The organism is Pseudomonas sediminis, from assembly GCF_039555755.1.
Classification (GTDB): Bacteria; Pseudomonadota; Gammaproteobacteria; order Pseudomonadales; family Pseudomonadaceae; genus Aquipseudomonas; species Aquipseudomonas mendocina_D.
In genome coordinates, this window is record NZ_CP154631.1 from 849,629 (window position 1) to 962,464 (window position 112,836).

A 112,836-nucleotide genomic window follows, 5' to 3' on the forward strand; every position below is an offset into this window, starting at 1 on the left:
CGGGCGCGGCGCAGCCCCTATCCTTGGAGCCATGACGTCTCTACAACAGCTGCGCCAGCGTAACCTCGACCTGCTCCAGCGCCTGGGAATCAGCCACCGCCTGGTCGAGCATGAGCCGGTGCTGGATTACCCCACCGCCCATGCCGTGCGCCAGCGTTTCGGCCTGCGCGGAGTGGAGAGCAAGAGCCTGTTCCTGCGCAGCGGTGCACGGCGCTACGCCATGCTGATCACCCTCGAAGGCGCCCGCGCCGACTGGGCCGGGCTCAAGACGCTGCTCGGCAGTCGCCCGCGCATCGCCAGCGACGAGGAACTGATCGAGCAAACCGGCTGCGTGCCGATGTGCGCCTGCCCGTTCGGTCATGACGCCAGCATCACCCTGCTGATCGATCGCGCGGTGCTGACCTGCGACTTTCTGCTGTATTCGCCCGGCCCGCCCGAACTGACCCTGGAAGTGCCCGGCGGCGAACTGCCGCGTCTGCTCAAGGCGCAGCCCAACGCGCAGCTGGAGTACTCTTGAACCCATTCGACTGCCCCGGCGAACGGCCACAGCGCCCACGCCCCCATACTTGGTGACCTGCCGATGAAGCCTCTGTCCGTCCTGCGTGACGCCTGGTTTTTCTCCAGCCACAACCTGGCGGCCATTGCCCGCCTGACCCTGCCACTGTTGCTGCTAGAAGCCATCGCCCAGACGCTGCTCGCCGCCCAGCTCGGCGAAGGCGCCAACCCGGCCTATGGCATCTTGCTCGGCATTCTCTTCTACCCGCTGTATGCCGCGCCGCTGATTCTCTTCCTGCATGCACGCAGCATCGGTCAGACGCCCGGCAATGCGCAGCTGTTCGCGGCGGGCCTGCAGCTGTGGCCGACCTTCGCCCTGATGGCGGGGCTGAGCACGCTGGCAATCATGCTCGGGCTGTCGCTGTTCATCGTACCGGGCATCTGGATCATGATGCGCCTGGCCTTCTCCGAACTGATCCTGGTGCTGCGCCAGGAGCCACCGCTGCGCGCGCTGCAGGCCAGCTTCACGATGACCGAAGGGCGCTTCTGGCCGGTATTCTCCTGCCTGGCCAACGTACTGGTACCGCTGTGGCTGCTCGACTGGTGGACGCAGCCAAGCCAGAGCGACACCCTGCTGTGGGTGCTGCATCAGGCCGGCAACGGCTTCCTGCAACTGTTCGCCATCGTCGTGCTGTTCCGCCTGTTCATGCTGCTGGAGCTACAGCAGGCGGCAAATGGCGAGAACAGTGACTAGGCTTGCTGTTTTCCCCGGCCCGGAGCGCGCCATGAGCGAAACCAACCCCAGCATCCTCTCTCACGTATCCATCGGCACCAACGATTTCGACGCCGCCAGCGCCTTCTACGCCAAGGTCCTGGCCACCCTCGGTTGCCGGGAAATCATGCGCCATCCCGGAGCGGTGGCCTTTGGCCGCGAGTACCCGGAATTCTGGGTACAGACGCCGATCAACGGTCAGCCGGCGACACTCGGCAACGGCAGCCACTTCGGCTTCGTCGCCCCGGACAAGGCCTCGGTGCATGCCTTTCACGAGGCAGCGCTGGCGGCCGGAGGCCAGGACGAAGGCCAGCCAGGGCCGCGCCCGGATTATGGCGAGCCCTACTACGGGTGTTTCGTCAGAGATCTCGACGGCCACAAGATCGAGGCTGCCTTCTGGGACGTGGAACTCATGCTGGCGGGTGCGGCGCAACACGAGCACGGCTGAGGTCGGCCTGGCCACCGCGGGCTGGTATCGCAGCCCGGCGTTGTCGACCCAGCCTGCGCGCAGCAACTCATCGAGCGCAGCGGCCAGCTCCGGAGCCAGCAAGGCGTAGTCGACCTGGCAATCGGTGCCGACCAGAACATCGATACGACCGCGCACCAGCATATCCAGCAATTGCTGTTCACTGCTGACACCGACCTTGTCCAGCGACCTGTCGTCGTCGAATGGCTGGAAGTACACCGACTCCGGCACGTAGCCGATGCGCAGGCCGCACAACGAGGCGTAGTCGTTCAGCCAATGCCGGGCTGGCGTAGAAACGCGGGGAGCAGGCGTAGTAAGGCACGTCCAGATAGCGAATGCAGCGCTGCCGCTCGGGCGTCCTGGCCAGGCCGGTCATCAGGTCCGCAGAGCCCTATTCCAGCGCCGCCAGGCCTCGCGCCCAGGGCGCCCGCTGCACCTCGAAGTGCAGGCCGGTACGTCGTGACAACTCAGCGAGCAGATCGATATACAGCCCCTGCAACTGGCCATTCTCGTCTTCCATGCGAAAGGGTGGCCAAAGGTCGGTTATCACCCGCAAGGGCTCGGCTGCGCCGGCGCGGTACAGCGGCGCCAGCATCAACTGCACGAGCAGCCAGAGGCGCATCAGTGGCGCCCCGAACCCTGCGGCCGCAAGCCGGACAAGCGTGGCAACAGCACGCGCTCGAAGAGCCTCGGGAAGAAGCGCGCCAGCACCCGCGCGCGCCAATCGACATTCGACAGCACCAACAGACGTCGGCGCTTTAGCGCCCCCTGGTAGATGGCCTCCGCTACATCCTGCGGCGAGGCGACCTTACCCATCGCCAGCGGTGCCTGTGCGGCCACCGAGCCGTCGCCAACCAAGGCGTTCTTGCGCAGATCGGTAGCGGTGAAACCGGGGCACACCAGCATCACATTGACTCCCGAACCTTTGAGTTCGTAGCGCAGCGTCTCGAACATGCCATGCAGCGCATGCTTGCTGGCGTTGTAGGCACTGCGATAGAGCAACGGCGCGATGCCCGACAGCGAGCTGAGCACGATGACCTGGCCGCTGCGGGCGATCAAGCTCGGCAGCGCCGCCTGGGTACAGTGCAGCGCACCGAAATAGTTGACCGCCATGACCCGCTGGAAGACCTCCAGGCTGGTCTCGGCGAACGTGCTGCGGTGGGTGATGCCGGCGTTGTTGACCAGCACGTCGATCCCACCGAAATGATCGACCGCCAGCGCCACGGCGCGCTGCACGGCCCCAGCATCGGCGACGTCACAGAGCAGACCGAGCGCTTCGGCGTTGTGGTGATCGGCCAGGTGCTGCACCAGACTGTCCAGCGCCGCCTGATTGAGGTCGAGAATCACCAGGCGCGCGCCCGCCTGTGCCAGGCGCATGGCCAACGCCCGGCCAATACCGGCGCAGCCACCGGTGATCAGCACCACCTTGCGGTCGAATACCTTGTTGGCAAATACCTTGCGATACATGCACGGCTCCCCAAAGCCCAGTGTTGGCGACGCTGCCGGTCAGCATCCCGCATGACGGCCGACGGCACGGCCTGTCGAACCTTTCAGCATGGTACTGCAGCCCCTGGCCACTGTCCCTGGCGGGCGAAACGGAGCGGGAACCGCTTAGCACTGCGCATGCCTGGGCCGATCCGACGCACTCGGGTATTCTCGCCTCCTTCCAGCATAGTCGCCCGTTTCATCATGTCTCTGCATCGTCCGCTCCGCCTGCTCCTGCTCATCGCGCTGCCCTCGCTCGCCGTGCTGCTCGCGTTGGTCTACGCCCTGACCTGGCGCCCGCAACCCCATGAAGAGGCGGCCGTGTCGTGTAGCGGCCAGGTCGCACAACTGCAACCTGGCCAAGCGCTCAAGGTGATGACCTGGAACGTGCAATACCTGGCCGGCAAACGCTACGTGTTCTGGTACGACCTGCCCAGCGGCGATGGCCCGGACGAACGCCCGAGCAGCGAAGACCTGGCCCTGACGCTGGATGAAGTGGTGCGCATCCTGCGCGACGAAAAGCCGGACGTGGTGCTGCTGCAGGAGCTGCATGACAACGCCAGGGCCAGCGACTACCAGGACCAGTTGGCCCTGCTGCAGGCGCGCCTGGGCGATCTCTACCCCTGCAGTACTCAGGCGTTCTACTGGAAGGCCGGCTTCGTCCCGCACCCGCACATCCTGGGCAGCGTTGGCATGAAGCTCGGCACCCTCAGCCGCTTCCAGATCGCCCGCGCCGAGCGCCTGCAATTGCCCATGCTCGAAACGGATCTGCTGAGCCGTCAGTTTCAACTCAAGCGCGCGCTGCTGGTCAGCTACCTGCCGATTCGTGGTGGTGAAGAGTTGGTAGCGATCAACACCCATTTCGATGCCTTCGCTCAGGGCGCGGACACCATGCAGCGCCAGGTAGAGATGACCGACGGTCTGCTCCAGCAATTGCAAAACAGCGACAAAACCTGGGTGCTGGGCGGCGATCTCAACCTGCTGCCACCCGGTCAGTTTCAGCATCTTCCGGAGGATCAACGTAGCTGGTACGCCGCCGACAGCGAACTGCAAGACCTGGCCCGTCGCTACCCGATGATCCCCAGTCTGCAGCAGGCCAGTGGTGACGACCAGGCCAGGTGGTACACCCATTACCCCAATGATCCGGCCGCCAGCGGCCCGGACCGCACCCTCGATTACCTGTTCTACAGCCCACGCCTGACCCCACTCGCCAGCCAGGTTCGCCAACGCGATACCTTGGCCATCTCCGACCACCTGCCGGTCATAGGTCGCTTCTTTCTACCCAGCGAGGAATAACCGGGGCAGGGCTGGACAAGTCCACCGAGACTTGTCCATGCTCGGCGAGCGCCACTCGATAACAACGAAAAGACGGCGAAGAGCCGCGATACCCGGATGCCAAGACGCTTCTGCCTTATATTCATCGCCCTGCTTTGGTTACACGCCGCCCATGCTGCCGAAACCAGGCAACGCGTTCACGTCGGTTACTACGAGTTTCCACCCTATTCCTATACCGACGCACAAGGACAGCCCAGTGGCTCGGGCCTGGAGCTGACCGCCCGCCTGCTCGACGAGGCGGGATACCAGGCGGACTTTCGCTCCTACCCCGGCGCCCGCCTCTACGGTGGCCTGCTCGACGGCAGCATCCAGCTCTGGGCCGGCGCATCCGGCAAGCCCGAGCTGGCCGGCCACACTCTGGAGAGCCGACACCTGCTGGGGGAAATCACCCTCAACCTGTACTTTCGCCTCGACACGCCGGCGCCCATCATTCCGGACGAGCTACAGGGCCGTGGGGTGATCATGATCACTGGCTACAGCTACTGGCAGGACGTCAATCAATGGCTGGAAGATCCGGCGCGCAACATCATCCATCACCGCACCCGCAGCCATACCTCGGCTCTGGAAATGCTCCAGCGGCGGCGCGCCGATTACCTGCTGGACTACCGCGCCCCCGTCGAGCAGGCGATGCGCACGCTGGGCATGGACGAATTACCCTTCGTCGAAGTGCAACGCCTGCCGCTGAGGCTGATCTACTCTCGACATGCACCAGGTGCCGAGCGCCTGCGCGACGACCTGGACAAGGTTTACCAGCGCTTGCAGGAGTCAGGCGAGAACCTGTGGCTGTACTGACCCTTCAATCGCCTCGCAGCCTGGCCAGCGCTCGTTCGAGACTCGCGTGCGACAGCTCGCCGAGATGGCTGCCAATCTGCCGCCCCTCGGCGTCGTAGAACAGCGTGGTGGGCAGTGCACGCGAGCCCACCAGTAGCCCCAGCTTGACCTGTTCGTCGAGCAGCAAATTGCCCAGGCTAAGTTGCTGCGCAGCGATGAACTCGCTCACCAGCGCAGCGCTTTCTCCCTGATTGACGAAAAGAAAGGTGATTGCCGCCTCACGCTGCTGCGCCTGCATCAACACCGGCATCTCACGCCGACACGGTGGGCACCAGGTAGCCCATAGATTGACCACCAACGGCTGACCCGCGTAGTCGCGCAGATTCACAGGATTACCCTGCATATCCCGCCCCTGCAGATCGGGCAGCCGCGTACCCTGCTCCAGCGCCTGCAGCACCAGGCTGCCGCCCAGCCATAGTGCCAGGCCAACACTCATCGCCACCCCCAACGGTCGCCGCAGTTGTGCCCGATGCCAGAGATACCAGGCGCCCAGCATCAGCCCGGCGAGCACACCCGGCCAGGCGATGAAGCCTCCATCACGGATGTCTACCACGCGCCACGGCTCATCGCGGTAGTAACCGGCATACATCAGCACGAAGGTCAGGCGCGCCACCAACAACCCCAGCATCAGCATGCGAAACAACTGACTTTCCGGGTTGCAGCCGTGGCGACGACCGATCAACCAGCCAACTAGTGTGGCCAGCAGCAGACTGCCCAACAGCAGCACATGGGATACACCAAGGGCCAAAGGCCCGATGTTCAGCGTCAGCATCGGCTTCTCATTTTCTTGGCTTGGCCCGCGCAGTGGGCTCGGCAATCAAGGGATCGTCCGGCCAGTAGTGACCCGGATACCGACCTTTCAAATCCTTCTTCACATCAATGTAGGTATTGGCCCAGAAGCTGGCCAGGTCCTGGGTCACCTGCACTGGTCTACGCGCCGGCGACAGCAGATGCAGCTTGAGGCCCAAGCGACCACCGGCGATACGCGGCGTCGCGGCCAGGCCGAACAGCTCCTGCAGGCGCACGGCGAGCACCGGCGGATTTTCCGTGTAGTCGATGGCGATGCGCGAGCCGGACGGCACGCTCAGCGCGCGCGGTGCCAGTTCGTCGAGGCGTTGCGGCAACGGCCAGGGCAACAGCGCCTGCAGGATCGAAGGCAGATCGAGGCCTGCGAAATGGCTGAGGCGATTGACCTTGCTCAAGAATGGCGCCAACCACTGATCGAGGCTGGCCAGCAGCGCGGCATCCGACAAGTCCGGCCATTCGCTTTGCCCCTGCTGCTGAATGTCCAGTTCACGCAACAGCGCCACGCGCGCCTGCCACTGGCGCAACTCGGGCGTCCAGGGCAGTAACTCCAGCCCCTTGCGCCGCACCAGGCCGACCAATGCCCGGCCGCGCGCGGCCTCATCCAGCGCCGCCAGCGCCTGGCGTTCCAGCACCAGTTCGCCGACCTTGCGCTGGCGCTCGGCGCGCAGCACGCCCTCGCGCTCATCCCAGTCGAGCACCTCCAGCGTCTGCACCTGCTCGGCCAACTCCCCGACGAACAGCGCCGGGTCGAGATCGGCAGCCAGGTAGATGCGTTCCTCGCGCTGGCCCTGACGACTGCCCAGGTCAGCGACCACCAGCCATTCGTGCTTCATCAGCGCATCGGCCTCACCGAACTGCGCCGCACGACCATTGGCCAGGCGGTAATCGGCGCCACCGGCACGGCGCTGCTGGGCGATGCGATCCGGGTAGGCGAAAGCCAGCAGGCAGCCGAGCCAGCGTAGGTGCTCGGGGTCACTCACCGCCTGAGTCACCGGGCGATTCTTGATCATTCCGTGAAACTGTTTCGCCAGTTGCCGCGCGCGCTGCACACCACCCTGGGCACTGCGCGCGGTGCGACTTTCACCAGATAGCAGGGTTAAGCGGCTGTGCAGATCAGCGCCACCGCCGCGCAGGATATCGCGCTCGGACAACAACGCCGCCAGGTCGCAAGCCAGTGCACCAAGGCCCAGCGCCTGACCGCGCAGCAGCAGATGGGCAATGCGCGGATGGCTGGGCAGCTCGGCCATGGCCTGGCCATGGGCGTTCAGCGCGCCGCGCTCATCCAGTGCACCGAGGCGACCGAGCAGATCCAGCGCCTGGGCGTAGGCGGCGGGCGGTGGTACGTCGAGCCAACTCAGCTCCTGCGGCGTCACGCCCCAGCGCAGCAGTTGCAGGGCCAGACCGGCCAGATCGGCCTGGAGGATTTCCGCACTGGAATAGGCGCTGAGCTGCTCGTGCTGCGCCTGTGACCACAGCCGATAGCAAGCGCCCGGCTCAAGACGCCCGGCGCGACCGGCGCGCTGAGTAGCGGAGGCTCGGGAGATGCGCTGGGTATCAAGGCGCGTCATGCCGCTGGCCGGGTCGAAGCGCGGCACCCGTGCCAGGCCGGCATCCACTACCACGCGCACGCCGTCGATGGTCAGGCTGGTCTCGGCGATGTTCGTCGCCAACACCACCTTGCGCTTGCCTGCCGGGGCTGGCTCGATGGCGGCGCGCTGGGCGGACAGTTCCAGCTCACCATGCAGTGGGCAAAGCAGGATATCGTCGCGACCGTTCAGCGCCTCACCCAGTTGCTCGGCCATGCGGCGAATCTCGGCCTGGCCCGGCAGGAACACCAGCAGGCTGCCCGGCTCGTCGGCCAGTGCCTGCTGCACCGTCTGCAGCACACGAGGCTCGATCCACTCGCCGGGCTGAAATGGCGCGCTCCAGTGGATATCCACCGGGAACATGCGGCCCTCACTGCGCAGCACCGGCGCATCACCCAGCAACGCCGACAGGCGCTCGCCTTCAAGGGTGGCGGACATCAACAGCACCTTGAGCGGCGCCTCGCCACTGTCCGCCTCGCGGAACATGGCGCGGCCGTTGAGCGTCAACGCCAAGGCCAGATCGGCATCGAGACTTCTTTCGGAGAGTTTGCTGATTTGTCATCTTGTCATTTTCTGATCATTGACCTAGGCTGGGGGGCAAAATGATCGTTAAAAGGCCTGTATAACCGTGACAATCATCAAGAGTAGAGCGTACATATCCCACTATCCGCTGCAGGCCATTGATGACGAGCTCGCACTCAAGCTGCTGATGGCACCAAACGCCAACCAAGCCCAAACAAAGGGTGCTCTCCAGCTTTTTGACTGCCATTGCCACTGCCTAGGCGAGCGGCTGTCTCTCCAAAACCTAGATACGGAAAAACTCAATTGGCTGGTTTCGAGTTTCTTTGGGAGCCTGCATACAGGTGACCTGGCTGCTCTGAAACCTGAGGTAATTCGGGGGCGGTCAATTGCTTTAGCTCATATGGTTTCAGGCCTTGTGGATGCAGTTCCCGGCCTGCAAGCAATAACGCATGATCGTCATAGTCAATCTCACTACGACCAAGTGTGGCGCGATAGCAAACATAAGCTTGACCTAGAAGCCGTCGAATTCTGGAGTGGATGGAAGGTTAAGGCCAAAAATGGAAAACCTGTCTATTTAAAGCTTGTCGAGATGTACTACTCACACGGGCCCGAATTCACAAGAGCCTTCCATGAGGCAGTTAGGCGCGACTGTTTAAAGCGCGCAAAAATCGATAGCAGAGCTTTCAACTTTCTCGCCACCTTCATAAGTTCGCAAAGCTTTCGCTTTCCTCCATCAGCCTTCCAATCACATGAAATGATGGAGGAGTTTTTTGAAGCCTTTTTCTGGCATTACCAGGAAAAAGCCTGGGAAATTAATGAAGATGCAGACCTTAACGCACGCACCTTCAGGAACGTACGAAATATGATTATCAGGTGTTTTCTAAAGACAGGCATATGGCGCGCGGATGAAGACACAATAGTCATGCCTAAAGGAGGAATCAAGCCAGGCGCCGCTTTAAACATTAGGAAGAACAAGCACGGCATTGAGATCAAAGATAAACTTTTAACTGAAGTCCCGCTTCACGTGACCGATATTGAAGCAATTGAGCTTCTATACGGAGAAATCCTCAATGATCTTTCCTGCGTCAAAAAATGGGGATTAGCAGAGGCGATGGCCATTCGAAAAGCGCAGAAAAATCGAGTCAGAGAGGCTCGGACTGGAAAGCTTCTCGAACAGGTTGCTCGCAACCCCAAAAATCGGCTCGACTTCGAAAAACTTGGTTTCGCAAATATTTGCCGTACCTTTGAAGAAGAAGGTATGTACATAACAAATGATGCACGCCGCCGCTTCGGCTTAAAGCTTCCAGCTCTCGCACTGAAGCTGGGCTTACCTACAACCTACAGCCTAATCCCCTTCCAACTCTTACTAACCTTATATCACCCGGAAATCACCGCTGCATTCTTGACTAACCTGGCGATCTGGGACGGAACCCGTAGAGTTTCATTCTTGAAAACCGATAATGGTTATGAGCTTATTGGATTTAAAGATCGACGCGGAAGCAAAACCTCCGAACAAAAAATATTGCTCCACCCAAGGGCAGCAGCACTCATTCGCATGGTTGAAGAAATTACAGAGCCACTTCGCCAACCTCTAAAACAACAAGGCGATTCAAATTGGCAAAAGCTATTCCTGACATGCGGAAACAGCTTCAACTATCCTAGAATTGCAGACACGAACCTTCTGAATCAGACCAGTGTAGAAAAAAGCACATCCACTCGAGAATCGTTCATCGCGCGATTGTCTCCTTATACATCCAAAAGGGGCGATGACTTAATCGACTTCATAAAGAAGCTATCGATTAGCAGGGTTCGCGCGCAGTCAGCAGTCGCGGATTATATTCAAAACCATAGCCTGCCCAGACTTGCCAGAAAGCTTGGTCACGCATTCATGAATCGCGACTTGCTGGATTCCTATTTGCCAAGCGCCATTTACGACTTTTTCGCGACCCGGTATGTACGTATCTTCCAGAAGGGAATTATCTGCGAAGCCTTGAAGGACAGCGAGTACCTTCTCCGCGCATCCAAATTTGACGACTTCGAACAGCTGCATCAATTCTTGACCCGCTTTACGCTCAAAGAAGTTCCGGAGAACCTCAAAACAAGAGAAGAAAATCTTCTGACTAATGGCGAGGTTGCAGAGATAGGCGTCTCTGTATCCGCAGAAAGCATGACTGCGCTTATGTCCATCAGGATGGCCATAAACAACAGTAAGACACCACACGCAGTTCGAGGGCTCGCGAGGTACTGGGCTGCTGTCTGCGATACAGTCGAGAAATACATTCTCCAGAGTCGGGACAAACTACTGCACGCGCACCTCGAAACCGCCACGAGGGAATGTAACCCTGGCGACTATGAGAGAATGGTACATGCAGTATCCTGAACACCTCGCCCAGTTTGCCAGCTTGTTCAAAAAGCGCGATATAACAGACTTCATGTCCGCTCCTTGGCTTGTCTCAAGTTTCATGGAGCCGGTATGGAAGTACAGCTTTGGGTTCAAGAAAGCCCAAGACTTGGACTGGCGCGTTCATCTTTACGATGGCTCCTTACTAACTGATCCGCAGCACATCAAACTGCTCAACTCGTTACAATGCTGGCTGATCGCGTCAACTCAAAGCGTAGCCGGGCCTGGTTTTACAAATAGCTGGAACTCCCAAGCAGCATCTTTTCGACGCACACTCACCATCATCGACCATATCCTCCAGATAGCTGAAGCCCTAGAGTTGATTGAGTATGGTCTGAGCGCACTTACCTATGACGTGATGTGTGACATTCTCGAGCAAATCGGCACTAGCAGCACCGTGGCGGTGAGCACCTACAACTGGGACAAGCGCCTCAAGGATTACTGCATGTCTCTTCTTCAGGAAACCAATCCTGCAGATATTGATGGGTGCTTGGAGGAGACACCCTCGATTTCTGACATCACTCCGCTTCAACTCGAAGAGAACAGACTTGAAATCCCCCTTACACTAATTCCCCGCGTACGTGCTGCTTTGTATATAAACAAAATGTACCATACCGTCCCGGATGGCGGACTTAACATCAATTCAGTACGGATCAGCGGTCATTTATACAAAGACACCTTGGCGGGAAAAACACGGCTCAAGCCCCGCCACAGAATACTAGGATTTATTAAGCGCAGGGATCGTTTCATTCGCGAGTTCGACGGAACGCCGGTCACTACTGGCAACCCAGACCGAATGACTAAACGGGATTTGACCTTGTACCGCACCGCCTTCACCTTTCTGCAGAAGATCTCCGCGCTAGACCTCAAACTCCCTAGCAAATCAGATCTAACTAAATTTGCCACCTACAAAGTAAAGGGGCCAAGAACGGGACGTTTCAAAAACGTACCTACACCAATCGTTTTCAAGGCAATTAAGGACGCAACTGAGTTCTACTTCGAATATGGCCCGCAGCTTCTCAGGAGCTATATAAACATCGCTAATTATTCCGTGAAGCACGATATCAATATCACAAGCATCCCGGACAAAACCATAATCTCGCTACTAGAATCTTCCATCGCCAAGCTTGGCGTGCAGTACCTAGGTATTTCAGCTCGCTCTGTTGGTAGGGAACATGGAAGCGAACGAAAGGAGACGAAGGAGGCGTACTTTACCAAGTTGCGGCGGAACGCAGGGTTACTGGAGCTAATCGCGGTTTACTTCGCATCTATTGAACTGGTGGTCGGATCAACGATGGCGAAGCGCGGTTGCGAGCTGCGAGGCCTCGACCCTACCAATTGCCTTAGCGAAGATAAACGCTGGCTGATCGCCCCCATCGCCAAGTCCAGTCGCGGGCAGAAAGGACGTAGGGGACGAAACTCTCGCCCCATAGATCCGCTTGCGGCTGAGATGGTTCAGACCTTGATTGACTTCCAGCAAGAGCTGATCGACATCGGCTTCATCGATAAGCACCTTCCCCTGTTTTCCTCCCCGGGCATCATCGGCACGAGCAATTTGATTCCTTGCGACGTTTACCTCTACTACAAGAACATTGACCTCTTTTGTGATTACTTCGAGGTCGATCGTGACAGTCTTGGGCGCCGCTACTACATCCGTCAACATCAGCTGAGGCGGTTCTTTGCCCTAGTTTTCCTTCATTGTGGATACGGAGCAGACACAGGCATTCTGCAGTGGATGTTCGGACACACTGATCCAGCACACATCTGGAACTACATAACCGAGGAACTGCCTGGGAAAGAGCTTCAGAACACCCTGTCGCAAGCTCTCAGCGAGCGTATGGCCTCTGGTGGCGCCACACACTATGCTGACGTGATTGATCTGATTGAGAGTCAGTTCGGCACACGTAACGTGTCCGTGATGGATGCTGAAGCGCTCGCCGGGTACTTTGACTTCCTCGTGGAAGCCGGCCAGATGACCATAAAGCCAGTTTTTCTAGAAAGCGATGCAGGCTTACGAGTAGACATACTTGTAGTTGTGAGGAAACAAGATGAAATGGGATGAAGGCAAGACCATTCAAACCGCATCAATTGAAAGCACGAGAACTTTGCTTCTAGCAATAATTGACACCCCATCTAAGTACCTAGACGAACCCATTATAAGAGACTCACTTATTAGCCAAGGCTCTCTGGCAAAACTCGAACTGGAAATCGATCTAGAAGGAGAGCCACTACGCATCCGCCCTCTAAGCATTAATACATTTAAGAAAAGATGCGAGGAGAGAATACCGGGTGGTTTTCCCGCAATAGATCGACTTCGCAAAAGTGCTGCACTGGCGATAAATAAGGAAGAACAGAAGCCGCCCAAGAAAAACAACAGAACCAGAGAATCAATATTAGAGCAACTGGCGGAAGCGAATCTGAGCCTTGATGTACACAAACGCTCTAACTTGATACTCCTTCAAACACTATCTGATGTTCGAAGCAAGTTAGACGGCGTCGTGAGCGCACAAGATGAAGCGACTCGGAAGGTGCGCGCGGCTGAAATCTTAAAACGTATAAGTGCGATAACCAGTCTCAACCCCGAAATGTACCAGATCCCGCCCATACAGAAAGCAGCGGTCGTGTCTATCGCAGCCAAAGGCAAGAAGAATGACTAAAGAGTACCTCGTGGAGACGCTAGACCACGTTGATCTATTCCAGAGATACTCCGGCGGAAAGACGCGCAAGCACTCCTACTTCAGATTCCCATATATCAAGTGGCCAAACAAAGAGCCTTGCCACATCGCCAACCTTTACTTGTTACAACTGGCCGAAAAGCATGAGCAAATTTCTGCTGATGGACGTAGACAGGATAGTAAAGGAGGCACGATAGGTCAGTACGCCAGCTATATTAGCCAACTGATAAAACATTGCTGGCATCATAAGGTCGACCCATATCATATAAACGACAAGTTTTTTGAAGATTTCATTATTGGTCTAATTGAAGAAGTCGATCCTAGAAAACCAGACAAGCCCAAAAGAAAAGACACCACCACCATTAACATTGGTAGAGAATGCTTGAAGTTTCTGACTTGGGTCGGCGAGTTCAATGGCGACCCTGGATTCGTTTCACCAAACGGCACGATCAAAATAACCACCGAGCATGCTGTTCGCACATTCAATAACCGACGCAAAGTAATTACAACAGCGTCACACAACTCGTTCCCTTTGCCATTTCGGGAACACACACGGAGCCCGATTCCCGAACACAATATTGATAAGATGGAGGAAGCCGTTCGCAGCAGTGACAAATCCGACTTCCTGAAGGCTAGGCATATCGCGCTAATCTCTCTTCTTCAACATACGGGCGCTCGGCGGGCTGAGATCGCGTCTTTAACGACCTCGGCGTTGAGAGAGGCTCAGCTGATGAAGTATCCGATGCTGAAACTTGTAACGCTTAAGCGCGGTGACGCGTTCATCCGAGAAGTACCGGTAAATGCAATTGCTTTAAATGAGGTGAAAAAATATCTAGCGGAACGTCAAAAGCTCATCAAACTCCACCCGCACAACAAGAATGATATCCTGTTTATATCCGACAGAACAGCAAAACCGATAGCGCCCGAGACTATCACTTCAATAATTTCGGAGATTAGAGATGCTGCTGGCATTGAAGAACAAGCATGCGCGCACATGTTCCGCCACGCCTTCATAACGAACCTATTTAGATTACTTGTTGAGCGGCACAAATTCGAAAGCAGGGATGAGTTCGAGGCAGCACTAATTAGTGATAAGGAGTTCCTGCGCAAAGTCAGAGAGTGGACAGGCCATAAGAGCATCGATTCGCTAAGGGACTACCTGACCAAGGTGTTCGAGGGTGACAGGAGCATAGGTGATGCAGCTGAAAGCGTACACAAGACCAATACCCTACAGCTCTATCAGAAGAAATCAGATGCCCTTTATATCGAATTCAAGCTTAAAAAAATAACTTCAGACGAGTTCATGCACCGTAGTGATGAGTTGATGGAGTTACGAGATCTAGAACTATCCAGGTATGACGGAAAGCCTAAATCTCGGTAACGGCTATAGGTGAAGCATGCCGCCTATTTCTTAATCGCGATATTGATGAGTACAGCGCCCTTCGTGCTTAAGCCCTCTGTAATGCTTTATTTTTGAGGCGTGCTCGCCGGTTCTAGCGGCGGGAAACACGGCCCAAACTCCTCGAACAACTTCCCTATGATTTGCCGTTCTGGCGGCACTCCGGCAATTACCTGAAGCAGACTTCCTGCGAGCCCTAATAGCCCATTGGAGTGCCTCACCTGCATGCACACTAACTCCACCGGGAACCCTCGGCCATGCCGATTTACCGCGTGAATTCCACCGTGGACGTATGAGCTCAAGGGGCGCCAGGAGTATTGCTTGAATTCCTTCAACTGCCCTACCGGGACATGGGGAGCATCCCGCTCAATCTCCTCGAGCATTCTGCTGAGCATTGGGATCTTATCCGCGCGCTTAGCTGATGCTTCGGTCAGCTCCGAAATGATCAACTCAGCTTCTGCATCCGTGGCGCAGTGAAATACCCAAATTGCCCTAACGAGCGACTCGAACTGAATACGGAGCAGGGCTGCAGAGGATGTGCAGAGCCTTGCGGCTACCAGGTACTTCAGGCTTCGCGCGTGCTCAAACCCCAAGCTTGTGATCGTGAGTACAGCCCTTACTCGAACAGAGTCGACGGGCATCAGCAGTGTGAACAGTGACCCTATGCGTTCTTCAAGCTTTGCTGACTGAGAAAGAAGATTATCGAGATCCATGACGCTCCTTGTCGCCAATCGGAGAGAGCTAGCCGCTGCGGACACAGCGTATGAGCGAGCTCCCCTTCAACAGCAGCGACCTACCATTTCGATCTGGTTGACCCTATCGATCATCCAGTGGAATGGCCTATCTACTCGTACGTTTTATGCCAGAGACGCCCGACTGCAGAAGTCGAAATGCCGAGCAAAGCGGCTGTCTCACTCTGCGTTGCCCCTGCCCTTTTTTGTGCCTGAACCGCCTCCCACCTTTTATGTGTTCTGCTCGCCATAGTGGAAGCGCTTTGCTCTGGTTCAGCGGGCAGCAAAGCATTCGCAAGCCCAAGTTCCTCGAGCTCAGCAAGGGCATTCCGTAGTACCTGCCGTGCTGGTCGCCTCTCGTCGGCAGCAAACACTAACGCGAGGAAAGTCATCGGCTGGATGCCCAGTGCGTCGCTGATCTCTGCAGCTGATTCGACCGTAGCCGAGCGCTGCGCCGTTTCGAGGCGGCTCAAATACGATTGGTCGATTGTTTGTGCGGCCTCGCGCTGGGATCGCCCCAGGCCGACTCTTACTTGCTGAAGCGCAGCTGCGAAGGCTTTGCGCAATGACATACGGCTGCCTCTCAAAAAGAGACGATATGCAACGTTTGCGCTATCCCACTCAAATGCTTATAGTCATCAAAGTGGGATTCACGGAGGTGAGACCTTGGGATTTTCATCGCGCGCACTCGAAGCCTTTGCCCTTGCTTCGCGCCTTGGGAGCGCAGAAGCAGCGTAAACATTTATAGGAAATTGACAGGATCCTAACGCAGAGAACTGTCTTTCCACTAGGCCAAACCAGAACGTGCTGATGGGGCTGCTGCCCATCTCACGAGCAAGTAACTGGGGTTCCTCCATGTTCAAAACACACGAAAGCGTCGGGGTAGATTTCCTCGGTCAACACGGCGACGGGTATCGCCACTGGCGCCTGGTTGAAAGAGACCTGAATCAAGTCTGGTTCCATCTCACAGTAAGCTTTCAAGAAAGCGGGAAGACACGAGTGAAGTCCGTCTTCCCAAACGACGTTGCCATCCTCGCGCACCTGGTTTCGCAAGCGGATGAAGAGATAGATGTGCTGTGCGTGCAGGCTGTTTTGCCGCCCCACGTCACCGGCAAAAATCGGTGGGTAATGATTCCGCTAACACTGCTTGAAGTGGCACACACCAAAACCGGTGAGCCGGTAAATATCTTTCACGCCGAAGATGGCGAAACATTTTCCGACCCACCACTTCCGCCCAAGTTGCTGCTTTCACTCGACGACAGGAAGACGCTCTATTTCAAGAGCCCATTACGCCAGTCATAACTCTGACATGAGCCTTGCCTCCAGGAGTTCGCTTGTGGCCAGAAAACTACCGCCCGATCTTAGCTCTGTATGTTCGTCGATCCCTCTCTCGCAGAACGATGCCACTAGTGTTGGCGCTGATGGAAAATTGACCCACCCTGCCGATTGAAATTTGACCCAGGGCGGATTGCTGATTTTGTTACCAGCAACTGTGGATAAGTCTACCAGCGCAGCTGCTTTTGAACCCACTCCCTCGCTGTCCCAGTTCAGCTGTTGAAGACCTGCCACATGCAGCCATGCAGCAGGCCGTCGTCACCATGAAATCAGAACGACTCATCGTCCTCCGGTTCCTGGCCGCCCTTACGCTTTCGCTCCCGTGATTTGATCTTGGCCTGGGCCGCCAAGCTACTGTGTTGCAGGCGATAGGACTCGTTACCGGTTTCGACGATGTGGCAGTGGTGGGTCAGCCGATCCAGCAGGGCGGTGGTCATCTTGGCGTCGCCGAACACGCTCGACCATTCGGCGAAGCTCAGGTTGGTGGTGATCACCACGCTGGTGTGTTCGTACAGCTTGGACAGCAGGTGAAACAGCAACGCACCGCCAGCCTGGCTGAACGGCAGATAACCCAGTTCGTCGAGGATGACCAGATCCATGCGCAGCAGTGCCTGGGCGATCCGCCCGGCTTTGCCGTCGTGTTTTTCGCGCTCCAGCAGATTGACCAGATCGACCGTGGAGTAGAAGCGCACGCGCTTGCCATGCCGGGTGATGCCGGACACGGCCAGCGCGGTGGCTAGGTGGGTTTTACCGGTGCCTGGCCCACCGATCAGCACCACGTTCTGCGCGGTGTCGGTAAAGGCCAGGCTGGCCAGCTCGCTGATCAGGCGTGCGTCGGCGCTAGAGGCGTTGAAATCGAAGCTGGCCAGATCGCGGTGCATCGGCAGCTTGGCCATGTTCATCTGGTGGCTCACCGAGCGCATGGCGCGATCTGTGTGCTCTTGTTCCAGCAGGTGTTCGAGCAGCCACTTGGACGAGGCTGTGTTCGACTCACCCTGTGCAGTTAACTCCGCCCAGGCCGTGGCCATGCCGTGCAGGCGCAGCTCCTTGAGTTCCGCCATCAAATCACGCATGACCGACCTCCTCGGCCTGGCCACGCAGGCGGTCGTAGCGCGCCGTGTTAGCGACGGGGGCTTCCTTGAGCGACAAGTGGGTTTCGACGCTGGGTGGTGGTTCGGTCGCGGCCAGGCGCGCCACGACATTGAGGATGTGTTCGGCGCTCAGGCTGCCGCTTTCCAGTACCAGCTCAACAGCCACCAACACCGCATCGAGCCCGGCGACCGGTACGGCAGCCAGAACTTGCGCCATGATCCGGTCACCGCCGGCATGACGCCCCAGACCGTGCTTAAGTTGACGCAGCGGCGCCGGCAGATCAGCAAAGGGCGCGCCGTTGCGCAGCGCACCGGGCTTGCGTTCGATCAGCGGGAGGTAGTGCTGCCAGTCATAGCTGACCTGGTCGCGATCCAGCAAGCGGACATGGCTGGCGATCAGCGCGTCGTCAGCCACCACCTCGATTCGCGTCGGATACAAACGGCTGCTGACCCACTTACCCGCGTACTCACACGGCACCGAGTAGCGGTTGCGCCCGACGCTGACCAGGCAGGTGCTGGAGACCCGCGCAGGCCGCTCGACGTAACCGTCGAATGGCGCTGGCACAGGCATCAGTTCAGCGCGCTCCAACTCAAGCACTTCGGCCACACTCAGCCCGCTGTATTGAGGGTGCGTCAGCTCGTTCCAAAGCGCGCGGCAGCGCTGGCCCAGCCAGGCATTGAGTTCCTCGAAGGAGTGAAACTGACAGTCCTGGGCGTCTAGCCAGATACGCCTGCGGCTGTCTTGCACGTTCTTTTCAACGATGCCCTTTTCCCAACCAGCGGCGACGTTGCAGAAGTCCGGATCGAACAGGTAATGCGCGCACATCACCGCAAAGCGTGCATTCACCGCCCGGCCTTTGCCCTTATTGACCTTGTCGACGGCGGTCTTCATGTTGTCGTAGATGCCCCGGCGCGGCACGCCGCCCAAGGCGCCGAACGAGCGTGTATGGGCGTCAAATAACATCTCATGGCCCTGGCTCGGATACGCCACAAGCCAGAACGCACGGCTGGCACACAGCTTCAGATGTGCCACCTGCATACGCCGGTAAATGCCGCCGACCAGCAAGCCTTCCTCGCTCCAGTCAAACTGAAACGCCTCGCCAAGAGCAAAGGTCAGCGGCACAAAGGCCTGCGACGCCTTGCCCTGTCCCCCTCGCCAGGCACGGATAAACGCGGTGAGCTGGCTGTAGCCACCGTCATAACCATCGGCTTTGATTTGCGCCAACAGCGCCTTGGCACTGCGCCGCTGTTGCTTGGGGCGCAGCGAATCGGCTTTTAGCGCCTGCTCTAGCGTGGCGTGAAAAGGGCTGAGTTTGTTAAAGATCGCGCGGCGTTGGTACACCGGCTGCTTGGCCTCAGGTGCTCTGACCCACTTGCGAATCGTGTTGCGCGCCAGCCCGGTGCGCTTGGCTATCTCATGCAGCGACAGCTTGTCGCGGAAATACATCCGCCGAATTTTGCCCATCATTTCCATACTGATCACCCTGTGTTCTCCTGCTCAAAAATTGAGCAGAAGCAGTTGAACACCTGGGTCAGTTTTCAGTCGGCAGAACAGCCTCTACTGGGTCAGTTTTCGGTCAGCGGCAACATGCCACTAGCCTAGAAAGAGCTGCCCGCCATGAATTTAGTCAGCCAGTAACCGCCTATCTGACGTCCGTCTATTTCGTGGACAAGATAAGCTTGGGCATCGTTTGGGGGCATGACAGAGATGATGAAAGCGGCCGATTTGCTAATGGTCACCGAATCCATACCTCCCATGTGCTCGGCATCGAGCGCGACGGTGAGTTCCCTGTGATCCTCACGCTCAATAGTCGCTATGTGCTGATCTCGCTTCATCCCCAGTACGTTACACCTGTTTCAAGTGTCCACTGATATAGGGCCAAACTAATGGATGTTTTTGAAGCAGGTGATTACTACGAGCGGCTGATACAAGCCACCCAGGACGGCCAGCTTGTACATCTCGAAGAGGTTGTTACCTGCCTACGTGAGCACGTAACCGAGTGGTCTCAAGAAGTGTTCGCCAGAGCATGCAAAATCCCTCTTTCTACCTTGCAGGGCATCGAAAACGGCACCTCAGAACTAAGTGTTGATCAGCTCAACGCGATCTTGATGGTGTTCGGCCTGCAAATCGGAATCGCACCTTACCACCCCGGCCAGTTCACGCCCTTGCCAGAGCGAGTAAAGGCTCGACGCAATCAGGTCTTCACGTTTAAGAGCTCGCCTCAAGCAACCCGAGACATAGCGCGTGAAGAAACCGATGACAGTCAATGAGCGCGGGGGCTTCTCTGATACGGAGGGTTACCTACAGCCTGTTCTGACGACGAATCACCGTGAGAGATACTCATGAAAAATAAGTTTCCAGATAGCAGCGAAGACGAGCGTGTGATCCTCGACTTTTTGTCCAACGACACCGAGCATGACCAACAAAAGCCTCAGAACCGCTATCTGTCGCGATGCAGATGATGGAAGCGGCGATCTGATCGTAGATATTCCGACTGAGTTAACTGAGGCGATGGGATTGGAGCCTGGGGACAAGATCGAGCTTGAGCTGGTAGACACAGCTCTAGTGCTCACACCTCACCGTAATTCCCCTCCGGATTCCTGGCCGCCACCAACAAAGTAAGAGACCAGCCCGGCTAGGAGCCGGAAGAAACGAGCACGCAATGATCGAACCCAATCATCGATGCAGCATCTGCAATAACCACAGCCGCCAGCGCTCCCAACTGTCAGGCCTTCCGCCCCCCCTCCACTTCACAGAAGTGTCCACCTAATGCTCGAACCAAAGATGCTCAGCCAGGTTGTCGCCCTGGTTCTCGAAGCAGGAGCCTTAATTTGCGCAGAGCTCCAAAGAGCTGGCGGCCCAAGAGGAACAGGCGACAAAGCGGATGTCGATCTTGAAATTGAGCTGATGCTTCGACACGGTCTCGCGCAGCTTTACGGCGGCGACTTCGTCGGTGAAGAGACAGGCCGGAACCTGACCGGCCAAGCCTTTTGCTGGGTTGTTGACCCCAATGACGGCACTGCGGATTTTCTAGCAGGCAGGCAGGGTTCCGCTGTTTCGGTTGGGCTTCTTCACCGTGGAGAACCGATTCTTGGCGTGGTGTATGCGCCGGTAACTCCGAGTGGGCCAGACTGCATCGCGTGGCAAAAAGGTATGCGGGCTCTACTCCGAAACGGCCAGAGTGTTAACCCTCCTAGGCAGCCTAATGGCCTTCATAACTCAGTTGTATTTGTCAGTTCAGCAGCGAGCTCCAGGCGCGCCGAGAACGATGCTTTATGCGCTCCCGCCATCTGCGAGCCAATGCCGAGTATTGCCTACCGACTTGCTCGAGCGGCTGTGGGCGATGGCGCTGCAGGCGTATCGCTGTATCCGGTCTCGCCGCATGACGTTGTCGCCGGTCATGCGCTGCTTCTGGCTGCTGGCGGCGATCTATTCGACCAAGACGGTAAGCGCATTCGCTACACCAAGTTAGCGGGATTCTGCAGCCCTGTAGAGCAGTGCTTTGGCGGGGATAACCTGGCCTGCCTAAACCTTGTTGCCCGCCCCTGGAAAGACCTGCTGTTGAAGTAGTGTCGCTCGGGTCATCAGCTGCTGCCGAAACCAACTGAATAACTCCTGGCATCCCGATATTGATCGTCGGCGGAGAGCATGGTTTTATATTGGCAAGGCCTCATGCAGACGCCTGCCACCCGCTAGAGCGAACCCTGTAGGGACTGCATCTCTTCCTCCTCTCATACGTTGACCAGTGCATTCAGTGGCCAATGGGTATTCGCGGGTGATGCCTCTAACGGCTGCGTAGCACGCAGGATCTCGTATGAGCAGTTACTCCTCACGTCTCGAAAAACACCTCAAGAACCAGGCGAAGCTAATCCGCAAGAACTCTGTGGTATCGCATAGCGCCGCACTCGAGCAGGCAGCGATTGAATTCGGTTTCTCTGGATGGAAGCAGGCTCGGAGCCACATGGATTGGGCAGACAAACGTATCGCCCAAACCCTTGCCGATTTGCCAAACAAAACAGCAGAGCTCGTGAAGTCACTCAGCGCTCGCAAGGGGTATCCCTACTTTCATGAGCCGCTAACTGGCCAGCGCGTCGATCCAACTGACCTCATACAATGTGAAGAGGTAGCCTCCCGGATCCTGCTTGTTGGTCTGTTCGACGAGCTGCACGCGCCAGTTCACCTCTGTCGTTCGCCACAAGCCCATATGTGGTTCACCCCCACATTACCGGTGGATGCTGCGACTGCTGACCAGGACTCTCTATCTTGGAAAGTTGGCCTTTACGCTCGCTCCCTAGCTCTCTACGCAAGCGAGCCTCTCGAAGTCCCTTCGTACCTCACCAAGCCGACGGCTGATGACGTACGCCGGGCTCTGATAAGCCTGATGCGAGCCTACTACTCAATCTCAGTGAGCCTGAAAGCAAAAGAAGGCCCTGATGAAGTATTGAAGCATCCAGGCTTCCGCGAATATGTGGGCTATGCACTATCGGCTGCGCGCGAAATGAACTGGCCAACTGAGGGTATCGACTCGCTACTGGAATATGCGGGAGTAACGTTCTGGCGAGAATTCGGAAATGCCCCTAATGGGGCAAAAAGTATGCTCTGGAAAGCGCGCCCGCGAACGAAAGTTGACCCTGGAAGCGACACCTCTGCTCCAGACCGCCGGATCCCGACAGAGCACGGCAAGAGCGATGACTCCGATCAAAAGCTAGTAATGGACTCAATCGGTCTTGTTGCTGCCGACCCCAAGGACGAGCTCCTATTTGAGGGAGAACCGCTCTGGCAACGAGTAGAGATGATGGGCACCTACCGCGAGGAAAATCTTGTGGCAGTGACCCGCCCCCATTTGTACAAGAGCTGGAAGGAAGAAGAAGAAGCAATGGGCCTCCTGTTCGATCCAGAGAAGGAAGATGCAGATGACTCGGTACGTGAGCATCTTGAGGGGCTGGTCTTCTATCGATACCTGGGTAGCGCAACGACCAAAAGCAGATTTCTAGCTGATGTAAGGAAGGGCTTCTATTTCGAGCCCATGCACATCTGGTTCAAGCAAAACCTCATCGCTTAAAGGCGCCACACCAAATCCTTGGTCTAGGCCTAGTTATTTCAGCTATTTTTACAATCAGATTCATTGGAAGCTTCTTTCTATCTTGCTTTTCAAATACCCTATTTCAACTTAATAGACCTTCGCTAGACCCCATAATTACCAGGGAAACATACATGTCGATCATTGCCGAATACAAAGCGCTCGAAGCCCAAATCGCCGAGCAGCAAAAGCGCCTCGAAGCCCTGAAAGGCGACGAGAAACTCAAGCGCGAAATCGAGTTTGAAACCAAGCTGCGTGCCCTCCTGGCCGACTACAACTACTCCCTGCGTAACGTAATCGATCTGCTCGATCCGAATGCGGCCAAGAGCTCTGTGGCTCCTGTGAAAGGTGCCCGCCGTGAGCGTGCACTCAAGCGTTACAAGAACCCGAACAACGGCGAAATCGTGGAAACCAAGGGCGGCAACCACAAGGTGCTGAAAGCCTGGAAAGAGCAGTACGGTGCCGAGACCGTTGAGAGCTGGCTGCAATAATCTTTAGCTTGCTAGAAAAGGGCCGCATCAGCGGCCCTTGTTGTTTCTGGGAAAGACATGACGCGCAACGAAAGAAGAGCGATTTGGGCGGTCGCGCTATCGCTGTATGGGGCCCAATCTCTCGAACAGAAAGTTCTAGGTTTCTTAGAAGCACTGCTGCTAGGAGATTGGAGCCAAGAGCTTCCAGCCCAAGTGAGTGCTGAAGGGCTAGCACAATTAATCGGGTTCATTCTTCGCGACATCGAAAGTGGGGAGCGTCCACTGCTTTCCCAGCTTCGCAATATGAACCGCCAGCACTTTAGAGCGCTGTATCAGTTCAACGAATACCTAACGTTTTCAATACTGGCCGATCTGCCTGCTGCTGTTGTCCCGAGGCAGTTGTTGGCACTGAAGCTTGAGCTAAGTCTTGGGCTCTAACCCAATCCCGAGCGCTGCTCACCGCCGTCGCAAACCGGCCAGAACTACCGCCATAGCGTATGATCCCGGCTAGCGGCCTGACCGTGCCCCAAGATCGACCGCACCGAAGGCGATCATGACGGTGGAGAAAAGAAATGGGCCCCAAGCAAGTGACTATCGAAGACTGGGACGGCGATGGTGCTATCCGCATTCCGGATGAAGCCCTTCAGGAGCTAGGTGTCGACGTTGGCGACACTCTCTATGTGATCGAGGAGTACGTCGGCAATGTCCGGTGCCTTGTGCTCAGCAAGACACCACAGATCCCGGATCGTACCGATGAGCTGGTCGCCCACTGGAGTCGAGATGGCGACGAATAGCACCGATCACAGTAGGCAGCCTTCGGCCCAGAGTGTGTAAAAACGCACCGGTAAACCCTTGCTATGATTTCCGAGAATCTCAGCGTATGGGACGCCCATGAAACGGTTTATCCAGGGTGAACACCGAGGTCAAAGCACCTTACTTCCCGAAAGCCTCGACGACTACGTCAGCGATACCAATCCGGTTCGGGTGGTTGACGTTTTCGTCGATGAACTCGACCTAGCCACGCTAGGTTTTGATGGCGTCATTCCAGCCGAAACCGGAAGACCGGCTTACCACCCTTCGATCCTGCTGAAGATCTATATCTACGGCTATCTAAACCGCATTCAATCGAGCCGGCGTCTTGAGCGAGAAGCTCAGCGCAACGTCGAACTCATGTGGTTAACCGGGCGATTGATGCCCGATTTCAAGACCATCGCCAACTTCCGAAAAGATAACAGCAAGGCCATTCGCGGCGTCTGCCGCCAGTTCGTTTTGCTCTGCCAGCAGTTGGGGTTGTTTGGCGAAAACTTGGTTGCCATCGACGGCAGCAAATTCAAGGCAGTGAACAACCGTGACCGCAATTTCACCAGCGCCAAACTGAAGCGGCGTATGGAAGAAATCGAGGCGAGCATCAGCCGTTATTTGGCTGTGCTCGATGCGGCTGATCGACAGATTCCTAGCGCCTCCGCGCCAGACACTGCCAGCCTGGAAGATAAGATTGCCAAGCTAAAAGCGCATATGAAAGAGCTTCAAGGGATCGAAACTCAGCTCAACGATTCCCCTGATAAACAGGTTTCGCTGACCGACCCGGATGCCCGTTCGATGATGACGCGCGGCAGCGGTATCGTCGGCTACAACGTGCAGACGGCTGTCGATACGCAGCACCACCTGATCGTTGCTCACGAGGTCACCAACAGCGGTTCAGACCGCGACCAACTCAGTTCAATGGCGAAGCAGGCTCGTGAAGCCATCGGCGCAGAAACGCTGTCCGTGGTGGCTGACCGAGGCTACTTCAAGGGTGAAGAGATCCTTGCCTGTCACGACGCAAACATCACGGCCTACGTGCCTAAGCCAATGACTTCAAGCGCCAAGGCTGATGGCCGATTCAATAAAGATGCCTTCGTGTATGACCCGACGAAAAACGAATACACCTGCCCGGCGGGAGAGGCACTGATCTGGCGATTCTCCAGCGTTGAGAAAGGCATGAATATGCACTGTTACTGGAGTTCTAAGTGCCAGAGTTGTGCGCTGAAAACCCAGTGCACACCAAGCACAAATCGTCGAGTAAGGCGCTGGGAGCATGAAGCAGTGCTGGAGGAAATGCAGCGCCGGTTGAACCAAGCACCAGAGATGATGCGGGTTCGAAAACGGACTGTTGAGCATCCCTTCGGTACGCTCAAGCAATGGATGGGCGCAACGCACTTCCTGACCCGAAAGCTGAACGGGGTGAGTGCGGAGATGAGCTTGAATGTGCTCGCCTACAACTTGAAACGGGTGATGAAAATCATCGGCACCGAAGGCCTGTTGAAGGCGATGACGGCGTAAAAGCCCCAGCTTTTGCTGCTCCAAGAGGTGCCAAAGCGCTTCATAAACGCTCTGACGCGCTATTGGCGCTGATCGCGGCTATTTGCTTGGGAAACCGCCTCGCCCAGGAACACTGGGCTGAGGCACCCAAGATGCGAAAGTGTTTTTACACACTCTGGGCCAAAAGCAGCCATTAGCCAGCCAGACATGTAGGTGTCCGCTGATACAGAGTTGACGTATTCGTGCCCCCTATTGGTTGATGCGTCGACGGAGCGCACAAAAAAGTCACCATTCACAGGAGCTTTAGCGCTGAATCTTCAGGTGAGCCAAAAATTGAATCGGGGGAGCCCAACGCCCCTAGCGTGAGTTGGGCTGGCGCATGAGAGTATTCATACCGTACGGGAACAGCATGCTGCCCGTGGAATAAGTGTGAAGTCTCAGCGCTGTGGCATGCCCATATGCTGCTGATGCTGCTTCATCTGCTCAGGCGTCATCTGGGAGTAGTGGCTGCCCATTTGATCCCAGCCCATCATGTGGCCCCCACCCATCATCTTACCGTTACCCATCATGTGGCCACCGCCCATCATCTGACCGTCACCCATCATGTGACCGCCCTGCATGCCCCCTCCGCAGCACCCCATCATTCCGCCGCCACGCATTCCGTTCATCATGTGCATTCCTTGCTGCATCATGGTTTGGTGCTCTTGCATCAGTTTCTGACGCTGTGCAGGGTCGCTAGCTTTCTGAATTTGGTTCATTTGCTCCTGCATTTTCTTCAGGTTTTCTTGTGCCTTCGCCATCTCTTGATCAAATTGCTCAACGCTCATTGGCTGCTGTTGAGCCTGGCTGGTGGCACTGGAGTCCTGCTGCGCAAAGGTTAAGGCCGGAAAAAGCGCAGCCGCCAAAGCGAACGCGGCGAGTTTTGGTGCTTTCATTGCTCAGTTCCTTGCAGGTGAAAGTGGGTCGTGGGGTGAGTCACCAGTAGCCAATATAGACCTCGAAGACGGGTGTAGCCTGATGCAGGTCAAAAGTTGACCCCGTACCTGCTTCAGGTTGTATTAAAGCTGCCCCGACCACGGAGGTTGCCTGGGGGAGCGAATTTTCAGTGGCCAAGAGGTATTGCTCTCTAGGTGAGCAGCCCTGTCTGGGCATGGCGTGCTTCAGTGGCTAAAGCCTTTTGCCGCCAAAGCTGCCCAGCGGCGCTGACGGTGGGCGTAAAACAGGCGCGCAAAAAGCCACACGAACGGGGTGAGGATGCCGGCCTCGATAGTCACGCGATCTCGGTAAAGCGTTCCGCCACTCACTTCTTGAGCCGTAATGACGTGATCCCACTTGGTGATTAGCGGGCTATAGCCGTTGTCTCTGAGCATGAAGGTCTGAGCGTTTTCCGTCTGCGGGTAGGTAATCACAATCGCCTGACGGCCAATGGGCAGTACGCCGAATAGCTTCAGCTTGACCCAGTAGGTGCCCTCGCTCCAGGTATCAGGAAACTCAGCCGGAGCCAGCGGGCTGAAACTCAATAAGGGTGAAGCAACCTGACGCAGCAGGCGTGGTGTGCGCACCTGGGCGATCACCTCTGCAAGTGTGCACGGCAGCTGGGTGGCGAGATCGACTTGCATGGACACAATCACCGACTGGATGGGTTTTGCTCATCGCTCGCAAGCAAGGCCTGGAGTTCTTCAGGAACCGGCATGGGCTTGAACGCGCTGACTCTGGAGCGGCCTGTATTGCCGAGGGGCACCCAGATTTTGGAGAACAACAAGGCCGCGAAAATGCGCGGTATTTGCCCGGCCACCTCGCGATAATCGCCAATCTGCCAACCGAGCGTGAGCATCAGCCAGTGTGACCTAGCGTGCAGCAAGGGCTGGCGTTGAGTCAGGATGTGTGCGCGCTCCAGCCATTCAAAGGCATCGGTATTACGTCTCTCCTGCATGGCGTGCTCGGCCTGTTGAAAGGCTTGTTCAATTGCCAGTTGCAATGCTGCTTTCATCTTCAATCCTCCGTTCCTACTTTTTAAGCAGGCGCAGGCCGTTGAACACCACCAGCAGGCTGACGCCCATGTCGGCAAAGACGGCCATCCACATCGTCGCCTGCCCCGTTAGGGTAATGGCGAGAAACAGGGCCTTGATCCCTAACGCCAGCACGATGTTCTGCTTGAGGATGACGGCGGTCTGTTGGGATAGGCGGATGAAGGCCGGGATCTTGCGCAGGTCGTCATCCATCAAGGCCACATCCGCAGTTTCGATGGCCGTGTCCGTGCCGGCGGCGGCCATGGCGAAGCCGATTTCGGACTTCGCCAGCGCAGGCGCATCGTTGATGCCGTCGCCCACCATCCCAACAACGTAGCCGCGCGCCTGCAATGCTTCAACGGCCTGCAATTTGTCGACTGGCAGGAGATTGCCGCGTGCTTCGTCGATGCCCACCTGCTGTGCGATGGCTTCTGCGGTGTGCGGGTTATCGCCAGTCAGCATCGTGGTCTTCACACCCAGCGCATGAAGCTCCTCGATTGCCTGGCGGCTGGAGTCCTTGACGGTATCGGCAACGGCGAACAGGGCAATGGCACGCTGCGGATTGCACAACACCACCACTGTTTTGCCTTGGCGTTCGAGACGTTCCAGCGTCGTTTCCAGCTCGGGTGAGCAGAGGCCAAGCTCTTCCACCAGACGGTGGTTACCCAGGTGGAAATCCATGCCTTCAATGGTGCCCCGTACACCTCGACCCGGCAGGGCTTCGAATCCCTCAACGGTAGCGAACATCAGGCCATTCTCAGTGGCGTGCTTGGCTATCGCTTGCGAAACCGGGTGATCAGAGCGACTGGCGAGGCTGGCAGCATGAGTGCGACAGAGTTCTGAGTCCTGTTCAACCAGTGGCATGTAATCGGTTTGCACGGGTTTGCCATGGGTAATGGTTCCGGTCTTGTCGAGGGCCAGGAAGCCAAGCTTGCCGCCAGTTTCCAGATAAACGCCGCCTTTGATCAGGATGCCTTTGCGTGCAGCCGCAGCTAAACCACTGACAATGGTGACAGGTGTCGAGATGACCAAGGCGCAAGGGCAGGCAACCACCAGCAGTACCAGGGCACGGTAGATCCAGTCGTACCAGGGCTCGGCCATGAAGAGTGGCGGCACAATGGCGATAGCCAGGGCGAATAGGAATACGACAGGGGTGTATACCTTGGCGAATTGATCGACAAAGCGCTGGGTCGGCGCGCGTGAACCCTGCGCCTCTTCGACCGCGTGAATGATACGTGCCAGCGTGGTGTTGGCTGCGGCGGCCAGGACTCGGTATTCCAGGGAGCCGGCTTCATTGATGGTTCCCGCAAAAACCGGATCGCCGATGGTTTTCTCTACGGGCAGGCTTTCCCCCGTGATGGGCGCTTGGTTGATGGTGGAGTTGCCGGCAGTAACTTCGCCATCGAGACCGATTCGTTCGCCCGGTCGAACCCTGACCAATGCGCCTACGGCGATGGTTTTAACGTCAACTTCCAGCCATGTGCCATCGACCTGCTGCACCGTGGCGCGCTCTGGCGTCAGATCCATCAGGCCACGGATGGCATTGCGAGCCCGATCCAGCGACTTCGCTTCGATCAACTCGGCGACAGAAAAGAGGAACATGACCATGGCCGCTTCTGGCCATTGCCCAATCAGCACCGCACCGGTCACAGCGATACTCATCAACGCATTGATATTCAGGTTGCGGTTCTTCAGCGCGATCCAGCCCTTTTTATAGGTCGTCAGGCCGCACAGCAGAATGGCGAGCAGCGCCACGCCAGCCACAGCCCAATCTGGCGCAAGCTCGGCAAAGTGGATCACTTCCGCCGATAAGGCGGCCACCCCCGAGAGCGCCAAGGGCCACCAGGCTTTCTTGTGAGGGGTGCCTTGCTCTTCTTCACGTGCTGTTGCTGAACCCTCAACCACTGGCGTGAAACCAAGCTCGCGAATCGCTGCCAGTGCTGCTGGCAGCGCTTCTGCTGTGTGGCTGAGCGTCAGTACACGTTGAACCAGGTTGAACTCCAATGCACTGATACCGGGTAGCGAGGTCAGCTTGTCGCGGATCAGCTTTTCTTCAGTTGGGCAGTCCATCTGTTCGATTTTGATGCGGGCTTGCCCTTCAGCAGATAGCGGTTCTGCCTGCATTCCCAGGGACGAGATCGCCGCTTCGATAGGCGCGGTCGACGGCAAGCTGTGCCATACCCCAAGAATCCGATTGATCAGGTTGAAGTCGAGCTTATCTATGCCTGCGAGCTTGCTCAGTTTGTCCTGAATCAGCGTCTGCTCGGTAGGGCAGTCCATTTGCGCAATGCGGAAGCTGCTGAGCCTGGAGCCGGTTACGGCATTTACTGCTGTCGCCGCTGTGGCAGAGCACTTGCTTGCTTCGTTGGCGTCACAGCAGACATCCTTTGAAACCGCTTCAGGTTTGTATTCGTCACCGCAGCAGCCAGCCATGAAGGTATCCTCGTTGAACAGTTGTGTAGAGTGAACACCCTAAAGCCACTACAGGGTCAAGCGTTTGCTGAAGAGGTAATTCATGAAGATTGGAGAGCTGGCCAAGCTTGCCGATTGCCAGGTTGAAACGGTTCGCTATTACGAGCGCGAGGGGCTGTTGCCGGCTCCGGCCCGTAGCGAGGGTAATTACCGCCTTTACAGCAGTGAGCACCTTGAGCGGCTTACGTTCATTCGCAACTGCCGAACGCTAGACATGACCCTGGACGAGATCAGAAGCCTGCTGGCGCTGATGGATCGGCCAGAGGGGAACTGTGAGGGTGTGAATAGCTTAGTGGATGAGCACATTGAGCATGTGCAAGCGCGCGTGACCAGTCTGCTGGCCCTGCAACAACAGCTGATTGAGTTACGACACCGCTGTTCCTCTGAGCGCGGCGTAGATGAGTGTGGAATCCTCCAGCGCCTGAATACCACTGGCGGTGTCAGTGCGCTTCCGGATGATGGCCACACCCATGTTGGGAAAAGCCACCGCCACTAAACATGCGCCACCACCTGCCATGCGAGGCACGCTACATGGCAGGTGGTGAGTCTGGCTCAGCTGTATGCAGACGGTTAGCGCTTATTTGCTTTGTTCGACTTCAGCTTTGACCAGATCATTCAGTGGCTGCGCGCCGAAACTCAATAGCGGCTTGCCATTCACAAAGAACGTAGGTGTCTGGCGCACACCAGCCGCCTGGGCATCCTGAGAGTCCCTTTTCAGCGTCTCGGTGATATCGGCAGCCATCATCTCTGCACGGGCCTTCTCCACATCCAAGCCTGCCGCTTCAGCAGCCTCCCAGGCCTTCAGCACCTGTGGGTCACTGTGCCATTGCGGTTGCGCCACCATGAGTGCTTCCAGAACAGGCTCGAAGACCCCCTGCTTGCGTGCAGTTTCGAGGATTCTTGCTGCTGTTTCAGAGCCTTCATGGAAGAGGACGTAACGCAGCACCAGGCGCACATCGTTCGGGTTCTCAGCCAGGATCTGTTTCACTACTGGAAAGAAGGCGCGGCAGGCCTCGCAGGACGGATCGAAGAACTCAACGATGGTTACGGGCGCATTGGCGGTGCCGATAACGGGCGAATGGAAGCGCACCAATGAGCTAGCGACTGGAGCAACTGGCGGAGTCTCTTCACTGGCCGAATATCGATCATAAAAGAACGCCGCAGCAGCGAAGCCGAGCGCAGTAAGAATGCTGATCACGAGGACGATTGCACGTCTGCTCATAGGGAAGACCTCCGACGGATGAGAACAAGAAGAACAGCGATAAGGGTGAATGCGACCAGCGAAAGCAGTGGCAGAGGGACGCTGCCGAAAATCGTCATGTCAGCGCTGGAGCAGGACGGGCCTGCCCCACAGGGCTTGATGCTCTCTGGTATGGCCCCGAAGTAGAGCAGGCTGTGGTAGAGCGCGATGAGCCCGCCCACGACGGTAACCGGCAACGCATAACGCCAGACGCCGAAATCCGAGGTGTAGCAACCAACGGCCAGAATCACGACCAGTGGAAACATGAATGCGCGCTGGAACCAGCAGAGCACGCAGGGCGTTTTGCCCATGACCTCGCCGATGAACAAGGCGGCTAAGGTCGAAACCAACGCAATACCCCAGGCCATAAGCAACAGGCTCCAGGGGCTGGGAAAGCGAGTGTTTGTCTCTGTTTCCATCATGGTTGATATCTACCCTCTACAGAGGTGGGTGGCACGGGAACTACCGCCGACGCGATATCGTTCGTGGTGACGTCTTGAGCCAGTGCATCTGCCATGCCCACGAGCATCAGCACGATAGCGAGCAGTAATAAGCGCATCGGGCGGCGCAGGTGCGCAAACAACGCCCCAGGCTCGCGCGGAGAAAGCGATTGCATAAGTTGATCCTGGATTGCAGTGGTCTTTAGCCGCAGTGCGGCTTTGTTTAGATCACGCGGCTGGATCGCGGAGGGCGCTCAATCAAGTAGACCGGGCGAGTTGGTGCGGCTTGATCCGGCAGGGTAGCCAGGATGTTGCTTTCTGCCTGGGCTGGCAGGATAAGCAGCGGCCCAAGGTAAGGGGTCTCGTGCACATGGTCGGCAGTCATCGGCGAGTGCCGGTGACCTGCACAAAAGACGCAAGAGGGGGCTGCCTCTGTCAGCAAGCTGCTGTGCGTTGACTCGCTCTTGAATCCCGCTTGCGGCTCTGCACCAACCAACAGGGAAGACATATGCCAACCCATGACCAGCAGCAATGCCATGCTCAGTGTAAGCACTACTTGGATTGTGACCTTACGCCTGGGCATCGGGATGATGTCGATATGTATAGTGGTGGGAGGTATTTGCTCCGACCCTCATTGGTATGAAGATACGGTTGCCGTACGAATTGCTCCGCAATGAGACCATTCTCGGGGAGTAGGCACAAGCACCATGGCGATACCTGTGCGGCTTAGGTGGGGCGGGCTAGGATGCATGCTGGAAAAATCAGTGCTTCCGTTTTTGGCCAATGATCGAATTTTCAGGGTGCCCAGTTTGGGTCGACCTTGCCCTTTTTGACCTGCAAGTACAGGCCTGAAGCAGCCATTGATGAATGACCATTGGCCGTTAGCGCTGCTTGCCTTATCCCTAGCTAACCATCCTTGTCCTCCCTAACGCGGAGAGCAAACCATGACTTTGAGTGAACCATGACAAGAGATGCACTAGAGCAGAACCAAGTACCGATCTACTTCGTAGCAGTGATTGTCGCGGCGATTGGCGGCTTGCTGGCTCCGAACACCGCCCAGGGATTGTCGGTCTTGGTCACGCCCACCATCGCTGTTCTGATGTATGCGATGTTTCTTCAGATTCCGTTCCTGAACCTTAAAGATGGCATGCGCAACAAGCCCTTCATGGCTGCGCTCCTAGTCGCCAATTTTGTTTTGATTCCTCTCCTGGTTTGGGGGCTGACCCGCTTCTTGGATGGACATCCCGCCATCCTGATTGGCGTGCTATTGGTGTTACTGACGCCCTGCATCGATTACGTGGTTGTGTTCACCCACATTGGCCGGGGTGACTCACGCCTGATCCTTTCGGCGACGCCGATTTTGCTGTTACTTCAGCTTGCTCTTTTACCCCTCTACCTGGGGCTTATGCTGAGTGATACTTCGGGGGTGGTCGTGTCGATAGGCCCCTTTGTCGAAGCCTTTCTGGCACTCATCATGGCCCCGCTGATCCTGGCACTGCTGACAGAAGCATTGGTAAAGCGCTCCGCAGCGGTGAAGACATGGGCTGATGCTTGGGCCTGGTTACCTGTGCCGGCCATGGCGGCGGTGCTCATAGCCGTGGTCGGCTCGCAGATTGCTCCCGTAGTGAATGAGATCGGCAGGCTTGCTCCCGTACTGCCGATCTACATCGCCTTTGCCTTCTTGGCTCCCGTAATCGGTGCACTGGTCTCCAAGGTGTGCAAGCTGCCTGTGCGGTCGGCAAGGGCTGTGATCTTCAGCAGCTCGACGCGCAACTCACTGGTGGTGCTGCCCCTTGCATTAGCGCTGCCTGAACAGCTGCGGGGGCTCGCCGCCGCTGCGGTGATTACCCAGACCCTTGTCGAGCTGGTTGCTGAACTGGTCTATGTCCGGGCTGTGCCAGCGTTTCTTTGCCGTGATCGTGCCGAGACTAGCGAACCGCTCAACGGCTGAACCTGCTCCGGGTTGGTCACGTGACATCGATAGCGGACGTAGGACAACATCTTGTTGCGGATGTCTGCTTTTGGCCCAGAGTGTGTAAAAACGCACCGGTAAACCCTTGCTATGATTTCCGAGAATCTCAGCGTATGGGACGCCCATGAAACGGTTTATCCAGGGTGAACACCGAGGTCAAAGCACCTTACTTCCCGAAAGCCTCGACGACTACGTCAGCGATACCAATCCGGTTCGGGTGGTTGACGTTTTCGTCGATGAACTCGACCTAGCCACGCTAGGTTTTGATGGCGTCATTCCAGCCGAAACCGGAAGACCGGCTTACCACCCTTCGATCCTGCTGAAGATCTATATCTACGGCTATCTAAACCGCATTCAATCGAGCCGGCGTCTTGAGCGAGAAGCTCAGCGCAACGTCGAACTCATGTGGTTAACCGGGCGATTGATGCCCGATTTCAAGACCATCGCCAACTTCCGAAAAGATAACAGCAAGGCCATTCGCGGCGTCTGCCGCCAGTTCGTTTTGCTCTGCCAGCAGTTGGGGTTGTTTGGCGAAAACTTGGTTGCCATCGACGGCAGCAAATTCAAGGCAGTGAACAACCGTGACCGCAATTTCACCAGCGCCAAACTGAAGCGGCGTATGGAAGAAATCGAGGCGAGCATCAGCCGTTATTTGGCTGTGCTCGATGCGGCTGATCGACAGATTCCTAGCGCCTCCGCGCCAGACACTGCCAGCCTGGAAGATAAGATTGCCAAGCTAAAAGCGCATATGAAAGAGCTTCAAGGGATCGAAACTCAGCTCAACGATTCCCCTGATAAACAGGTTTCGCTGACCGACCCGGATGCCCGTTCGATGATGACGCGCGGCAGCGGTATCGTCGGCTACAACGTGCAGACGGCTGTCGATACGCAGCACCACCTGATCGTTGCTCACGAGGTCACCAACAGCGGTTCAGACCGCGACCAACTCAGTTCAATGGCGAAGCAGGCTCGTGAAGCCATCGGCGCAGAAACGCTGTCCGTGGTGGCTGACCGAGGCTACTTCAAGGGTGAAGAGATCCTTGCCTGTCACGACGCAAACATCACGGCCTACGTGCCTAAGCCAATGACTTCAAGCGCCAAGGCTGATGGCCGATTCAATAAAGATGCCTTCGTGTATGACCCGACGAAAAACGAATACACCTGCCCGGCGGGAGAGGCACTGATCTGGCGATTCTCCAGCGTTGAGAAAGGCATGAATATGCACTGTTACTGGAGTTCTAAGTGCCAGAGTTGTGCGCTGAAAACCCAGTGCACACCAAGCACAAATCGTCGAGTAAGGCGCTGGGAGCATGAAGCAGTGCTGGAGGAAATGCAGCGCCGGTTGAACCAAGCACCAGAGATGATGCGGGTTCGAAAACGGACTGTTGAGCATCCCTTCGGTACGCTCAAGCAATGGATGGGCGCAACGCACTTCCTGACCCGAAAGCTGAACGGGGTGAGTGCGGAGATGAGCTTGAATGTGCTCGCCTACAACTTGAAACGGGTGATGAAAATCATCGGCACCGAAGGCCTGTTGAAGGCGATGACGGCGTAAAAGCCCCAGCTTTTGCTGCTCCAAGAGGTGCCAAAGCGCTTCATAAACGCTCTGACGCGCTATTGGCGCTGATCGCGGCTATTTGCTTGGGAAACCGCCTCGCCCAGGAACACTGGGCTGAGGCACCCAAGATGCGAAAGTGTTTTTACACACTCTGGGCCGGTAACTGACATCGCAGGAGTAACCTTGAAAGCTATGCGCTGGGCATCACCACCAGTAGCGGCCAGCGATCATGAATCCACTCGTACCCTGCAGGTGGTTCGGTCGTCACTACGTACACCCTTCTCTCCTCTCCTTCTCCGATCACTAGGCACTCGAGCGCGGCGCCCTCCGGAACGTCAAACCAGTGCGACACTCGATTCTTCTCGCCTGGCTGACCGTCTTTCTCCATGAAGCGCTGAACCATGGCGTAACCACGACGAGGTCTGTACTTCTCCCAAGTACCAGCATGAATTGAGCTGAGCCTTGCCCAACCACCCTGAGGGCCACTTCCTGGCTCCTCCTTCCTACGCCCCCAGTGAATCCAGTCGAGCTGCCTGCTCTCCTCTAACAGCACCGGGATGGCTGCCTTCGGGTTAGGGAAATAGATCCTCCAAGTCTTGTCTGCCTCTCGGGCTTCTACGCCGACACATGCTGATCTCCTCACACAACAAACCCGGCCTATTGCACTAGACTCACTTCGCCAGGACGGCATCCCCTTCGAATGGAGTTCGAAAATGCGCTACCTCAGATACCTCGCCATTTCTCTCGCCTCTTCACTGCTGACTGCCTATGCAGTGCTGTGGTTTATTGCCCCAGTCACCGCCGAGTCCGCTCACACGGTTGTACGCCCACCTCTAAAAGTAGAGCACCACGAAGGGCAACTGCTGATTTGGGGCAGCTGGGAAACCGAGACGGGATACGAGGCTCCAGGTACCAACGCAGTAGAGATACGTTGTTTTCAAACGACCGCACGATGCACTGAGGCGTACGCATCCATCCTTCATCACACCGAGGGCGAGGATCTCGAAGCCCAGGTATTCGACTACGCCGTTAAGACTTGGACGGACAGCCAAATACAGGCTGTGGCTGAGCACTGGATGGACTGTTTAGATCGGCGACTTATGGTAGATCTCGCTACTGGGCAAGCCCGCCTGGAGTGGAGCCCAGGTTCGGAGGCAGGCTGCGATGGGGACACTGGATCTGCCGTGCTGGTTGGGGATCCCCTTTAGCACGAGCCTTTACCTGCCCAGCTGATCTACAGTAAGTATCACTTTCCGACACTTTCTGTGTACCGATCAGCTATGACAGCGACCAATGCACCCAGCCGCCAGCCTATAAGGCGTCTCTACGATGGCCTTGCGTCAATGGCGACACCCGAGCGGTACCTCTTCACTCCAGTAGACATGCGAAGCCTGGTGCCGGAAATCTCAGCTGATGCCTATCGCGCCTTGCTCAGCCGGGCTTCGAGGGAAGGCAAGCTAGAACGTATTTGTCGCGGCCTCTATCTGTACGTACCGGTGAAAGCAAACCTCGGCTCCCTCCTCTTCCATGGAGCCGCACGGCTACGAGCTGACGAACTCAACTACATCAGCTTAGAGACAGCACTGAGCGATGCCGGAGTGATCTCGCAAGTTCCCATCAACTGGATCACCGTCATGTCGTCCGGGCGCTCAAACACAATCAGCTGTGGACGGTTCGGCACAATCGAGTTTGTTCACACGAAGAAAAAGCCTGCAGCCCTTGCCCCAGACCTCGACTACGACCAGCGCTGTCGGCTTTGGCGGGCGAAGCCAGCATTGGCGCTTCGGGACATGAAGGCAGCTAAAAGAAATCTCGATCTGGTTAACTGGGGCATCGCTGACGAGCTTGCATGAGATCTCTCACTGCAACACATTCAGCCTCCACTGAAGGCTAACGCCTGAGAGCGGCCAGGATCGGTCATCCAGTACCTATATAGTTAGCCCGGCTCAGGCCATGGTCGAATAGTTACTGCTGATGCAGACTAGCTAGGCCCATTTTGCGAGCCCAAGGACGAGTGATTTGAATATCAGACGTGAGATGACCGATGTAGAACTCTGCATCAATCTTGTACCGGAGGCGGGAGAGCACTACCGCCGTGCCTTGGACGTGATGTTTGCCTATCCGGACTATGCAAAGACCCAGTTTCGGATTGTGGTTGAGCATTTAACCTCGATGCTGGCCAAGCGCTTCCAAGTGGAAATCGACCAAGTTGCTCTATACGACGCAATCAACCAGTTGTTCGCAAGCCAAATTATCGACCATAGCCTGCGCTCTGATTTGCATGCCATACGCAAAGCTGGAAACGCAGTAGTCCACTCACAAGGAACCAGCACGCCAGGCTCAGTGGAGTCAGGTAGCAAGGAGGCTCATGGGGCAGGTGATTTGCAAGGCGCAGTTGATGCTCGGAAGACCCTGATCGGGATATTCGAGAGCGTGTTCCTACTGCTCAACAGAGGCGAGAAGTTACCGGCTATTACCACCGTAGAAGTCGGAGACTTTACCAGCCAGCAGAAACTCTGGAAGGCGGTCACGACCTTGGACTTTGAGGCAAAAATGGCTGCTGGCCTAATTCTCGAGGCCCAGTCGATGTCCCCGATAAACAGGAGCGCACTAATTATTGGCCACAGCGAAGAAGTGCATAAGAATACGACTGTCCGAATGGCCGCTGAGCTGTACTGGGCAGCCGCTGAAATAAGTGCAGGGCTCGATAGATTTCGTTCTAGCGAGATACATTTAAAGGGCGGGAAAGAGGCTTGCCTGTTTAAGCTGGCGAACACAGAAGCTCTATACCGATATGCCCAACTAACTTTTGATAAAAGTGAGGGTGAAGAGAGCCATCGCCTGGGTGTAAAGGCATTGGAAATTGCAGCAACGCGGGGATACCCATCAGCCTGTGCGCTGTACGGTGATCATCTGCGTCAGAAAGGGCAGTTCGAAGACGCCCTGGTAATGCTTGAGGCAGCTTTGTCTAAGGGAGAACTCACTGCTTACGCTGGGTTGGCCTTTCTGTATCTCGAAAAGGAATCGTCCCTCTACTCTCCAGAGAAGGCTGAGCAGTGTCTTAAAGATGGTATCGCTAGAGATTGCCACCACAGCGAATATCTGCTTGGCCGCTGGCTCTATGAAGGCAAAGAACTAAAAGAAGACAAGGCGCGGGGCCTTAAGCTCTTAGAGGCAGCTGCCGAAGACGGACATGGGTTGGCAAAAAACTATATCAATTTTTGCGTGGAAGACCGGCTAGCCAAGATGCTTCAGCAGCAGTTCCTGAATGCCCTTCCTTTCCTGGGGTCTAACGCCGATGCGCCAAAACAGGGTCGGAACGAACCTTGCTCTTGCGGCTCGGGGAAAAAATACAAGAAGTGCTGCGGGACATGATGGTACAGCCTTTCAGGTTTGCATTGATGCCCCCCTTGACAAGAGCGATTTAAGCGTTAGCTCAGCCCTATGCTCGATGGCCTCGGAGCGCTGTAGCGCCAACCGCCTATCACCAGCCCGATTGACCTTCGGATAGCCTTCGCAAATACTGTGTTTATATACAGTATTCTATAGGTATTCCGATGTCATCCCTTTCGATACTGGCCCGTGGCGAGCGCCTTCGTGAACGCCTGCTCACCGATGTGGCTACCGATCTACGTATCACAGGCTTCCAGTCCCCTGCCGAAGACGAGAAGGAAGAATGCCTGTCCCTCGACCGGCTCACCGGACTTGGCGCCCCACACATCTGGGGTGTCCAGGTGTTGGACGACAGCCTTATTGGCTTCGGTATTTTTCGCGGGGATCGACTGATCGTGAACCGAGCGGCTAGCCACATCGACGACATGCTCGTGGTCGTAGATCTTGGCGGTGATGGTTACCGAGTGCGGCTAGCTCAGCGCGATATGTTTGGCGGTCGATGGTTGAAGGCAGCCGACCCCATCATTCCCGACGTGCAACTGGATGGAGAAGAGATCATCGAAGTCTGGGGTGTTGTCTCCTGGGTGGTCAGTCGTGTGTCGCCATGACCAAATCACCTCGAGTGTTCGCGCTCATCGACTGCAACTCGTTCTACTGCAGCTGTGAGCGGATCTGCCAACCTGCGTTAAAGCGTCGGCCCGTAGTAGTGCTATCGAATAACGATCTGAGGGGTGGGAATCGTTAGTAAATCCTGTAGAGTCCGCGCCACCTTCTGAACCCCTCTGGAACAGCAGTTTCCAGGCTTCATAAGGCAATCCATTGGAAGTGTTTTAGGGCAGCGGCATGAGGCTGGTATTCGCAACAAAAGACCTAGCATTAGCAGGTCGATCCTTTGAAGGCTTTCCGTTGCTGATTGGGTCAGAGGGATGGCCAGTCGAGCCAGCTCAATCCTTCCTTTGGCACACGCTTATCGAGTCAGGTGAGGCCCTAAGCGATTTGACTTGGGAAGCCTATGGACGGCGTCTGTACGATTACTTTGCCTTCCTGGAAGCCAATGGATTGGGCTGGGACGAGGAAAGCCCGGCTCACGGTCTGAGTGCTCTGTCGAGGTACAGGGATTGGTCGAGCGGAGAATTAGCACTTGATCCCGGCACGGTGAACAATCGTCTGGCCTTGATCGTGAGGTTCTACCGATGGGCTAAGCAGCGCAACCTGATAACTGTGCTGCCCTTCGGTGAGAAAAGGGTAAGAGTTGCCCAACATTCCGGTCTTCTCAGTCATATCGCTCTGCCCGGAGCCGAGAGCACGAAAGTTTCGGTGATGGTTCGCGACCGAAAGCGCTTGACCAAATTCCTGACCAAGGATCAAGTCAAGGTATGCCTTGCCCTGGATACCGATCCAAGCCACCAGATATTGTTCCACCTCATGGTGCGTACCGGCCTTCGCTCCTGTGAAGCGAGGTCTTTTCCTCTCAAATATGTGTTCAACCCCAGGTTGAAGAAGGGACTGCGCCCAAGGCAAATGATCAGTGTTGCTCTTGATCCTTCAGACATGCATATCAAGTACGACCGGCCTAGAACTATCGACGTGCCATGGTCGTTGATGGAGAGCATGTGGTCTTACTCCCTTCACCAACGAGAGGTTCGTAAGTCCAATGGTGATGGACGTGTTACCGCGCTGCTGCTGACTAATGAAGGCAGGCATTATTCAAAAGATTCCGTAGTGGACGTTATGAAGTCCTATGAAAGAAAGTGCGGTTTCTATGTTCGGGCCCACATGCTACGCCACACCTATGGGACTTATACCTTGCTTGCTCTTCGAAAAAGCAAAGAGTTTGAAGGTGAGCCATTGTTGTATGTCCGAGATAGGCTGGGGCATTCAGATGTGCAAACAACTATGATCTATTTGCATCTCATAAACCAGCTTGAAGCCCAATCCGTCCTTGCTCACGAGGACGAAATTGACATGATGTTTATGACTGATTCGGTTTCGCGTATTTGAGGTAGCACCATTGGCTCGGCAAAAAAGCTACAAGGCGGTTATGCGGTCGGTTACAAAAGGATTCGAGGCTGTCGAAGATGATATCAAGATTGACCTGCCGAGAAACCCGAGAAACCACAGGCAACTCGATCATACGAAATATTTAGGCTTGGGCTTCGACGCTTGGGCAATTCAAAGTCTTCACGTTATCAAAGCTTTGCTACAAGGAGGAAACTTCTCAGTGACGACCTTGATTGGTTACTCTACGAACGGGCTGAGATTTTTTATAAATTTCTTGAGTGGAGGTTCGGTCAAGTCGCCACCTGCAACGCCAAACAGTCTTACCAAAAGCCACTTGGATCGATACGTCTCTTGGCTGAGGCTAAAATACCCTAACGGCTCGACAGCCAAGAATTACTATACTAGCTTCAAGTCGTTAGTTGTTGTTTTGGCTGAATATGGATTTATTGAAGTTAATCTTGACGATCTTTTGCCCCTCAATCCATTTCCTAATAATTCGCAGAGCACTAAAGATGCAGATCCGCTCACCTTGGGTGAAATGCAAAGGCTGATTGGCGCTTTGAAGTCAGATCTTATTGCCATCCATAAGGGTACATTCCTTGGAAATGGCGCGGAGGCGATGGCTGTATTGCTACTAATTACTGCGGCAAGGTCTGGAATCAATACTACGCCGCTCTTGGAGATGAAAAGGGATGCCCTACAGCCTCACCCATTTATTCCTAATCTCAGGTTGATTACTACCGTCAAACGTCGAGGTAAAGGCGCACAGAGCAAAACAATCCGTCAGACTAATCTGCTAGATGAGTACAGTGCTATTCCCCTGGATGGGGTGGCAGTCCTCAATAAGGCGCTGGAGATTTCTAAGCCACTCGTAGCACTGGCACCTGATGAAATATCTTCATGTGTGTGGTTATATCGCTCGGGCCAGCCTGGCCGCTCGAACGACATCGTTACCCTTACACCCGGTGCTTTATATGTCACGGCAAAAAGCATTTGTGAGCGTCATGCGCTTCAGGATGATCAAGGCAATCGGCTAAATGTCACGCTTAGTCGGCTGCGAAAGACTATGGAAAGCCGTTTGTGGAAACTGAGCGGTGGCGACATTATAGAAGTTTCCTCCGTTATGGGTCATACCCCTGGTGTCGCCGATAATCACTATTTGAAAATCAACGATGAGATCAAGGTCGACGGGGCGACATTTGTTGGGGAGGCTTTTCCGGACAAACTACGTGGCATAAACGTTATACCAACCCCACCAGGCGGCTGCAAAGATAGCCTTTACGGTAGTCTGGCACCAAAGGATGGCGTCAATCATTGTTCTGAATTCATCCACTGCCTCGGTTGCCCTAGCTATGCAATTGTAGGCACCTTGGAGGACTTATACCGGCTGTTCAGCTACCAACAATTCTTGTATGCAGAAGTCGAATACTTTCTCACGGACGAGTGGGGCGCATGGCGCAAGCGTCAGTTTGACTATATTCGATTGATAGATGATTTCACCCAGAAGTTTGATCTTGCATTGGTTTCGCAAGCAAGGGCTCAGGCTGAGTCATCTCCGCACTTGTTCTGGGCTAAAAAAATCGAGTTCATGAAGAAAAAATTGGGCGGCGAAATTTGAGCATAAGAACCACGAATGCGGTGTTAAAGGCATATGATGTCCTCATCGCACAGCCAGTTTCAGCGAATGGTCTAAGTCCCGCAGAGCGGGATGCAATCGTGATCAGCGCTATCGTTAATGAAGATGGAGAAACCTTCGTTCTTAGCAGGTTTGGCGATGCACAGTGGGATCTTCGCCCGTTTTTTGATCAGGCCAATATTGCTCATTCTTATAAATTCATCAACTGGGATATGGGCATGCCTCGGGCGCTTATTGATGACTGCAAAGCTGTTGCTTATGCTTGGTTTAAAAGAGGAATGCCTAGATCCAAACCTCCTATCGCACGGGGCATTACTACTTTCGCCGTCGTCAGCGTGATGCCTTTTGTTCGCTGGTTAAACAATCTAGGAGTTTCAAGCTTTGCAGATGTCCGTCCGATCCATGTCAGCAATTACGTTCATCATTGCAAATATGAATTGAAGTTAAGGCCTCTCCCGCTGTATGGGCGATTACGGGTTATTGATTTTCTTTGGGTGTTTTCTGTCGACACGATGTTTCCCATTCAGAGTTATCCTTGGGGTAATTCGACATTGTGGCGGATTTGTGGGGTCGCGAATGTAAAAGGGTTGGGTGCTGCCACTAAAAACGTCGGGCGAACAGATATCATTCCTCATGATGAACAATCTAGGATTTTCAACTATTGCGAAAGCATTGTCCGGGAGATGAAGGCCGAATTGGCAGTCAATGGTATTGGATATCATCCTAGTGATGAACGGATGGCAATTCGTTGCAGAGATGCTGTTCTGTATATAGTTTCAATCACTAGCGGCATGCGCAATGACGAGGCAATTGGAATTGAGGTTGGCGCTTGGCGCAAAGAGTTAAGAAATGGAATTAATTTTTGCTGGGTGACCACAGTCGAGCACAAGACAGGTAAAGGCCAAGTCGAATATCTTGTGCCAGAACTAACGATTGAAGCTTTAAGTCTTTTGGCAAAATATTCAGCACCCATCAGAAAAGAGCTGGATGAAGAGATTAGACAGCTTGCAAGCAATCGGGATTTTTCGTATTCAACTGAACATCTCCTTAGGCTCGAAAAAGCCCGAAAAGACGCGAATAAACTATTTTTGGGACGAAACACACAAGGAGGGAAAGTTCAGGAAAGCCATCATGTTGAGGCTCTCAGCGGGCAAGCATCCAATGCTGCGTTTGACCGTATAGCTAAAGCCGCTGGAAGCGATTGGCCGTTGAGGACGCATCAATGCAGGCGAACATATGCAAGATGCTTTGTAGAATCCCGTATGGGCCGCACTTCATTGATCTACCTCAAATGGCAGTTCAAACACAGCAGCATGAGTATGACCCAACTCTATGCATCCAATCCGCAGCAAGACCTGACTCTCTTTGATGAGATCTTCCAGCAGATGACAGAGTTTAAAATTGACCTGATCGAATCATGGCTCGATGATCAGCCACTGGCAGGGGGCGCTGGCGAAAAGATTGTGGAATTGCGGGCAATTCCAATCAAGGATAGAGCTGCTTTGCTTGCCCAGACCGCCCCACATGCCAACATTCGTGCGACTGGACACGGCTGGTGCATCGCCACAGAGCGGGGCTGCGGAGGTGCTGGTCTATACGAAGCCACACGGTGTCCAGGGTGCAAAAATTCGGTGATCGATGAAGTCTTCGCCAGCACTTGGCAGGACATCTACATTCAACAGCGAGAGCTGATAAAAATTGAGGATGCAGGCCCGGCTGTTAGGCAGCGCGCAGAACGCGACTTGCAGGTTGCACTAGATGTAATTACCAGCCTTGGCCTTTCTCCAGTTGAGGAAATGGAGGAGGCGGCAAATGACTAGACAGGCGGTGGGCCCTGACTCTCCTATTCGCTCCAGGTCGAAGACACTCGCCGCGCTCAACAAGGTCGTCGACGATCTCATTGCTGGTGACGGAAAGCTTTCCATCACATCCGTTGCCCGTGCCGCAGGTGTGACTCCGGGACTCATCCATAACACTTACCCAAGCATAGCGGAAAGGATTCGCAACATCGTTGGCAAGTCGGTGCGAGCCCAGCGAGACTCTAAGCATCAAGCGTTGATGAGCGAGAAAGAAAAGAACAGGGTGCTCCGTGCAGAGAATGATCAGCTTTTAGCGGAGGTAGCTCGGCTGGCTTCGGTTAACCAGCGACTAATATTCGAGATGATTCAGCTGAAGGCGGTTGCCAACGGTAAGGTCACCGCACTCCCTCTGAAACCAGGGCCCAACTAGGCCCTGATGGGGAACCCGCAGAATTCGTAAAAATCGCACGCTAACAGTTCAAGCGTCCCGGCCACGCCTGACTGTAGCTTGTTGACTGGTCAGTCTGTCTCGCGGGTAAAGCGATAGAACAAGTTCGGCTCGCTGACCACGTACAAATACCCTTCATCGTCGATGGTTACGCCTTCGGCTTGGGGTATGCCTTTCAGCAAACCAGCAAACCCCCTCGCCAAGGAGCGGAAACTCACCACCTTGCCCTCATCGGTGATTTCAATCAGCAGTTTCGACTCGTCGCTGAGCAATATCAGGTGGCCACTCTGTTGATCGAAGACGACCGAAGACAAGTCAGTGGCAAATACCTTGTCCTTTACCAAGTTGGACAGGTCGCGCACGTGCAGGGAAAAACCTCCTGCCAGGCTGGCACGAAGGCCGCCCACTTCCAGCAATTGGCGAGGGTCACGCTCCTTGGTCACAAACAAGCGATCACCTTTCAGGTCGTAGGCGAGCCCTTCAAGGCCTTTGTTGTCCGCCTTGCCAAGTGCCAAGGTCAGAGCTGGATACTGGTCTCGGCTCAATGAGCGACCGGGAGAAAGCTTACTGCCTTCGGCGAGGGGGACATCCACGATAACAAGGCTCTGCCGGCGCTCCTCGGCGATTACCAGTTGGCCGTTGCCGGCATAGGACACCGCCTCCACATCGTGGAAACCGTCCAGGCTATAGCGCCTTTCCACGTCACCGTCACGACTGAGGGCCAATAGTTCGTTTGGGCCGTTGGTAACCGCCCATAGCAGGTTCAGGTCAGGGTCGAAGGTCAGGCCCGAAAGGTTGTTGTCCACACCGGGAACCGGCTTAGCATCGAGCTCAACCCGATAGTCAGGCAGCCACACAGAGCGCTCCTGCCAATCGTCGGTGTGCCAGTGGGTCTTGATCCAGAAGTACAACCGATCATCAAGGTGATGGGTGCGGACTTGGAATACGGTAAGCAATACAAAGCACAGCAGTGCCCACATCCAGGCACTTGTTTTCTGTGTTCGGCCCAACCAGTTTTTAGCCATCAAATACATTAGAAGCCTCGTTAATTGGGACTGACGTCACGAGCTGTCATGGTTTCAATCCGACTCGGCGCGGCTCGCACAGGTGATGCACAACGGCGTGGCCGGATCGAATTCCAGGCGGCCCGAGGCGATCAACTCGCCGCATTGGTTACACCAGCCATACTCGCCCTCGTGCCAACGCTTGAGGGCCAGCTGGAGGCGGACGCGTTCATGCTGCGCCCGACTGCGGATGGCATCGTTCATCGCTTGCTGCTGGAGTGCGTCCATCCTCGACAGACGCCCTACCTTGCTTTGATCCAACTCCACCGATTGCGAGCGAGACTCAGCGTCTTCCAGCAACCGATCCAGCTCGGCAGCCCGCTGTTCCAGTAGGGTCTTGAAATGGGCAAGATCGAGGGCGTCGTCCATGGCCGTTAGCGCAGCAGCAACAGTGGGCCAGTGGTGGTGCGCAGCATGCTGGTCGTGGTGCTGCCGACCAGAAACTGACGGATGCGCGAATGACCGTAGGCCCCCATCACCAGCAGGTCGATGCCGTGCTCTTTCTGATAGGCGTGCAAGGTAGGCTCTATCTCGCCGTTCAGGGTCTCGGCGCGAACAGTGAATCCGACGTTGAGCAGCACTTTCTGCGCCCAGTCCAGCTGCGCGGACGATTCGTCGTTCACTGGCCCAACCATCACCAGGTGGATCGGCAGCCCCTTCAGCAGGGGGCTGGCCGCCAGCATCTCCACACCCTTGCGGGTAGTAGCGCTGCCATCGAAGGCCAGCATCGCGCTCTCGGGCTTTTGGAAGTTGGCCGGGGTGACCAGGATTGGCCGGTGCATGATACGAATCACGCTCTCCAGCTGGCTTCCGACATGCTGACTCAGACCGCCGCTAGACTCGCCTTGGCGACCGATGACCAATAGGCGCGTTTCGCTTTCCAGCTCTTGCAGGTTTTCCAGCAGATCGCCATGACGTTGCTTGGACTCCGGCGCGGTCACACCATCCGTCATGGCCCGCTCTTTCGCGGCCGTTAACATGATCCGCCCCTGCTCCAGGGCCAACTTACCGCGCTGTTCATCCAGGGAAGCAAGCTCATCGAGCAGATGCTCGCGGCTGCCAAGGCCGATATTGCCACTCAAGTCGGCCGCAACTGGGTACTGGCGCTGATCCAGCACATGCAAGAAGGTCAGCGGGGCTTCCAGGCTCAGACTGGCCCAGGCTGCGTAGTCGCACACAGCTGGAGCCGAGGTGGAACCGTCGATACAGGCAATTACTTGGGTCATCGTTGTTCTCCTTCTCAGTGGCCCATGAGTTGATCAATGGCGTCGGGTTTATCGTGAACTCCGAATCGATCCACGATAGTGGCGCTCGCTTCGTTGAGACCTAACACTTCAACTTCGGTGCCTTCGCGGCGGAACTTGATAACCACCTTGTCCAGGGCAGCAACTGCGGTGATATCCCAGAAGTGGGCGCGATTCAGGTCGATGGTTACCTTGTTCAGGGCTTCTTTGAAGTCGAAGGCCGCGACGAACTTGTCTGCCGAGCTGAAGAACACCTGGCCAGTGACGTTATAGCTACGATGCTCGCCGGATTCGTCCAGCGAAGAACTGATCGCCATGTAATGGCCAACCTTGTTGGCGAAGAACATCGCGGCCAGCAGCACGCCGGCCAACACGCCGAAGGCAAGGTTGTGGGTGGCCACCACGACCACAACGGTGACGACCATGACAATGTTGGTCGACAACGGGTGCTTCTTCAGGTTGCGCAGCGAATCCCAACTGAAGGTGCCGATGGACACCATGATCATCACTGCCACCAGCGCAGCCATCGGGATCTGCTTCAGCCAGTCGCCGAGGAACACCACCATCAGCAGCAGGAATACACCTGCGGCCAGGGAGGACAGACGAGAACGACCGCCGGATTTCACGTTGATGATCGACTGACCAATCATCGCGCAGCCGGCCATACCGCCGATCAGACCCGAAGCAATGTTGGCCACGCCCTGGCCCTTGCACTCGCGGTTCTTGTCGCTGGGGGTGTCGGTCAGGTCGTCGACAATAGTCGCGGTCATCATCGACTCCAGCAGACCGACCACGGCCAGCGCTGCCGAGTAAGGGAAGATGATGGCCAACGTCTCGAACGTCAGCGGCACGTCAGGCCAGAGAAAGATTGGCAGCGTATCCGGCAGTTCCCCCATATCACCGACCGTGCGGATATCCAGCCCAACCGACATGGCGACTGCGGTCAGCACGATGATGCACACCAGTGGCGATGGGATGAGCTTGCCGATCCTGGGGATATAGGGAAATAGGTAGATGATGCCGAGGCCTGCGGCTGTCATGGCGTAGACGTGCCAGGTGACATTGGTCAGCTCGGGCAGCTGAGCCATGAAAATCAGGATCGCCAGTGCATTGACGAAGCCGGTCACCACCGAGCGCGAAACGAAGCGCATCAGCGAGCCGAGCTTCAGGTAGCCAGCACCAATTTGCAACACGCCACACAGCAGCGTGGCGGCCAGCAGATATTCAAGACCATGGTTCTTGACCAGGGTCACCATCAGCAGTGCCATGGCCCCTGTCGCGGCTGAAATCATGCCTGGGCGGCCACCGACAAAGGCGATCACCACGGCGATACAGAATGAGGCGTAGAGACCAACTTTGGGGTCGACGCCCGCAATGATAGAGAAAGCGATGGCTTCAGGGATCAGCGCAAGTGCGACGACGATCCCCGCGAGCACGTCGCCACGGACGTTGGAAAACCACGTTTGTTTGAGTGTTTGTAGCATCAGAATATCCAAAGCAATGCACCGCACGCATGCCAGGAAAATGGCGAGCGCGTCGATACGAATTCAAATTGTGAGGATTATTTTGCTGTGCGCTTTGGGTGTAAGAACCGGGCATACAGCAGTACGCAGCAGCCAGCGAAACTGGCGGAGGCGAGGTTGTTGCGAGGGGGCGTAGCGCTAAGGCGGCGTAGGCTGCCAGTAGAGCGTTTGGAGTACAGTCATGCTGGTGTTCCTGTAGCTCAAGGGGTATGCGGAGCCAAAAGTATACAGTGAAGCTATCGTCGATTGCGATCCGCCGCCCTGCTTTGCGAAGCCACGTCTGAAATAGGCTTAGTCGAGGAGTATCGCCATCAGGAACGAAGGAAAATAATCAAAAAAATGTTAGGGAGTTAATTTGCTTATAAATCAATATCTTACACTCAACTAACTGTTAGGGTCATTCAGATACAACGATGGCTGCATCATCGCACGCTCAGCTGAGGCCAAGGCTATGGGTATCGGCATGGGGGCTGCGTATTACAAGGTGCGCGATGAAATGCGCCGCCAAGGTGTGGTCGCGCGCTCTAGCAACTACACGCTCTACGCCGACATCAGCAACCGCGTGATGCGGGTGATGGCTGAGATGCTGCCAGGCATTGAGGTCTACTCGATTGATGAAGCCTGGGGGGACATGACCGGCGTTGATGATCCTGCGGAGCTAGGTCGAAGCATCCGCGTGCGCCTCGCCAGAGAAATCGGCATGCCGGTCGGTGTGGGTATTAGCACTACCAAAACACTCGCGAAGCTCGCCAACTGGGCGGCAAAGAAATGGAAAGGCACCGGGGGTGTACTCGACCTAACTGACCCCATCCGTCAGGAAAAACTAATGCGCCTGGCACCAGTCTCCGAAGTGTGGGGTGTAGGTCATCGCTCCGCTGCCAAGCTAGCAGCGCTGAAGATTTCCACGGCATGGGATCTGACCCAGTTTGATGTCGGTACGCTGCGCAAGACCTTCGGCGTGACCATGGAGCGGACGGCACGTGAGTTGCGCGGGGTGAGCTGCATTAGCTTCAGTGAAGGCCCTCCACCGAAGGAGGCAATCTGCAGTAGCAAGATGTTCGGTGTGCGCCAAACACAGCTGCCACCGATCCGCGAAGCGCTTGCCGCGTATGTTGCTCGAGCCGCTGAGAAGCTACGCGCTCAGAGCTCGCTGTGCAGCACGATTCAGGTGGGCCTTCAGACCCAATTGGCTGACTTTGACGGGCCCCGTTACGCAAACTCAGTGACCCTGGCTCTACCTTCCCCAACAGATGACACTCGGGAGATTCTGGCGCTCGCCCAGCGCGGCCTGGGCCAAATCTACAGACCAGGATATCCGTTCTCTAAGTGCAGCATCCTGCTCATGGATCTAAGCCAACGCGGCGAGCTCACACCAGATCTCTTTGCGCCCAAACCGCGTCCAGGCGCTGACCAGTTGATGGCAGTTGTCGACCAGATCAATCAGCGGCAAGGAAGGAACACGATGCGTATTGGCCGAGTGCCGGCGAAGCCTGCTTGGGCTATGCGGCGAGAGATGTTGAGCCAGAGGTACACGACGCGCTGGGATGAGGTGATTGGGGTTCGTGGATAGGCTTGGTGAGGCGCGCTGTTTCCGGCGAAGGACGCTAGAAAACAGAGGTTCTGGGCCATGCCCAAAACCTCCTCCCCTGACAACTATCCCCTACCAATGATCGCCAGGAAGTCCATCTTCACCACTTAATATCAGGTGATCCGGCAGTGGCTCCCCTGTGCGATGTCGCCCAATGCGGTAAAAAGCCGTGGTTTCGCTTACCGCCCAGTTTTCATTTCTAGCTGTCGTGTGCTCGGGCATTAGATAGTTGGCATATACCCACCGCAAGCGCGAGCCCTCCGGACGAAACTCGTACATCTCCATTCGATTGCGCTGATGTCGTTGCTCGTCGACCGCGTTATTGCCGATAGCCTCATAGCCAACATGAATCACGCCTGGGCAGTCGTCAGGGAGCTGTCTAGTGGCTTTCGCAACCAGTGCACGAAAATGGCGAGCCTTGGACTTAACGGCATTCAATGATGCGCTTCGCCAGCTGACCACGCTTGCCTGGTCGACCCAAGTCGCATGGAGCGGCCTATCCAAAGCAGGCTGCCACGAAGCTTGGACACTGTGGTCAAAGTCCTGTCTATAGTGCCCAGCTAGCAGCTCAACCATCCTACTAGATGCGTAGAACACATCGTCATGCACCATCACAGTCTGCAACTGCTGAAGGTTGGCACGGCGAATTACACCGCAAGAAATACCGTCATCCCAGATATGCCGGTAAGGACGATCAAAAGACTCCTGCAGACGGCTGAGCAGATAGCCAGGGTCGATATCTTTTAGCTCTACAACAAAAACCACTTCGAGCACGATTGATAGGCACTGCTGCCTTGCCAATTCATGCACTGGCCTGGCCATGGCTTCAGCCAGCTGATACTCCTGTTCTTCGTACTCATTTCGGCTCACACGCTTACACTCGGCAGCCCAGCGTCGACGCCCGCTTTCCAACAGCAAATCTTGGGTCTTCGCAACTCCTGGGCGCTCAGGAACAAAGGTAACGCTCTTCCAACCTCTACTTTTATAGGCGCCAGCAACTAAAAGCTCATAGAACCCTGCATCTGGCTGGTTGCGGCCCTTGTCGATTAGGCTCTGAAGACGATCTTCGATACCAACGATCTTCGTAAGCTGAGGGAGGAGCACACCTAATCGGGCAAAAACCGGACTGATCCGGAACGCCTCAGGCTCAAAATAATCATGCCTGCAGTCAGGCGATGCATATGCAGTTGCTTGGAAGAGGTACCAGAAAATAGCATCCGCAGGATCAAAGAGCGGCTCTATATCCCCCTTGGCCCACGCTCGCTTTCCTGCTTCAAATTTCTCTATTACCGCATCCATGCGCCGTGACCATTCCGCCTCTGTGACTTTAGAGCGGAACCAATCAATAACCTGCAGCGCCGCATCATCAGTCCAATCCTGACCATGACGCTGCGCAATCCATAACGGGCTACTCATAGCAGAACTCTCGGCTGACCACTTTCGACATAAACGACCGCCCTAGCTTCGTTGCTTCCTGGGGATCCCGCTTCAGCTCTGGCACTCCTCACCGCCTCACATAACTTTTCTTACCTGAGGGGGTAAGGCAGTAAACGCCCCCGCGTGGGCCCGTACAGAAAGTGCTGGTACCACATGCACACTCGCCGCTGCTTTGAAGGAGTTGCTGAGGGGCCGCAACCGGAGCAGGCCCTACTCCCATGTAAGCCGTGCAGCTTTTTTTGGAACCACTGATCGAGCCGTCATTGCACAAGAAGAGATCACCATCGCAGCCGGCAATACCACCCTTCCTTCCAGAGCAGGGGGTATTAGCCGCAATCGCTTCGAGAGAAGAGAGGCCGAGCGCTGCCGCTATAACCAAGCACAGTCTGAAAGGTGCTTGGCGCAGCTGTGAAGGGAAGCTATTCATCGAGGCCTACAGAACATATCCGACCAGTTTCGCACATCTAGTCATAGGCCATGACCTATCGAACAATGCTACCGAGAGCTCGCTTCTCCGCCAACGGCGGCTATGGCTGGGATAGCACTGGGATAGCTAGGCAGTTGATTTATTAGAACGCCACATCTTCCATATCATCCTGAACTCATCGCCGTAGCCCACCGCATCAGGATAGACATTATTGCGGCCGATCCAGACGAGCAACCGCAGGCAGTCGGTTACCAGAGCGTCATCAACGTGCCGAAACAACATGGGATCAAAGCCACCATTTTCGCTTGCGCTCCACCAAGCAAGAAGTAGATCAGCAACGTGAGCGCTCTGACCTGTCCTATTCTGTGCAACAACGATTAAACGCTCAAGCGCAACTCGAGTATTGTCATCCAAACACACCTCATCTGCAGAAATGCCATGCTGCATGTTTGCCATTATCTGTTCAAGGATATTATCTGCCACTTTATTCATACACTCCTCGCATGCTGTGGAAAGCTCATCACAAGCATTAACCGTACAACAAAAACCACGCAACTCAAAATTTGACCACTATTAGTCATGGAGTTGTAAAGTTTTCCACGCGGTGTAATTTTTCCCACAAAAAACAAGGCAGCCAATATTCAGATAAATAATTATTAGAATATTGGCAATTCGATATAGAGAATTAAAAACCCACCCAAGCCCGAAGCACAAAAACGCCATAAGGCGGATTTTTCACACGCTGGCTGGGAGACTAATGGCGCTCGGACTTACGAAGCACTCACAGAAAAAAACGGGCTCCGTACTCAAGCCGCTATAGGACGTGGAGTTAGAGAGAACCGAATAGCGAGGCCAGAGGAGGATTGGTTGTACGATGGCGCTCAGGGAACTGAGGCAGTTCCATAGAGTTTTCGGCCTGCATCTCGAGATTGCAGTAAACGGCAGCGCTCTCCCGCCCTAGCTCCGTTTGGTACGGAGATACTCGGCCTGGAGCAATACCATCTCCGCCCCCTGAACCACGCCCGCTCTCTTCAGTGCCACCAATAGCCGCTCTACCTGATCCAACTGGACATCATCGCCCCCGAGATTCGTGAGCACCTGGGCCATATTGGCATAGGCATCCTGTTCGAGCGACACGCCGTGCTCTGCCGCGAGCGCGCGTACATACTCTTCAACGTCGCCCTTCGCACTAGCCATTGCATTCCCTCTTCCCCGTATGAGTGATTACCCATAGCTGAGCCACTAGATTGCGGCGTATCTTGAACGATGATCGTAGACAACAACTCGTGAAGTGAAGCCGGAGCTGTCTATAAGTGATACCCAATAAAGCCCTAGATGCTCGTGAGGTTTACCAGCTGCTGAAGGATGTCGCACTTGGCATCCGAGAGATACGTAACGCTAGCGAAACGACCTGGAGTCAGACGTACTGCGGCAATGTCCATTTTTATATCGATGGGTGGAAAATCACGTTTTACAACGACTGCGGCGAGCTCGACTACTGCGACGAGTGCATATCGCCGGATGGCAGGATCGGCACGTACGAGACGTGGAGTAGGTTCGGCACAGACCCACTACAGCTACTGAGTCTGTGGGAACGAGGCCAGATTGAGGCAAGGCTGCAGGAGCTCTGATTGCGGGTGTAAAAACCACCTCAAACGAGAAGGATAAGAACCTACCAAAGGCGTTTCTCCACACGCCGGTTAAGCGGCTAATGGCTCTCGGACTCGCGCATTGTCCCCTGAGCAAATCAGGCTTGGTACTCGAGCGAGCCTATGAGTTGGCGTTAGATCTCGCCGAACAGCGAGGTCAGAGGAGAATTGGTCGCGCGATAGCGTTCGAGGAGATTGAGCAGCCCCAGAGCAGTTCCACACACCGGAAATGTAGCCTTGCGGCAGTGAACTGTATATCGAATGGCGCTCTGATATCATCCGTTTCGACGTGCGCTTCCAAAGCGACCTTCAGCCTTGGTTGGGCCGTTCTTGACGTCTGCTTATTAGCGAAGGAAAGGCAAGACACGGATGCAAACCAACTCATCGAATCGGGCATCAGCTCCGGGTCAGTATTATGGCTACTCCATACAGGCCACTCGTCAGTGCCTGCACCTCCTCAACGCTCAAGCAGGCTCAGTAGTCGCGCTTGAGGTCTTGGACGACGTTGATGTCGTTCAGCAAAATAACCAAGTGGTTGTTGAGCAGGACAAGAGCGGCCTAGCAACAAATCCCGTTTCGGATTGGTCGGTCGACCTTTGGAAAACATTCGCCAACTGGATCGATGCTATCGAAAACCGGCTTATTGACCTTTCCAAAACCAAGTTTCATTTGTATGTCGTGCAAGAAAAATCTGGAGAGCTCGTCGATAAGCTGAAGTACGCGCACAGCGAAGCGACTGTCCTGAAGGCCGTGGAGGAAATCAGGGCCAGATATGAGTCCGAAAAGCCAGCCGGCTGCAGCGCTTACGTGGAGAGGTTCCTTTCCTTCGACACCGCAAAACTGGTGCTGCTAGTTTCCCGGTTCGACTACGAATCTGGAAACAGTGATCCGGTTAAGCCAATCAAGGACTACTTCCGAGCCACAGTGCCCGAGATTTTCATTGAGACGGCCTGCGCTGCCGCCATAGGCTGGGTTAAAACCCGAGGTGATGAGCTAATTGGGGCCGGCAAACACCCGGGAATCCTTAGGGACGACTTCACCGACTGGCTATCAACATTCTGCTCCAGCATTGATTACGACCATCTTTTGACGTACTCGGCTCCACCGCCCTTAGAGTCGGATGTAGAGTCCAACATCCATAATTTCCCAACAATGATGCGCCAACTCGACCTAATCGAGAAAAGATATCGAGATAAGGTCAAAGCATTGACTGATTTCATGCGAGCCAAGGCGAGCGAGGTCAGATGGGCTGAAAAAGGTCTAATCGTAGAGGCTCAGTTCAAAGCTTTTAAAGAAGACCTCATTGACCACTGGGAATTGCACAGCCTCAAGCTCAAGACGCAAACCGCACTGACGGACATTGAGAAAGGCCGAGCATTGCACCATGAGTGCAATCTGCTCACCGCCAAAATCAACAACAAAGAAGCACCCGACCACTTCTCGCGCGGCACCTTCCAATACTTGTCGAACGAGAAGCTAATTGGCTGGCATCCATTATACAAAAGCCTACTTTGACCTCCGAGCGGCCAGATAGCCCCACAGCAAGACATCAAAAGAGCATCGAATGGACGCGATCAGAAGATCTGCCCAAGACCCCAACGAAGACATTTATCTAGTACAGAACCCTGCCTTGGGAGCGGCGCTCATTTGGCAATTTGTCGAGGGCTATGCACCACAGAGAACTGGGGCGCCTCCCACCTTACCACTTTTGTTCCTGGCACTCCCAATTATCTACCATGAGCAACTTCGAGAAACCGTAATAAGCACCAATCCTTCATCAGGACTACGGCTTTTTGCGGGAAAGTTCAAATCAGAGCAAGAGACTCTGTATGGCATTCATGATCGAATGCTGCGCCTGCGAGAGTTGAGCCTTTCCTCAATATCGATTGCACTCCAGTGCGGGCTTATCAGCATCAATACCGCATCCGCAGAGGTAACCTCTCTGCGCCATGCATCGCCTAAGCAAGTCGACGAAAAAATCAAGAACATGCTGAAGTCAGCTCAAAAACTAGGCCATTGGTGCAAAGAGCTCTCACTACAGGAAGTACAAGCCATTCTACGGATAAAATTATAATGAAACTTCAGATTCTTAGGCTGATTCTCTGGCCCCGGAACGGCGGAAAGTACCGCGAAGTCGAGTTCACCCCAGGGAAAGTCAATATCATTAGCGGATCATCGAAGGCAGGAAAATCTGCCGTGATTCCCATTATAGATTACTGCCTAGCATCCGAGCGTTGCGCTATCCCGGTAGGAACAATCAGAAAGACGTGTGTGTTGCCGCTGACCGAAAACTGACCCAGTAGAGGCTGTTCTGCCGACTGAAAACTGACCCAGGTGTTCAACTGCTTCTGCTCAATTTTTGAGCAGGAGAACACAGGGTGATCAGTATGGAAATGATGGGCAAAATTCGGCGGATGTATTTCCGCGACAAGCTGTCGCTGCATGAGATAGCCAAGCGCACCGGGCTGGCGCGCAACACGATTCGCAAGTGGGTCAGAGCACCTGAGGCCAAGCAGCCGGTGTACCAACGCCGCGCGATCTTTAACAAACTCAGCCCTTTTCACGCCACGCTAGAGCAGGCGCTAAAAGCCGATTCGCTGCGCCCCAAGCAACAGCGGCGCAGTGCCAAGGCGCTGTTGGCGCAAATCAAAGCCGATGGTTATGACGGTGGCTACAGCCAGCTCACCGCGTTTATCCGTGCCTGGCGAGGGGGACAGGGCAAGGCGTCGCAGGCCTTTGTGCCGCTGACCTTTGCTCTTGGCGAGGCGTTTCAGTTTGACTGGAGCGAGGAAGGCTTGCTGGTCGGCGGCATTTACCGGCGTATGCAGGTGGCACATCTGAAGCTGTGTGCCAGCCGTGCGTTCTGGCTTGTGGCGTATCCGAGCCAGGGCCATGAGATGTTATTTGACGCCCATACACGCTCGTTCGGCGCCTTGGGCGGCGTGCCGCGCCGGGGCATCTACGACAACATGAAGACCGCCGTCGACAAGGTCAATAAGGGCAAAGGCCGGGCGGTGAATGCACGCTTTGCGGTGATGTGCGCGCATTACCTGTTCGATCCGGACTTCTGCAACGTCGCCGCTGGTTGGGAAAAGGGCATCGTTGAAAAGAACGTGCAAGACAGCCGCAGGCGTATCTGGCTAGACGCCCAGGACTGTCAGTTTCACTCCTTCGAGGAACTCAATGCCTGGCTGGGCCAGCGCTGCCGCGCGCTTTGGAACGAGCTGACGCACCCTCAATACAGCGGGCTGAGTGTGGCCGAAGTGCTTGAGTTGGAGCGCGCTGAACTGATGCCTGTGCCAGCGCCATTCGACGGTTACGTCGAGCGGCCTGCGCGGGTCTCCAGCACCTGCCTGGTCAGCGTCGGGCGCAACCGCTACTCGGTGCCGTGTGAGTACGCGGGTAAGTGGGTCAGCAGCCGTTTGTATCCGACGCGAATCGAGGTGGTGGCTGACGACGCGCTGATCGCCAGCCATGTCCGCTTGCTGGATCGCGACCAGGTCAGCTATGACTGGCAGCACTACCTCCCGCTGATCGAACGCAAGCCCGGTGCGCTGCGCAACGGCGCGCCCTTTGCTGATCTGCCGGCGCCGCTGCGTCAACTTAAGCACGGTCTGGGGCGTCATGCCGGCGGTGACCGGATCATGGCGCAAGTTCTGGCTGCCGTACCGGTCGCCGGGCTCGATGCGGTGTTGGTGGCTGTTGAGCTGGTACTGGAAAGCGGCAGCCTGAGCGCCGAACACATCCTCAATGTCGTGGCGCGCCTGGCCGCGACCGAACCACCACCCAGCGTCGAAACCCACTTGTCGCTCAAGGAAGCCCCCGTCGCTAACACGGCGCGCTACGACCGCCTGCGTGGCCAGGCCGAGGAGGTCGGTCATGCGTGATTTGATGGCGGAACTCAAGGAGCTGCGCCTGCACGGCATGGCCACGGCCTGGGCGGAGTTAACTGCACAGGGTGAGTCGAACACAGCCTCGTCCAAGTGGCTGCTCGAACACCTGCTGGAACAAGAGCACACAGATCGCGCCATGCGCTCGGTGAGCCACCAGATGAACATGGCCAAGCTGCCGATGCACCGCGATCTGGCCAGCTTCGATTTCAACGCCTCTAGCGCCGACGCACGCCTGATCAGCGAGCTGGCCAGCCTGGCCTTTACCGACACCGCGCAGAACGTGGTGCTGATCGGTGGGCCAGGCACCGGTAAAACCCACCTAGCCACCGCGCTGGCCGTGTCCGGCATCACCCGGCATGGCAAGCGCGTGCGCTTCTACTCCACGGTCGATCTGGTCAATCTGCTGGAGCGCGAAAAACACGACGGCAAAGCCGGGCGGATCGCCCAGGCACTGCTGCGCATGGATCTGGTCATCCTCGACGAACTGGGTTATCTGCCGTTCAGCCAGGCTGGCGGTGCGTTGCTGTTTCACCTGCTGTCCAAGCTGTACGAACACACCAGCGTGGTGATCACCACCAACCTGAGCTTCGCCGAATGGTCGAGCGTGTTCGGCGACGCCAAGATGACCACCGCCCTGCTGGATCGGCTGACCCACCACTGCCACATCGTCGAAACCGGTAACGAGTCCTATCGCCTGCAACACAGTAGCTTGGCGGCCCAGGCCAAGATCAAATCACGCGAGCGAAAGCGTAAGGGCGGCCAGGAACCGGAGGACGATGAGCCGTTCTGATTTCATGGTGACGACGGCCTGCTGCATGGCTGCATGTGGCAGGTCTTCAACAGCTGAACTGGGACAGCGAGGGAGTGGGGGCAACAGCAGCTGCGCTGGTAGACTTATCCACAGTTGCTGGTAACAAAATCAGCAATCCGCCCTGGGTCAAATTTCAATCGGCAGGGTGGGTCAATTTTCCATCAGCGCCAACAAGACGTGTGCTTGGTTCGGCGTATTAGTTGACACTGAAGAGGGCAAGAAGCTTATTGCCAGGGCAGAGCCGGGCAATCAAAGGTCAACTGACGACATGTTTATCGTCGAAGGCCGTGAGATAGAAATTCCTGAGCGCATCGACCGAAAGAATACCACACGCGACGCAGTAAAAGAGAAGCTAAGCCGACTATCCGGCCTACCTAATATCGGCTTCGGAGAAGAAGACAGTAGCGAATTTTCTTTCAAGAGCCGTCCTAGCTTCCGAGACTTGATGGCTTTTAGCTTTCAGCCTCAGAACATAGTAGCAAACCCCGATGTCCTTTTTTACAAAGCTGACAGCTATGGCAACCGCGAAAAGCTCAAGAGCATATTCCCCTTCATCCTCGGTGCAATTGACTCAAGCTCGCTTTTGATCGCTTGGGAACTCAAGGAGCTGCGTAAGCAACTCAAGGTATTGCAAGCAGAGCAAGCAGCAATAGCTTCTGTCTCAAAGCGTTGGCAGGCGGAGGCTAACGTGCTGTTCTACCGCGCGCGTGAGTACGGCCTGATCGATACAGGCGCTCAGCCAAGTAAGGAATGGGCGCAGCTGTTGGTGCAGCTTAATCAAATCGCGCAGAAGAGCTCGAGAGATGCTTTGGTTACACCAGCTGCCGCAGAGTCCACCGCTAACGTGTTAGCAGCGCTACGCGCGCGCGAGACTGTTATCGGTGAGAACCTTTTTGTAGGCAAGCAGAAGCTTGATGAGCTAAAGCAGGTCAAACAAGAGGCAGAGTCGTACGCCAGCTCCCTTCAGAACATTGGCCAGCGGCTTTCTCTTTCGGGCTGGCTCAGAGACCTAGCCACGGAAAACAAAACGGATTCCACTGATAATCCGTTGGCCTTTCCCGCACTCAGCGCATCCACTCAGCTCGAAGAGCTATGCGTGGCTCTAGAGAAGATTGAGCTAGTGGCAGCCGAAACGCCTCTAGTCTCAGCCTCCGTTCAAAGCGAGATCGTCAGGCTGCGAACTCTGATACGCCAGGACAGTGAAACGCTCGCTGCCATTCAAACGGAGATTAAAGGCATTGAGGCACGAGATAAGCTCGCCGCCAAACATGCGTTCCGGATGACAGAGATCGACCGCTTCCTCGGCAGCCTCCAGCAGTCCCTCAGCACATACGCAGAAGCTCAGCAGGACTCCGGCCTCGCAGACCGCGTGAAGGTGCTGCAAGAGCGAATTGCGGATCTGGCACCCAAGGTATCCGACGAGGCCGTCAGGCAAAAAACGAATCAGATACTGTCCGAGATCACCAGAATCTGCACCAAGATCACCCCCCATCTCGACGCAGAGTGGAAAGACGCCCAGATCGCCCTTTCAATTCCAGACTTGGCTATCAAGGTTCGCCACGAGGGGAGAGATGATTTTCTTTGGGAAGTTGGCAGCGGTGCGAACTGGCTGGCGTACCACATCGCAATACTTCTGGCGCTACAGCTGTTCTTCATGAAGTCCCCAAATCATGCGGTACCCCATCTCTTGGTTTTCGATCAGCCGAGCCAAGTCTATTTTCCAATCAAGCGCGCCACGAGGAAAACCGCTGACGACGCCGACCAAGAGGAGAACGAGCCCATCCTCGACGATGAAGATCGCGACGCGGTTCGGAAGGTCTTCAATGTTCTTGCAAGGGCAGTAAACGGGTCGAAGGGACGACTGCAGATTATCGTCCTTGACCATGCCGGCAGCGAGGTATGGGAGGGTATCGAAGGCGTGGTGTTGTCGGAAGAATGGCGCGATGGCAAGAAACTCGTACCGCCAAGGTTCGATGCTTGATCGCCAGGAACTTAGTCCTAGCCTACATAGCCGAGACCAGATCTCGGCTGTGTTCAGCACGCTACTTACGAGGCTTCGCGCGGGCAGTCGGCTCCGCCTGTTTATGGGCAGAGTTTCTGCCGTCCTGGCAGCCATCGGAGTGCATTGACCGTGTGCGCAATGGAAAAGCGGTACCCAAGGGAGTCATTCACCAAAAAGCTCGTTCGAATGTGCCTACTACTTGATGAAGCAGCTGAACGAGTAGTTGAGTTCAAAGACTTCTTGGGTGAAATCCAGACACCAACCATCAGCGTAACCTCACTCTGGGTAGTGGGGTCGTATGCGCGAGGAGCGGTGGAATGCGGTGATCTGGACATGGTCATCCAGTACGCTCACCGTGACGGCTGGGAACCTAGCCCACGCCAAGTCAACAAGGCATTCTTTGGCGTCCTTCCATTGCTCAGGCTCTACAAGGGTACGCCTGAACAGAATGCGTCTGGCGTGGAATTTAGCGAGCCAGTGCTAATCTGGTCGGGGCCAGGATGCAATTGGCAAGCAGCCATCGACGCGATTGCAGTAGATCATCATGCAGGTCGAGCGCCGCGTGAAACTGACTGCATCCCCTTACGCAACGAGCAGCTCCGAGCGTTCAACACAAGCATGGAAGATGTCGCTCAGATGATGAAAGAGGGGCTGCTAGAAAGCGAATTTGTACCCTTTGATAGCTTAGAGCTCAGCGAACTATCCTCTGACGGCATCTACGAAATCGAGCAACGGTTCGTTCAATTAGGCAAGAAATCCCGCGAGCTACTTCCAGCCATCTTGCGCCTAATGAGCGAACGAGAGCCGTTGGGAGAATGGCATGGCGAGAATGTCACTACCCTACGATATGGGGGAACGCAGCTGCGCCTGGGAACACCCGAACTTAATGTGAGCTGCTTTGATGACAACCCTGCGATTCGCCAGCTGGCTCTGATACCTCACCGCAGTGCGCGAGGCCCCAACGGAGCCTGGATTTTACGCAGAGGGCCTTCTCACCCCGCTGTCTTGGCGATATCCAATCGGTACGCGTATGTGTCGCTGATTGTAGGAGCACCCGACCTGATACACGCGTCAGGTGGATTTCAGACTGTCCGTGTAGTCGAGCTGATGAGCACCGAAAAGGCAGTCCTAGACAGGCAGAAAGTCTGGGCAGTCGATGCAGAGCTGAGCGAGCAATTCGGCATATCACGAGTTGAAGGCTTAGAGCTCTTGTGCCTGATCAGCAGCGTGGATGTCGTTGAGACCGAAACCGGAGAGTTTGCGATTACCTGGTCAGGTGCCAGCTACCTAGAGGAATACCAGATCACACCGCTAAGCGAGCTCATCGCTAGCCTTCCAATGAAGACTTAAGCAAATCAATCCTTGCTGTACCGGCTTCCCTCAATATGTAGAGGTCGCCGGCAGCAAGCCCTTGCCCTTTCGGCTTCCCAAAACACCGTGAATACGGCTTCTCGCCTGCGGTCTTGAACTTCTCCCCTGGGAAATATCGCTCGAAGCGAGCCTTGGCGTTCGCGAGAAAGACTGCAGGGTTCGTATAGTCGCGACTGTATCGACCAGACTCTGCGTTGATGCTCAGCCAGCCGTCTGTATGACAGTGCCTAATCTCTCCCGCGATTCGAGCGGACTTGAAGCCAGTGATTGAAGGATGACCACGGTTATCGTGCTCCTCCGCCACTAGCAAGTCTCCATCCACGGTGATTGCCCAGATCAGATTGGCAACCTCCTTTTTGGCGAAGCGGTGGAAACGCTCCTGGAGCGTGTCACACTCCGGCTCATAGAAGGTGTTCAAGGTCTCGTTGAGCTTGATTTTCCCGTCCGGAAACTCCGACTCACGGATATTCTTCGGCGCGCGAGGTGTGCCGTACATCCTGTCTAGATAGTCGAGCCTGCTCAATTTCTCAGCCGTGAGATGGCGGATGAACGACTGGAGAAAATGACCTGAGTTAGCCTCAATTTTGTCTGGATCTTTCGTACGAAATACATCCAGTACGACGCTCCCAACGGTAATGTCCTTCACGTAGATCGCAGACACCGCATTGCCCTGCGGAATTTCACTGGCATCGAACAGTACCGTGAAAAGCGGAACGCCCTGATACTCGAGCGTTGCCTCCCATTGGAGACGAGCGAATCCACCTGTAAGCAGCGCTAGCTTCTCGGCCTGCCACTGCTCGAATCGAGTATCGTCAACCTCACCAACAGAGCCTTCGGATGTAACCTGACGGGCAGCCGCATGCCTCAAAATGTCGTGGCGAATGCTAGATATCTCTCGAAGCGAAGTGCGCCACTTGAGATCGCTGCGACTCATATCATCCTGCAATTCATCCCACGCCATGTTCGCGATTAGACGGCAGGTTTCATGAACGTACACATAAGACAACCGAGCCTTTTTCTCGCACGGTACGGCTGAGAAAAGAGGGACTATGAGCTCGTGCGGATCCTCCCAGTTCTGCCCGCATTCAGACATTTTCTGGAGGCCCAACGCCCACGTCTGGTCTTTAACGTCAGCGGCCTTTCTTAACTCGTAGTCGGAGAGTGCCACGAGCTTAGCCCTTGCATATGGGCCTAGGCGGTCATCATGTACATAGAGCACCTGCTCATCGGCATCGATTTTATATCCGACGATACAGATTGCATGCCCACCACGGCTGGTCAATGCGCGCTTGGGAGTCGCAACATCAAGGGGCACCACCGAGACAACGGACGTCGATTGATCGCTGACATCTACGCTCGTGTCCTTGCCTGTTACGTCGTTGAAAACTTCACCGGAAAGAATGATTGGCAGAGAGCTGTCGATATGCGCAATCACAGACTGAAGGAAGTCCGCCCTGTCGGGCGCCTTTATGCTCTCCGCGTGGTAACGCAGTCCTTCGATATCAAGTGATCTAAGGATCTGCTTGTTACTGAGCTGCTTGCTAGGAAAGCTGTTGGACGAATCAGGGATGTGGTTGATGGCATTAATGGTGATCTCGCTACAGGAGGGAATACTCCTTGGCTGACGCCAGGTCAAGCAATGGAGTGCGACCCATATAGCGGTCGTCGCACAAGCCGCAACCACCTTGTCCTGCTCTTGGAAAGCAATCGAGTCGACGGATAGAGGAATGCCGAACAAATCGACTTTATAGGTGCGCGCCAGGCGCTTCTTGTCCTTGTCGGCAGTTCGCTCATCGGGCATTACCTTCAAACAGGTCTTGCCGATGAAGGTACGTGGCAGAGGTTTAAGCACCACAAAACCTAGATAGTCAGCATTCAGAGCCGAGATGGAGTCACCAGCATCTGCACCCTGCTCGAGAATCGAGGTGATGTGGCGATGATCTACCTTGCTTGAGAAGAAATGCAGTCGCGCACATTTATGGCCATCGTTACCGAAGCGCTTCACGTAGTAGCGGGAGAAGTCCTCTAAGTAGTCCTTGTCTACGTAGCTGTGCTCAAGCAGGACGGACTTTGCGCCAAGGATCCTAAGGTAGTTGAACAGGTAGTCGACCTGATCCTTACGGAAAATATCAGGGAAGTCGTAGCCAAAGCATTCTCTTACCAGGTTGGTAATTGTCTGCTTCTCAAAAGTAGATACCAGGTATGAAATCATGGGCATAAAAAAAGCAGCCAATGGCTGCTTTTTCCTTGAATAGGTATTAGAGACTGCAGGTCTTCGCCAGCAATTCTTGGCTCACTGCCTTGGATTCGATGCGCCGCTCAATCTCGCGATCATACTGCCGAACGCGCTCGTAGCTCGCTTCGTTACGCTGAATGCGTACGTGCGAATCCACGTCATCACGGCGGTTGTTGGCAAGGTCGATCAGGGCTTTCAGGCTCATAGCTTCTCTCAAGAAACAGGCACAGAATGATTACAAGGTAGCAGCGTAGATTCGTTCAACACAATAGGAATGCAATCAACTGCAATCTAGTGGACGAAGGCATCGTAGACACGGAACGCAAAACGGTCACGGATTATACAGACAAAATTAGACCACGAAAGCCCGCTGATCGGAGCTCAGACTACGCTCGCTTAGCCTACGTCTCACTAAAAAGGCGACTGGCTCACTGAACGCAGAGAGTAGACGAACGCGTAGAAAGCGCAAACGACTCCTACGACGTCCCTTACCAAGGAAAGGCAGTCATTTCCTAGGCTTCGCGCGAGCAGTAGGTTCAGCCTGCATTGGATCATCAGGCCACCAATGCTTAGGGTACCGCCCCTTCAGATCCTTCTTCACATCTATATAGGTGTTCGCCCAGAAGCTAGCTAGATCCTGAGTCACCTGCACCGGCCTGCGAGCTGGCGATAGAAGATGCAGAAGAACCCCCTGACGCCCACCTGCAATGCGCGGCGTCTCAGCCAGTCCAAACAGCTCCTGCAGGCGCACAGCGAGCACAGGCGGATGCTCTGAGTAATCCAGGGCGATGCGCGACCCCGAGGGCACCTCGAGCGCTTTAGGTGCCAACTCATCGAGACGTTGCGGCAGCGGCCAGGCCAACAGGCCCAGCAGAATGCTCGGCAGATCTAAGTTGGCGAAATGACTGAGGCGGCTCACCTTTGATAGGTAAGGTGCAAGCCACGCATCCAGCGAACTCAGTAATGCAGCATCTGAGAGGTCAGGCCACTCGCTCTCACCTTTCTGCTCCAGGTCTAGCTTGCGCAGAAGAGCCACTCGCGACTGCCACTGCCGGAGCTCAGGCGTCCAAGGAAGCAGCTCTATCCCCTTGCGTCGCACCAGACCAGTTAGAGCCTTCGAGCGGGCCTCCTCATCAAGGCTAGGCAATGCCGTGCGGCTCAGCACAAGCTCTCCAACGCGCCGCTGCCTCTCAGCCTTAAGCACACCTTCGCGCTCGTCCCATTCGAGTTCGTCCCGCTGGGTTACCTGCTCTGCCAGAACAGTGTCGAATAGAGAAGCATCGAGCGCTGCTGCCAGGTAGATACGCTCTTCACGCTGTCCTTGCCGGCTACCCAGATCTGCGATCACGAGCCATGGCTCTTTCATCAGCGCATCTGGCTCGCCGAACTGTGCAGCGCGACCATTCGCTAGCCTGTAGTTGCCTCCACCATCACGACGCTGAAGAGCAACACGATCTGGATAAGCGAATGCTAGGAGCGCACCTAACCAGCGAGGATGATCGGGGTCGGCCACCGGCTCTGATGCCGGCCCTCGTAGGTAGCCTCGAAATTGCCTTGCGAGCTGACGCGCACGCTGTACGGCTCCACGGCTAGCGCGCGATCCGGGCTCACTACTCATCGCTGTAATGCGATCATGTAGATCAGCGCCGGCACCACGAAGGATGTCCTTCTCGCCAAGCAGTGCAGCGACATCGCAGGCCAGGTTTCCAAGCCCAAGTGCCTGGCCGCGCAAGAGCAAATGAGCGATTCGCGGATGGGTCGGCAGCTCCGCCATAGCTTGGCCATGAGAAGTGATAGCGCCGCGATCATCGAAAGCGCCAAGGCGGAGGAGCAGGTCTCGAGCTTGGGCGAATGCTGCTGCAGGTGGAGCATCCAGCCAGGCGAGGTCACTAGGCTCTACCCCCCAGCGTGCGAGCTGTAGTGCGAGGCCGGAGAGATCCGCTTGGAGAATCTCCGCAGTGTCGAAGGCAGCGAGCTGGTCATGTTGCGCTTCTGACCAGAGTCGGTAGCACACACCAGGTTCAAGGCGCCCTGCCCGACCGGCACGCTGAGTAGCGGCAGCTCGCGAGACGCGTTGGGTGTCTAGTCGGGTCATGCCGCTCACTGGATCGAAGCGAGGAACTCGAGCCAGGCCGGCATCCACCACCACCCGCACGCCGTCGATGGTCAGGCTGGTTTCAGCAATGTTGGTCGCCAGCACTACTTTGCGTTTGCCGGTAGGCGCAGGCTCAATAGCCGCCCGCTGGGCGGAGAGGTCGAGCTCGCCATGAAGCGGACAAAGCAGGACATCGCTGCGCCCATCAAGCTGCTCTTTCAACTGATCGTGGACGCGACGGATCTCGGCCTGACCAGGAAGGAATACCAGGATGCTTCCAGACTGCTTGTTGATTGCGGTCAAGCAGGTGTCCGTGACTCTCGCATCGATACGCTCGCCAGGCTGATATGGGCTCCCCCATACCGTTGATACCGGGTACATCCTTCCTTCACTGGTGACCACAGGCGCTTCATTCAGCAGCTTCGAAAGGCGAGCACCTTCCAGCGTTGCGGACATCAGAAGCAGCTTTAATGGCGGCTCGTCGCGCAACAGCTCACGGCCATTCAGGCATAGAGCCAGTGCAAGGTCAGAGTCGAGGTTTCGCAGGTGGTACTCATCGAAGATGACGACGCCCACCCCATCCAGCGCCGGATCATCCTGGAGGCGGCGGGCCAAGATACCTTCAGTAACGACTTCAATCTGGGTGCTCGGGCCAACTTTGCTTTCAAGGCGAATGCGGTAGCCGACAGTCTCTCCAACCTTCTCTCCCAGCTCACTCGCTAAGCGCTCAGCTGCCGCTCGAGCAGCCAATCGACGAGGCTCAAGCATTAGGATTTTCTGGTCGCCAAGCCAAGGTTCATTTAACAACGCCAAGGGCACCCGAGTGGTCTTGCCCGCACCAGGCGGAGCTTCAAGGATCACTTCGTTGCGCTTGGCCAAGGCCTCTCGTAAGTCTGGCAAAACGAGGTCAATAGGTAGAGAAATCATCGAGGCTCCCAAATCAGGGATGCAGTATATGCTGGGTGCTAAGAGATGATTTTGACTTGAGGTCGGCAGCCAGGAGCAGTGAGCTAGCGGTGCGCACCATCAACGGACAGGAAGATCGAGAGCGGAAGCGGAAGCTGAGGCAGGAGCAGGAGCAGGAGCAGGAGCATCAAAGCCTTGTGGGCTTTGATTGAAAAGCCTGACAAGCAAGAGCAAAAGGAGAACTAATCAGCAAATCATGAAACTCATCGAAGATCACCAGGCCGATGCCATCCAGCGCCGGATCATCCTGCAGGCGACGGGCGAGAATGCCTTCGGTGACCACCTCGATACGGGTGTTTGGCCCGACCTTGCTGTCCAGACGAATGCGATAGCCGACCGTCTCGCCGACACGCTCGCCCAGCTCGCTGGCCAGGCGCTCAGCCGCTGCTCGCGCTGCCAGGCGGCGCGGTTCGAGCATGAGGATGGTTTGCCCGGCCAGCCAGGGCGCGTCGAGCAGCGCCAGCGGCACGCGGGTGGTCTTGCCGGCGCCGGGCGGCGCCTCCAGCACCACTTCGTGGCGGGCGCTCAGTGCATCGCGCAAATCAGGCAGCAGCGAATCGATCGGCAGGGTGTTCATCATTTCTCCACAGCAGGCCAGCGATTATAAAGCAGCCGCGATGCGGCGAACCGCCAGCGCTGCCGCCGGTCTTATCGACAACCGCTGCAACCCGCGGCTTTGCAATGGCGAACTGCTATAGTTGCGCCACTTTTTCCAGGAGGTGCTCATGCGCACGAAATCCCGCGTCATCGCTGGCGTTGTCGCCGCTACCCTGCTCACTCAACTGACCGCCTGTGGATCGATCTTCTACCCGGATCGTCGTGGCCAGATCGAAGGCAAGATCGACCCAGCGATTGCCGTAGCAAACGCCGTCGGTCTGCTGTTCTATGTAATTCCCGGCCTGATCGCCTTCGCCGTGGACTTCGCCACCGGCGCCATCTACCTGCCCGAAGGGCAGACCGTTCAAGTCGACCCGCAACAGCTGCAGAAGCTGATCGGCGAAGACGGCAAGGTCGACCAGTACGCGCTCAAGACGCTGATCGAAACCAGCACCGGCCACCAACTGCCGCTCGATGATCCGCGCCTGATCCAGCACAGCGGCAGCGCCGAGCAATTGGCGGCCTACGGCCTGCGTCCGGCGGCCTGACCCCATGCACAACCCGCAGCATGCCCGGCTGATGCGCCTGGCCACCCGCGCAGCGCTGACCGTAGCGCTGACACTGGTGCTGGCCAAGGCGATTGCCTGGTGGCTGAGCGGTTCGGTCAGCCTGCTGGCCGGCCTCACCGATTCGCTGCTCGATAGCGCCGCCTCGCTGATCAACCTGATCGCCGTGCACTTCGCCCTGCGCCCGGCCGACGAGGATCACCGCTACGGTCACGGCAAAGCCGAAGCCCTGGCCGGGCTGGGTCAGGCACTGTTCATCGGCGTCAGCGCTGTGCTCATCGGCCTGCAGGGCATCGAACGCCTGCAATCTCCACAACCGCTGGAGGCCGAAGGCGTTGGCATCGCCGTCATGCTGCTGTCGCTGGGATTGACCGTCGTCCTGCTGACCTTTCAACGCAAGGTGGTGCGCGAGACCGGTTCTACCGCGATTCACGCCGACTCGCTGCACTACCGATCCGACATCCTGCTCAACAGCAGCATTCTGCTCGCCCTGTTGTTGACCCGCTTCGGCTGGTTGCAGATGGATGCGATCTTCGCCATCGGTATCGCCTTCTACATCTTCTGGAGCGCCATCAGCATCGTACGCGGCGCGGTGGCCGTGCTGATGGACGAGGAGTTGCCCAGCGAAACCACTCAGCACATGTACGCGCTGGCCAATGCCGTACCTGGCGTACTGGGCTCGCATGACCTGCGCACACGCATTTCCGGCACGCGCTGGTTCGTTCAGTTGCACTTGGAGTTGCCGGGCGAGATGAGCCTGTCCGACGCGCATGCGCACTGCGAGGCCGTGGAAAAGGCCATTCACGCGCATTACCCACGCGCCGAAGTGCTGGTGCACGCCGACCCGCAGGAAGTGGTCCAGCACTGACCGCAAGGTCCTGCCCCGCCTTTCGGCACGACTCAGGCAACGGAAATTTCAGGCAATAAAAAAGGGGCCTTGCGGCCCCCTCGGGGAATCTGTCCGGTGCTGGCGATGTTGTCGCCGCTTTCGTCGCCTGCCTGGTTGGGCAGTGCGGACCCGGGTGCCGGTGCGGTCCGGTAGGACCGTCGGCGCCGGCTCACCTGGTTGGGCGAGGCCGGTAGGACTTGTCGTCCGGGCCGTGAAACTGAGAGAAAGCTTACGCCCGCCGCGCCGAAATAAGATTGCTAATATTGCTTACAAATTTACCAATTGCGCAATTTACAACTAAAGGAGCACTATCTGGCGCAATCAAATAATGAGCCAGATAAAAAATGGACAAACTCGACCGTTACGACCTGAATATTCTCGCCGAATTGCAGCGCAACGCTGCCCTGTCCAACCAGGAACTCGCCGAACGTATCGGCCTCTCGCCATCGCCCTGCTCGCGCCGAGTCAAGCAGCTGGAAGACGACGGCTACATCACCGGCCAGGTCGCCCTGCTCGACCGCAAGAAGCTCGGCCTGAGCCTGACCGCCTACGTGCTGATCGGCATGGACCGGCACACACCGGAGCGCTTCGAACACTTTCAGGATGAAATCCGCAAATGCCCGGAAGTGCTGGAATGCTGCCTGGTCACCGGTATGGACGCTGACTACCAGCTCAAGGTGGTAGTGCCGGACATGGATCATTACCAGAAGCTGCTGCTAGGCACCCTGACCCGTATCGATGGAGTATCCAGCGTGCGTTCGAGCTTCGTGCTGCAGCAGATTCTGTCCAGCACGCAGTTGCCGTTGCAGCACCTGCGCGACTGAAAGTCGCAGGGTGAAACGGATCATGCCGCGCCCTGGGTCAGGCCGCGTATAATTTTCGCCCTGCGTTTTCCCTGCGAATCAACGAGGCACCATGGAAACCGAACAATTTGAAGCCCTGATGATGTACGTTCTGGTGGGCGGCCTGATGCTGTTCATGTTCTTCATCATCTGGGACCTAGCGAAGAAGTCCAAGGCCGGCCGCCTCGGTACCGCCATCCTGTTCCTCGGCCTGGGCCTGTGCCTGTTCGCCTTCCTCGCCAAGCCGATCATCACCTACATTATCGAGACCGCGCGCGGCATTCACGGCTGACCCAGCCAGCCAACGTAATCAATCCAGGCCGCCGCAAACGCGGCCTTCAGCCCACTCAAGGAGTGACACATGAGCGCCGCCAATCTGGTGATGCAAAGCTATGGACGCTGCTGCGCCAGCCCGGACTTCTTCGACAGTTTCTACCGCCACTTCCTCGCCAGCTCGCCGCTGATTCGCGAGAAATTCGTCGACACCGACATGAGCGCGCAGAAGCAGCTGTTGCGTCAGGGCATCCTCAACCTGGTGATGCACGCCCGCGGCATGCCTGACACCAAGCTGCGCGCCCTCGGCGAATCGCACTCGCGGGAGCGCCTGGACATTCGTCCCGAGCTGTACGACCTGTGGCTCGACGCGCTGTTGCTGACCATCGGCGAACACGACAAGGAATGCGACGCAGACGTGCGCCAGGCCTGGCGTGAAGTGCTGAACAAAGGTATCGCCGTGATCAAGGCCGGTTATTGATTCAGGTCATGCTTGCTTGACGGGCAGCAGGATACTTAACGTGCTGGCTTGTCCATCGGCGAAAGCAACGCGGCCACCGGCGTTCTCCACGATACGGCGAACGATGGCCAAGCCAAGCCCGGTCCCTTCGCTACCCTGGCAGCACTTGCTGAAACGCTGGAACATTGCTTCCCGCTGATCTTGTGCGACCCCCTCACCCTGGTCGCAAACCTCAATGACGACATTCCCGGCGGACTTCCGCCCCCGCACCCGGACTGTCCCAGCGCCATGCAGCAGGGCATTCTCCAACACGTTGAGCATCACCTCGCGTAATTCATCGTGATTACCCCGGCAAACCAAGCCATCCTCAACGTCAACGCTCAGCTCACGATCCCTGACCTCGAACAAGGGCAGCATGCTCGCCACTGACTCACGGATCACACGTGACACGCGACTCGTCTGCTCGCCCCTCTGCTGCGTACCCGCCATTCCCTCCTGGCGCGCCAGTTCGAGCAGTTGCCCGACCAAACGACGCATCTGACGCATTTCACGCTCCAAGGCCGGCCAATCCGGGCGTTCACTCTCGCGAGCCTCCTGCATGCGCAGGTCGAGCACTGTAAGTGGCGTGCGTAGTTCGTGAGCCGCATCCGCCACGAAACGACGTTCACCAGCAAAGGCCTCAGCCAGACGATCGAGTGCTCGATTGGCCGCGTCGGCTAAGGGCCGGATTTCCACGGGCAAATTGGTGAGAGGGATACGTCGGTTCAATTCCCCAGGCCCAATGGAAGCAGCCAGATCGGCAGCACGCCTCACCGGCCGCAACGTCCAGTTGAGTAACCAGAGGATCAACAGCACTGACAACAGACCCAGCGGCAGCATGATCAAGAGGCTCTGCCGTAGACGTTCGAGCAGCAGACGATCAATCGTCCCGCGCTCTTTCGCATCGTTGCGCGTCACCATCAACGTCGCACCATCAGGCAGGCGCACCGGAACATTGATCACACGCCCACCGATTGGGCTCCAGCGCCACCAGCGACTTCCCTGCTCCAACATGGCAGTACGCAAACGGCTTGGTCGATCCAGGTTTTCCGAGAACCACAGCACTTCTCCCTGCGCCGAATAAAGGGTGTAGCCCAATGGCTCCCCGGCATAACTGAGCGGCAGGCGGCCCATGTCGTTCTCGTCCCGTATCCCCTCGGTGACGGCATGCGCCTGAAGCTCCAGCATCGTCCTTCGCAGCTCGTCACGAGTGCCGTAGAGGTGAATAGCGAGGTTGCCGAAGCCCAATGCGAACACCAGCAACAGAGCAACCAGGATGCGCAGGCGCAAGCTTCTCCGCGTCGGATTAGTTCTCTCCCCCGTCAGGTTGGCGTCAGCAATCGCTGGCATAGTCGCCGCCCAAAATAATGAGATCACTTATCATTTGTATTATCCATTAAGGGGAGTTCAGCAATAATGTCGATGCGACATGCCAATCGTCTACTGGGTTTTCGTCCTACGGTTCTCGCCGCGGCCATTTCGCTGGCACCAGCAATCGGATACGCCACTGAGGGTACAGAGGCGCTGAACCTCAAAGACGTAGTCGTCACAGCATCTGGTTACGAGCAACAGTTGATCGAGGCCCCAGCCTCGATCACGGTCATCACCAAGGAGCAACTGGAAGGTAAGTACTACCGCGACGTAACCGACGCCCTACAGGACATTCCCGGCGTATCTATCGAAGGTGGCGCAGGCGGCAAGCTGGAGAGCACGTCGATCAACATCCGTGGTCTGGGTGAGGCCTACACGCTGTTCATGGTCGACGGCAAACCACTGGGTTCCTCAGGTGAGGCCTACTACAACGGTTTCGGCAGTGCGACTCAGTTCGGCTGGCTGCCGCCGATGTCGGCCATCGAACGTATCGAGGTGATTCGTGGCCCGATGTCTTCTTTGTACGGCTCCAGCGCCCTGGCTGGCGTGATCAATATCATCACCAAGAAGACCACAGCTTCGAGCTGGTCCGGCCAGATCAGCTATGACCACCTGCTACATGAAGATGACGCCGCCGGCACGGCGGGACAGACTCGCTATTACCTAAGCGGCCCGCTGGTCCAGGAGCATCTGGCCCTGAGCCTCTATGGCTCGCGCTACAAGCGCGACGAGGACGACATTGTCGGTGGTTACCCCGAGAAGACCAGCGAGAACAATACCGCCAAACTCGATTTCGTCCTGAACGACATGCACAGCTTCCAGCTGGAAGCCGGTCGTGCCAAGAGCGACAACCTCAAGACCGAGATCAGTGGTGCACCTGGTGAGATGAACAATGACCGGACCCATTACGGCATCACCCATGATCTGAACTGGGGCAACGGCTTCCGCACCACCACGTTCGCAACTCAGGCTCGCGAACAGATCGAGAACGGCAGCTCGGAATCCGAGTACAGCGACGACCTGATCAACAGCAAGACCTTCATCCCGCTAGAACGCCACACCATCACCCTGGGCGGTGAGTACAAATGGGAAACCATCGATCATGACCAGGGCCGCTTTTACGGTGCCGATATGACGCTGGAGCGTTGGCAGCGCGCCCTGTTCGTTGAGGATGAGTACGCACTGACCGACGCATTCTCGGTAACAGCTGGTCTGCGTTTCGATGAGAACGAACACTACGGCGAAGAAATCATCCCTCGCCTCTATGGCGTGTACCGCCTGAGTGACGAGTGGGTGCTCAAGGGCGGAGTCAGCGGCGGCTACAAGGCGCCTTCATTGAAACAGGCCGACTCCAGCATTGTCGAGAATGCCGGCCGTGGCCGCTCTTATGACATGGGCAACTCGGATCTCAAGCCGGAAAGCAGTATCAACTACGAGATGGCTTTGATGTGGGATGCGGACAACGGTATCCAGTCCGGCGTCACCGTGTTCTTCACCGAGTTCGAGGACAAGATCGGTAAAAAATTGTGGTGCACCAGCCCGGCCAACAACCCGAGCTGCACCGTCAACGGCATCGCGCCGCGGCAGACCATCAACCAGTACGTGAACCAGGATCAGGCCGAATTGCGCGGCGTGGAAGCCTTCTTCAACGTACCGCTGAGCGCTTCGGTGGATCTGCGCACCAACTACACCTTCTCCGATAGCGAGATCACGGAGTCCGAAGCCTCGCCAGAGGACGTCGGCAAACCCTTCAACAACCTGCCCAAGCACATGTTCAACGTTGGTCTGGACTGGCGTGCCACCGATGCCCTGAACTTCTGGACAAAGGCCCGCTACAAGAGCGAGACCGTTTCGGACGAAGACCTGGAGCGACGCCCAGCCTATACCCTGGTCGATCTCGGCGGACTGTACCGGGTCAGCAAGCACATGGACGTCTATGCCGGTCTGTACAACGTCTTCGACAAGGAAATCTCCAGCGAGGAATACGGCAAGACCCTGGACGGACGTCGTTTGAATCTGGGCGTCGCGCTGAGCTTCTGAGCAGTCACCCTGCGTTAAGGGTCAGGCGATAGCCCAGCCCACGCAGGGTCTCGATGCCGCTGTCGGCACCGGCATCCGCCAGTTTGCGCCGCAAGCGTGAAACCAACGCCTCGATGGCATTGGGTGTGACGGCCTCGCTGAGCGCATACAGGCGCTCCTCGAGGTGGTCCTTGATCACCACGCGCGGCGCATTACGCAATAACTCCTCAAGCAGGGCCAGTTCACGTTTGGACAACAGCAATGGGCATGCACCCACGCAGACGTCGCGACTGTGCTGACACAGGCTGAGATTTCCCAATTGCAGGCGGCGCTCGCGGCGCGATCCAGGGCGTCGAAGAATAGCGCGCAAGCGCGCCTGTAACTCAGCCATCTCGAACGGCTTGAGCAGATAGTCATCGGCTCCCGCATCGAGCCCGGCAACGCGCCTTTCAAGCGCATCGTTGGCCGTGAGGATGATGCAGGGCAGATCGTTGTTGCGGGTCGCAGAACGTGCAGCCAGGAGCGACAGTCCATCCATGTCGGGCAGGCCGAGGTCAAGAATCATCGCGTCATAGCGGCTCAGCTCCAGCATCGCCTGAGCCTGCCGCCCGCGCTCTGCGATATCGACCACAAAGCCGGTGCGCTGCAGGTGACGCTGTAACAGTTCACCCAACGCCGGATGGTCTTCAACGACAAGCAATTTCATGACATGCACCGTGCGCTTGTCAGCCTTCGGTCAGCAAAGGCTGGGATAGTGAGAGCATCTTAGGATTAAATCATTATGATTAGCATTATCATCAATATACAAACGTATTTCGTTTCCCAAGGCCTCACAATCAGTCGGTGGGGCTGCTAATGGCACGCACTCATTCGCCTGAGAACGCCTTCCGCTATCGCCTGACGATTGCAGCCCGAACACTGCTCGCAGTCCTGGGGGGCTACGGCTTTGCCGCTCTGTGCTGCGCCAGTCTGGCCCTGGCACTGCCCCTGCCAAAACCGCAGGCGGTGCTCGCCGCCACACAGCTGTCCTTCGCGCTGTACTGCGCCTTGGCGATATGGGCCTTCAGCGCCAAAAGTGTGCGACGTGCCTGGTGCGTGGCGACGCTGCTGTGTGCCATCCCTGCCGCACATCTGCTGATGCGGAGCGCCAACGCATGAAGCCATTGGCCTTCCGCCAGGCGAATGCCTGGCTGCACACCTGGACCGGCCTGCTGCTTGGCTGGCTGCTCTACACCATATTCCTCACCGGAACGCTGAGCTTCTTTCAGGAAGAGATCAGTTACTGGATGAAGCCTGAGCTGCACACCGCTGGCCCAAGGGACGACAGCGCCAGACTTGCATTGGCGCAGTTGGAGAAGCACGCGCCTGATGCCGCGCAATGGAACGTAAGCCTACCCGGACCACGCAATGCGGCATTGCAGATCCAGTGGTTCGAGCCGGGCGAACGCATCGGCAAGGGCGGCGGGCAGCGCCTGACACTGGATACGAGCAGCGGCGAACCTGTGCAGGTGCGTGAAACACGCGGTGGTAGCTTCCTCTACCGCTTTCACTTCGAGCTCTACGCCATGCCTCGCGAGGGGGCGCGCTGGATAGTCGGTATCGCGACCATGCTGATGCTGGTCGCCATCGTCAGCGGCGTGATCACCCACAAAAAGATCTTCAAGGACTTCTTCACCTTCCGACCTGCCAAGGGACAACGCTCCTGGCTAGATGCTCACAACGTAACCGCAGTACTCGCCCTGCCCTTTCATTTCATGATCACCTACAGCGGCTTGCTGCTGCTGATGTTCATGCTCATGCCCTGGGGCGTCGAAAGCGCGTACCAGGGTGATCGTCAGGCGTTCTTCAGCGGAGGCGGTGGTCGAGGGGCCCCAACCGATGCGCCGCGACAACCAGTCAAACCGGCGCAGATGACCGATCTCGCTCCCCTTCTTGCCCATGCTCAACAGCGCTGGCCGCTGGGTATCGCCAGTCTCTCGATCTCCGCCCCCAATACCGAGCGCGCCGTGGTCGAACTGCGACAGCGCGGTGGCGACAGCCTGCTCGAACGCGGCAATGGCGAGCGTTTGCGCTTCAACGGCGTGACCGGTGCAGCCATGAACGCCCCCAAGGCGACGCCAACGCCAGCAGCCAGCGCTGTTTACAACGTATTTACCAGCTTGCACCTGATCCGCTTCGCGGGGCCACCGTTGCGCTGGATGTTCTTTCTCAGCGGCCTGCTGGGTACGGCCATGATCGCCACCGGGCTGGTGCTGTGGGTGGTCAAACGCCTGCCTGAGCGCAAGAAGCTGAGCGGTACCCCGTTCGGTCATCGCCTGGTCGAAATGCTCAACGTAGGCTGCATTGCCGGCCTGCCAGTGGCTATCGCCGCCTACTTCTGGGCCAACCGCCTTTTGCCAGCAGGGCTGGAGCAACGGGCCGACTGGGAGGTCCGGTGCTTCTTCATCGCCTGGGCCCTTTGCCTGCTGCATCCCCTGCTGCGCTCGCACAAGCGTGCCTGGCTCGAGCAGACCAGCTTTGCCGCATTGCTGTTCGGTGGCCTGCCCTTCTTTGCTCTGCTCCAACCAAGCAGCAGCCTGATAACGACAGTGAGCCAGGGCCACTGGTTACTTGCCGGTATGGATCTGGCCCTGCTGGCCAGTGCTGCCCTACTAGCCCTGGCGACCTGGCATATCGCCCGTCACCAAGCCATGCCGAGCAAAGTGCGCCAGACGCGCAAAGTAACTCAGGAGGCCGCTGCATGATCGTGCTTTGCCTTGCTTTGTGCTTCAGCGGTTTCGGCTCGCTGTGTCTTGGAGTCGACCGTCATCATGAGCAGGTATTCGCGCATAAACCTGCTCCCCTCAGGCGCCAACTGCTAAGCCTGCTTGGCTGGCTGCTTTTTGCTAGTGCTGCTGTACCCGCGATCTTCGCGCTCGGCACCTCGATAGGACTGGCGCTGTGGGCATCCGTGCTGACCCTCGCAGCCTTCGCCCAAATCGCAATGCTCAGCTATCGCCCCGGTCTGATCCCAGCACTGAGCCTCGGCGCCCCAGCGCTCGCCCTGTTCCTGCACCTCATCTGATGGAGTTTCCCAATGCGCACCCTCTGCCTGCTCGCCAGCCTCGTACTGGTTCCCGCCGCCCAGGCGCACACCTTTCTGGTCAAGCCCGAGCAAACGGACGATCAGCTATCGATAGCGGTGCTGATGACGGAAAAGCTCTTCGAGGGCGAACGCTTGCTCAAGAGCGGTGATGTCAGCCTGCGTGTACTCGACGCCGAAGGGCAGAGAGAGATCACCTTGCACGCCGACGAAACAGCCAAGGCCCTCGTCGGCGAGCTACCCCTACCAGCCGGCAGTGCCCTGGCTGCCGCACGTAGCACCCCGCGTTACCGCGCCATCGAAAAAGGCCAACAGAGTGACGATCCGGCCAAGACGCTGCGCATCGAGGCCTTCGCCAAGGCGCTGATCAATCCGCAGGCTCCAGGAGAGGCGTTTGCCCTGCGCGTCGGTGATCGCCTGGAGCTGGTGCCACTGGACAACCCGGCGCAACTGAATCCGGGCGATACCCTACGCGTGGAAGTGCTGTTCGATGGTCAACCACTGGCCAATGCCCGAGTCGCGGCCATGGCGCCACAACACGATCGCCTGGTGGCTCACGCCGACGCCAAAGGTATCGCCAGCCTGCAGTTGCCGGCAGCAGGGCTGTGGGTCGTTCGCAGCGGACACCATAGCGATGAAGCCGATGCCCGCAGCGTCCGCTACGAGGCCAGTGCCAGCCTACTGCTGGCCATCGACTAAGCAGGGCTCAGCCCAGCGAGGCCGGCACCTCACGCCACTGCCCAGGCTGCAACCCATCCAGCCGCCACGGCCCGATGGCCACACGCACCAGGCGCAAGGTCGGCAAGCCGACAGCGGCGGTCATGCGCCGTACCTGGCGATTGCGCCCCTCGCGAATCACCAACTCCAGCCAGGCAGTCGGCACGCTTTTTCGAAAGCGCACCGGCGGGTTGCGTTCCCACAGCTCGGGCTCGTCCAGGCGCCGCGCCTCAGCCGGCAGGGTCGGGCCGTCATTGAGCGTCACGCCATCGCGGAGCTGCTGCAACTGTCCATCGCTCGGCTCGCCTTCCACCTGCACCCAGTAGGTCTTCGGCAGCTTGTGCTTGGGGTCGGCGATACGCGCCTGCAGGCGGCCATCGTTGGTCAGCAGCAGCAAGCCTTCGCTGTCACGATCCAGACGCCCGGCCGGGTAGACGCCTGGCACATCGACGAAGTCCCTGAGTGTGGCGCGGCCCTGCTCATCGTTGAACTGGGTGAGTACGTCGAACGGCTTGTTCAGGATCAACAGCCGCGGCTGCGCAGGCGGAGCCTTGGCCACACGACGCGGGGCGGCAGAACGGCGATTGGCGGGAGGACGAGGGCGCGACATGCAACGGGCTTCGATGAAAATGAGCTGCGCAGTGTAACCCACGATAAGCGGCGCTGATGGTGCTTCCACGTCCTGCCAGAGCGACTAAGCTGCGAGTTTCCCCCTGCGATCAGGAGCCACCGATGAGCAATAACGCCGAACTCGCCACCTTCACCGGCTGGGCTGCCACGGCACCCAAGGCGCCATTGGAACGCCTGAGCTACGACCCCGGCCCGCTCGGCGCCGAAGAGGTGGAAGTGGCGGTGGAATACTGCGGCATCTGCCATTCCGACCAATCGATGATCGACAACGAATGGGGCAATGCGCGCTACCCCTTCATCCCCGGCCATGAGGTGGTCGGCACCATTGCCCGTCTCGGCGAGCAGGCACGCGGTCTCAAGCTGGGTCAAAGAGTCGGTATCGGCTGGTACAAGGGCAGTTGTATGCACTGCGGCTCGTGCATGGAAGGCTCGCACCAGCTGTGCCGCTCGGTGAAGCCGACCATCGTTGGTAGCCACGGCGGTTTCGCCGACCGCCTGCGCTCGCACTGGGCCTGGGCCGTGCCACTGCCCGATGGCCTCGACCCGGCACTGGTCGGCCCGCTGTTCTGCGCCGGTTCCACGGTATTCAGCCCGCTGCTGGAGTTCGACATCAAGCCCACCGACCGCGTCGGCGTGGTCGGCATCGGCGGCCTCGGCCACCTGGCGCTGCGCTTTCTCAACGCCTGGGGATGTGAGGTGACGGCCTTTACCTCGTCATTGAACAAGCAGGATGAAGCCAAGCGCCTGGGCGCGCACAAGGTGGTGGCCTCCACCGACAGCGCGGCGATGAAGGCGATTGCCGGCACCCTGGATTTCCTCCTGGTCACCGCCAGCGCCGACCTCGACTGGATTGCCCTGCTCGGCACCCTACGCGGCAAGGGCCGCCTGCACTTCGTCGGCATCGTGCCCAGCGCCATCCCGGTGCATGTGTTCAACCTGATCCCGCAGCAAAAGAGCCTGTCCGGCTCGCCGGTAGGCTCGCCGAAAAACATGGCGACCATGCTCGAATTCTGCGCTCGCCATCAGATCCTGCCACAAGTCGAGCAATTCCCCATGAGCCAGGTGAACGCGGCCATCGACCATCTGCGCAGCGGCAAGGCGCGCTACCGCGTGGTGCTCGACGCGAGCAAATGACAGCGCGGGCGCAGAGCTGGCATGCTCTGCGCCCCGTTTCATCCAAGATGCCTGCCGTTATGCCGCTGACTCTCGACACACCCACCGATGCCGAACTGCCCACCCTGGTGGAAATCTGGGAGGCTGCCGTGCGCGCCACTCACCACTTCCTGCCGGAAAGCGATCTGCAGGTGATCAAACCGTTGCTCCGCGATCAGTATTTCCCGGCCGTGCAATTGACCTGCGCGCGCGATGAGTCAGGGCGAATACTGGGCTTTCTCGGCACCAGCGAGGGCATGGTGGAAATGCTCTTCGTCGACCCCGCCTGCTACGGCCAGGGCGTGGGCAAGCGACTGATGCGCCACGCCATCGACGTGCTGGGCGCCACCCGGGTCGACGTCAATGAGCAAAACCCGCAGGCCGTCGGTTTCTACCAACACCTGGGGTTCGTCGTGACCGACCGCTCGCGCCTGGACGGCGGTGGGCGGCCCTTTCCTATCTTGCACATGACACTCAAGCGCTAGGCCAGGCCGCCACGATTCCTTCCAGCGCCTGCTTGAGCTCGACCCGGCTGGCTGCCGCGGCGAGGCTGATGCGCACGGCATTTCCCGGATTGGCCTCGACCGCGAACACCTCGGCCGGCACCACCTCGACGCCATGCTGCCGGCACGCCTCGGCCAGACCAGCCGGCGTTGCAGCATCCAGCCACAGGTGCGGCGCCACCGCCCTGCCCTGCGGCATACGCGGCCCGAGCACGCGCGCGGCCAGGCGCCAACGCTGCTGCAATTCCTCGATCTGCCAGGCCAGGCGCTGTTCGGCGATGCCGCTTTCGATCCATTCACAGCCCAGCGCCAGGCTCAGCGGTGTCACCGCCCAGCGGGTGGCCTGAGCTTCGGGATCGATGCGTTCGAGCAGCTCCGGCGCGCCGGCGATAAAGCCCAGACGCAAGCCGGGCGCGACACTCTTGGACAGGCTGCTGATCAGCAGGCAACGCTCCGGCGCCTGTACCGCCAGCGGAGCCTCACTACCAAGCACGCCGTAGACATCATCCTCGATGATCCACAAGCCACGACGTCGCGCCACCTCGGCGATGGCCGCGCGGCGCTCGGCGTCCAGGCTGGCGCCAGTGGGGTTCTGCAAACAGGGCGTGAACACCGCCACGCGAGCGCCGGTGGCACGGGCAACGCGATCGAGGTCATCAGGCAGGATGCCGTGCTCGTCCATCGCTACACCATGCAGTGGCAAACGCAGTTGACGCGCGGCGGCCTTGATCCCCGGCGCAGTGTAGCGCTCTACCAGGATCGGCTCGCCCGCCTCGCAAAGCGCCAGCAGCGCCGCCGACACGCCTTGCTGGGCGCCGGCGCAGAGCAGCAAGCCTCCCGGCACCAACTCCAGGCCGCGTCGGCGCATCCAGGTCACGCCAGCCAGGTGCGCACGCTCGACCAAGGCTGCAGATGGGTATGCCTGCAAGGCGTCCAGCTCCCCCCGTGCAACCAGTGCGGCGAGGCTGATGGAAAGATCTTGGTTGTCCGGGTCATGCACCGGTACGTTGGTCGACAGGTCGATCAGCTCGCCCTGCGCGGTCGGTTGCTTGAGCCGGAACAGACTCGCCTCACGGCTGCCGGCGAGCACGTAGGTGCCACGGCCGACCTCGCCGGAAACCAGGTGCCGACGCGCTGCCTCACGGTAGGCAAGCATCACCGTGCTCGGGTTGATGCCCAGCGTCCAGGCCAGACGTCGCTGCGGCGGCAGCCGCTCACCGGGCTTGAGTTCACCCCGGCCGATGGCCGCGGCGATGGCCTCGACCAACGCCAGGTAAGTGGGTAAGGCGCTGTCTTGAAGGTCAGGAAGCCACATTGCTTGCCATGCAATATAAAGATTTACCCATACAATGCGCCGCACTAGCATCCGGGTCAACGCCACTCGGAGTGCCTGCCATGTTCGACCTCGCCCAATTGCGCCAGAGCGCCGCACTGATTCACCGCCACATGGCGGCCACGCCGCAACTGACCTGGCCGCTGCTCGCCCAGCGGCTGGGCTGCGAGGTCTGGGTCAAGCACGAGAACCACGCCCCGACCGCGGCCTTCAAGGTGCGCGGCGGGCTGGTCTATATCGACGCCCTGCTGCGCCGCGAACCGCAGGTACGCGGGTTGGTCACCGCCACCCGTGGCAACCACGGCCAGAGCCTGGCACTGGCGGCGCGCGCCGCAGGACTGGCGATTCGCATCCTGGTGCCGCATGGCAACGCCCGCGAGAAAAACGCCGCAATGCGCGCTCTCGGCGCCGAGGTGATCGAACATGGCCGCGACTTCGACGAGGCCCGCGCCGAGGCCGCGCGCATTGCAGAACGCGATGGCCTGCATTGGGTGCCGTCACTGCATGAGGATCTGGTGCGCGGCGTGGCCACCTACGCCCTGGAACTGTTGGAGGCGGTTCCGAATCTGCGCCGGGTCTACGTGCCCATCGGCATGGGCTCGGGCATCTGCGGGATGATCCGCACCCGCGATCTGCTTGGCCTCGATACCGAGATCGTCGGCGTGGTCGCCAGCGGCGCCGACGCCTATGCGCAGAGCTTCGAGCAGGGCCGCCTGGTGCAGACCGAACGCGCCGATACCCTGGCCGACGGCATGGCCTGCCGCCAGCCGCAGCAATTGGCGCTGGACATGGTTCGCGCGGGCGCCGCACGCATCGTGCGGGTCGACGACGAGGAAATTCGCGCCGCCATCCGCACCTATCACGAGGACACCCACAACCTCGCCGAGGGCGCTGGCGCCGCGGCGTTGGCCGCCCTGATGCAGGAGCGTGAGCTCAATGCCAGCCAGCGCGTGGCCGTGGTGCTCAGCGGCGCCAACATCGACCGCGCAGCACTGGCCGAGCTGCTGCGTGACGAGGCGCCCGTCGCGGCCTGACCTAGCGGAACGGCGGCTCGTCGAAGCTGCGCAACTTGCGCGAGTGCAGCGAATTGAGCTGGCTACGCATCAGCTCCAGCGCGGCGATGCCGATATGCAGGTGCTGCGTCACCGCGCGCTCGTAGAAGGCGCCCGCCGCACCGGGCAGCTTGATCTCGCTGTGCAGCGGTTTGTCCGATACGCACAGCAGCGTGCCGTAGGGCACCCGCAGGCGATAGCCTTGGGCGGCGATGGTGCCGCTTTCCATGTCCACCGCCACCGCGCGTGACAGGTTGATCAACGGCCGTTCCTGGGCCCATCGCAGTTCCCAGTTGCGGTCGTCGTAGGTCAGTACGGTGCCGGTGCGCAGGCGTTTCTTCAGCTCGTCGCCCTCTTCGCCAGTGACCAGCTTGGCCGCTTCCTGCAGCGCCTGTTGCACTTCAGCCAGCGCCGGCAGCGGAATATGCGGCGGCAGCACGCGGTCGAGAATACCGTCGCGGCGCATATAGGCATGGGCCAGCACGTAGTCGCCGATGGTCTGCGACTGACGCAGGCCGCCACAGTGGCCGATCATCAGCCAGCAATGCGGACGCAATACGGCAAGGTGGTCGGTGATGTTCTTGGCGTTGGATGGGCCGACGCCGATGTTGACCAGGGTAATGCCGTGGCCGTCCTCGGCCTGCAGGTGGTAGGCCGGCATCTGGTAGCGGTGCCAGACCACGTTCTCGATGATTGCCTGCATCTCGCCTTCGGCCATGCCACGCTCGATCACCACGTTGCCCGGCAGCACCATGCGGGTGAAGCGCGAGTCGCCCACCAGCATGTCCAGACCGTGGCGGATGAACTGGTCGACGTAACGGTGATAGTTGGTCAGCAGGATCCACGGTTGCACATGGCGCCAGTCACTGCCGGTGTAGTGCTGGATGCGCTTGAGCGAGAAGTCGGTGCGTGCCGCGTCGAACAGCGCCAGCGGCAGCGGGTCGATGTTCTCCCAGTCGTACAGGCCGTCGGCAGTGCCGTCGGTGGCGGCGGACAGGTCGGTGCTGGGGAATACGCGCGCCAGCTCGGCGGCGGTCACGCCACTGCCGGCCAGTTCATCGCCACCCTCGACCACATACGGGTAAGGAATGTTCTGCTGGCTGCGGCCGACTTCCACACGCAGGGTGAAATCGTTCATCAGCGGGCGCAGCTGCTCCAACAGGTATTTGCGAAAGGCCGCCGGCTGGGTCACGGTGATGGCGTAGGTGCCCGGCACCTGCACCTTGGCGTAGGCGCGTACGGTGGTCGGCACCTCGCCCTGGCACAGGTAGGTCAGGCGCAATTCGGGATAGCGGAACAGGCAGTGCTCGCTGGCATCCGGGCGGATGCGCTCCTTGAGGTAACGCTTGAGCGCGTGGCTCAGGGCACCGGTGGCCTCCTGGTGCAGGGCGGCAAGGCGGTCGACTGCTTCTTCGGGGGTATGGGCAATGATGAAATCATCTGAGCAGGCTTTCACTGTGCATCTTCCTGACTGAACGTACGCGCCTATCTTGCCTGCATACGGTGACGAAAACATAGCTCGACAGACCTCACATCGCGTTGCCAACGACTAGGCTTGGAGCAATTGCCCAGAGGTCATCTTCATGCGTCGTGCAATCGTTATGCTGTTGGTCGTGGCCTTATGCTCAAGTACTCAAGCCGGTGAACTCGATGGCCACTACCGGGCCACCCTCGACGGCCAGTCGAGCGAGCTGATCTTGCGTCAGAACGACACCGTGGTGGAAGGCGAGTACGTGGAGAACCAGCATCTGCGCCTGATCGTCAAAGGCCGTTACGACGGCAAACTGCTACGTGCCGAGATCAGTGAACCACAGACCGGTCTCCTGCTGGCCAACATGAACGCCACCTATGCCAACGCCATGCTCAACACCAGCATTGCGGCGCGCAATCCCCGCAACGGCGAGGTGCTGGAACGCCAGGCATTGTTCCAGCGCGAAGCCGCAACAACGGCGGCGACGCCTTCCGCCGCAGGCACTCAGGATTCGGCACTGGTCGGCACCTGGGTACACGAAAAGATCATCAACAGCGGCGGTGCCAACTTCGCTTCGTTCAACACCCTGATGACCCTTCAACTGAATGCCGACGGTAGCGTCACCCAGTGGAGTCGCTCGGTCGGCGGCGGCAGCGACTGGAGCTACGACAGCCCCGGCGAGATGCAGTACAGCGGCCAATGGCGCAGCCAAGGCGGCATGCTGATGGTGCGCCTGGCAGGCGCCGCCGATTATCAACCCGCCGCCTACTACCGCTTCAGCGACCAGTACCTGGTCACCGAGAGCAATACCGGCAAGATGATCTGGCAGCGCCGCCGCTAAGCGACTGGGTCAGGCCGTCTGGTGCAAACGCACGTTGAACAGCGGCCCCTGGCTGAAGCGCGACAGCGCCTTGGCACCAGCCAGCACACCCAGGTCGATCAGCGGTTCGACCAAGATCACGCTCATGTAGGCCAGACCGAAACTGCCCACGGCCGCCAGGTTCTCGCTGGAGAAGCCGTGACCGTAGAAGGCCCAGAACGCAACCCAGGCGACGATGCCGCCCTGATAGGCAGTCGACAGCGCCAGCGCCTGCTTGTAGGAAAGATCGACGTAGGCGGTGCCGGGCGCAACGATGCGCTTGGCCAGCAAGCTGATGCCCCACAACGGGATCAACAGCGTGGTGACGTTCATGCCGTACTGCGGCAGGTCGAACTGAGCGAATAGCAGCCCCTGCAGCAGCAAACCAGCCGCCAGACCGATGGCTGCTGCACCGGCACCGAACAGCAACAACAGGGTCGAACCGAGGATCAGATGCACCTCGGAAACACCCACCGGGTGATGCGGGAATACTTCGAAGAAGCAGAACACCAGGGCGGTGGTCAGCAGGCTGCGCAGCGCCAGGGCGGCGGCACCGCCGTTGCTGCGGACGCTGTCCAGGGCGAGTTTGGCGGTCAGGCCGAAAGCGGTGACGGCCGTTGCGTAGCTGAGCAGGATCTTGGCGCCTTCGACGACACCGGGTTCGATATGCATGCGAGTTCCTTTGCCGCGCCCACCGCGCGACGATTCGGATAGAGGGTGGGCGGAACGCCCGTTGTCGATGGCAGGTCTCCTGGCTCACGGCTTGGCACTCCGCCCGCCTTCCCGACCGAAGTCAGTGGCATGAGGGCATCGTTCGCCGCTTACAGTTGCGGGGGCAGCCAGGGCATTGGCGAGATTCGCCGCACCCTGTTCCCTTTTCATCCGCGTCACGTACGTGCACGCAGAACCATCAGCGGCAAGATTACTCGCCTGCCCGGCTAAAAAACAGCGTGCCAGACAATCCGCTCTCAGCCCTCGTTCAGACCGGCAACGTCACCACCGCCATGGTCACCGAAGCCTTGCTATACAGGCGTTTCTGGCCGTTTTCCTCGCTGAACACCTCGGCCTCGACCACCGTGGCCTGGCGCCCGGCCTTGAGCACATCGGCGCGGCAGAACAGGCGTGCACTGCGCGCCGGACGCAGCAGGTTGACCTTGAGCTCCAGGGTCAGCACCGTCTGCCCCTCGGCCACCAGCGTCGCGGCGGCAGCACCGGCCGCATGATCGGCCAGAGTGGTCTGTACACCAGCGTGGATGAAACCGTTCTGCTGCAGGTGGCGTGGCAGGATGTTCAGCTCCGCCTCGACCCAACCTGGGCCGCAGTCGGTAGCTCGAATGCCCAGGTCGTTGATGAAGTTGGCATCGGCGAAGCCTCGCTCGACCAACTCGCGATAACGCGGATGTGCTTGCATGCGGGCCTCCGGTCAGGCCAGGTGCGGCGTGCTACGCGCCAGCAACGCCTCGACATCGACACCTCGCGGCAGAGTGCCATAGACCCGGCCACGGCCTTCCAGCCGGCTGGCGATAAAGGCATCGGAGACGGTGGCGTTGCCCGCCTCCAGCAGCAGCTTGGCCTGCAGCGCCACGGCCATGTCTTCGGTGAGCTGGCGCGCGCGGTACTGGATATCGGCGGTATCGGCAAAATCGGCTTTCAGACGCTGAATATGTGCCTTCAGACGGGCATCGCCATGGCCATCGCCCAGCTCGGCGAACAACGCATCGAGTACGCCGGGCTCCTTGGACAATGCGCGCAGCACGTCCAGGCATTGCACGTTGCCGGAGCCTTCCCAGATCGAGTTGACCGGCGCTTCGCGGTACAGACGCGGCAGGATGGTTTCCTCGACGTAACCGGCGCCCCCCATGCACTCGCTGGCCTCGTAGATCATTTCCGGCGCGCGCTTGCAGATCCAGTACTTGCCCACGGCTGTGACCAGACGAGCGAATTTGTCTTCCTGCGCGTCATGCTGGTGGTCGAGCGCGCGGCCCATGCGCATGCACAGCGCCAGCGCAGCTTCGCTCTCCAGCGCCAGGTCGGCCAGCACGTTCTGCATCAACGGCTGGTCGGCGAGCAGCTTGCCGCCCACCTGACGATGCGCGCAGTGGTGAGCGGCCTGGGTCAGCGCCTGGCGCATCAGACTGCTGGAGCCGACCATGCAATCGAAGCGGGTCATGGCCACCATCTCGATGATGGTCGGCACGCCGCGCCCTTCCTCACCGAGCATCCAGGCGAAGGCGCCGCGATACTCCACCTCGCTGGAAGCGTTGGCCCAGTTACCCAGTTTGTTCTTCAGGCGCTGGATGTAAAACGCGTTGCGTGAGCCGTCCGGGCGATGACGCGGCAGCAGGAAACACGACAGGCCCTTGTCGGTGTAAGCCAGGGTAAGGAAGGCGTCGCACATCGGCGCCGAGCAGAACCATTTATGGCCAACCAGCTCGTAGCCCTGCCCCGGCCCACCGAGGCCGATGGGATAGGCGCGGGTGGTGTTGGCGCGCACGTCGGTGCCGCCCTGCTTCTCGGTCATGGCCATGCCGATGGTGACGCCGGTCTTCTGCTCCATCGGCAGGTTGCGCGGGTCGTACTCGGTGGCGAGGATCTTCGGCAGCCATTGCTCGGCCACGTTGGGCTGCAGGCGAATGGCGGGCACCGCGGCAAAGGTCATTGTCAGCGGGCAGCCACTGGCCGCTTCGGCCTGGCTGTGCATATAGGTCAGTCCGGCGCGGGCGACATGGGCGCCGGCGCGCGGGTCGGTCCAGGGCAGCGACGGCAGACCGTGCTCGACCGCCGTGCGCATCAGCTCGTGGTAGGCCGGGTGAAACTCCACCAGATCGATACGATTACCGTAGCGGTCATGACTCTTGAACACTGGCTTGTTCTCGTTGGCGAGAAAGCCGGCCTGCATCAGCGCTCCACCGGCAAGCGCACCATAGGCGCTCAGGCGCTCGTCTGCCCAGGCGCCGTCATAACGACGAGTCCATTCCTGCAATGGCAGATCGAGGCGATAGAGGTTGGCGCCATCCAGGCTCGGCACCTGGTTGAACACCTCGTGGGTTTCGGCATGCAGGCTGGGTCTCATCGCGTGGGCTCCTCGGCGCCGACGGCGCGCAGGCAAAAGGTGGCAAGACTGGCGCTGACCTGCGCCAGCTCCAGGGTGGGTTGACCGGCTTCGCGCGCGGCGCGAGCAGGTGGCGACAGAGGGCCGACCAGCGCTTCGGCAATCGCGCCGACCAGGCAGGCCGCCATCAGGCCGATCTGCTCGACGCGAAATTCACCGGCCCCGGCGCCCTCCTCCAACAGATCGATGAACAGTTCGGCGTAGGCTTCGCGGTAGAGCAGGCGCTGCTCATCGACCTCCGGATCGACCGGTTCGGCGATCAGCGCAAAAGCCATGCGGCGGCTGTGCCAGGCGCGGGCGGCGAACTGCTCAAGACCGATGCGCAAGCGCTCACTGGCGCTGCCCGGCCCGCGCAGGGCGGCGGCCAGGGCATCCACCTCACGCTGACTGGCAGCGGCGAAGACCTCGGCGGCCAGTTCACCCTTGCTACGAAAGTGGCGGTACAGACTGCCCGTGGCGATACCGACATCATCGGCCAGCGCCTGCATGGTCAGGGCGGCGAAACCGCCCTCTGCCACTCGCAGCAAGGCGCAGTCGAGGATGCGCTGGCGCTGCGCCTGATCGCGGTCGAGTCGAGCTTCGGTGATGCGATAAGCCATGGTCTGAACCCTGATTCACTTGCATGCAGTGAATCAGGATTCAGACCATGGCTAAAGGGACGATCCGGCCAAATCCGCGGCCTATCCCAAGAATGAGGCTGCGGGGTGTCAGAGCGGAGCAGCGCCGCCGGAAACCGTGGCTGGACGGCACAGCACCCAGTCGTGCAGCAGCACGCGCAGCTCCTCGAACTTCACCGGTTTGGCCAGGTAATCGCTCATCCCTGCGGCCAGGCAGCGTTCGCGGTCACCGCTGTGGCTATGGGCGGTGATCGCCAGCACCGGCAGTTCGGTGCACCCCGGCAGGGCACGCAGTGCGCGGCAAGTGGCGAAGCCATCCATCACCGGCATCTGGCAATCCAGCAGCACGGCATCGACGCTTTCATTGCGTAGCAGCTCCAGCGCTTCGGCACCGTTGTCGGCGGTTCGCACACGGTAGCCCAGCTTGAGCAGCATGCCGCGGGTCACCAACTGGTTGATCGCATTGTCCTCGACGATCAGCACCGTGCACTGCTGCGCCTGGCGCTGCACCGTGCCGCTCTGCGCACGCGGCGGACGCACGATCGGCGCCGCCTGCTGCTGCGGCAACGTCAGCGGCACGTTGAGACGAAAACGGCTGCCGAATCCGGGCTGCGACTCATGACTGAGGCTGCCACCGAGCAGGTCGACCAGTTGCCGGCAGATCGCCAGGCCAATGCCCAGGCCGCCATATTTGCGGGTCATGGACCCGTCGAGCTGATGGAAGCGCTGATACAGATCGCCCTCATGAGCGAAGCCAATACCGCTGTCGCAGACCAGCACGCTCAGCGGCAGGTTGCCACCCACACTATCGGCACGGCCGACCTGCAGGGTCACACCGCCCTCGCTGGTGAACTTGATGGCGTTATCCAGCAGATAGCCCAGCGCCTGCGCCAGCTTGGCGGCGTCCCCCTCCAGGGTATCGGGCAGGTTGTCGTCCAGTTCCAGGGCGAAGGTCAGCCCCTTGTCCTCAGCGCGCGGCGCGTACTGGGCACGCAGACCATCGAACAGCCCGCGCAGGCTGAACGTCTCGCGCCGCGGATAGAGCTTGCCGGCCTGTAGTTCGGTGAGGGCGAGGATATCGTTGACCATGCGCATCATATCGCGTGCGGAGGTCGCGGCGGTCTTCTGGTACTGCTCCAGCTCGATGTCCATCTTCACCGTCTGCATCAGCTCCAGCGAGCCGATCACGCCATTCATCGGCGTGCGCAGTTCGTGGGTGACGGTGGCGAGGAACTCGTCCTTGAAGCGGTTGCTGTCGGCCAACTCCTGGTTCAACGCTTCGAGCTTGCGTCCGGCTTCCTGGAGGATGCGCGTGCGCTCTTCCTTCATCGCGTTGATGCGATCAGCCAGAGCCAGCGACAGCAGGCCCACTTCAAGCGCCGAGCCGATCTGGCTGGCATACATGGTGAGAAACACGTTGGGCAGGTAGCCAAGCACCATCAGCGTGTTGACGATGCCGCCGATGAGAAAGGCGGTCCAGGCGAAGATGAAGTACCGCGCCACGCGCATACCGCGCAGCCAGGCGAGGATACCGGCGGCGAAGATAACCACGGTGAACAGCAGGGCCAGGTAGGTGGCCAGACGCAATGCCGTGGCATAACTGATGCTCAGCGCCAGGATCATCACCCCTGCGCCGCAGGCCATAAGCAGCAGCAACAGGCGATCGACCCAGGGGCTGTGTTCGCCTGTGTGCAGGAAGCTGCGAGCGAACTGGCAGCCGAACAAGGCGGCCGATCCAATCAGAAATGGCGTCGCGGCATTGGCCCACCAGGGGTTGTTGGGCCAGAAATACTCGATGCCAGCACCGTTGACCGAGACCTGATACAGGCCGAACGAGGCGATATAAAGGATGTAATAGAGGTAGCTGGTGTCGCGCACGCTGAGGAAGATGAACAGGTTGTACACCAGCATCACCAGCAGCACGCCGTAGATGATGCCAAGCACGTAGATACGCGCGGGCTGCTCTTCCAGATAGGCGTTGGGTGCCCACAGTGTCAGCGGCGCCTGGATCGAGCCCTGGCTTTCCAGGCGCAAATAGATGCGCTTGTTCTGGTTCGGCTCGAGATTCAGCTCGAACAGGTAGTTGTGCTGGCGGATCTGGCGGATGTCGAAAGGCAAAGAATCGCCGGTACGCTGTGCCAGAGTGAAACCACCGGCCTCGTCGGGGAGGTAGAGCTCAAGGTGATCGAGCGGCGGATAGGCCAGTTCAAGCAGCCAGTTGCGTGGGCCCTGTGCCTGCTGCGGCAAGTAGTGCAAATCCAGCCGCAGCCAGAACACAGAGCGCGAATAGCCGGCATTGAGCACAGGCTTGTCATGCAGGCGGAAGCTGCCTTGTACAGCCGGCGAGGCGATATCGTCGATGCTGGCATCGCCACGCACGTCTTCGAACACGTACATGCTCTGTCCCAGCGGCAGGGCGCGAGTCTGCTCGTCGAAGGTAACAGCGCCCACGAGCGAAGGAAGAACGATGCTCACGATGAGCAGGAGCAGCCGGTACATACAACTCCAGAACCCTGTCGAACGACGCCCAGGCCCCCATTAGCCCATCAGATGGCGCCGCCACGCACGGCAGACTTATATTCTAATCGCTCTACTCTAAGGGCTGTTGGGGCGCTTTTCCAGATTCAGACGGCAGTTTAAGCAGCGCCTCACCTATCGCCTCAGCCAGGTACTGCAGGGAAAAAACCCCGCCGTAGGTCCAGGTCGAGGGCATCGCGGCGAAGCGCTGCTCGCGCACGAACGGCATTGCCTGCCACAGCGGTGAGGCGAACAACTGCGCCTCTTGGGGGAAGGGTTCGATATGCAGCACCACGCCCTGCTCGATACGCCCCAGGGTAGTGATCGGCACCTGAGTGATGCCCCAGGGGCTCGGCGGCAGGTCCAGTGCCGGCTGCAGGCCGAGCAGCGCCAGCGCATGTTGCGGCATGGAGTTGGGGCCGTTGATGAAGGCGGCGGTCGGCGACGAGAAGCGAATCACCGTGACGGCCGGCAAGTGCTCTGCGTAATGAGCCTGCAGCCGCTCACGCCATTGCGCCAACTCGGCGTCCATCGCCTGCAGCCGCTGCTCGGCCAACGCCTCGCGCCCCAAGGAGCGCGCCAGGTCGAGAAACGCCTCGCGCTGCACCTGCAGATTGTCGTGCTGCTGACTGAAGCCCTGGTACACCTGAACCGGCGCGATACGTTCGAGCAACGGGCGAATGTCTTCCAGCACCGGTGGAATGACGATCAGCTCAGGCTGTAACTCGGCCAGCAACTCGAGGTTGGGCTCCAGGCGCGAACCGCTCGAAGGCACGCCCTCAGGCAGCGTCGGCCTGACCACCCAGGCGCGGTAGTCACCGGCATCGGCTACGGTCAGTGGCGCCACGTCGAGCATCAGCAGATGCTCGGTGGCCTCCCAACTCAGTGCTGCGACCCGTGGCGCATCACCCGCCCAGGCAGGCGTCAGCCACAGCAGCAGCAACCCGAGCAACCAACGCTTCACGCCAACCTCCCACGAATCAGCAGGTAGACGAAGTAACCGCCACACAGCACCGAGGCGACAATGCCCACCGGAATCTGCAACGGGAAGATCAGGGTGCGGCCAACCCAGTCCGCCAGCAGCATCATCACCGCGCCCAGCGAGGCCGCCAGCAGCAGTTGCGGCAGTACCCGGCGCGCGCCGAGCATCACCGCGATATGCGGGGCCAAAAGCCCAAGAAACGCTACTGGCCCGAGCAGGCTGGTGACCAACGCACACAGCAGCGCCACCAGCACCAGCAACGCCAGACGCAAGCGCGGCACGTTCAGGCCACGGCTGGCGGCCACCCCGTCGCCGATGCCGATCAGCGTCAGGGCGCGCTGAAACAGCAGCGCCAGCGCGCCGAACAGCAGCACGCCCAGCGTCAGCATCAAGGCTTGCGCCGGTGTGGCGCGGTAGGTAGAGCCAGCCAGCCAACCGAGCAACGCGAACGAGTCACCACTGCCCTTGGCCAGCACGAACTGCAGCGCCGCGTTGAGCAGCGCGCCCAGGGAAATCCCCAGCAGCGCCATCAGCGCTGGTGAGTAGCGATGACGCCGCCCCAGCAGCATCAATACCGCCAGCACCACCAGGCTGCCGACGAAGGCCGCCAGCGGCGCGACCGCACCGAGTGCCGCACCACCGAAGATGATCAGCGCGAGCATCACCGCCAGCGTGGCCCCAGCAGAGAGCCCGAGGATATCCGGGCTGGCCAGCGGGTTACGCAGCAGGCGCTGTAGCAGCAGGCCGGAAATCGCCAGGCCAGCGCCGGCCGAAGCAGCCGTGAGCACCCGCGGCCAGCGTAGAGACCAGACCAACGCCGACGGCCACTCCAAACGCCAGCCATCGATACCACGCGCCAGGCCGAGCGCCACGGTAAGCGCCAACAATGCGAAGACCACTACCCACAGCGCACTGCGCCAACCGAAGTGCTCGGCGCCGCTCGGCAGTTGCAGGCCACGCGGATCTTCCGTAGCCAGGTGGCGGCGCGCCAGCCATAACAACACTGGCGCCCCGATCAACGCGGCAGCAGCGCCACTGGGCACCAGCTGGCCACTGAGACGATTGGCCAACAGCGCCAGGGCGTCGGTGCTGAGCAAGAGCAAGGCGCCAAGCAGCGCACTGTAGAGAAGCTCGTCTCGCGCGGTGCGGGCGCCGAGCATTTTCGCCATGTTCGGTGTGAGCAGGCCGATGAAACCGATCAGGCCGACCGCTGTGATCGACACCGAACATAGCCACAGCGCCGCCAGAAACAGCACCAGCATCACCGGCCACAACGCCAGGCCACGGCCCTGGGCAGCATCACCGCCAAGCTGCAACAGGCTCAACGGCCGCGGCGCCAGGATCAGCAACGGCAGCGCCAGCAACAACTTGGGCCACAGCCACTGCACCCAGTGCCAGTCGATCTGCGCCAGATCACCCGCACCCCAGACGAACAGCCCCTGGGTGTACTGGTTGTTGATCAGGACCAGCCCGGCAGCCAGGGCGCCGAGCAACAGATTGATGGCCATGCCACCCAGCACCAGCGGCAGCCCGCCAATACCGCTGCGCCCGGCAATCAGCAGCACCAGGCCGACTGCCAGCAGCGCACCGAGCAGTGCCGCCCACTGCCCGTGATCGGCCACGAAGGTCGGCACCAGCAAGGTGGCCAGCACTAGCCCGAGCCAGGCCCCGGACGAAGCGCCGATGGTCATGGGCGACACCAGACGATTTTGCGTGATCTGCTGCAGCAGGCTGCCGGACAAGCCCAGCGCAGCGCCCGTCAGCAGCGCCATGCTGAGCCTGGGTAGAGCCGACAGTTGCAGCTGCAGAAACTCGAAGCTGTGCTCGGCAGAAGCAAGCATCGCCCACAGTTCGAATGGAGCGAGATCGGCGGCCAGCCACAGGTGCAGGAGGGCCAGGGGCAGCAGCGCGAGCAGCGTCAGAAGGTGGCGTACCGGCGCCGAGACTGCCGCCATGCTCAGGCCACCACGGCAATCTTGCGGGCGCTGCCGGGTTGTTCGATCAGTTCGATATCGATGTCGTAGAGCTGGCTGAGCAACGGCCCGCTGAGCAGCTCGCCCGGGCTGCCGTCGAAGAAGATCCGCCCCTGCTTGAGGGCGATCACACGGTCGGCGTACCGTGCGGTGAGGTTGATGTCGTGGAGGATGGCGACGATGCCGCGTCCGCTGTCGCGATTGAGCTGGCGCAGCAGGCCCATCAGCTCGTACTGGTGCGCCAGGTCCAGCGCCGAGGTGGGCTCATCGAGCAGCAGCAGGGGCGATTGCTGGGCCAGCAGCATGGCGATCCAGGCACGCTGGCGCTCGCCACCGGAGAGGCTGTCGGCCAGATGATCGGCGTAATGGGCGACATCAGTCTGGGCCAGCGCCTGATCGACCGCCGCATGGTCCTCGGCACGCCAGCGGCCGAGCAATCCACGCCAGGGGAAGCGCCCCAGGCGCACCAGCTCACGCACGGTCAGGCCGGCGACGTCGGGCAGGTGCTGCGGCAGGAAGGCCACGCGCTGGGCAAAATCACGGGAGGAAAAACCGGCCAGGTCGCGCTCATCGAGCTGCAGCGAGCCTCGGGTCGGCTGTAACTGCCGCGCCAGCAGGTTCATCAGGGTCGACTTGCCCGAGCCGTTGTGGCCGAGGATCACGGTGAAGCGATCACCTTCCAGATGCAGTTCGTCCACTGCCAGCGTCACCCGCTCGCCACGACGCACTTCGATATCACGCAGATTCAGCATGCCTGAGCCAGCTCCTCACGCAGACGCACCAGGCGCTCGTCACGACGCAATTTCGGGCAGGTGCTGCACAGCTCGCCGTCGCAACGCCGAAAATGCTGGCAACAGGCCTTGCGCTCCAGGGTCAGGCAGTCACGTCCATCCTCCAGGCGCACTTCCAGCAGGTCACTACCACCGCGTAGCCCCAATGCCTCCAGCCAGCGCGCCGACAACCCTCGCAGTTGCTGGTTATCCAGGTTCAGTTGACGCTGCACCAGCAGCAACGCTGCCAGCACATAGTCGGCTGCCAGCCGCTGAGCCAGCTTGCCGTGGATGCTCTGCACCTGACAGAACTCAGCATGCTGGCGGCGCAGCAGGTCGGCCAGTTGGCTGCCAGCAAGGTTGATCAGCTCGTCCTCTGCAGCCCGTTGCGGGCAGTGATCGGAAAGACAGAAGCCCAGCACCACACCACTTTGAACATCCTGTCCAAGCGACGACAGACAGGGCATACGCCGCGCGAGATGCACGCCGAGCAAGATCAGGTAGATGGGTTGCCAGACCAGGTAGGTCCAACTGCGCACCGTCCAGTAATGTGGGCCAGCTTCGGGATGAGCCTGCTGCCAGTACTGATAGAGCTCGGCGATACGCAGGTCGTTACCCTCGCGGCCGCACACCAGCAGGTCAGCGTCGGCCGCACCGATACGCCCCTGCAGCCCGGGCAGGCTGCTGGAAATCACGTCGAACAGGTGATGAAGATCGTGCATCGCGGCGAACCCGGATGATGGAAGCAGTGCGAAGGGCGAATTTAATCATTGATACGCATCTGCATCAAATTATCATTCGCCACTCAAGACTCACACAGTCTTGGGTTTTCGCACCAGCAACGGGAACAGCGCCGCAGTCAGCAGCAAGCCGACGGCACCGACCCAGAACGGCATGGCCTGCCCGTAGTGGCTGACCAGCAAACCTGCGCCATAGGCCGAACCCATATTGCCCAGGCACTGGAAGATGTTGATCTTGCTGAAGTCCACCGCGTAGTGCTCTGGCGAGCTGAGTTCGAACAGCAAGGCATCCAGGCGCACGGTGACCTGATACAGCGCCCAACCGAACAGCACCCGACCGAGCAGAATCAGCCACTGATCGCCGAAACCCTGAATGAAAGTGGCTGCCGCGCCCAGCAGCAGACCGGCAAGAATGCCATCACGGGTGCTGCCCTGCTGGGTCGCGCGGCGCCCCCACCACAGCGCCAACACGGCCACGGCGCCGGGCAGCGCATAGACGAAGCCGGCCGCCATCTCGCTGTTCCAGTGCGCCACCTGCTGCCAATAGACGGCAAAGAACGGCCGGGTCACGTAACCCACGAAATAGAACAGCAGCATCACCAGGCACAGGCGGTAGATCGCCGGCAGGCTGCGCGACTCGTTCTTCACCGGCGCCTCGTCGCTTGCCGGCTGCTCGCCTGGTGCCGGCAGGTAGCCACGCACCAGGTGCATGCAGATGGCCATCTGGATGAAGTCGCCAGCAGCCATTACCAAGAACACGTCGCCAATGTTCATGATCTGCAGGATCAGGCCGCCCAGCGCGGCACCGAGAATGGCGCCGAAGTGCACCACCACCGACAACGTGCCGATGGTCTGGGTGTGGTTGTCCTGCTGCTGCAGGCTCATCACGTAGGGATACATCAGCAGGTAGCTGCCCTTGAACACCACCATCAGCAGCGACACCACCCAGAACAGCGGCAGCGAGTCGATGAAATAGCAGGCTGCGGTCAGGCTGCCGGCCATCAATTGCGCGCTGATCAGAATGCGCACCGGGTGCACGCGCTTGGCCAGGCGCGCCCAGAGCGGGAACACCGACATGACTACCAGGCTGACCACCGCCAGATAAAGGCCGACATGCTGCTCCGGCGGGTTATCGAAACGCTCGGCGAAATACTGCGGGTAAAAAGGAATGATCAGGTTATCGGTGATCACCGCCAGGGCGGTCATCATGATCAGGCAGGTACGCAGCGTCATTGGAGGCATTCGGGCAAGGCGGCAGGGGCGCGCATGATGCCACTTCCAGACCAGCTAATGCCAATACAGACGAGAATCAGAAAGGCTAGCAACTGGCATGGCGTGCAGCGATTTCAGGCCTGTTAGTGATAAGCTCGCGCACCATGAAAACGCCAAACTCCCGCCCCGTAGTGCTCTGTATGTCCGGTCACGACCCCAGTGGTGGTGCCGGCCTGCAGGCTGATATCGAAGCCCTGCTGGCTCAAGGCTGCCACGCCGCCCCGACGGTGACCGCCCTGACCGTGCAGGATACCGTCAACGTCTCTGACTTCCGTGTGCTCGACCGCGACTGGGTACTGGCCCAGGCCCGTGCAGTGATCGCCGACATGCCGGTCGCCGCCGTCAAGCTGGGCATGCTCGGCTCGGTAGAGATGGTCGAGAACGTGCTCGAAGTGATGAGCCAGTTGCCCGGTGTACCGCTGGTCTGCGATCCGGTGCTGCGCGCCGGCGGCGGTGGTTCGCTGGGCAAGGATGACGTGGGCTATGCCATGCGTGAACGCCTGTTCGCCGTGTCCACCATCGCCACGCCGAACCTGCCGGAAGCGCGCATCCTCGCCGAACTGCCGGAAGGCAGCGCCGACGAATGCGCCGAGAAACTGCTGCCCTTCATCGAGCATCTGCTGATCACCGGCGGCCACGGCGATGAGGCCGAAGTGCACAACCGCCTGTACAGCCGCGATGGAAGTCGCCACACCTTTACCTGCGCACGCCTGCCCGGCAGCTACCACGGCTCCGGCTGCACCCTGGCCAGCACCCTGGCCGGGCGCCTGGCCCTCGGCCAGGAACTGGTCAGCGCGGTGAAGAGCGCCCTCGATTACACCTGGTGCACCCTGCGTGACGCCGAGCAACCCGGTCACGGCCAGTACGTGCCACGCCGTCTGCCACTGGATTACGGCCAATGAGTCTGCGCGGCCTCTACGCCATCACCGATACCCCTCTGCTGGCGGGTGGCAAGCTGCTGCCCTACGCCGAAGCGGCGCTGGCTGGCGGCGCGCGCTTGCTGCAGTACCGCGACAAATCAGGCGATGCCATACGCCGCTTCGATGAAGCGCAGGCACTGGCCGAACTCTGCCAAAGCCACGGCGCTACGTTGATCATCAACGACGACCTGGAACTGGCTGCGCGCCTGGGCGTCGGCCTGCACCTGGGTCAGACCGATGGCTCGCTGGCCAACGCCCGTGCCCGTCTCGGTACGGATGCCGTAATTGGCGGTACCTGCCATGCCCAGCTGGAGCTGGCCGAGCGCGCCGTCGCCGAGGGCGCCAGCTATATCGCCTTTGGCCGCTTCTTCAATTCCAACACCAAACCCGGCGCCCCGGCTGCCACCGTGGAGCTGCTGGATCAGACCCGCGCGCGCTTTGCCCAGCCCATCGTCGCCATCGGCGGCGTGACCCTGGAAACCGCACCCGGCCTGATCGCCCGTGGCGCCAGCATGGTCGCCGTGATTCACGCGCTGTTCGCTGCCGACTCCGCCCTTGAGGTGGAAGACCGCGCCCACGCCTTTGCTGCGCTGTTCGACTGATTCGCTTCCAGAGAGACCTGCCATGTCCCGCTCCGAAATCCTCTTCGCCAACGCCCAGAAACACATCCCCGGCGGCGTCAACTCGCCGGTGCGCGCCTTCCGCAGCGTCGGCGGCACCCCGCTGTTCTTCAAGCATGCCGAAGGCGCTTACGTCGTGGACGAAGACGACAAGCGCTACGTCGACTATGTCGGTTCCTGGGGCCCGATGATCCTCGGCCACAGCCACCCGGACGTGCTCGACTCGGTGCGTCGCCAGCTGGAACACGGCCTGTCCTACGGCGCGCCGACCGCCCTGGAAACCGAAATGGCCGAGCTGGTGTGCGGCCTGGTGCCGTCGATGGAGATGGTGCGCATGGTCAGCTCCGGCACCGAGGCGACCATGAGTGCCATCCGCCTGGCCCGTGGCTACACCGGCCGCGACAGCATCATCAAGTTCGAGGGTTGCTACCACGGCCACTCCGACAGCCTGCTGGTCAAAGCCGGCTCCGGCGCCCTGACCCAGGGCGTGCCGAACTCCGCGGGCGTGCCGGCGGCCTTCGCCAAGCACACCCTGACCCTGCCGTTCAACGACATCGATGCCGTGGCCGAGTGCCTGGCGCAGGTCGGCAAAGAAGTGGCGTGCATCATCGTCGAGCCAGTGGCCGGCAACATGAACTGCGTGCCGCCGGCGCCAGGTTTTCTCGAAGGCCTGCGCGAGCAGTGCGACAAGCATGGCGTGGTGCTGATATTCGACGAAGTGATGACCGGCTTCCGCGTCGCCCTCGGGGGCGCGCAAGCGCACTACGGTGTGAACCCGGACCTGACCACCTTCGGCAAGATCATCGGCGGCGGCATGCCGGTGGGCTGCTTCGGCGGCAAGCGCGCGATCATGGAATGCATCGCCCCGCTCGGCCCGGTCTACCAGGCCGGCACCCTCTCAGGTAACCCGCTGGCCATGGCCGCTGGCCTGACCACCCTCAAGCTGATCAGCCGTCCGGGCTTCCACAGCGAGCTGACCGACTACACCTCGCGCATGCTCGCCGGCCTGCAGGAACGCGCCGATGCTGCCGGCATCCCCTTCGTCACCACCCAGGCCGGCGCCATGTTCGGCCTGTACTTCAGCGGTGCCGACGATATCGTCACCTTCGCTGACGTGATGGCCAGCGACAGCGCCCGCTTCAACCGCTTCTTCCATCTGATGCTGGATGGCGGCGTGTACCTGGCGCCGAGCGCCTTCGAAGCGGGCTTCACCTCCATCGCCCATGGCGACAAGGAGCTGGACATCACCTTCGCCGCCGCAGAACGCGCCTTCGCCGAGCTGAAAAAAGCTTGATGCAGTACAGCACTGCCTTCAGCGATGCGTTGCTGGCACTGGCGTGCGCTGCCTGTGTCTGGCTGATCGGCCGGGCACGCGGGCGCTACGGCGAAGGTGACCAGCCGGCGCTGTTCTGCGCGCTGCTCGGTTTTCTGCTGCCGGCCGCAGCGGCCAGCGTCGGCGTGATTCGCTACGGTTTCGACCCAAGCTGGCAGCCTGCGCATCTGTGGCTCTCGCAGGCCAGCAGCTTTCTCGGCCTGCCCCTGCTCGGTGCCGCGGCATTGGCGTTGGGCCGCGGCTGGGCCTGGAGCCGACCGAACTGGGGGCGCATCCTGCTCGGGCTGTGCGCCCTCTTCGAACTGTTCCGCCAGCTTGGTTATATGGAGGACTACCGCCTGGCGCTGAATCTGGCCACGCTGGTGCTGATCCTCTATGCCGGCGCAGTCCAATGGCCACGCCGCGCACCGGCAATCAGCGCAGCTGTGGTCGTGGGCCTGTTCCTGCTGGCCGGCGTGGCGGTCGGTACCGAGGGTGTGATCGGGCCGCTGCGCCGCATTGACCTGTTCCACGTGCTGCTGACACCGGCGTACCCGCTGCTGGCCTGGCTACTGCTGAGCCTGCCGGGAAGTGCGAAGAAACAGGCTTTGTAACAACCGCCCGGTTTATTCCATAATGCGACGGTCGGCACGTTTTGCGCCGACCGGGCACGTCACCCGCCCTGAATTGCCGAGGTCCCGTTATCCAGATGAACCGCACCGGCCGCACCCTGTCCCTGGGCTGCCTGTTGCTTTTCCTCCCGCTGTTTGCGTTTGCAGGCGGCAATTCCCTGCTGATCCCCGCTAGCGGCAGCTGCACCCTGAACGCCCCTCCAGAAGAAATGCCCGACGCCCTGGCCAGCTGCCAGGAGATGGCGCGCGCCGGCAACATGCAGGCGGCCTATGAGCTGGGTGAGTACTACTACGACGGCAAACGCACACCACGTGATCTCAAGCAGGCCCTGACCTGGTTCGAACGCGCTTCGCTGCAGGGCCACGCCGAAGCGCAGTTGCGCCTGGGCACCATGTTCTTCCGTGGCGAAGGCGTACCGGCCAACAACGTGCAGGCCTACATCGTGTTGAAGATGGCATCGGTCAACGGCTCGGACGAAGCCATGGACAGCGCCGACCTGGTGTCGGCACAGATGCGTCGCGATGAACTGGAAATCGCCAGCCAGGTGCTAGGGCAGATCTTCCGTAGCTACCTGCTGGAACTGCAGACCGCCGAAGGTCGATCGCCCTTCTCGCCGCTGCCTTAAAAACACTGGTGCGCGCGGCGCACCCTACGACTCTGAGCTTATTTATCCGGCATCGGCATGGGGAATGGCATGACGTTGCCGCCGCCCTTGGCTTCGCTGATCTTCGCCGTGCCCAGACGCTCTACCTCGTCGATGCGGATGATCGCGTGCATCGGTACGAAGCTGCGCACCACACCCTCGAACTGCGCCTTGAGCTTCTCCTCGCTGGGGTCGACCACCAGTTGGCTGCGCTCGCCGAAGACGAACTCCTCCACTTCCAGAAAGCCCCACAGATCGCTCTGATAGATCTGCTTGGCGTACATCTCGTACACCTGGCCCTGGTTGAGAAAAATCACCTTGTAGATGGGATCGCGCTTGCTCATGAAGACTCGAAGTCAGGAAAAACGGGGCGCGCAGAATATCACAGCGCCGCATGCGTAGCCCGGATGCAATCCGGGCTACAGGAACTGAGCGGTGGCGCCGCCCCTGGCACACGCCTATAATGCGCGGTCATTTTTTAACCAATTCAGACAGTGCCATGACCAAGAAGCTCTATATCGAAACCCACGGTTGCCAGATGAACGAGTACGACAGCTCGCGCATGGTCGACCTGCTGGGCGAGCATCAGGCCCTGGAGGTCACGGAAAAACCCGAAGACGCCGACGTCATCCTGCTCAATACCTGCTCGATCCGCGAGAAGGCACAGGACAAGGTGTTCTCCCAGCTCGGCCGCTGGCGCGAGCTGAAGCAGGCCAACCCGGATCTGGTGATCGGCGTCGGCGGCTGCGTAGCCAGCCAGGAAGGCGCGGCGATCCGTGATCGCGCGCCCTATGTCGATGTGGTGTTCGGCCCGCAAACCCTGCACCGCCTGCCGGAAATGATCGACGCTGCACGCCTGACCAAGACCGCGCAAGTCGACATCAGCTTCCCCGAGATCGAGAAGTTCGACCGCCTGCCCGAGCCACGCGTCGACGGCCCCAGCGCCTTCGTCTCGGTGATGGAAGGCTGCAGCAAGTACTGCACCTTCTGCGTGGTGCCCTACACCCGTGGTGAGGAAGTCAGCCGGCCGCTGGCCGACGTGCTGCTGGAAATCACCCAGCTCACCGACAAGGGCGTCAAGGAAGTCACCCTGCTCGGGCAGAACGTCAACGGCTACCGCGGCCCGGCACCGGACGGCCGTATCGTCGACTTCGCCGAGCTGCTGCATGCGGTGGCAGCCCTCGATGGCATCGAGCGTATCCGCTACACCACCAGCCACCCGCTGGAGTTCTCCGACGCGATCATCGCCGCTCACGCCGAGATCCCGCAGCTGGTCAAATACCTGCACCTGCCGGTGCAGTCCGGCTCCGACCGTATCCTCGCGGCGATGAAGCGCAACCACACCGCGCTGGAGTACAAGTCGCGCATCCGCAAACTGCGTGCAGCAGTGCCGGATATCCTGATCAGCTCGGACTTCATCGTCGGTTTCCCCGGCGAGACCGAAAAGGATTTCGAGCAGACCATGAAGCTGATCGAGGACGTCGGTTTCGACTTCTCCTTCTCCTTCATCTATAGCTCGCGCCCCGGCACCCCGGCCGCCGACCTGGTGGACGACACCCCAGACGAGGTGAAGAAGCAGCGCCTGGCCCTGCTCCAGCATCGCATCAACCAGAACGGCTTCGAGAACAGCCGGCGCATGGTCGGCACGGTGCAGCGCATCCTGGTCAGCGACTATTCGAAGAAGGACCCGGGCATGCTCCAGGGCCGTACCGAGCAGAACCGCATCGTCAATTTCCGTTGCGATAATCCGCGCCTGATCGGCCAGTTCGTCGACGTGCACATCGACGACGCCCTGCCCCATTCGCTGCGCGGTACTCTGCTGGATGCCAGTACCCTCAACTGAAGCCGTAATTGCCCACACTTTGCGTTGTGGGCGACCGGCGTTATGCTGCCTTTCCATACCCAGACAAGTGACGATCACACCATCACCTTGAACGCCTCTCTAGAACCTCATCGTTTCACCCTCGAACCTTTCGAGGCCCGCCGTTTCGCCAACCTCTGCGGCCAGTTCGACGAGCATCTGCGCCTGATCGAAGAGCGCCTCGGCCTGGAAATCCGCAACCGCGGCAACCAGTTCGAGATGCTTGGCAGCACCGAAAAAACCCAGGCTGCCGAGCAACTGCTGCGCAAGCTGTACCGCGAAACCAAAGCCACCGAGCTGTCGCCCGACCTGGTGCACCTGTATCTGCAGGAGTCCGGCGTCGAAGAGCTGGTCAACCCCAGCAACCTACCGCAAGTCAGCCTGCGCACCAAGAAGGGCGTGATCAAGCCACGCGGCGCCAACCAGCAGCGCTACGTCAAGGCGATCCTCGACAACGACATCAACTTCGGCATCGGTCCGGCCGGCACCGGCAAGACCTACCTGGCCGTGGCCTGCGCAGTGGATGCGCTGGAGCGCGAGCAGGTGCGGCGTATCCTGCTGGTGCGCCCGGCGGTCGAGGCCGGTGAGAAACTCGGCTTCCTGCCCGGCGACCTGGCGCAGAAGATCGACCCTTACCTGCGCCCGCTGTACGACGCGCTGTACGAGATGCTCGGCTTCGAATACGTGGCCAAGCTGATCGAGAAGCAGGTGATCGAGATCGCGCCGCTGGCCTACATGCGTGGCCGCACCCTTAACAACAGCTTCATCATTCTCGACGAGAGTCAGAACACCACCGTCGAGCAGATGAAGATGTTCCTCACCCGTATCGGTTTCGGCTCCACCGCCGTGATCACCGGCGACATCACCCAGGTCGACCTGCCACGCGGCACCAAGAGCGGCCTGGCGCACGTCATCGAGGTGCTGCGCGACGTGCCCGGCATCAGCTTCACCCACTTCAAGCCCAAGGACGTGGTGCGCCATCCGCTGGTGCAGCGCATCGTCGAAGCCTACGAGCGCCATGACGCGCGCCTGCACGGCAAGGTCGACAACAACGATGCTTGAGCTCGATCTGCAACTGGCCACCGACGGCCAGCCCCCGGATGAAACGCAACTGCGCCGCTGGTGCGAACTGGCCCTGCGCCAGCGCACTGCCGACTCCGAGCTGACCATCCGTCTGGTCGACGAAGCCGAAGGCCGCGAGCTGAACCACACCTGGCGGCACAGGGACTACGCCACCAACGTATTGTCCTTCCCCGCCGAGATTCCCGACGGCATCCTCGACATTCCGCTGCTGGGTGACCTGGTGATCTGCGTGCCGGTGGTCGAGCGTGAAGCCGCCGAGCAAGGCAAGACACCGCAGGCGCACTGGGCACACCTGGTGATCCACGGTTGCCTGCACCTGCTGGGCTATGACCACATCGAGGAAGACGAAGCCCTCGAGATGGAAGAACTGGAACGACAATTGCTCGCCGAACTGGGTCATCCCGACCCGTACGCGGACGACGAATCTCCTATTGATAAGGACCCCGAGTAAAACGCCATGAGCGAAGACCGATCGAGCAACGAGCAGAAGTCCTGGTTCAACAAGCTGACCCAGGCTTTTGCTCATGAGCCGAGAAACCGCCAGGAACTGCTGGAAGTCCTGCGCGAAGCCCACCAGAACAAACTGCTCGACAGCGAAGCGCTGGCCATCGTCGAAGGCGCCATTCAGGTCGCCGACCTGCAGGTACGCGACATCATGGTGCCGCGCTCGCAGATGATCAGCATCAAGGCCAGTCAGAGCCCGCGCGAATTCCTGCCCGCCATCATCGACGCCGCGCACTCGCGTTACCCGGTGGTCGGCGAGAGCCTCGACGATGTCATCGGCATCCTCCTGGCCAAGGATCTGCTGCCGCTGATCCTGCAGGGCGACCAGCCCAACTTCAATATCAAGGATCTGCTGCGCCCGGCCACCTTCGTGCCCGAGTCCAAACGCCTGAATGTGCTGCTGCGTGAGTTCCGCGCCAACCACAACCACATGGCCGTGGTGATCGACGAATACGGCGGCGTCGCCGGCCTGGTGACCATCGAAGATGTGCTGGAGCAGATCGTCGGTGACATCGAGGACGAGCACGATGTCGAGGAAGACGGCTACATCAAGCCGCTGCCCTCCGGCGACTACCTGATCAAGGCGCTGACGCCCATCGACAGCTTCAACGAAACCTTCGACAGCCAGTTCTCCGATGACGAATACGACACCGTCGGCGGCCTGGTGATGAGTGCCTTCGGCCACCTGCCCAAGCGCAACGAAGTCACCGAGATCGGCGAGTTCCGCTTCCGCGTACTCAACGCCGACAGCCGCCGCATCCATCTACTGCGCCTGACGCCGGTTAGCCGCTGAGTCTCAGCCGCCCTTGCCCAGCGAGGGCGGCCGCTTCCCCCTGCGCCATTTCCGCTCTACCCTTGCGCCACCCTGATTCCAAGGATCTAACCATGCTGCAATGGATCACTCGTCCAGGCTGGCCCGGCCACCTGCTTGCCTGCGGCGCAGGCGCCCTCACCACCCTGGCGCTCGCCCCTTTCGATCTCTGGCCATTGGCCGTGCTGTCCATTGCCCTGTTCTATTTCGGCTTGCGCCATCTACGCCCCGGCCAGGCAGCGCTGCGCGGCTGGAGCTACGGCTTTGGTCTGTTCGCCGCCGGCACCAGTTGGGTGTATGTCAGCATCCATGACTATGGCGCGGCATCACCGGCACTCGCGGGCTTTCTCACCCTGGGTTTCGTCGCCGGCCTGGGCCTGCTCTTCGCCCTGACGGCCGTCCTCTGGGCGCGCTGGATACGCCGCAACGAAGCGCCACTGGCCGACGCCCTGGCATTCGCCGCACTATGGGTCGCCCAGGAAGTGTTTCGCAGCTGGTTCCTCACCGGCTTCCCCTGGCTCTACGCCGGCTACAGCCAACTCGAAGGACCGCTGGCCGGCCTGGTGCCAATTGGCGGAGTCTGGCTGTCGTCCTTCGTCATCGCCCTGTCGGCCGCGCTGATCATCAACCTGGAGCAACTGCGCAAGCACAAACCGCGCTACCTCTGCGCCCTGCTCCTGCTGTTGAGCCCGTGGCTCGCAGGCCTGGCACTGAAAGACCACAACTGGACCCGCGCCGCCGGCAACAGCCTGACCGTCGCCGCCGTGCAAGGCAACGTCGAGCAGAACATGAAATGGGACCCGGCCCAGCTCAACGCGCAGCTCGCCCTGTACCGCGACCTCAGCTTCAGCGCCAAGCAGGTCGACATACTGGTCTGGCCGGAAACGGCGATACCGGTACTCAAGGATATGGCGCAAGGCTATATCGGCGTGATGGATCGCTTCGCCCGCGACCGCAACAGCGCGCTGATCACCGGCGTACCGGTGCGGCAGTCCAACGAGCGCGGGGAGATTCGCTATTACAATGCGATCACCAGTTTTGGCGAAGGCCAGGGCACCTACCTCAAGCAGAAGCTGGTGCCGTTTGGTGAATACGTGCCCCTGCAGGACCTGCTGCGCGGCCTGATCGCCTTCTTCGACCTGCCGATGTCCGACTTCGCCCGCGGCCCGAGTGACCAATCACTGCTGCTGGCCAAGGGGCATCGCGTCGCGCCTTTCATCTGCTACGAAGTGGTCTACCCGGAGTTCGCGGCGGCACTTGCGGCGGACAGCGACATCCTGCTGACGGTAAGCAACGACGCCTGGTTCGGCACCTCCATCGGCCCCCTACAGCACCTGCAGATGGCACAGATGCGCGCGCTGGAGGCCGGGCGCTGGATGATCCGCGCCACCAACAACGGCATGACGGTGATCATCGACCCACAAGGGCGCATCCAGTTCGGCTTGCCGCAGTTCGAACGCGGCGTGCTCTACGGCGAAGTGGTGCCCATGCAGGGGCTCACGCCCTACCTGCAATGGCGCATCTGGCCACTGGCGATTCTCTGCGCCCTGCTATTGGGCTGGGCGCTGCTGGCCAGCCGCATGGCCAAGACGCTGTAGGGCGGTCTCGCGAGCGAAGCGAGCAGCCCGCCAGCCCTCGGAGTGTAGAACCCGCAGGCGTACTGCCTGCGGCGAGTAAGCCCTACTGCTTACCGTAGACAATGGGATACGCCAACAACCCGATGGCCTCGTTGAGCAGCTGACTGCTCTGCCAGATAGCCCTCGACTCCGGTAGCCAGCCACCCAGCGGGCGCTCGTAACCCGCACTGAGATAGCCCATCGGCGCGGTGATCACCTCGAAGCCGGCCTGCTCGAAACTCCAGCGTGCACGCTGCATATGCCAGGCCTGGGTGACCAGCACCACGCGCCGCACGCCCTGGGGCTGCAACAATTCAGCGCTGCGCACGGCATTCTCCCAGGTGGTGCGGCTTTGCTCCTCCAGCCAGCGAATCTCCAGCCCGTAGTCGAGGCGCATGGCATCGGCCATCAACGCTGCCTCACTGGGCAGCTGGCCGTAGTGCAGGCCGCCAGTGGCAGCAAGTGGCAGGCCGGAGGCACGCGCCAGGCGCGCGGCGTAGCGCAGACGTTCCAATGCCATCAGCCCAGGCTGATCGGTACGTCCCCAGCCCGGATCATTCTGCTCGCGCCCGGCACCGAGAATCACGATGGCGTCGGCACGCTGCGCCAGCGTCGCCCACTGCGCCTGCTCCAGCACCGGCTCACGCTCCAACCAGGCAGCACTCCACTGCGTCACCGCAGGCAGGCTCATCAACCACAGCCCACCGAAACCCACGGCAAAGCAGGCAAACGCGAGCCGGGGAAAGCGGCGACGCAGCCACCAGCCCAGCGCGATCAGCAGGAGAAGAACGCCTGGCGGCATCAACAGTTGTTTAAGGATGAAGCGAATCGGCATCAGGCACCTCCGGGGCGCCCAAGCCTAGCAGGTTGGTTTTCAACTAGCCGCTAACGCGGATTGCCGCTGCGAAACAGACTGGAGCCACAGGCCTGGCAAGCTCGTGCATCCTGCCCTCGATGCCAGCTGACGGGCGCACCGCAGAGTGCGCAACAAAGCGCCTGACGCCGCTTCATCACGGATTTGACCCTGCCCATCGGCTTGCCGCCAACGGACTTGGCACCGCGCAGTGGCTGACGCTGTATCAGCGCCAACTCTTCAGCCGCCGCGTGCCAGCCGCGCAGCCAGTGCAGGTCACGATTGAGGTAGGCGCGGATCAGCTCCAGCTCCGCCGGGCTCAGCCCATCAAGCTCCAGCTCACGCAGCGGCTCGGCATGCAGGCGACTCGCGGTATCGGCCTCTTCCAGCGCCAGGGCAAGCCTTTGCAGCAGTCGCTCGTAAAGGCCACCCCCTCGTTCCGCCTGCCGTGCATCCACCATCTAACCACCTCGCGAGCCCCGACAACCGCGGCCTTGAGTAAAGCTTAGCGAAGGCCCTGCGTGCAGCCTGGCGCCGCGACCAACGGCGGGCTCGGCATAATCTGGGTTTCCCTCGATAGACGGCGCTCATGTATGCTACGACGTTTCCCGCAAGCCCCATTCCTTCAGCGCCAGAGCCATGCACGAACAGTACTCGCCCCGTGAAATAGAAGCCGCCGCGCAGTCCCACTGGGACGCGCAACAATCCTTCGCCGTCAGCGAACAACCCGGCAAGGACACCTTCTACTGCCTGTCGATGTTCCCCTACCCCAGCGGCAAGCTACACATGGGGCACGTGCGCAACTACACCATCGGTGACGTGATCGCCCGCTACCAGCGCATGCAGGGCAAGAACGTGCTGCAGCCGATGGGCTGGGACGCCTTCGGCATGCCGGCGGAAAACGCCGCGATGAAGAACCAGGTAGCGCCGGCCAAGTGGACCTACGAGAACATCGCCTACATGAAGTCCCAGCTCAAATCGCTGGGCCTGGCCATCGACTGGACGCGTGAAGTCACCACCTGCAAGCCGGACTACTACCGCTGGGAGCAGTGGCTGTTCACCCGCCTGTTCGAGAAGGGCGTGATCTACCGCAAGAACGGTACCGTCAACTGGGACCCGGTGGACCAGACCGTACTGGCCAACGAGCAGGTCATCGACGGCCGTGGCTGGCGTTCGGGCGCGCTGATCGAAAAGCGCGAAATCCCGATGTACTACTTCAAGATCACCGCTTATGCCGAAGAGCTGCTGAGCAGCCTGGATGAGCTGGATGGCTGGCCCGAGCAGGTCAAAACCATGCAGCGCAACTGGATCGGCAAGAGTTTTGGTGCCGACATCGTGTTCGACTACGACGTCGCCAGCATCGGCATCGACGGCCAACTGAAGGTCTACTCGACCCGCCCGGACACCCTGATGGGTGCCACCTACGTCGCCGTGGCCGCCGAGCATCCGCTGGCCCAGCGCGCTGCCGAGGGCAACCCGGCCATCTCCGCTTTCATCGCCGAGTGCAAGGCCGGCTCCGTGGCCGAGGCCGACATGGCCACCATGGAGAAAAAGGGCCTGGCCACCGGCCAGTTCGTCATTCATCCGCTGACCGGCGACAAGCTGCCGGTATTCGTCGCCAACTACGTGCTGTGGGGCTATGGCGAAGGTGCGGTAATGGCGGTGCCAGCGCATGATGAGCGCGACTTCGAGTTCGCCAACAAGTACGACCTGCCGATCACGCAGGTCTACGCCGGTGAAGGCAAGGACTACGACGCCAGCACCTGGCAGGACTGGTACGGCGACAAGGCCGGCCTGACCACCATCAACTCCGGCAAGTACGACGGCCTGGACTTCAGCGCCGCCTTCGACGCCATCGTCGGCGACTTGGAAGGCAGCGCGCACGGCGCGCGCAAGACCCAGTTCCGCTTGCGCGACTGGGGCATCAGCCGCCAGCGCTACTGGGGCTGCCCGATCCCGATCATCCACTGCGACGCCTGCGGCGACGTGCCGGTGCCGGAACACCAGCTGCCGGTAGTGCTGCCCGAAGACGTGGTGCCGGATGGTGCTGGCTCGCCGCTGGCCAAGATGCCCGAGTTCTACGAGTGCAGCTGCCCGAAATGCGGCGCACCGGCCAAGCGCGAAACCGACACCATGGACACCTTCGTCGAGTCGTCCTGGTACTACGCGCGCTATGCCTCGCCGCAATACACCGACGGCATGGTCGACCCGGCTGCAGCCAACCACTGGCTGCCGGTAGATCAGTACATCGGCGGCATCGAACACGCCATCCTGCACCTGCTGTACGCGCGTTTCTTCCACAAACTGATGCGCGACGAAGGCCTGGTCACTTCCAACGAGCCGTTCAAGAACCTGTTGACCCAAGGCATGGTGGTTGCCGAAACCTACTATCGCACCCTGGAAAACGGCGGCAAGGACTGGTTCAACCCGGCCGACGTCGAGGTCGAGCGTGATGCCAAGGCCAAGGTCATCGGCGCCAAGCTCAAGAGCGACGGCCTGCCGGTGGAAATCGGCGGCACCGAGAAGATGTCCAAGTCGAAAAACAACGGTGTCGACCCGCAGGACATGATCGACGCTTACGGCGCCGACACCTGTCGCCTGTTCATGATGTTCGCCTCGCCGCCCGACATGAGCTGCGAGTGGTCGGATGCAGGTGTCGAAGGCGCCAACCGCTTCCTGCGTCGCGTCTGGCGTCTGGCGCAGAGTCACGTCAGCGCCGGCCTGCCGGGCAAGCTGGATGTGAACACTCTCACCGACGAGCAGAAGGCTGTACGCCGCGCCATTCACTTGGCCATCAAGCAAGCCAGCAACGATATCGGTCAGCACCACAAATTCAACACCGCCATCGCCCAGGTGATGACCCTGATGAACGTGCTGGAAAAGGCCGCCACTGCGACCGAACAGGATCGCGCACTGCTGCAGGAAGGCCTGGAAATCGTCACCCTGCTGCTCGCGCCGATTACCCCGCACATCAGCCATGAGCTGTGGCAGCACCTGGGTCATACCGATGCGGTGATCGATGCGCAGTGGCCACAGGTCGACGAGTCGGCCCTGGTGCAGGACAGCCTGACCCTGGTGGTACAGGTCAACGGCAAATTGCGTGGCGAGATCATCGTGGCAGCCAGCGCCAGCCGTGAAGACGTCGAGGCCGCCGCTCGTGCCAACGAAAACGTACTGCGCTTCACCGAAGGCCTGAGCATTCGCAAGGTCATCGTGGTGCCAGGCAAGCTGGTCAACATAGTCGCCAACTGATTAAGCTCGGCGCCACACATGTGTGGCGCCGTGATCCGCCAAGGGGATATGAGAATGATGAAACGGAATCTGCTGATCATCGGCCTGGCTGGCCTGCTCAGCGCGTGCGGCTTCCAGCTGCGCGGCACCGGCGACGTGCAGTTCGCCCTGAAGGAACTCGACGTCAGCGCGCGCGACGCCTACGGCGACACCGTGCAGCAAGTGCGCGAAATCCTGGAGAACAACGATGTTCGCGTCTACTCCGGTGCGCCCTACAAACTGGTGATCGCCCGCGAGACCGAGAATCGTCGCAGTGCCAGCTACAGCAGCGGTGCGCGTACCGCCGAGTACGAGCTGACCATGGGCCTGGAATACGAGATCCGCGGCGCACAGAACCTGCTGCTGACTGGTAACAAGGTGGAAGTGCAGAACTACTACCAACAAGACGACAACAACCTCGCAGGTTCCGACCAGGAAGCTGCTCAGCTGCGCAGCGAGCTGCGCCGTGAAATGATTCAGCAACTTGCGCAGAACCTGCAGCAGATCACCCCAGAACAATTGGACCAACTGCAGCAGACCGCAGAAGCCCGCGCCAAGGCCGAAGCAGAAGCCTTGGAAGCGGCTCGTCGTGCTCGCGAGAGCCAGGTCGCCCCGCAGCAGTCGCCAATCGAACTGCCTTCCCGCTAAAGGCGCAAGGGCCGCAGTTGCGGCCCGACGCCCTGCCCGCCTGATGACATCACCTCGATGAAGCTTGCCCTCGCGCAACTCGGCAAACACCTGCAAGGCACGCTCGCACCTGTCTATGCGATCAGCGGCGACGAGCCATTGCTGTGCCAGGAAACCGCTGACGCCATCCGTAATGCCTGTCGCCAGCAGGGGTTCGGCGAACGCCAGGTGTTCAATGCCGAAGCCAACTTCGACTGGGGCAACCTGCTGCAGGCGGGTGCCAGCCTCTCGCTGTTCGCCGAGAAGCGCCTGCTGGAACTGCGCCTGCCCTCCGGCAAGCCAGGCGACAAGGGCACCGCCGCCCTGCTCGAGTACCTGGCCCGCCCGCCCGAGGACACCGTCCTGCTGCTGAGCCTGCCCAAGCTCGATGGCAGCACGCAAAAATCCAAATGGGCCAAAGCGCTGATCGACGGCCAGGTGAGCCAGTTCATCCAGATCTGGCCGGTAGATGCCAATCAGCTGCCGCAGTGGATTCGCCAGCGCCTCGCACAGGCCGGCCTGAGCGCCAGCGCCGATGCGGTGGACATGATCGCCGCGCGGGTCGAAGGCAACCTGCTGGCCGCCGCCCAGGAAGTGGAAAAGCTCAAGCTGCTCGCCGACGGCAACCAGGTCGATGCCGAAACCGTCCAGGCCGCCGTGGCCGACAGTGCGCGTTTTGACGTCTTCGGTCTGATCGACTGCGCCCTCGCTGGCGATGCCGCACACGCCCTGCGCGTCCTCGAGGGGCTACGTGGTGAAGGTGTGGAAACCCCGGTGATTCTCTGGGCACTGGCGCGCGAGATTCGTCTACTGGCCGGCATCGCCCACCAGCAGAGCCAGGGTATTCCCTTGGACAAAGCCTTCTCCAGCGCCCGCCCGCCAGTCTGGGATAAACGTCGCCCCCTGGTTTCCAAAGCTTTGCAGCGTCACAGCAGCAAACGCTGGGGCCAGTTGCTGCAGCAGGCGCAGTTGATCGACGCACAGATCAAGGGCCAGGCGCCCGGTGATCCTTGGAGCGAGCTGGCACTGCTGACCCTGCAGTTAGCCGGACAGCGTCTGCGCCTGTAATTGTTGCTGCCCACCCTACGAGCAGAAAGGCTTCGCGAGCAGAGCTCGCTCCTACGAGCTCCCCATCCAGACCGCAATCTG

General features: G+C 59.0%; 106 protein-coding genes, 3 pseudogenes and 1 riboswitch. Of the genes and pseudogenes, 64 read left to right on the plus strand and 45 right to left on the minus strand.

Features of this window, described 5'->3' with window-relative positions; all coding sequences use genetic code 11:
* Window positions 1-31: 31 nt before the first annotated feature.
* The 3 genes from AAEQ75_RS04080 (at window position 32) to AAEQ75_RS04090 (ending at window position 1,715) form a co-directional block, all read left to right on the plus strand.
* Entirely contained in the window at window positions 32-517 is a 486-nt protein-coding gene (locus tag AAEQ75_RS04080; RefSeq protein WP_343350945.1) for a YbaK/EbsC family protein, read from the plus strand.
* Window positions 518-580: 63 nt separating this feature from the next.
* A complete protein-coding gene (locus tag AAEQ75_RS04085) occupies window positions 581-1,249 on the plus strand; it encodes a hypothetical protein (RefSeq protein WP_343350946.1) in 669 nt (222 codons plus the stop codon).
* A 31-nt stretch (window positions 1,250-1,280) separates the two neighbouring features.
* The gene (locus AAEQ75_RS04090) at window positions 1,281-1,715 is read left to right on the plus strand and encodes a VOC family protein (RefSeq protein WP_273255640.1); all 435 of its coding nucleotides are present in this window, start codon (window positions 1,281-1,283) and stop codon (window positions 1,713-1,715) included.
* Window positions 1,716-2,124: 409 nt separating this feature from the next.
* Here the strand turns inward: AAEQ75_RS04090 and AAEQ75_RS04095 are convergent, their stop codons facing one another.
* A complete protein-coding gene (locus AAEQ75_RS04095; RefSeq protein WP_273255642.1) occupies window positions 2,125-2,355 on the minus strand; it encodes a substrate-binding periplasmic protein in 231 nt (76 codons plus the stop codon).
* Window positions 2,355-3,200 (minus strand): SDR family oxidoreductase, encoded by an 846-nt coding sequence (locus tag AAEQ75_RS04100; protein WP_143504707.1) that lies wholly within the window; start codon window positions 3,198-3,200, stop codon window positions 2,355-2,357. The genes AAEQ75_RS04095 and AAEQ75_RS04100 overlap by 1 nt, the downstream gene beginning before the upstream one ends.
* A 222-nt stretch (window positions 3,201-3,422) precedes the next feature.
* Here AAEQ75_RS04100 and AAEQ75_RS04105 point away from each other — a divergent pair, with 222 nt between their 5' ends.
* Together AAEQ75_RS04105 and AAEQ75_RS04110 are read left to right on the plus strand one after the other, a co-directional pair.
* Entirely contained in the window at window positions 3,423-4,514 is a 1,092-nt protein-coding gene (locus AAEQ75_RS04105; protein ID WP_343350947.1) for an endonuclease/exonuclease/phosphatase family protein, read from the plus strand.
* A 96-nt stretch (window positions 4,515-4,610) separates the two neighbouring features.
* Window positions 4,611-5,345 carry a substrate-binding periplasmic protein gene (locus tag AAEQ75_RS04110; protein WP_106733522.1) on the plus strand — a complete coding sequence of 245 codons (735 nt, stop codon included), beginning with the start codon at window positions 4,611-4,613 and terminating at the stop codon, window positions 5,343-5,345.
* Window positions 5,346-5,349: 4 nt separating this feature from the next.
* Here the strand turns inward: AAEQ75_RS04110 and AAEQ75_RS04115 are convergent, their stop codons facing one another.
* Together AAEQ75_RS04115 and hrpB (AAEQ75_RS04120) are read right to left on the minus strand one after the other, a co-directional pair.
* Entirely contained in the window at window positions 5,350-6,156 is an 807-nt protein-coding gene (locus AAEQ75_RS04115) for a TlpA disulfide reductase family protein (RefSeq protein ID WP_343350948.1), read from the minus strand.
* A 7-nt stretch (window positions 6,157-6,163) separates the two neighbouring features.
* Window positions 6,164-8,317 (minus strand): annotated as a pseudogene (gene hrpB, locus AAEQ75_RS04120) (ATP-dependent helicase HrpB); the annotation flags it as partial.
* Window positions 8,318-8,405: 88 nt separating this feature from the next.
* On the opposite strand from hrpB (AAEQ75_RS04120), the gene AAEQ75_RS04125 reads away from it, so the two are divergent.
* From AAEQ75_RS04125 to AAEQ75_RS04140, 4 genes are read left to right on the plus strand one after another with little or no spacing between them, the layout of a single operon-like run.
* Complete coding sequence (locus tag AAEQ75_RS04125) at window positions 8,406-10,679, plus strand: hypothetical protein (protein WP_343350949.1); 2,274 nt, start codon at window positions 8,406-8,408, stop codon at window positions 10,677-10,679.
* Complete coding sequence (locus AAEQ75_RS04130) at window positions 10,666-12,762, plus strand: hypothetical protein (RefSeq protein ID WP_343350950.1); 2,097 nt, start codon at window positions 10,666-10,668, stop codon at window positions 12,760-12,762. The genes AAEQ75_RS04125 and AAEQ75_RS04130 overlap by 14 nt, the downstream gene beginning before the upstream one ends.
* Window positions 12,749-13,357 carry a hypothetical protein gene (locus tag AAEQ75_RS04135; protein WP_343350951.1) on the plus strand — a complete coding sequence of 203 codons (609 nt, stop codon included), beginning with the start codon at window positions 12,749-12,751 and terminating at the stop codon, window positions 13,355-13,357. Before AAEQ75_RS04130 ends, AAEQ75_RS04135 begins: the two co-directional genes overlap by 14 nt.
* Window positions 13,350-14,756 carry a tyrosine-type recombinase/integrase gene (locus AAEQ75_RS04140; RefSeq protein WP_343350952.1) on the plus strand — a complete coding sequence of 469 codons (1,407 nt, stop codon included), beginning with the start codon at window positions 13,350-13,352 and terminating at the stop codon, window positions 14,754-14,756. Before AAEQ75_RS04135 ends, AAEQ75_RS04140 begins: the two co-directional genes overlap by 8 nt.
* An 86-nt stretch (window positions 14,757-14,842) precedes the next feature.
* On the opposite strand, the gene AAEQ75_RS04145 is transcribed toward AAEQ75_RS04140, so the two are convergent.
* Window positions 14,843-15,487 (minus strand): DUF6988 family protein, encoded by a 645-nt coding sequence (locus AAEQ75_RS04145; RefSeq protein ID WP_343350953.1) that lies wholly within the window; start codon window positions 15,485-15,487, stop codon window positions 14,843-14,845.
* Window positions 15,488-15,618: 131 nt separating this feature from the next.
* A complete protein-coding gene (locus AAEQ75_RS21900; protein WP_430523444.1) occupies window positions 15,619-16,077 on the minus strand; it encodes a helix-turn-helix domain-containing protein in 459 nt (152 codons plus the stop codon).
* Between the two features lie 283 nt (window positions 16,078-16,360).
* Between AAEQ75_RS21900 and AAEQ75_RS04150 the strand changes: the two genes are divergently transcribed.
* On the plus strand, window positions 16,361-16,807 hold the full coding sequence (locus tag AAEQ75_RS04150; RefSeq protein WP_343350954.1) for a hypothetical protein: 447 nt from the start codon (window positions 16,361-16,363) through the stop codon (window positions 16,805-16,807).
* Between the two features lie 302 nt (window positions 16,808-17,109).
* Here the strand turns inward: AAEQ75_RS04150 and istB (AAEQ75_RS04155) are convergent, their stop codons facing one another.
* The 3 genes from istB (AAEQ75_RS04155) to AAEQ75_RS04165 form a co-directional block, all read right to left on the minus strand.
* On the minus strand, window positions 17,110-17,913 hold the full coding sequence (gene istB, locus AAEQ75_RS04155; RefSeq protein WP_013983804.1) for an IS21-like element ISPst3 family helper ATPase IstB: 804 nt from the start codon (window positions 17,911-17,913) through the stop codon (window positions 17,110-17,112).
* On the minus strand, window positions 17,906-19,405 hold the full coding sequence (istA, locus tag AAEQ75_RS04160) for an IS21-like element ISPst3 family transposase (RefSeq protein WP_153605164.1): 1,500 nt from the start codon (window positions 19,403-19,405) through the stop codon (window positions 17,906-17,908). The genes istB (AAEQ75_RS04155) and istA (AAEQ75_RS04160) overlap by 8 nt, the downstream gene beginning before the upstream one ends.
* Window positions 19,406-19,530: 125 nt before the next feature.
* Window positions 19,531-19,767 (minus strand): hypothetical protein, encoded by a 237-nt coding sequence (locus AAEQ75_RS04165; RefSeq protein ID WP_343350955.1) that lies wholly within the window; start codon window positions 19,765-19,767, stop codon window positions 19,531-19,533.
* Window positions 19,768-19,818: 51 nt separating this feature from the next.
* On the opposite strand from AAEQ75_RS04165, the gene AAEQ75_RS04170 reads away from it, so the two are divergent.
* The 8 genes from AAEQ75_RS04170 (at window position 19,819) to AAEQ75_RS04200 (ending at window position 25,804) form a co-directional block, all read left to right on the plus strand.
* Entirely contained in the window at window positions 19,819-20,202 is a 384-nt protein-coding gene (locus tag AAEQ75_RS04170) for a helix-turn-helix domain-containing protein (protein WP_343350956.1), read from the plus strand.
* A gap of 241 nt (window positions 20,203-20,443) precedes the next feature.
* Window positions 20,444-20,554 (plus strand): hypothetical protein, encoded by a 111-nt coding sequence (locus tag AAEQ75_RS21905; RefSeq protein ID WP_430523454.1) that lies wholly within the window; start codon window positions 20,444-20,446, stop codon window positions 20,552-20,554.
* Between the two features lie 147 nt (window positions 20,555-20,701).
* Window positions 20,702-21,502: an inositol monophosphatase family protein gene (locus AAEQ75_RS04175; protein ID WP_343350957.1), complete on the plus strand. Its 801-nt coding sequence runs from the start codon at window positions 20,702-20,704 to the stop codon at window positions 21,500-21,502.
* 244 nt (window positions 21,503-21,746) lie between these two features.
* Entirely contained in the window at window positions 21,747-22,994 is a 1,248-nt protein-coding gene (locus AAEQ75_RS04180) for a hypothetical protein (protein ID WP_343350958.1), read from the plus strand.
* A gap of 152 nt (window positions 22,995-23,146) precedes the next feature.
* The gene (locus AAEQ75_RS04185) at window positions 23,147-23,503 is read left to right on the plus strand and encodes a histone-like nucleoid-structuring protein, MvaT/MvaU family (protein WP_343350959.1); all 357 of its coding nucleotides are present in this window, start codon (window positions 23,147-23,149) and stop codon (window positions 23,501-23,503) included.
* Window positions 23,504-23,560: 57 nt separating this feature from the next.
* Window positions 23,561-23,920, plus strand: a complete 360-nt coding sequence (locus tag AAEQ75_RS04190) for a hypothetical protein (RefSeq protein WP_343350960.1) — start codon at window positions 23,561-23,563, stop codon at window positions 23,918-23,920.
* 134 nt (window positions 23,921-24,054) lie between these two features.
* On the plus strand, window positions 24,055-24,276 hold the full coding sequence (locus tag AAEQ75_RS04195) for an AbrB/MazE/SpoVT family DNA-binding domain-containing protein (RefSeq protein ID WP_343350961.1): 222 nt from the start codon (window positions 24,055-24,057) through the stop codon (window positions 24,274-24,276).
* Window positions 24,277-24,373: 97 nt separating this feature from the next.
* Window positions 24,374-25,804 carry an IS1182 family transposase gene (locus AAEQ75_RS04200; protein WP_077566290.1) on the plus strand — a complete coding sequence of 477 codons (1,431 nt, stop codon included), beginning with the start codon at window positions 24,374-24,376 and terminating at the stop codon, window positions 25,802-25,804.
* 416 nt (window positions 25,805-26,220) lie between these two features.
* Here AAEQ75_RS04200 and AAEQ75_RS04205 read toward each other — a convergent pair whose 3' ends face one another.
* The 4 genes from AAEQ75_RS04205 to AAEQ75_RS04220 form a co-directional block, all read right to left on the minus strand.
* Window positions 26,221-26,718 carry a hypothetical protein gene (locus AAEQ75_RS04205; protein WP_343350962.1) on the minus strand — a complete coding sequence of 166 codons (498 nt, stop codon included), beginning with the start codon at window positions 26,716-26,718 and terminating at the stop codon, window positions 26,221-26,223.
* Between the two features lie 225 nt (window positions 26,719-26,943).
* On the minus strand, window positions 26,944-27,402 hold the full coding sequence (locus AAEQ75_RS04210; protein ID WP_041755877.1) for a hypothetical protein: 459 nt from the start codon (window positions 27,400-27,402) through the stop codon (window positions 26,944-26,946).
* An 8-nt stretch (window positions 27,403-27,410) separates the two neighbouring features.
* Window positions 27,411-27,773: a DUF3703 domain-containing protein gene (locus AAEQ75_RS04215; protein WP_011911889.1), complete on the minus strand. Its 363-nt coding sequence runs from the start codon at window positions 27,771-27,773 to the stop codon at window positions 27,411-27,413.
* 16 nt (window positions 27,774-27,789) lie between these two features.
* Window positions 27,790-30,072, minus strand: coding sequence for a heavy metal translocating P-type ATPase (locus tag AAEQ75_RS04220; protein WP_011911888.1), 2,283 nt, complete (start codon window positions 30,070-30,072; stop codon window positions 27,790-27,792).
* Between the two features lie 235 nt (window positions 30,073-30,307).
* Between AAEQ75_RS04220 and cadR the strand changes: the two genes are divergently transcribed.
* On the plus strand, window positions 30,308-30,760 hold the full coding sequence (gene cadR / locus AAEQ75_RS04225; protein ID WP_011911887.1) for a Cd(II)/Pb(II)-responsive transcriptional regulator: 453 nt from the start codon (window positions 30,308-30,310) through the stop codon (window positions 30,758-30,760).
* A gap of 81 nt (window positions 30,761-30,841) precedes the next feature.
* On the opposite strand, the gene AAEQ75_RS04230 is transcribed toward cadR, so the two are convergent.
* Window positions 30,842-31,486, minus strand: coding sequence for a DsbA family protein (locus AAEQ75_RS04230; protein ID WP_095461390.1), 645 nt, complete (start codon window positions 31,484-31,486; stop codon window positions 30,842-30,844).
* The gene (locus tag AAEQ75_RS04235) at window positions 31,483-31,926 is read right to left on the minus strand and encodes a disulfide bond formation protein B (protein ID WP_011911809.1); all 444 of its coding nucleotides are present in this window, start codon (window positions 31,924-31,926) and stop codon (window positions 31,483-31,485) included. Before AAEQ75_RS04235 ends, AAEQ75_RS04230 begins: the two co-directional genes overlap by 4 nt.
* A gap of 979 nt (window positions 31,927-32,905) precedes the next feature.
* Between AAEQ75_RS04235 and AAEQ75_RS04240 the strand changes: the two genes are divergently transcribed.
* From AAEQ75_RS04240 to AAEQ75_RS04285, 10 genes and pseudogenes are all read left to right on the plus strand, one after another.
* Complete coding sequence (locus AAEQ75_RS04240; RefSeq protein WP_277691903.1) at window positions 32,906-33,895, plus strand: arsenic resistance protein; 990 nt, start codon at window positions 32,906-32,908, stop codon at window positions 33,893-33,895.
* Between the two features lie 145 nt (window positions 33,896-34,040).
* Window positions 34,041-35,471 (plus strand): IS1182 family transposase, encoded by a 1,431-nt coding sequence (locus AAEQ75_RS04245; RefSeq protein ID WP_077566290.1) that lies wholly within the window; start codon window positions 34,041-34,043, stop codon window positions 35,469-35,471.
* 1,283 nt (window positions 35,472-36,754) lie between these two features.
* Window positions 36,755-37,327, plus strand: a complete 573-nt coding sequence (gene abiEi / locus AAEQ75_RS04250) for a type IV toxin-antitoxin system AbiEi family antitoxin (protein WP_343350963.1) — start codon at window positions 36,755-36,757, stop codon at window positions 37,325-37,327.
* A gap of 166 nt (window positions 37,328-37,493) precedes the next feature.
* Entirely contained in the window at window positions 37,494-38,849 is a 1,356-nt protein-coding gene (locus tag AAEQ75_RS04255) for an SEC-C metal-binding domain-containing protein (protein ID WP_343350964.1), read from the plus strand.
* A gap of 182 nt (window positions 38,850-39,031) precedes the next feature.
* The gene (locus AAEQ75_RS04260) at window positions 39,032-39,475 is read left to right on the plus strand and encodes a LexA family protein (RefSeq protein WP_343350965.1); all 444 of its coding nucleotides are present in this window, start codon (window positions 39,032-39,034) and stop codon (window positions 39,473-39,475) included.
* A pseudogene (locus tag AAEQ75_RS04265) lies at window positions 39,472-39,591 on the plus strand (hypothetical protein); the annotation flags it as partial. The gene AAEQ75_RS04260 and the pseudogene AAEQ75_RS04265, both read left to right, overlap by 4 nt.
* Before the next feature lie 119 nt (window positions 39,592-39,710).
* A complete protein-coding gene (locus AAEQ75_RS04270; protein ID WP_028692960.1) occupies window positions 39,711-40,868 on the plus strand; it encodes a tyrosine-type recombinase/integrase in 1,158 nt (385 codons plus the stop codon).
* Between the two features lie 10 nt (window positions 40,869-40,878).
* Window positions 40,879-42,486 carry a hypothetical protein gene (locus tag AAEQ75_RS04275; protein ID WP_032904191.1) on the plus strand — a complete coding sequence of 536 codons (1,608 nt, stop codon included), beginning with the start codon at window positions 40,879-40,881 and terminating at the stop codon, window positions 42,484-42,486.
* A gap of 98 nt (window positions 42,487-42,584) precedes the next feature.
* Complete coding sequence (locus tag AAEQ75_RS04280) at window positions 42,585-44,324, plus strand: tyrosine-type recombinase/integrase (protein ID WP_223271185.1); 1,740 nt, start codon at window positions 42,585-42,587, stop codon at window positions 44,322-44,324.
* A complete protein-coding gene (locus AAEQ75_RS04285; protein WP_079384160.1) occupies window positions 44,317-44,733 on the plus strand; it encodes a TetR family transcriptional regulator in 417 nt (138 codons plus the stop codon). Before AAEQ75_RS04280 ends, AAEQ75_RS04285 begins: the two co-directional genes overlap by 8 nt.
* Before the next feature lie 89 nt (window positions 44,734-44,822).
* Here the strand turns inward: AAEQ75_RS04285 and AAEQ75_RS04290 are convergent, their stop codons facing one another.
* The 4 genes from AAEQ75_RS04290 to AAEQ75_RS04305 are packed head-to-tail and all read right to left on the minus strand — an operon-like array spanning window position 44,823 to window position 48,543.
* Window positions 44,823-45,785, minus strand: a complete 963-nt coding sequence (locus AAEQ75_RS04290) for an SdiA-regulated domain-containing protein (protein ID WP_028692954.1) — start codon at window positions 45,783-45,785, stop codon at window positions 44,823-44,825.
* A 45-nt stretch (window positions 45,786-45,830) separates the two neighbouring features.
* Window positions 45,831-46,184 carry a TraR/DksA family transcriptional regulator gene (locus AAEQ75_RS04295; RefSeq protein WP_028692953.1) on the minus strand — a complete coding sequence of 118 codons (354 nt, stop codon included), beginning with the start codon at window positions 46,182-46,184 and terminating at the stop codon, window positions 45,831-45,833.
* Between the two features lie 5 nt (window positions 46,185-46,189).
* Window positions 46,190-47,041: a universal stress protein gene (locus AAEQ75_RS04300; protein ID WP_028692952.1), complete on the minus strand. Its 852-nt coding sequence runs from the start codon at window positions 47,039-47,041 to the stop codon at window positions 46,190-46,192.
* 14 nt (window positions 47,042-47,055) lie between these two features.
* Complete coding sequence (locus tag AAEQ75_RS04305; RefSeq protein ID WP_028692951.1) at window positions 47,056-48,543, minus strand: SulP family inorganic anion transporter; 1,488 nt, start codon at window positions 48,541-48,543, stop codon at window positions 47,056-47,058.
* A 490-nt stretch (window positions 48,544-49,033) separates the two neighbouring features.
* Between AAEQ75_RS04305 and AAEQ75_RS04310 the strand changes: the two genes are divergently transcribed.
* Window positions 49,034-50,152 (plus strand): DUF4113 domain-containing protein, encoded by a 1,119-nt coding sequence (locus tag AAEQ75_RS04310; protein ID WP_343350966.1) that lies wholly within the window; start codon window positions 49,034-49,036, stop codon window positions 50,150-50,152.
* A gap of 90 nt (window positions 50,153-50,242) precedes the next feature.
* Here the strand turns inward: AAEQ75_RS04310 and AAEQ75_RS04315 are convergent, their stop codons facing one another.
* From AAEQ75_RS04315 to AAEQ75_RS04330, 4 genes are all read right to left on the minus strand, one after another.
* Window positions 50,243-51,586, minus strand: a complete 1,344-nt coding sequence (locus AAEQ75_RS04315) for a hypothetical protein (protein ID WP_343350967.1) — start codon at window positions 51,584-51,586, stop codon at window positions 50,243-50,245.
* Between the two features lie 88 nt (window positions 51,587-51,674).
* Window positions 51,675-52,034: a hypothetical protein gene (locus tag AAEQ75_RS04320; protein ID WP_343350968.1), complete on the minus strand. Its 360-nt coding sequence runs from the start codon at window positions 52,032-52,034 to the stop codon at window positions 51,675-51,677.
* Window positions 52,035-52,160: 126 nt separating this feature from the next.
* Window positions 52,161-52,526, minus strand: coding sequence for a DUF7673 family protein (locus AAEQ75_RS04325; RefSeq protein ID WP_343350969.1), 366 nt, complete (start codon window positions 52,524-52,526; stop codon window positions 52,161-52,163).
* 465 nt (window positions 52,527-52,991) lie between these two features.
* Window positions 52,992-53,231 (minus strand): hypothetical protein, encoded by a 240-nt coding sequence (locus AAEQ75_RS04330; RefSeq protein ID WP_343350970.1) that lies wholly within the window; start codon window positions 53,229-53,231, stop codon window positions 52,992-52,994.
* 116 nt (window positions 53,232-53,347) lie between these two features.
* On the opposite strand from AAEQ75_RS04330, the gene AAEQ75_RS21910 reads away from it, so the two are divergent.
* The 7 genes from AAEQ75_RS21910 (at window position 53,348) to AAEQ75_RS04360 (ending at window position 61,739) form a co-directional block, all read left to right on the plus strand.
* Window positions 53,348-53,665, plus strand: coding sequence for a DUF7693 family protein (locus tag AAEQ75_RS21910; RefSeq protein ID WP_430523445.1), 318 nt, complete (start codon window positions 53,348-53,350; stop codon window positions 53,663-53,665).
* Window positions 53,666-54,052: 387 nt separating this feature from the next.
* Window positions 54,053-55,198 (plus strand): ABC-three component system protein, encoded by a 1,146-nt coding sequence (locus AAEQ75_RS04335; protein WP_343350971.1) that lies wholly within the window; start codon window positions 54,053-54,055, stop codon window positions 55,196-55,198.
* Window positions 55,199-55,247: 49 nt separating this feature from the next.
* On the plus strand, window positions 55,248-55,757 hold the full coding sequence (locus AAEQ75_RS04340; RefSeq protein ID WP_343350972.1) for a three component ABC system middle component: 510 nt from the start codon (window positions 55,248-55,250) through the stop codon (window positions 55,755-55,757).
* Between the two features lie 313 nt (window positions 55,758-56,070).
* Entirely contained in the window at window positions 56,071-57,570 is a 1,500-nt protein-coding gene (gene istA, locus AAEQ75_RS04345; protein ID WP_153605164.1) for an IS21-like element ISPst3 family transposase, read from the plus strand.
* The gene (gene istB, locus AAEQ75_RS04350) at window positions 57,563-58,366 is read left to right on the plus strand and encodes an IS21-like element ISPst3 family helper ATPase IstB (RefSeq protein WP_011911830.1); all 804 of its coding nucleotides are present in this window, start codon (window positions 57,563-57,565) and stop codon (window positions 58,364-58,366) included. The genes istA (AAEQ75_RS04345) and istB (AAEQ75_RS04350) overlap by 8 nt, the downstream gene beginning before the upstream one ends.
* 289 nt (window positions 58,367-58,655) lie before the next feature.
* Window positions 58,656-60,368, plus strand: a complete 1,713-nt coding sequence (locus AAEQ75_RS04355; protein WP_343350973.1) for a DUF3732 domain-containing protein — start codon at window positions 58,656-58,658, stop codon at window positions 60,366-60,368.
* Between the two features lie 159 nt (window positions 60,369-60,527).
* Window positions 60,528-61,739 (plus strand): hypothetical protein, encoded by a 1,212-nt coding sequence (locus AAEQ75_RS04360; RefSeq protein WP_343350974.1) that lies wholly within the window; start codon window positions 60,528-60,530, stop codon window positions 61,737-61,739.
* Here AAEQ75_RS04360 and AAEQ75_RS04365 read toward each other — a convergent pair.
* The 4 genes and pseudogenes from AAEQ75_RS04365 to AAEQ75_RS04380 form a co-directional block, all read right to left on the minus strand.
* On the minus strand, window positions 61,717-63,993 hold the full coding sequence (locus AAEQ75_RS04365) for a hypothetical protein (RefSeq protein ID WP_343350975.1): 2,277 nt from the start codon (window positions 63,991-63,993) through the stop codon (window positions 61,717-61,719). The genes AAEQ75_RS04360 and AAEQ75_RS04365 overlap by 23 nt on opposite strands.
* 25 nt (window positions 63,994-64,018) lie before the next feature.
* The gene (locus tag AAEQ75_RS04370) at window positions 64,019-64,201 is read right to left on the minus strand and encodes a hypothetical protein (RefSeq protein WP_343350976.1); all 183 of its coding nucleotides are present in this window, start codon (window positions 64,199-64,201) and stop codon (window positions 64,019-64,021) included.
* A gap of 300 nt (window positions 64,202-64,501) precedes the next feature.
* The gene (hrpB, locus tag AAEQ75_RS04375) at window positions 64,502-67,018 is read right to left on the minus strand and encodes an ATP-dependent helicase HrpB (RefSeq protein ID WP_343350977.1); all 2,517 of its coding nucleotides are present in this window, start codon (window positions 67,016-67,018) and stop codon (window positions 64,502-64,504) included.
* 202 nt (window positions 67,019-67,220) lie between these two features.
* Window positions 67,221-67,634: pseudogene (locus AAEQ75_RS04380) on the minus strand (DEAD/DEAH box helicase); the annotation flags it as partial.
* Between the two features lie 148 nt (window positions 67,635-67,782).
* Between AAEQ75_RS04380 and AAEQ75_RS04385 the strand changes: the two are divergent.
* The 5 genes from AAEQ75_RS04385 (at window position 67,783) to AAEQ75_RS04405 (ending at window position 70,705) form a co-directional block, all read left to right on the plus strand.
* Window positions 67,783-68,202 (plus strand): polyribonucleotide nucleotidyltransferase, encoded by a 420-nt coding sequence (locus tag AAEQ75_RS04385; RefSeq protein WP_099526226.1) that lies wholly within the window; start codon window positions 67,783-67,785, stop codon window positions 68,200-68,202.
* A gap of 4 nt (window positions 68,203-68,206) precedes the next feature.
* Complete coding sequence (locus AAEQ75_RS04390) at window positions 68,207-69,088, plus strand: cation diffusion facilitator family transporter (RefSeq protein WP_143504712.1); 882 nt, start codon at window positions 68,207-68,209, stop codon at window positions 69,086-69,088.
* Window positions 69,089-69,453: 365 nt separating this feature from the next.
* Entirely contained in the window at window positions 69,454-69,933 is a 480-nt protein-coding gene (locus AAEQ75_RS04395; protein ID WP_004424680.1) for an Lrp/AsnC family transcriptional regulator, read from the plus strand.
* A 91-nt stretch (window positions 69,934-70,024) separates the two neighbouring features.
* Entirely contained in the window at window positions 70,025-70,243 is a 219-nt protein-coding gene (locus AAEQ75_RS04400; RefSeq protein ID WP_003240295.1) for a DUF2788 domain-containing protein, read from the plus strand.
* A 69-nt stretch (window positions 70,244-70,312) separates the two neighbouring features.
* Window positions 70,313-70,705, plus strand: a complete 393-nt coding sequence (locus AAEQ75_RS04405; RefSeq protein ID WP_084340292.1) for a globin — start codon at window positions 70,313-70,315, stop codon at window positions 70,703-70,705.
* A 6-nt stretch (window positions 70,706-70,711) separates the two neighbouring features.
* Here AAEQ75_RS04405 and AAEQ75_RS04410 read toward each other — a convergent pair whose 3' ends face one another.
* Window positions 70,712-72,013, minus strand: a complete 1,302-nt coding sequence (locus AAEQ75_RS04410; protein ID WP_343350978.1) for a sensor histidine kinase — start codon at window positions 72,011-72,013, stop codon at window positions 70,712-70,714.
* A gap of 282 nt (window positions 72,014-72,295) precedes the next feature.
* Here AAEQ75_RS04410 and AAEQ75_RS04415 point away from each other — a divergent pair, with 282 nt between their 5' ends.
* Window positions 72,296-74,134, plus strand: coding sequence for a TonB-dependent receptor domain-containing protein (locus tag AAEQ75_RS04415; protein WP_343350979.1), 1,839 nt, complete (start codon window positions 72,296-72,298; stop codon window positions 74,132-74,134).
* Between the two features lie 4 nt (window positions 74,135-74,138).
* Here AAEQ75_RS04415 and AAEQ75_RS04420 read toward each other — a convergent pair whose 3' ends face one another.
* Window positions 74,139-74,819: a response regulator transcription factor gene (locus AAEQ75_RS04420; protein WP_343350980.1), complete on the minus strand. Its 681-nt coding sequence runs from the start codon at window positions 74,817-74,819 to the stop codon at window positions 74,139-74,141.
* 149 nt (window positions 74,820-74,968) lie between these two features.
* Between AAEQ75_RS04420 and AAEQ75_RS04425 the strand changes: the two genes are divergently transcribed.
* The 4 genes from AAEQ75_RS04425 to AAEQ75_RS04440 are packed head-to-tail and all read left to right on the plus strand — an operon-like array spanning window position 74,969 to window position 77,894.
* A complete protein-coding gene (locus AAEQ75_RS04425; protein WP_343350981.1) occupies window positions 74,969-75,271 on the plus strand; it encodes a hypothetical protein in 303 nt (100 codons plus the stop codon).
* Window positions 75,268-76,857, plus strand: a complete 1,590-nt coding sequence (locus AAEQ75_RS04430) for a PepSY-associated TM helix domain-containing protein (RefSeq protein ID WP_343350982.1) — start codon at window positions 75,268-75,270, stop codon at window positions 76,855-76,857. The genes AAEQ75_RS04425 and AAEQ75_RS04430 overlap by 4 nt, the downstream gene beginning before the upstream one ends.
* A complete protein-coding gene (locus tag AAEQ75_RS04435) occupies window positions 76,854-77,177 on the plus strand; it encodes a DUF3325 domain-containing protein (protein ID WP_343350983.1) in 324 nt (107 codons plus the stop codon). The genes AAEQ75_RS04430 and AAEQ75_RS04435 overlap by 4 nt, the downstream gene beginning before the upstream one ends.
* Window positions 77,178-77,189: 12 nt before the next feature.
* Window positions 77,190-77,894: a DUF4198 domain-containing protein gene (locus AAEQ75_RS04440; protein ID WP_343350984.1), complete on the plus strand. Its 705-nt coding sequence runs from the start codon at window positions 77,190-77,192 to the stop codon at window positions 77,892-77,894.
* Between the two features lie 7 nt (window positions 77,895-77,901).
* On the opposite strand, the gene AAEQ75_RS04445 is transcribed toward AAEQ75_RS04440, so the two are convergent.
* The gene (locus AAEQ75_RS04445; RefSeq protein WP_343352332.1) at window positions 77,902-78,471 is read right to left on the minus strand and encodes a pseudouridine synthase; all 570 of its coding nucleotides are present in this window, start codon (window positions 78,469-78,471) and stop codon (window positions 77,902-77,904) included.
* A gap of 173 nt (window positions 78,472-78,644) precedes the next feature.
* Between AAEQ75_RS04445 and ahr the strand changes: the two genes are divergently transcribed.
* Together ahr and AAEQ75_RS04455 are read left to right on the plus strand one after the other, a co-directional pair.
* Window positions 78,645-79,676 carry an NADPH-dependent aldehyde reductase Ahr gene (gene ahr, locus AAEQ75_RS04450; RefSeq protein WP_343350985.1) on the plus strand — a complete coding sequence of 344 codons (1,032 nt, stop codon included), beginning with the start codon at window positions 78,645-78,647 and terminating at the stop codon, window positions 79,674-79,676.
* A 59-nt stretch (window positions 79,677-79,735) separates the two neighbouring features.
* On the plus strand, window positions 79,736-80,179 hold the full coding sequence (locus tag AAEQ75_RS04455) for an acetyltransferase (protein ID WP_143504715.1): 444 nt from the start codon (window positions 79,736-79,738) through the stop codon (window positions 80,177-80,179).
* Here the strand turns inward: AAEQ75_RS04455 and AAEQ75_RS04460 are convergent.
* The gene (locus AAEQ75_RS04460) at window positions 80,169-81,512 is read right to left on the minus strand and encodes a PLP-dependent aminotransferase family protein (protein ID WP_343350986.1); all 1,344 of its coding nucleotides are present in this window, start codon (window positions 81,510-81,512) and stop codon (window positions 80,169-80,171) included. The genes AAEQ75_RS04455 and AAEQ75_RS04460 overlap by 11 nt on opposite strands.
* Before the next feature lie 80 nt (window positions 81,513-81,592).
* Between AAEQ75_RS04460 and AAEQ75_RS04465 the strand changes: the two genes are divergently transcribed.
* On the plus strand, window positions 81,593-82,564 hold the full coding sequence (locus tag AAEQ75_RS04465) for a threonine dehydratase (protein WP_143504717.1): 972 nt from the start codon (window positions 81,593-81,595) through the stop codon (window positions 82,562-82,564).
* A 1-nt stretch (window position 82,565) separates the two neighbouring features.
* Here AAEQ75_RS04465 and amn read toward each other — a convergent pair whose 3' ends face one another.
* Window positions 82,566-84,098, minus strand: a complete 1,533-nt coding sequence (amn, locus tag AAEQ75_RS04470) for an AMP nucleosidase (RefSeq protein WP_177429645.1) — start codon at window positions 84,096-84,098, stop codon at window positions 82,566-82,568.
* Between the two features lie 67 nt (window positions 84,099-84,165).
* Between amn and AAEQ75_RS04475 the strand changes: the two genes are divergently transcribed.
* A complete protein-coding gene (locus AAEQ75_RS04475) occupies window positions 84,166-84,894 on the plus strand; it encodes a hypothetical protein (protein ID WP_343350987.1) in 729 nt (242 codons plus the stop codon).
* 9 nt (window positions 84,895-84,903) lie between these two features.
* Here AAEQ75_RS04475 and AAEQ75_RS04480 read toward each other — a convergent pair whose 3' ends face one another.
* The 10 genes from AAEQ75_RS04480 to AAEQ75_RS04525 form a co-directional block, all read right to left on the minus strand.
* Window positions 84,904-85,584, minus strand: coding sequence for an energy-coupling factor ABC transporter permease (locus AAEQ75_RS04480; RefSeq protein ID WP_343350988.1), 681 nt, complete (start codon window positions 85,582-85,584; stop codon window positions 84,904-84,906).
* 52 nt (window positions 85,585-85,636) lie between these two features.
* A riboswitch (cobalamin riboswitch) is annotated at window positions 85,637-85,839 on the minus strand.
* Between the two features lie 52 nt (window positions 85,840-85,891).
* Window positions 85,892-86,323: a PaaI family thioesterase gene (locus AAEQ75_RS04485; protein WP_343350989.1), complete on the minus strand. Its 432-nt coding sequence runs from the start codon at window positions 86,321-86,323 to the stop codon at window positions 85,892-85,894.
* A 12-nt stretch (window positions 86,324-86,335) separates the two neighbouring features.
* Window positions 86,336-87,985, minus strand: coding sequence for an acyl-CoA dehydrogenase family protein (locus tag AAEQ75_RS04490; protein WP_343350990.1), 1,650 nt, complete (start codon window positions 87,983-87,985; stop codon window positions 86,336-86,338).
* Entirely contained in the window at window positions 87,982-88,623 is a 642-nt protein-coding gene (locus AAEQ75_RS04495) for a TetR/AcrR family transcriptional regulator (RefSeq protein ID WP_125834485.1), read from the minus strand. The genes AAEQ75_RS04490 and AAEQ75_RS04495 overlap by 4 nt, the downstream gene beginning before the upstream one ends.
* 108 nt (window positions 88,624-88,731) lie before the next feature.
* Window positions 88,732-91,140, minus strand: a complete 2,409-nt coding sequence (locus AAEQ75_RS04500) for a hybrid sensor histidine kinase/response regulator (protein WP_343350991.1) — start codon at window positions 91,138-91,140, stop codon at window positions 88,732-88,734.
* A gap of 91 nt (window positions 91,141-91,231) precedes the next feature.
* Window positions 91,232-92,122, minus strand: a complete 891-nt coding sequence (locus AAEQ75_RS04505; RefSeq protein ID WP_343350992.1) for an ABC transporter substrate-binding protein — start codon at window positions 92,120-92,122, stop codon at window positions 91,232-91,234.
* The gene (gene fhuB, locus AAEQ75_RS04510; RefSeq protein WP_343350993.1) at window positions 92,119-94,095 is read right to left on the minus strand and encodes a Fe(3+)-hydroxamate ABC transporter permease FhuB; all 1,977 of its coding nucleotides are present in this window, start codon (window positions 94,093-94,095) and stop codon (window positions 92,119-92,121) included. The genes AAEQ75_RS04505 and fhuB overlap by 4 nt, the downstream gene beginning before the upstream one ends.
* A 2-nt stretch (window positions 94,096-94,097) precedes the next feature.
* A complete protein-coding gene (locus AAEQ75_RS04515; protein ID WP_343350994.1) occupies window positions 94,098-94,865 on the minus strand; it encodes an ABC transporter ATP-binding protein in 768 nt (255 codons plus the stop codon).
* Window positions 94,859-95,605, minus strand: a complete 747-nt coding sequence (locus tag AAEQ75_RS04520) for a siderophore ferric iron reductase (protein ID WP_343350995.1) — start codon at window positions 95,603-95,605, stop codon at window positions 94,859-94,861. The genes AAEQ75_RS04515 and AAEQ75_RS04520 overlap by 7 nt, the downstream gene beginning before the upstream one ends.
* A 90-nt stretch (window positions 95,606-95,695) precedes the next feature.
* Window positions 95,696-96,856 (minus strand): MFS transporter, encoded by a 1,161-nt coding sequence (locus AAEQ75_RS04525; RefSeq protein WP_343350996.1) that lies wholly within the window; start codon window positions 96,854-96,856, stop codon window positions 95,696-95,698.
* 143 nt (window positions 96,857-96,999) lie between these two features.
* Between AAEQ75_RS04525 and AAEQ75_RS04530 the strand changes: the two genes are divergently transcribed.
* From AAEQ75_RS04530 to AAEQ75_RS04550, 5 genes are all read left to right on the plus strand, one after another.
* The gene (locus tag AAEQ75_RS04530) at window positions 97,000-97,797 is read left to right on the plus strand and encodes a hydroxymethylpyrimidine/phosphomethylpyrimidine kinase (RefSeq protein ID WP_316915442.1); all 798 of its coding nucleotides are present in this window, start codon (window positions 97,000-97,002) and stop codon (window positions 97,795-97,797) included.
* Entirely contained in the window at window positions 97,794-98,417 is a 624-nt protein-coding gene (thiE, locus tag AAEQ75_RS04535) for a thiamine phosphate synthase (RefSeq protein ID WP_343350997.1), read from the plus strand. The genes AAEQ75_RS04530 and thiE overlap by 4 nt, the downstream gene beginning before the upstream one ends.
* Before the next feature lie 22 nt (window positions 98,418-98,439).
* The gene (gene hemL, locus AAEQ75_RS04540) at window positions 98,440-99,729 is read left to right on the plus strand and encodes a glutamate-1-semialdehyde 2,1-aminomutase (protein ID WP_296229638.1); all 1,290 of its coding nucleotides are present in this window, start codon (window positions 98,440-98,442) and stop codon (window positions 99,727-99,729) included.
* A complete protein-coding gene (locus AAEQ75_RS04545; protein WP_343350998.1) occupies window positions 99,729-100,361 on the plus strand; it encodes a DUF6962 family protein in 633 nt (210 codons plus the stop codon). The genes hemL and AAEQ75_RS04545 overlap by 1 nt, the downstream gene beginning before the upstream one ends.
* 95 nt (window positions 100,362-100,456) lie before the next feature.
* Complete coding sequence (locus tag AAEQ75_RS04550) at window positions 100,457-101,005, plus strand: tetratricopeptide repeat protein (RefSeq protein WP_343350999.1); 549 nt, start codon at window positions 100,457-100,459, stop codon at window positions 101,003-101,005.
* A 38-nt stretch (window positions 101,006-101,043) separates the two neighbouring features.
* On the opposite strand, the gene AAEQ75_RS04555 is transcribed toward AAEQ75_RS04550, so the two are convergent.
* On the minus strand, window positions 101,044-101,367 hold the full coding sequence (locus AAEQ75_RS04555; protein ID WP_013717157.1) for a DUF1820 family protein: 324 nt from the start codon (window positions 101,365-101,367) through the stop codon (window positions 101,044-101,046).
* Window positions 101,368-101,522: 155 nt separating this feature from the next.
* On the opposite strand from AAEQ75_RS04555, the gene miaB reads away from it, so the two are divergent.
* From miaB to lnt, 5 genes are all read left to right on the plus strand, one after another.
* Entirely contained in the window at window positions 101,523-102,866 is a 1,344-nt protein-coding gene (miaB, locus tag AAEQ75_RS04560) for a tRNA (N6-isopentenyl adenosine(37)-C2)-methylthiotransferase MiaB (protein WP_074679168.1), read from the plus strand.
* An 87-nt stretch (window positions 102,867-102,953) separates the two neighbouring features.
* Window positions 102,954-103,946, plus strand: a complete 993-nt coding sequence (locus tag AAEQ75_RS04565) for a PhoH family protein (RefSeq protein WP_343351000.1) — start codon at window positions 102,954-102,956, stop codon at window positions 103,944-103,946.
* The gene (ybeY, locus tag AAEQ75_RS04570; protein WP_343351001.1) at window positions 103,939-104,418 is read left to right on the plus strand and encodes an rRNA maturation RNase YbeY; all 480 of its coding nucleotides are present in this window, start codon (window positions 103,939-103,941) and stop codon (window positions 104,416-104,418) included. Before AAEQ75_RS04565 ends, ybeY begins: the two co-directional genes overlap by 8 nt.
* Before the next feature lie 6 nt (window positions 104,419-104,424).
* Window positions 104,425-105,264 (plus strand): HlyC/CorC family transporter, encoded by an 840-nt coding sequence (locus AAEQ75_RS04575; RefSeq protein ID WP_074679164.1) that lies wholly within the window; start codon window positions 104,425-104,427, stop codon window positions 105,262-105,264.
* A gap of 92 nt (window positions 105,265-105,356) precedes the next feature.
* Window positions 105,357-106,880, plus strand: a complete 1,524-nt coding sequence (lnt, locus tag AAEQ75_RS04580; protein WP_343351002.1) for an apolipoprotein N-acyltransferase — start codon at window positions 105,357-105,359, stop codon at window positions 106,878-106,880.
* 82 nt (window positions 106,881-106,962) lie between these two features.
* Here lnt and AAEQ75_RS04585 read toward each other — a convergent pair whose 3' ends face one another.
* Complete coding sequence (locus tag AAEQ75_RS04585; RefSeq protein WP_143504736.1) at window positions 106,963-107,733, minus strand: YdcF family protein; 771 nt, start codon at window positions 107,731-107,733, stop codon at window positions 106,963-106,965.
* A gap of 50 nt (window positions 107,734-107,783) precedes the next feature.
* Window positions 107,784-108,212, minus strand: coding sequence for a hypothetical protein (locus AAEQ75_RS04590; RefSeq protein ID WP_143504737.1), 429 nt, complete (start codon window positions 108,210-108,212; stop codon window positions 107,784-107,786).
* A gap of 178 nt (window positions 108,213-108,390) precedes the next feature.
* Between AAEQ75_RS04590 and leuS the strand changes: the two genes are divergently transcribed.
* Genes leuS through holA form a run of 3 tightly spaced genes read left to right on the plus strand, consistent with a single transcriptional unit; the run spans window position 108,391 to window position 112,755 of the window.
* Window positions 108,391-111,003 carry a leucine--tRNA ligase gene (gene leuS, locus AAEQ75_RS04595; RefSeq protein WP_343351003.1) on the plus strand — a complete coding sequence of 871 codons (2,613 nt, stop codon included), beginning with the start codon at window positions 108,391-108,393 and terminating at the stop codon, window positions 111,001-111,003.
* Window positions 111,004-111,057: 54 nt separating this feature from the next.
* Window positions 111,058-111,669, plus strand: a complete 612-nt coding sequence (gene lptE / locus AAEQ75_RS04600; RefSeq protein WP_026088442.1) for an LPS assembly lipoprotein LptE — start codon at window positions 111,058-111,060, stop codon at window positions 111,667-111,669.
* A 57-nt stretch (window positions 111,670-111,726) separates the two neighbouring features.
* Entirely contained in the window at window positions 111,727-112,755 is a 1,029-nt protein-coding gene (holA, locus tag AAEQ75_RS04605) for a DNA polymerase III subunit delta (protein ID WP_343351004.1), read from the plus strand.
* The last annotated feature ends 81 nt before the right edge of the window (window positions 112,756-112,836 follow it).

Excerpts from the sequence above, each read along its gene's own strand:
- AAEQ75_RS04080 (WP_343350945.1), top strand. The coding sequence starts at position 32 with ATGACGTCTCTACAACAGCTGCGCCAGCGTAACCTCGACCTGCTCCAG.
- AAEQ75_RS04085 (WP_343350946.1), top strand. The coding sequence starts at position 581 with ATGAAGCCTCTGTCCGTCCTGCGTGACGCCTGGTTTTTCTCCAGCCAC.
- AAEQ75_RS04090 (WP_273255640.1), top strand. The coding sequence starts at position 1,281 with ATGAGCGAAACCAACCCCAGCATCCTCTCTCACGTATCCATCGGCACC.
- AAEQ75_RS04095 (WP_273255642.1), bottom strand. The coding sequence starts at position 2,355 with ATGCGCCTCTGGCTGCTCGTGCAGTTGATGCTGGCGCCGCTGTACCGC.
- AAEQ75_RS04100 (WP_143504707.1), bottom strand. The coding sequence starts at position 3,200 with ATGTATCGCAAGGTATTTGCCAACAAGGTATTCGACCGCAAGGTGGTG.
- AAEQ75_RS04105 (WP_343350947.1), top strand. The coding sequence starts at position 3,423 with ATGTCTCTGCATCGTCCGCTCCGCCTGCTCCTGCTCATCGCGCTGCCC.
- AAEQ75_RS04110 (WP_106733522.1), top strand. The coding sequence starts at position 4,611 with ATGCCAAGACGCTTCTGCCTTATATTCATCGCCCTGCTTTGGTTACAC.
- AAEQ75_RS04115 (WP_343350948.1), bottom strand. The coding sequence starts at position 6,156 with ATGCTGACGCTGAACATCGGGCCTTTGGCCCTTGGTGTATCCCATGTG.
- AAEQ75_RS04130 (WP_343350950.1), top strand. The coding sequence starts at position 10,666 with ATGCAGTATCCTGAACACCTCGCCCAGTTTGCCAGCTTGTTCAAAAAG.
- AAEQ75_RS04135 (WP_343350951.1), top strand. The coding sequence starts at position 12,749 with ATGAAATGGGATGAAGGCAAGACCATTCAAACCGCATCAATTGAAAGC.
- AAEQ75_RS04140 (WP_343350952.1), top strand. The coding sequence starts at position 13,350 with ATGACTAAAGAGTACCTCGTGGAGACGCTAGACCACGTTGATCTATTC.
- AAEQ75_RS04145 (WP_343350953.1), bottom strand. The coding sequence starts at position 15,487 with ATGGATCTCGATAATCTTCTTTCTCAGTCAGCAAAGCTTGAAGAACGC.
- AAEQ75_RS21900 (WP_430523444.1), bottom strand. The coding sequence starts at position 16,077 with ATGTCATTGCGCAAAGCCTTCGCAGCTGCGCTTCAGCAAGTAAGAGTC.
- AAEQ75_RS04150 (WP_343350954.1), top strand. The coding sequence starts at position 16,361 with ATGTTCAAAACACACGAAAGCGTCGGGGTAGATTTCCTCGGTCAACAC.
- istB (WP_013983804.1), bottom strand. The coding sequence starts at position 17,913 with ATGCGTGATTTGATGGCGGAACTCAAGGAGCTGCGCCTGCACGGCATG.
- istA (WP_153605164.1), bottom strand. The coding sequence starts at position 19,405 with ATGGAAATGATGGGCAAAATTCGGCGGATGTATTTCCGCGACAAGCTG.
- AAEQ75_RS04165 (WP_343350955.1), bottom strand. The coding sequence starts at position 19,767 with ATGAAGCGAGATCAGCACATAGCGACTATTGAGCGTGAGGATCACAGG.
- AAEQ75_RS04170 (WP_343350956.1), top strand. The coding sequence starts at position 19,819 with ATGGATGTTTTTGAAGCAGGTGATTACTACGAGCGGCTGATACAAGCC.
- AAEQ75_RS21905 (WP_430523454.1), top strand. The coding sequence starts at position 20,444 with ATGGGATTGGAGCCTGGGGACAAGATCGAGCTTGAGCTGGTAGACACA.
- AAEQ75_RS04175 (WP_343350957.1), top strand. The coding sequence starts at position 20,702 with ATGCTCGAACCAAAGATGCTCAGCCAGGTTGTCGCCCTGGTTCTCGAA.
- AAEQ75_RS04180 (WP_343350958.1), top strand. The coding sequence starts at position 21,747 with ATGAGCAGTTACTCCTCACGTCTCGAAAAACACCTCAAGAACCAGGCG.
- AAEQ75_RS04185 (WP_343350959.1), top strand. The coding sequence starts at position 23,147 with ATGTCGATCATTGCCGAATACAAAGCGCTCGAAGCCCAAATCGCCGAG.
- AAEQ75_RS04190 (WP_343350960.1), top strand. The coding sequence starts at position 23,561 with ATGACGCGCAACGAAAGAAGAGCGATTTGGGCGGTCGCGCTATCGCTG.
- AAEQ75_RS04195 (WP_343350961.1), top strand. The coding sequence starts at position 24,055 with ATGGGCCCCAAGCAAGTGACTATCGAAGACTGGGACGGCGATGGTGCT.
- AAEQ75_RS04200 (WP_077566290.1), top strand. The coding sequence starts at position 24,374 with ATGAAACGGTTTATCCAGGGTGAACACCGAGGTCAAAGCACCTTACTT.
- AAEQ75_RS04205 (WP_343350962.1), bottom strand. The coding sequence starts at position 26,718 with ATGAAAGCACCAAAACTCGCCGCGTTCGCTTTGGCGGCTGCGCTTTTT.
- AAEQ75_RS04210 (WP_041755877.1), bottom strand. The coding sequence starts at position 27,402 with ATGCAAGTCGATCTCGCCACCCAGCTGCCGTGCACACTTGCAGAGGTG.
- AAEQ75_RS04215 (WP_011911889.1), bottom strand. The coding sequence starts at position 27,773 with ATGAAAGCAGCATTGCAACTGGCAATTGAACAAGCCTTTCAACAGGCC.
- AAEQ75_RS04220 (WP_011911888.1), bottom strand. The coding sequence starts at position 30,072 with ATGGACTGCCCTACCGAGCAGACGCTGATTCAGGACAAACTGAGCAAG.
- cadR (WP_011911887.1), top strand. The coding sequence starts at position 30,308 with ATGAAGATTGGAGAGCTGGCCAAGCTTGCCGATTGCCAGGTTGAAACG.
- AAEQ75_RS04230 (WP_095461390.1), bottom strand. The coding sequence starts at position 31,486 with ATGAGCAGACGTGCAATCGTCCTCGTGATCAGCATTCTTACTGCGCTC.
- AAEQ75_RS04235 (WP_011911809.1), bottom strand. The coding sequence starts at position 31,926 with ATGATGGAAACAGAGACAAACACTCGCTTTCCCAGCCCCTGGAGCCTG.
- AAEQ75_RS04240 (WP_277691903.1), top strand. The coding sequence starts at position 32,906 with ATGACAAGAGATGCACTAGAGCAGAACCAAGTACCGATCTACTTCGTA.
- AAEQ75_RS04245 (WP_077566290.1), top strand. The coding sequence starts at position 34,041 with ATGAAACGGTTTATCCAGGGTGAACACCGAGGTCAAAGCACCTTACTT.
- abiEi (WP_343350963.1), top strand. The coding sequence starts at position 36,755 with ATGACAGCGACCAATGCACCCAGCCGCCAGCCTATAAGGCGTCTCTAC.
- AAEQ75_RS04260 (WP_343350965.1), top strand. The coding sequence starts at position 39,032 with ATGTCATCCCTTTCGATACTGGCCCGTGGCGAGCGCCTTCGTGAACGC.
- AAEQ75_RS04270 (WP_028692960.1), top strand. The coding sequence starts at position 39,711 with ATGAGGCTGGTATTCGCAACAAAAGACCTAGCATTAGCAGGTCGATCC.
- AAEQ75_RS04285 (WP_079384160.1), top strand. The coding sequence starts at position 44,317 with ATGACTAGACAGGCGGTGGGCCCTGACTCTCCTATTCGCTCCAGGTCG.
- AAEQ75_RS04290 (WP_028692954.1), bottom strand. The coding sequence starts at position 45,785 with ATGTATTTGATGGCTAAAAACTGGTTGGGCCGAACACAGAAAACAAGT.
- AAEQ75_RS04295 (WP_028692953.1), bottom strand. The coding sequence starts at position 46,184 with ATGGACGACGCCCTCGATCTTGCCCATTTCAAGACCCTACTGGAACAG.
- AAEQ75_RS04300 (WP_028692952.1), bottom strand. The coding sequence starts at position 47,041 with ATGACCCAAGTAATTGCCTGTATCGACGGTTCCACCTCGGCTCCAGCT.
- AAEQ75_RS04305 (WP_028692951.1), bottom strand. The coding sequence starts at position 48,543 with ATGCTACAAACACTCAAACAAACGTGGTTTTCCAACGTCCGTGGCGAC.
- AAEQ75_RS04310 (WP_343350966.1), top strand. The coding sequence starts at position 49,034 with ATGGGTATCGGCATGGGGGCTGCGTATTACAAGGTGCGCGATGAAATG.
- AAEQ75_RS04315 (WP_343350967.1), bottom strand. The coding sequence starts at position 51,586 with ATGAGTAGCCCGTTATGGATTGCGCAGCGTCATGGTCAGGATTGGACT.
- AAEQ75_RS04320 (WP_343350968.1), bottom strand. The coding sequence starts at position 52,034 with ATGAATAGCTTCCCTTCACAGCTGCGCCAAGCACCTTTCAGACTGTGC.
- AAEQ75_RS04325 (WP_343350969.1), bottom strand. The coding sequence starts at position 52,526 with ATGAATAAAGTGGCAGATAATATCCTTGAACAGATAATGGCAAACATG.
- AAEQ75_RS04330 (WP_343350970.1), bottom strand. The coding sequence starts at position 53,231 with ATGGCTAGTGCGAAGGGCGACGTTGAAGAGTATGTACGCGCGCTCGCG.
- AAEQ75_RS04335 (WP_343350971.1), top strand. The coding sequence starts at position 54,053 with ATGCAAACCAACTCATCGAATCGGGCATCAGCTCCGGGTCAGTATTAT.
- AAEQ75_RS04340 (WP_343350972.1), top strand. The coding sequence starts at position 55,248 with ATGGACGCGATCAGAAGATCTGCCCAAGACCCCAACGAAGACATTTAT.
- istA (WP_153605164.1), top strand. The coding sequence starts at position 56,071 with ATGGAAATGATGGGCAAAATTCGGCGGATGTATTTCCGCGACAAGCTG.
- istB (WP_011911830.1), top strand. The coding sequence starts at position 57,563 with ATGCGTGATTTGATGGCGGAACTCAAGGAGCTGCGCCTGCACGGCATG.
- AAEQ75_RS04355 (WP_343350973.1), top strand. The coding sequence starts at position 58,656 with ATGTTTATCGTCGAAGGCCGTGAGATAGAAATTCCTGAGCGCATCGAC.
- AAEQ75_RS04360 (WP_343350974.1), top strand. The coding sequence starts at position 60,528 with ATGGAAAAGCGGTACCCAAGGGAGTCATTCACCAAAAAGCTCGTTCGA.
- AAEQ75_RS04370 (WP_343350976.1), bottom strand. The coding sequence starts at position 64,201 with ATGAGCCTGAAAGCCCTGATCGACCTTGCCAACAACCGCCGTGATGAC.
- hrpB (WP_343350977.1), bottom strand. The coding sequence starts at position 67,018 with ATGATTTCTCTACCTATTGACCTCGTTTTGCCAGACTTACGAGAGGCC.
- AAEQ75_RS04385 (WP_099526226.1), top strand. The coding sequence starts at position 67,783 with ATGCGCACGAAATCCCGCGTCATCGCTGGCGTTGTCGCCGCTACCCTG.
- AAEQ75_RS04390 (WP_143504712.1), top strand. The coding sequence starts at position 68,207 with ATGCACAACCCGCAGCATGCCCGGCTGATGCGCCTGGCCACCCGCGCA.
- AAEQ75_RS04395 (WP_004424680.1), top strand. The coding sequence starts at position 69,454 with ATGGACAAACTCGACCGTTACGACCTGAATATTCTCGCCGAATTGCAG.
- AAEQ75_RS04400 (WP_003240295.1), top strand. The coding sequence starts at position 70,025 with ATGGAAACCGAACAATTTGAAGCCCTGATGATGTACGTTCTGGTGGGC.
- AAEQ75_RS04405 (WP_084340292.1), top strand. The coding sequence starts at position 70,313 with ATGAGCGCCGCCAATCTGGTGATGCAAAGCTATGGACGCTGCTGCGCC.
- AAEQ75_RS04420 (WP_343350980.1), bottom strand. The coding sequence starts at position 74,819 with ATGAAATTGCTTGTCGTTGAAGACCATCCGGCGTTGGGTGAACTGTTA.
- AAEQ75_RS04425 (WP_343350981.1), top strand. The coding sequence starts at position 74,969 with ATGGCACGCACTCATTCGCCTGAGAACGCCTTCCGCTATCGCCTGACG.
- AAEQ75_RS04430 (WP_343350982.1), top strand. The coding sequence starts at position 75,268 with ATGAAGCCATTGGCCTTCCGCCAGGCGAATGCCTGGCTGCACACCTGG.
- AAEQ75_RS04435 (WP_343350983.1), top strand. The coding sequence starts at position 76,854 with ATGATCGTGCTTTGCCTTGCTTTGTGCTTCAGCGGTTTCGGCTCGCTG.
- AAEQ75_RS04440 (WP_343350984.1), top strand. The coding sequence starts at position 77,190 with ATGCGCACCCTCTGCCTGCTCGCCAGCCTCGTACTGGTTCCCGCCGCC.
- ahr (WP_343350985.1), top strand. The coding sequence starts at position 78,645 with ATGAGCAATAACGCCGAACTCGCCACCTTCACCGGCTGGGCTGCCACG.
- AAEQ75_RS04455 (WP_143504715.1), top strand. The coding sequence starts at position 79,736 with ATGCCGCTGACTCTCGACACACCCACCGATGCCGAACTGCCCACCCTG.
- AAEQ75_RS04460 (WP_343350986.1), bottom strand. The coding sequence starts at position 81,512 with ATGTGGCTTCCTGACCTTCAAGACAGCGCCTTACCCACTTACCTGGCG.
- AAEQ75_RS04465 (WP_143504717.1), top strand. The coding sequence starts at position 81,593 with ATGTTCGACCTCGCCCAATTGCGCCAGAGCGCCGCACTGATTCACCGC.
- amn (WP_177429645.1), bottom strand. The coding sequence starts at position 84,098 with ATGTTTTCGTCACCGTATGCAGGCAAGATAGGCGCGTACGTTCAGTCA.
- AAEQ75_RS04475 (WP_343350987.1), top strand. The coding sequence starts at position 84,166 with ATGCGTCGTGCAATCGTTATGCTGTTGGTCGTGGCCTTATGCTCAAGT.
- AAEQ75_RS04480 (WP_343350988.1), bottom strand. The coding sequence starts at position 85,584 with ATGCATATCGAACCCGGTGTCGTCGAAGGCGCCAAGATCCTGCTCAGC.
- AAEQ75_RS04485 (WP_343350989.1), bottom strand. The coding sequence starts at position 86,323 with ATGCAAGCACATCCGCGTTATCGCGAGTTGGTCGAGCGAGGCTTCGCC.
- AAEQ75_RS04490 (WP_343350990.1), bottom strand. The coding sequence starts at position 87,985 with ATGAGACCCAGCCTGCATGCCGAAACCCACGAGGTGTTCAACCAGGTG.
- AAEQ75_RS04495 (WP_125834485.1), bottom strand. The coding sequence starts at position 88,623 with ATGGCTTATCGCATCACCGAAGCTCGACTCGACCGCGATCAGGCGCAG.
- AAEQ75_RS04500 (WP_343350991.1), bottom strand. The coding sequence starts at position 91,140 with ATGTACCGGCTGCTCCTGCTCATCGTGAGCATCGTTCTTCCTTCGCTC.
- fhuB (WP_343350993.1), bottom strand. The coding sequence starts at position 94,095 with ATGGCGGCAGTCTCGGCGCCGGTACGCCACCTTCTGACGCTGCTCGCG.
- AAEQ75_RS04515 (WP_343350994.1), bottom strand. The coding sequence starts at position 94,865 with ATGCTGAATCTGCGTGATATCGAAGTGCGTCGTGGCGAGCGGGTGACG.
- AAEQ75_RS04520 (WP_343350995.1), bottom strand. The coding sequence starts at position 95,605 with ATGCACGATCTTCATCACCTGTTCGACGTGATTTCCAGCAGCCTGCCC.
- AAEQ75_RS04525 (WP_343350996.1), bottom strand. The coding sequence starts at position 96,856 with ATGACGCTGCGTACCTGCCTGATCATGATGACCGCCCTGGCGGTGATC.
- AAEQ75_RS04530 (WP_316915442.1), top strand. The coding sequence starts at position 97,000 with ATGAAAACGCCAAACTCCCGCCCCGTAGTGCTCTGTATGTCCGGTCAC.
- thiE (WP_343350997.1), top strand. The coding sequence starts at position 97,794 with ATGAGTCTGCGCGGCCTCTACGCCATCACCGATACCCCTCTGCTGGCG.
- hemL (WP_296229638.1), top strand. The coding sequence starts at position 98,440 with ATGTCCCGCTCCGAAATCCTCTTCGCCAACGCCCAGAAACACATCCCC.
- AAEQ75_RS04545 (WP_343350998.1), top strand. The coding sequence starts at position 99,729 with ATGCAGTACAGCACTGCCTTCAGCGATGCGTTGCTGGCACTGGCGTGC.
- AAEQ75_RS04550 (WP_343350999.1), top strand. The coding sequence starts at position 100,457 with ATGAACCGCACCGGCCGCACCCTGTCCCTGGGCTGCCTGTTGCTTTTC.
- AAEQ75_RS04555 (WP_013717157.1), bottom strand. The coding sequence starts at position 101,367 with ATGAGCAAGCGCGATCCCATCTACAAGGTGATTTTTCTCAACCAGGGC.
- miaB (WP_074679168.1), top strand. The coding sequence starts at position 101,523 with ATGACCAAGAAGCTCTATATCGAAACCCACGGTTGCCAGATGAACGAG.
- ybeY (WP_343351001.1), top strand. The coding sequence starts at position 103,939 with ATGCTTGAGCTCGATCTGCAACTGGCCACCGACGGCCAGCCCCCGGAT.
- AAEQ75_RS04575 (WP_074679164.1), top strand. The coding sequence starts at position 104,425 with ATGAGCGAAGACCGATCGAGCAACGAGCAGAAGTCCTGGTTCAACAAG.
- lnt (WP_343351002.1), top strand. The coding sequence starts at position 105,357 with ATGCTGCAATGGATCACTCGTCCAGGCTGGCCCGGCCACCTGCTTGCC.
- AAEQ75_RS04585 (WP_143504736.1), bottom strand. The coding sequence starts at position 107,733 with ATGCCGATTCGCTTCATCCTTAAACAACTGTTGATGCCGCCAGGCGTT.
- AAEQ75_RS04590 (WP_143504737.1), bottom strand. The coding sequence starts at position 108,212 with ATGGTGGATGCACGGCAGGCGGAACGAGGGGGTGGCCTTTACGAGCGA.
- leuS (WP_343351003.1), top strand. The coding sequence starts at position 108,391 with ATGCACGAACAGTACTCGCCCCGTGAAATAGAAGCCGCCGCGCAGTCC.
- lptE (WP_026088442.1), top strand. The coding sequence starts at position 111,058 with ATGATGAAACGGAATCTGCTGATCATCGGCCTGGCTGGCCTGCTCAGC.
- holA (WP_343351004.1), top strand. The coding sequence starts at position 111,727 with ATGAAGCTTGCCCTCGCGCAACTCGGCAAACACCTGCAAGGCACGCTC.